107 protein-coding genes, 1 other RNA gene and 2 pseudogenes (2 of these 110 cut by a window edge) are annotated in these 112,337 nt (G+C 65.0%); 45 read left to right on the forward strand and 65 right to left on the reverse strand.

Annotation, left to right across the window (positions count from 1 at the left end; translation table 11 throughout):
• The 3 genes from ACXJMY_RS11025 to ACXJMY_RS11035 all read right to left on the reverse strand — a co-directional run.
• A protein-coding gene (locus ACXJMY_RS11025; protein WP_456619465.1) for a carbohydrate porin crosses the window boundary here: on the reverse strand, positions 1-1,130 show its 5' portion. 835 nt of this gene lie to the left of the window's left edge; the window shows 1,130 of its 1,965 coding nt (coding positions 1-1,130); it begins with the start codon at positions 1,128-1,130; its stop codon lies off the left edge, out of view.
• A 394-nt stretch (positions 1,131-1,524) separates the two neighbouring features.
• Positions 1,525-1,785, reverse strand: coding sequence for a hypothetical protein (locus ACXJMY_RS11030; RefSeq protein ID WP_456619355.1), 261 nt, complete (start codon positions 1,783-1,785; stop codon positions 1,525-1,527).
• A 139-nt stretch (positions 1,786-1,924) separates the two neighbouring features.
• The gene (locus ACXJMY_RS11035) at positions 1,925-2,731 is read right to left on the reverse strand and encodes a creatininase family protein (RefSeq protein WP_456619356.1); all 807 of its coding nucleotides are present in this window, start codon (positions 2,729-2,731) and stop codon (positions 1,925-1,927) included.
• A 165-nt stretch (positions 2,732-2,896) separates the two neighbouring features.
• On the opposite strand from ACXJMY_RS11035, the gene ACXJMY_RS11040 reads away from it, so the two are divergent.
• The 7 genes from ACXJMY_RS11040 (at position 2,897) to ACXJMY_RS11070 (ending at position 9,168) form a co-directional block, all read left to right on the forward strand.
• The gene (locus ACXJMY_RS11040) at positions 2,897-3,919 is read left to right on the forward strand and encodes an ABC transporter substrate-binding protein (RefSeq protein WP_456619357.1); all 1,023 of its coding nucleotides are present in this window, start codon (positions 2,897-2,899) and stop codon (positions 3,917-3,919) included.
• Positions 3,920-3,929: 10 nt separating this feature from the next.
• Positions 3,930-4,745: an ABC transporter ATP-binding protein gene (locus ACXJMY_RS11045; RefSeq protein WP_456619358.1), complete on the forward strand. Its 816-nt coding sequence runs from the start codon at positions 3,930-3,932 to the stop codon at positions 4,743-4,745.
• Entirely contained in the window at positions 4,742-5,560 is an 819-nt protein-coding gene (locus ACXJMY_RS11050; protein WP_456619359.1) for an ABC transporter permease, read from the forward strand. Before ACXJMY_RS11045 ends, ACXJMY_RS11050 begins: the two co-directional genes overlap by 4 nt.
• Complete coding sequence (locus tag ACXJMY_RS11055) at positions 5,560-6,549, forward strand: 2-hydroxyacid dehydrogenase (protein WP_456619360.1); 990 nt, start codon at positions 5,560-5,562, stop codon at positions 6,547-6,549. Before ACXJMY_RS11050 ends, ACXJMY_RS11055 begins: the two co-directional genes overlap by 1 nt.
• Complete coding sequence (locus ACXJMY_RS11060) at positions 6,549-7,241, forward strand: AprI/Inh family metalloprotease inhibitor (protein ID WP_456619361.1); 693 nt, start codon at positions 6,549-6,551, stop codon at positions 7,239-7,241. Before ACXJMY_RS11055 ends, ACXJMY_RS11060 begins: the two co-directional genes overlap by 1 nt.
• A gap of 102 nt (positions 7,242-7,343) precedes the next feature.
• A complete protein-coding gene (locus tag ACXJMY_RS11065; RefSeq protein ID WP_456619362.1) occupies positions 7,344-7,751 on the forward strand; it encodes a YciI family protein in 408 nt (135 codons plus the stop codon).
• Positions 7,752-7,884: 133 nt separating this feature from the next.
• Positions 7,885-9,168: an RNA polymerase sigma factor gene (locus tag ACXJMY_RS11070; RefSeq protein ID WP_456619363.1), complete on the forward strand. Its 1,284-nt coding sequence runs from the start codon at positions 7,885-7,887 to the stop codon at positions 9,166-9,168.
• Between the two features lie 189 nt (positions 9,169-9,357).
• Here ACXJMY_RS11070 and ACXJMY_RS11075 read toward each other — a convergent pair whose 3' ends face one another.
• The gene (locus ACXJMY_RS11075; RefSeq protein WP_456619364.1) at positions 9,358-10,764 is read right to left on the reverse strand and encodes a peptidoglycan-binding protein; all 1,407 of its coding nucleotides are present in this window, start codon (positions 10,762-10,764) and stop codon (positions 9,358-9,360) included.
• 381 nt (positions 10,765-11,145) lie between these two features.
• On the opposite strand from ACXJMY_RS11075, the gene ACXJMY_RS11080 reads away from it, so the two are divergent.
• A complete protein-coding gene (locus tag ACXJMY_RS11080; RefSeq protein ID WP_456619365.1) occupies positions 11,146-11,454 on the forward strand; it encodes a hypothetical protein in 309 nt (102 codons plus the stop codon).
• Between the two features lie 122 nt (positions 11,455-11,576).
• Complete coding sequence (locus ACXJMY_RS11085; protein ID WP_456619366.1) at positions 11,577-11,882, forward strand: hypothetical protein; 306 nt, start codon at positions 11,577-11,579, stop codon at positions 11,880-11,882.
• Between the two features lie 76 nt (positions 11,883-11,958).
• Here ACXJMY_RS11085 and ACXJMY_RS11090 read toward each other — a convergent pair whose 3' ends face one another.
• The 4 genes from ACXJMY_RS11090 to ACXJMY_RS11105 form a co-directional block, all read right to left on the reverse strand.
• Positions 11,959-12,747 carry a bestrophin-like domain gene (locus ACXJMY_RS11090; RefSeq protein WP_456619367.1) on the reverse strand — a complete coding sequence of 263 codons (789 nt, stop codon included), beginning with the start codon at positions 12,745-12,747 and terminating at the stop codon, positions 11,959-11,961.
• A 57-nt stretch (positions 12,748-12,804) separates the two neighbouring features.
• On the reverse strand, positions 12,805-13,281 hold the full coding sequence (locus ACXJMY_RS11095) for a hypothetical protein (RefSeq protein WP_456619368.1): 477 nt from the start codon (positions 13,279-13,281) through the stop codon (positions 12,805-12,807).
• 39 nt (positions 13,282-13,320) lie between these two features.
• Positions 13,321-14,034, reverse strand: coding sequence for a RadC family protein (gene radC, locus ACXJMY_RS11100; protein WP_456619369.1), 714 nt, complete (start codon positions 14,032-14,034; stop codon positions 13,321-13,323).
• 62 nt (positions 14,035-14,096) lie between these two features.
• Positions 14,097-15,020: a DMT family transporter gene (locus ACXJMY_RS11105; RefSeq protein WP_456619370.1), complete on the reverse strand. Its 924-nt coding sequence runs from the start codon at positions 15,018-15,020 to the stop codon at positions 14,097-14,099.
• A 131-nt stretch (positions 15,021-15,151) separates the two neighbouring features.
• Here ACXJMY_RS11105 and ACXJMY_RS11110 point away from each other — a divergent pair.
• The 4 genes and pseudogenes from ACXJMY_RS11110 to ACXJMY_RS11125 all read left to right on the forward strand — a co-directional run bounded on the left by ACXJMY_RS11110 (position 15,152) and on the right by ACXJMY_RS11125 (position 18,548).
• Positions 15,152-15,747, forward strand: a pseudogene (locus tag ACXJMY_RS11110) (Ada metal-binding domain-containing protein).
• A 230-nt stretch (positions 15,748-15,977) separates the two neighbouring features.
• A complete protein-coding gene (locus ACXJMY_RS11115) occupies positions 15,978-17,102 on the forward strand; it encodes a serine hydrolase domain-containing protein (protein WP_456619371.1) in 1,125 nt (374 codons plus the stop codon).
• Positions 17,103-17,212: 110 nt separating this feature from the next.
• Positions 17,213-17,653 carry an antibiotic biosynthesis monooxygenase family protein gene (locus tag ACXJMY_RS11120; RefSeq protein ID WP_456619372.1) on the forward strand — a complete coding sequence of 147 codons (441 nt, stop codon included), beginning with the start codon at positions 17,213-17,215 and terminating at the stop codon, positions 17,651-17,653.
• Positions 17,646-18,548 (forward strand): sigma-70 family RNA polymerase sigma factor, encoded by a 903-nt coding sequence (locus ACXJMY_RS11125; protein ID WP_456619373.1) that lies wholly within the window; start codon positions 17,646-17,648, stop codon positions 18,546-18,548. Before ACXJMY_RS11120 ends, ACXJMY_RS11125 begins: the two co-directional genes overlap by 8 nt.
• A gap of 25 nt (positions 18,549-18,573) precedes the next feature.
• Here ACXJMY_RS11125 and ACXJMY_RS11130 read toward each other — a convergent pair.
• A pseudogene (locus ACXJMY_RS11130) lies at positions 18,574-18,675 on the reverse strand (type I methionyl aminopeptidase); the annotation flags it as partial.
• Positions 18,676-18,774: 99 nt separating this feature from the next.
• Here ACXJMY_RS11130 and ACXJMY_RS11135 point away from each other — a divergent pair.
• Both ACXJMY_RS11135 and ACXJMY_RS11140 read left to right on the forward strand, forming a co-directional pair.
• Complete coding sequence (locus ACXJMY_RS11135) at positions 18,775-19,485, forward strand: queuosine precursor transporter (RefSeq protein ID WP_456619374.1); 711 nt, start codon at positions 18,775-18,777, stop codon at positions 19,483-19,485.
• Between the two features lie 69 nt (positions 19,486-19,554).
• Complete coding sequence (locus ACXJMY_RS11140; protein ID WP_456619375.1) at positions 19,555-21,108, forward strand: patatin-like phospholipase family protein; 1,554 nt, start codon at positions 19,555-19,557, stop codon at positions 21,106-21,108.
• Here the strand turns inward: ACXJMY_RS11140 and map are convergent, their stop codons facing one another.
• Together map and ACXJMY_RS11150 are read right to left on the reverse strand one after the other, a co-directional pair.
• Positions 21,109-21,927 carry a type I methionyl aminopeptidase gene (gene map / locus ACXJMY_RS11145; RefSeq protein ID WP_456619376.1) on the reverse strand — a complete coding sequence of 273 codons (819 nt, stop codon included), beginning with the start codon at positions 21,925-21,927 and terminating at the stop codon, positions 21,109-21,111.
• 188 nt (positions 21,928-22,115) lie between these two features.
• Complete coding sequence (locus ACXJMY_RS11150) at positions 22,116-23,432, reverse strand: mechanosensitive ion channel family protein (protein WP_456619377.1); 1,317 nt, start codon at positions 23,430-23,432, stop codon at positions 22,116-22,118.
• A gap of 214 nt (positions 23,433-23,646) precedes the next feature.
• Here ACXJMY_RS11150 and ACXJMY_RS11155 point away from each other — a divergent pair, with 214 nt between their 5' ends.
• Positions 23,647-25,440: a potassium/proton antiporter gene (locus tag ACXJMY_RS11155; protein ID WP_456619378.1), complete on the forward strand. Its 1,794-nt coding sequence runs from the start codon at positions 23,647-23,649 to the stop codon at positions 25,438-25,440.
• A 219-nt stretch (positions 25,441-25,659) separates the two neighbouring features.
• Here the strand turns inward: ACXJMY_RS11155 and ACXJMY_RS11160 are convergent, their stop codons facing one another.
• Genes ACXJMY_RS11160 through ACXJMY_RS11180 form a run of 5 tightly spaced genes read right to left on the reverse strand, consistent with a single transcriptional unit; the run spans position 25,660 to position 30,342 of the window.
• The gene (locus ACXJMY_RS11160) at positions 25,660-26,571 is read right to left on the reverse strand and encodes a polysaccharide deacetylase family protein (protein WP_456619379.1); all 912 of its coding nucleotides are present in this window, start codon (positions 26,569-26,571) and stop codon (positions 25,660-25,662) included.
• 3 nt (positions 26,572-26,574) lie between these two features.
• Entirely contained in the window at positions 26,575-27,372 is a 798-nt protein-coding gene (locus ACXJMY_RS11165; protein WP_456619380.1) for an ABC transporter permease, read from the reverse strand.
• Positions 27,372-28,235: an ABC transporter permease gene (locus tag ACXJMY_RS11170; protein WP_456619381.1), complete on the reverse strand. Its 864-nt coding sequence runs from the start codon at positions 28,233-28,235 to the stop codon at positions 27,372-27,374. The genes ACXJMY_RS11165 and ACXJMY_RS11170 overlap by 1 nt, the downstream gene beginning before the upstream one ends.
• On the reverse strand, positions 28,232-29,311 hold the full coding sequence (locus tag ACXJMY_RS11175) for an ABC transporter ATP-binding protein (protein WP_456619382.1): 1,080 nt from the start codon (positions 29,309-29,311) through the stop codon (positions 28,232-28,234). The genes ACXJMY_RS11170 and ACXJMY_RS11175 overlap by 4 nt, the downstream gene beginning before the upstream one ends.
• On the reverse strand, positions 29,308-30,342 hold the full coding sequence (locus ACXJMY_RS11180; RefSeq protein WP_456619383.1) for an extracellular solute-binding protein: 1,035 nt from the start codon (positions 30,340-30,342) through the stop codon (positions 29,308-29,310). The genes ACXJMY_RS11175 and ACXJMY_RS11180 overlap by 4 nt, the downstream gene beginning before the upstream one ends.
• A gap of 196 nt (positions 30,343-30,538) precedes the next feature.
• Between ACXJMY_RS11180 and ACXJMY_RS11185 the strand changes: the two genes are divergently transcribed.
• On the forward strand, positions 30,539-31,291 hold the full coding sequence (locus ACXJMY_RS11185) for a GntR family transcriptional regulator (RefSeq protein WP_456619384.1): 753 nt from the start codon (positions 30,539-30,541) through the stop codon (positions 31,289-31,291).
• A gap of 192 nt (positions 31,292-31,483) precedes the next feature.
• Here the strand turns inward: ACXJMY_RS11185 and modC are convergent, their stop codons facing one another.
• The 5 genes from modC to mepA all read right to left on the reverse strand — a co-directional run bounded on the left by modC (position 31,484) and on the right by mepA (position 35,574).
• Positions 31,484-32,146, reverse strand: coding sequence for a molybdenum ABC transporter ATP-binding protein (gene modC / locus ACXJMY_RS11190; RefSeq protein ID WP_456619385.1), 663 nt, complete (start codon positions 32,144-32,146; stop codon positions 31,484-31,486).
• A 2-nt stretch (positions 32,147-32,148) separates the two neighbouring features.
• On the reverse strand, positions 32,149-32,844 hold the full coding sequence (gene modB / locus ACXJMY_RS11195; protein ID WP_456619386.1) for a molybdate ABC transporter permease subunit: 696 nt from the start codon (positions 32,842-32,844) through the stop codon (positions 32,149-32,151).
• A 12-nt stretch (positions 32,845-32,856) separates the two neighbouring features.
• Complete coding sequence (gene modA / locus ACXJMY_RS11200; RefSeq protein WP_456619387.1) at positions 32,857-33,642, reverse strand: molybdate ABC transporter substrate-binding protein; 786 nt, start codon at positions 33,640-33,642, stop codon at positions 32,857-32,859.
• 190 nt (positions 33,643-33,832) lie between these two features.
• Complete coding sequence (locus ACXJMY_RS11205; protein WP_456619388.1) at positions 33,833-34,336, reverse strand: hypothetical protein; 504 nt, start codon at positions 34,334-34,336, stop codon at positions 33,833-33,835.
• A 293-nt stretch (positions 34,337-34,629) separates the two neighbouring features.
• Positions 34,630-35,574 (reverse strand): penicillin-insensitive murein endopeptidase, encoded by a 945-nt coding sequence (mepA, locus tag ACXJMY_RS11210; protein ID WP_456619389.1) that lies wholly within the window; start codon positions 35,572-35,574, stop codon positions 34,630-34,632.
• 139 nt (positions 35,575-35,713) lie between these two features.
• Between mepA and ACXJMY_RS11215 the strand changes: the two genes are divergently transcribed.
• Complete coding sequence (locus tag ACXJMY_RS11215; protein ID WP_456619390.1) at positions 35,714-36,157, forward strand: L,D-transpeptidase; 444 nt, start codon at positions 35,714-35,716, stop codon at positions 36,155-36,157.
• Positions 36,158-36,557: 400 nt separating this feature from the next.
• Entirely contained in the window at positions 36,558-38,723 is a 2,166-nt protein-coding gene (locus ACXJMY_RS11220) for a putative bifunctional diguanylate cyclase/phosphodiesterase (protein WP_456619466.1), read from the forward strand.
• Positions 38,724-38,807: 84 nt separating this feature from the next.
• Here the strand turns inward: ACXJMY_RS11220 and ACXJMY_RS11225 are convergent, their stop codons facing one another.
• From ACXJMY_RS11225 to ACXJMY_RS11240, 4 genes are all read right to left on the reverse strand, one after another.
• A complete protein-coding gene (locus ACXJMY_RS11225; protein ID WP_456619391.1) occupies positions 38,808-39,764 on the reverse strand; it encodes an MBL fold metallo-hydrolase in 957 nt (318 codons plus the stop codon).
• Between the two features lie 145 nt (positions 39,765-39,909).
• Entirely contained in the window at positions 39,910-40,050 is a 141-nt protein-coding gene (locus ACXJMY_RS11230; RefSeq protein ID WP_456619392.1) for a hypothetical protein, read from the reverse strand.
• Positions 40,051-40,069: 19 nt separating this feature from the next.
• The gene (locus tag ACXJMY_RS11235) at positions 40,070-41,224 is read right to left on the reverse strand and encodes an acyl-CoA dehydrogenase family protein (RefSeq protein ID WP_456619467.1); all 1,155 of its coding nucleotides are present in this window, start codon (positions 41,222-41,224) and stop codon (positions 40,070-40,072) included.
• Positions 41,225-41,441: 217 nt separating this feature from the next.
• Complete coding sequence (locus tag ACXJMY_RS11240) at positions 41,442-41,906, reverse strand: N-acetyltransferase family protein (RefSeq protein ID WP_456619393.1); 465 nt, start codon at positions 41,904-41,906, stop codon at positions 41,442-41,444.
• Between the two features lie 133 nt (positions 41,907-42,039).
• Here ACXJMY_RS11240 and ACXJMY_RS11245 point away from each other — a divergent pair, with 133 nt between their 5' ends.
• Complete coding sequence (locus tag ACXJMY_RS11245; RefSeq protein WP_456619394.1) at positions 42,040-43,680, forward strand: amidase family protein; 1,641 nt, start codon at positions 42,040-42,042, stop codon at positions 43,678-43,680.
• Between the two features lie 72 nt (positions 43,681-43,752).
• On the opposite strand, the gene ACXJMY_RS11250 is transcribed toward ACXJMY_RS11245, so the two are convergent.
• Positions 43,753-44,022 carry a hypothetical protein gene (locus tag ACXJMY_RS11250; RefSeq protein WP_456619395.1) on the reverse strand — a complete coding sequence of 90 codons (270 nt, stop codon included), beginning with the start codon at positions 44,020-44,022 and terminating at the stop codon, positions 43,753-43,755.
• 361 nt (positions 44,023-44,383) lie between these two features.
• Between ACXJMY_RS11250 and ACXJMY_RS11255 the strand changes: the two genes are divergently transcribed.
• The gene (locus ACXJMY_RS11255) at positions 44,384-45,637 is read left to right on the forward strand and encodes a serine hydrolase domain-containing protein (RefSeq protein ID WP_456619396.1); all 1,254 of its coding nucleotides are present in this window, start codon (positions 44,384-44,386) and stop codon (positions 45,635-45,637) included.
• 33 nt (positions 45,638-45,670) lie between these two features.
• On the opposite strand, the gene ACXJMY_RS11260 is transcribed toward ACXJMY_RS11255, so the two are convergent.
• Positions 45,671-46,420 (reverse strand): cupin domain-containing protein, encoded by a 750-nt coding sequence (locus tag ACXJMY_RS11260; RefSeq protein WP_456619397.1) that lies wholly within the window; start codon positions 46,418-46,420, stop codon positions 45,671-45,673.
• A 75-nt stretch (positions 46,421-46,495) separates the two neighbouring features.
• On the opposite strand from ACXJMY_RS11260, the gene ACXJMY_RS11265 reads away from it, so the two are divergent.
• Together ACXJMY_RS11265 and ACXJMY_RS11270 are read left to right on the forward strand one after the other, a co-directional pair.
• A complete protein-coding gene (locus tag ACXJMY_RS11265; RefSeq protein WP_456619398.1) occupies positions 46,496-46,765 on the forward strand; it encodes a hypothetical protein in 270 nt (89 codons plus the stop codon).
• A gap of 102 nt (positions 46,766-46,867) precedes the next feature.
• Positions 46,868-47,557, forward strand: coding sequence for an aspartate/glutamate racemase family protein (locus ACXJMY_RS11270; protein ID WP_456619468.1), 690 nt, complete (start codon positions 46,868-46,870; stop codon positions 47,555-47,557).
• Positions 47,558-47,572: 15 nt separating this feature from the next.
• Here ACXJMY_RS11270 and ACXJMY_RS11275 read toward each other — a convergent pair whose 3' ends face one another.
• Positions 47,573-47,866: a hypothetical protein gene (locus tag ACXJMY_RS11275; RefSeq protein ID WP_456619399.1), complete on the reverse strand. Its 294-nt coding sequence runs from the start codon at positions 47,864-47,866 to the stop codon at positions 47,573-47,575.
• Between the two features lie 449 nt (positions 47,867-48,315).
• Here ACXJMY_RS11275 and ACXJMY_RS11280 point away from each other — a divergent pair, with 449 nt between their 5' ends.
• Both ACXJMY_RS11280 and urtA read left to right on the forward strand, forming a co-directional pair.
• The gene (locus tag ACXJMY_RS11280; protein ID WP_456619400.1) at positions 48,316-50,214 is read left to right on the forward strand and encodes an adenylate/guanylate cyclase domain-containing protein; all 1,899 of its coding nucleotides are present in this window, start codon (positions 48,316-48,318) and stop codon (positions 50,212-50,214) included.
• Positions 50,211-51,503: an urea ABC transporter substrate-binding protein gene (gene urtA, locus ACXJMY_RS11285; RefSeq protein WP_456619401.1), complete on the forward strand. Its 1,293-nt coding sequence runs from the start codon at positions 50,211-50,213 to the stop codon at positions 51,501-51,503. The genes ACXJMY_RS11280 and urtA overlap by 4 nt, the downstream gene beginning before the upstream one ends.
• Before the next feature lie 349 nt (positions 51,504-51,852).
• Here urtA and lepA read toward each other — a convergent pair whose 3' ends face one another.
• Positions 51,853-53,664 carry a translation elongation factor 4 gene (gene lepA, locus ACXJMY_RS11290; protein ID WP_456619402.1) on the reverse strand — a complete coding sequence of 604 codons (1,812 nt, stop codon included), beginning with the start codon at positions 53,662-53,664 and terminating at the stop codon, positions 51,853-51,855.
• A 114-nt stretch (positions 53,665-53,778) separates the two neighbouring features.
• On the opposite strand from lepA, the gene ACXJMY_RS11295 reads away from it, so the two are divergent.
• Positions 53,779-55,404 (forward strand): glycosyltransferase family 39 protein, encoded by a 1,626-nt coding sequence (locus tag ACXJMY_RS11295; RefSeq protein ID WP_456619403.1) that lies wholly within the window; start codon positions 53,779-53,781, stop codon positions 55,402-55,404.
• 165 nt (positions 55,405-55,569) lie between these two features.
• On the opposite strand, the gene ACXJMY_RS11300 is transcribed toward ACXJMY_RS11295, so the two are convergent.
• The 5 genes from ACXJMY_RS11300 to ACXJMY_RS11320 form a co-directional block, all read right to left on the reverse strand.
• Entirely contained in the window at positions 55,570-55,896 is a 327-nt protein-coding gene (locus ACXJMY_RS11300) for an HPr family phosphocarrier protein (protein ID WP_456619404.1), read from the reverse strand.
• Positions 55,893-56,294: a PTS sugar transporter subunit IIA gene (locus ACXJMY_RS11305; RefSeq protein WP_024339151.1), complete on the reverse strand. Its 402-nt coding sequence runs from the start codon at positions 56,292-56,294 to the stop codon at positions 55,893-55,895. The genes ACXJMY_RS11300 and ACXJMY_RS11305 overlap by 4 nt, the downstream gene beginning before the upstream one ends.
• Before the next feature lie 133 nt (positions 56,295-56,427).
• Positions 56,428-56,952 carry an HPr kinase/phosphorylase gene (locus tag ACXJMY_RS11310; RefSeq protein ID WP_456619405.1) on the reverse strand — a complete coding sequence of 175 codons (525 nt, stop codon included), beginning with the start codon at positions 56,950-56,952 and terminating at the stop codon, positions 56,428-56,430.
• On the reverse strand, positions 56,949-58,754 hold the full coding sequence (locus tag ACXJMY_RS11315) for a stimulus-sensing domain-containing protein (protein WP_456619406.1): 1,806 nt from the start codon (positions 58,752-58,754) through the stop codon (positions 56,949-56,951). Before ACXJMY_RS11315 ends, ACXJMY_RS11310 begins: the two co-directional genes overlap by 4 nt.
• A gap of 117 nt (positions 58,755-58,871) precedes the next feature.
• Positions 58,872-59,573 carry a response regulator transcription factor gene (locus tag ACXJMY_RS11320; RefSeq protein ID WP_008542552.1) on the reverse strand — a complete coding sequence of 234 codons (702 nt, stop codon included), beginning with the start codon at positions 59,571-59,573 and terminating at the stop codon, positions 58,872-58,874.
• A gap of 241 nt (positions 59,574-59,814) precedes the next feature.
• Between ACXJMY_RS11320 and ACXJMY_RS11325 the strand changes: the two genes are divergently transcribed.
• The 3 genes from ACXJMY_RS11325 (at position 59,815) to ACXJMY_RS11335 (ending at position 65,118) form a co-directional block, all read left to right on the forward strand.
• Positions 59,815-60,549 (forward strand): HugZ family pyridoxamine 5'-phosphate oxidase, encoded by a 735-nt coding sequence (locus tag ACXJMY_RS11325; RefSeq protein WP_456619407.1) that lies wholly within the window; start codon positions 59,815-59,817, stop codon positions 60,547-60,549.
• A gap of 73 nt (positions 60,550-60,622) precedes the next feature.
• A complete protein-coding gene (locus tag ACXJMY_RS11330) occupies positions 60,623-63,217 on the forward strand; it encodes a CHAT domain-containing tetratricopeptide repeat protein (protein WP_456619408.1) in 2,595 nt (864 codons plus the stop codon).
• 284 nt (positions 63,218-63,501) lie between these two features.
• Positions 63,502-65,118: a phosphoenolpyruvate carboxykinase gene (locus tag ACXJMY_RS11335; RefSeq protein WP_456619409.1), complete on the forward strand. Its 1,617-nt coding sequence runs from the start codon at positions 63,502-63,504 to the stop codon at positions 65,116-65,118.
• Between the two features lie 296 nt (positions 65,119-65,414).
• On the opposite strand, the gene ACXJMY_RS11340 is transcribed toward ACXJMY_RS11335, so the two are convergent.
• Positions 65,415-66,233 carry a hypothetical protein gene (locus tag ACXJMY_RS11340; protein WP_456619410.1) on the reverse strand — a complete coding sequence of 273 codons (819 nt, stop codon included), beginning with the start codon at positions 66,231-66,233 and terminating at the stop codon, positions 65,415-65,417.
• A gap of 107 nt (positions 66,234-66,340) precedes the next feature.
• Here ACXJMY_RS11340 and ACXJMY_RS11345 point away from each other — a divergent pair, with 107 nt between their 5' ends.
• Entirely contained in the window at positions 66,341-66,937 is a 597-nt protein-coding gene (locus tag ACXJMY_RS11345; RefSeq protein WP_456619411.1) for a TetR/AcrR family transcriptional regulator, read from the forward strand.
• A gap of 6 nt (positions 66,938-66,943) precedes the next feature.
• On the opposite strand, the gene ACXJMY_RS11350 is transcribed toward ACXJMY_RS11345, so the two are convergent.
• The 3 genes from ACXJMY_RS11350 to ACXJMY_RS11360 all read right to left on the reverse strand — a co-directional run bounded on the left by ACXJMY_RS11350 (position 66,944) and on the right by ACXJMY_RS11360 (position 70,729).
• Positions 66,944-67,759 (reverse strand): acyl-CoA thioesterase, encoded by an 816-nt coding sequence (locus tag ACXJMY_RS11350; protein ID WP_456619412.1) that lies wholly within the window; start codon positions 67,757-67,759, stop codon positions 66,944-66,946.
• A gap of 4 nt (positions 67,760-67,763) precedes the next feature.
• A complete protein-coding gene (locus tag ACXJMY_RS11355; RefSeq protein WP_456619413.1) occupies positions 67,764-68,132 on the reverse strand; it encodes a hypothetical protein in 369 nt (122 codons plus the stop codon).
• A gap of 71 nt (positions 68,133-68,203) precedes the next feature.
• Entirely contained in the window at positions 68,204-70,729 is a 2,526-nt protein-coding gene (locus ACXJMY_RS11360) for a glycogen/starch/alpha-glucan phosphorylase (protein ID WP_456619414.1), read from the reverse strand.
• A 205-nt stretch (positions 70,730-70,934) separates the two neighbouring features.
• On the opposite strand from ACXJMY_RS11360, the gene ACXJMY_RS11365 reads away from it, so the two are divergent.
• Positions 70,935-71,168 carry a hypothetical protein gene (locus ACXJMY_RS11365; RefSeq protein ID WP_456619415.1) on the forward strand — a complete coding sequence of 78 codons (234 nt, stop codon included), beginning with the start codon at positions 70,935-70,937 and terminating at the stop codon, positions 71,166-71,168.
• Between the two features lie 118 nt (positions 71,169-71,286).
• Here ACXJMY_RS11365 and ACXJMY_RS11370 read toward each other — a convergent pair whose 3' ends face one another.
• Positions 71,287-71,580, reverse strand: a complete 294-nt coding sequence (locus tag ACXJMY_RS11370) for a GIY-YIG nuclease family protein (protein WP_456619416.1) — start codon at positions 71,578-71,580, stop codon at positions 71,287-71,289.
• Between the two features lie 184 nt (positions 71,581-71,764).
• On the opposite strand from ACXJMY_RS11370, the gene ACXJMY_RS11375 reads away from it, so the two are divergent.
• Complete coding sequence (locus tag ACXJMY_RS11375) at positions 71,765-72,196, forward strand: hypothetical protein (RefSeq protein ID WP_456619417.1); 432 nt, start codon at positions 71,765-71,767, stop codon at positions 72,194-72,196.
• 115 nt (positions 72,197-72,311) lie between these two features.
• On the opposite strand, the gene ACXJMY_RS11380 is transcribed toward ACXJMY_RS11375, so the two are convergent.
• Positions 72,312-73,085, reverse strand: a complete 774-nt coding sequence (locus ACXJMY_RS11380) for a DUF2865 domain-containing protein (RefSeq protein ID WP_456619418.1) — start codon at positions 73,083-73,085, stop codon at positions 72,312-72,314.
• 289 nt (positions 73,086-73,374) lie between these two features.
• Positions 73,375-73,938, reverse strand: a complete 564-nt coding sequence (gene pyrE / locus ACXJMY_RS11385; protein ID WP_456619419.1) for an orotate phosphoribosyltransferase — start codon at positions 73,936-73,938, stop codon at positions 73,375-73,377.
• 195 nt (positions 73,939-74,133) lie between these two features.
• Between pyrE and ACXJMY_RS11390 the strand changes: the two genes are divergently transcribed.
• Entirely contained in the window at positions 74,134-74,760 is a 627-nt protein-coding gene (locus tag ACXJMY_RS11390; RefSeq protein WP_456619420.1) for a glutathione S-transferase family protein, read from the forward strand.
• A gap of 138 nt (positions 74,761-74,898) precedes the next feature.
• Here the strand turns inward: ACXJMY_RS11390 and ACXJMY_RS11395 are convergent, their stop codons facing one another.
• The 3 genes from ACXJMY_RS11395 to ACXJMY_RS11405 form a co-directional block, all read right to left on the reverse strand.
• On the reverse strand, positions 74,899-75,534 hold the full coding sequence (locus ACXJMY_RS11395; RefSeq protein WP_456619421.1) for a LysE family translocator: 636 nt from the start codon (positions 75,532-75,534) through the stop codon (positions 74,899-74,901).
• Between the two features lie 251 nt (positions 75,535-75,785).
• Positions 75,786-78,833 carry a DNA polymerase I gene (polA, locus tag ACXJMY_RS11400; protein ID WP_456619422.1) on the reverse strand — a complete coding sequence of 1,016 codons (3,048 nt, stop codon included), beginning with the start codon at positions 78,831-78,833 and terminating at the stop codon, positions 75,786-75,788.
• A 221-nt stretch (positions 78,834-79,054) separates the two neighbouring features.
• The gene (locus tag ACXJMY_RS11405) at positions 79,055-80,122 is read right to left on the reverse strand and encodes an acyltransferase family protein (protein WP_456619423.1); all 1,068 of its coding nucleotides are present in this window, start codon (positions 80,120-80,122) and stop codon (positions 79,055-79,057) included.
• A gap of 193 nt (positions 80,123-80,315) precedes the next feature.
• Between ACXJMY_RS11405 and ACXJMY_RS11410 the strand changes: the two genes are divergently transcribed.
• From ACXJMY_RS11410 to ACXJMY_RS11425, 4 genes are all read left to right on the forward strand, one after another.
• Complete coding sequence (locus ACXJMY_RS11410; RefSeq protein WP_456619424.1) at positions 80,316-81,632, forward strand: UDP-glucose dehydrogenase family protein; 1,317 nt, start codon at positions 80,316-80,318, stop codon at positions 81,630-81,632.
• Positions 81,633-81,754: 122 nt separating this feature from the next.
• Entirely contained in the window at positions 81,755-84,232 is a 2,478-nt protein-coding gene (hrpB, locus tag ACXJMY_RS11415; RefSeq protein WP_456619425.1) for an ATP-dependent helicase HrpB, read from the forward strand.
• 127 nt (positions 84,233-84,359) lie between these two features.
• Positions 84,360-84,872 carry a TIGR02281 family clan AA aspartic protease gene (locus ACXJMY_RS11420; RefSeq protein WP_456619426.1) on the forward strand — a complete coding sequence of 171 codons (513 nt, stop codon included), beginning with the start codon at positions 84,360-84,362 and terminating at the stop codon, positions 84,870-84,872.
• 179 nt (positions 84,873-85,051) lie between these two features.
• The gene (locus ACXJMY_RS11425; RefSeq protein ID WP_456619427.1) at positions 85,052-86,551 is read left to right on the forward strand and encodes a phosphomannomutase/phosphoglucomutase; all 1,500 of its coding nucleotides are present in this window, start codon (positions 85,052-85,054) and stop codon (positions 86,549-86,551) included.
• A 194-nt stretch (positions 86,552-86,745) separates the two neighbouring features.
• On the opposite strand, the gene ACXJMY_RS11430 is transcribed toward ACXJMY_RS11425, so the two are convergent.
• From ACXJMY_RS11430 to ACXJMY_RS11470, 9 genes are all read right to left on the reverse strand, one after another.
• Positions 86,746-87,255 carry an Lrp/AsnC family transcriptional regulator gene (locus tag ACXJMY_RS11430; protein ID WP_011090847.1) on the reverse strand — a complete coding sequence of 170 codons (510 nt, stop codon included), beginning with the start codon at positions 87,253-87,255 and terminating at the stop codon, positions 86,746-86,748.
• Between the two features lie 103 nt (positions 87,256-87,358).
• Positions 87,359-88,276 carry a sugar kinase gene (locus ACXJMY_RS11435; RefSeq protein WP_456619428.1) on the reverse strand — a complete coding sequence of 306 codons (918 nt, stop codon included), beginning with the start codon at positions 88,274-88,276 and terminating at the stop codon, positions 87,359-87,361.
• A 13-nt stretch (positions 88,277-88,289) separates the two neighbouring features.
• Entirely contained in the window at positions 88,290-89,234 is a 945-nt protein-coding gene (gene nudC / locus ACXJMY_RS11440) for an NAD(+) diphosphatase (RefSeq protein WP_456619429.1), read from the reverse strand.
• An 11-nt stretch (positions 89,235-89,245) separates the two neighbouring features.
• Entirely contained in the window at positions 89,246-89,665 is a 420-nt protein-coding gene (locus ACXJMY_RS11445; RefSeq protein WP_456619430.1) for an HIT domain-containing protein, read from the reverse strand.
• 157 nt (positions 89,666-89,822) lie between these two features.
• On the reverse strand, positions 89,823-90,950 hold the full coding sequence (locus ACXJMY_RS11450) for a muconate cycloisomerase family protein (protein WP_456619431.1): 1,128 nt from the start codon (positions 90,948-90,950) through the stop codon (positions 89,823-89,825).
• Entirely contained in the window at positions 90,947-91,702 is a 756-nt protein-coding gene (locus ACXJMY_RS11455; RefSeq protein ID WP_456619432.1) for an SDR family NAD(P)-dependent oxidoreductase, read from the reverse strand. The genes ACXJMY_RS11450 and ACXJMY_RS11455 overlap by 4 nt, the downstream gene beginning before the upstream one ends.
• Complete coding sequence (locus ACXJMY_RS11460) at positions 91,702-92,520, reverse strand: amino acid ABC transporter ATP-binding protein (protein ID WP_456619433.1); 819 nt, start codon at positions 92,518-92,520, stop codon at positions 91,702-91,704. Before ACXJMY_RS11460 ends, ACXJMY_RS11455 begins: the two co-directional genes overlap by 1 nt.
• Entirely contained in the window at positions 92,517-93,179 is a 663-nt protein-coding gene (locus ACXJMY_RS11465; protein WP_456619434.1) for an amino acid ABC transporter permease, read from the reverse strand. Before ACXJMY_RS11465 ends, ACXJMY_RS11460 begins: the two co-directional genes overlap by 4 nt.
• Positions 93,180-93,324: 145 nt before the next feature.
• Positions 93,325-94,179 (reverse strand): transporter substrate-binding domain-containing protein, encoded by an 855-nt coding sequence (locus ACXJMY_RS11470; RefSeq protein WP_456619435.1) that lies wholly within the window; start codon positions 94,177-94,179, stop codon positions 93,325-93,327.
• A gap of 183 nt (positions 94,180-94,362) precedes the next feature.
• Between ACXJMY_RS11470 and ffs the strand changes: the two genes are divergently transcribed.
• From ffs to ACXJMY_RS11495, 5 genes are all read left to right on the forward strand, one after another.
• Positions 94,363-94,459, forward strand: an RNA gene (gene ffs / locus ACXJMY_RS11475) — signal recognition particle sRNA small type.
• 94 nt (positions 94,460-94,553) lie between these two features.
• Positions 94,554-96,392 (forward strand): DNA polymerase III subunit gamma/tau, encoded by a 1,839-nt coding sequence (locus ACXJMY_RS11480; RefSeq protein WP_456619436.1) that lies wholly within the window; start codon positions 94,554-94,556, stop codon positions 96,390-96,392.
• 116 nt (positions 96,393-96,508) lie between these two features.
• Positions 96,509-96,829 carry a YbaB/EbfC family nucleoid-associated protein gene (locus tag ACXJMY_RS11485; RefSeq protein WP_456619437.1) on the forward strand — a complete coding sequence of 107 codons (321 nt, stop codon included), beginning with the start codon at positions 96,509-96,511 and terminating at the stop codon, positions 96,827-96,829.
• 1 nt (position 96,830) lies between these two features.
• Positions 96,831-97,433 (forward strand): recombination mediator RecR, encoded by a 603-nt coding sequence (gene recR, locus ACXJMY_RS11490; RefSeq protein WP_456619438.1) that lies wholly within the window; start codon positions 96,831-96,833, stop codon positions 97,431-97,433.
• A 28-nt stretch (positions 97,434-97,461) separates the two neighbouring features.
• Positions 97,462-97,899, forward strand: a complete 438-nt coding sequence (locus ACXJMY_RS11495; protein ID WP_456619439.1) for a hypothetical protein — start codon at positions 97,462-97,464, stop codon at positions 97,897-97,899.
• A gap of 115 nt (positions 97,900-98,014) precedes the next feature.
• On the opposite strand, the gene ACXJMY_RS11500 is transcribed toward ACXJMY_RS11495, so the two are convergent.
• A complete protein-coding gene (locus tag ACXJMY_RS11500; protein WP_456619440.1) occupies positions 98,015-99,379 on the reverse strand; it encodes an AmpG family muropeptide MFS transporter in 1,365 nt (454 codons plus the stop codon).
• Positions 99,380-99,582: 203 nt separating this feature from the next.
• On the reverse strand, positions 99,583-100,782 hold the full coding sequence (locus ACXJMY_RS11505; RefSeq protein WP_456619441.1) for a DNA recombination protein RmuC: 1,200 nt from the start codon (positions 100,780-100,782) through the stop codon (positions 99,583-99,585).
• Positions 100,783-100,952: 170 nt separating this feature from the next.
• Between ACXJMY_RS11505 and def the strand changes: the two genes are divergently transcribed.
• The 3 genes from def to truA all read left to right on the forward strand — a co-directional run bounded on the left by def (position 100,953) and on the right by truA (position 103,403).
• A complete protein-coding gene (def, locus tag ACXJMY_RS11510) occupies positions 100,953-101,477 on the forward strand; it encodes a peptide deformylase (protein ID WP_456619442.1) in 525 nt (174 codons plus the stop codon).
• A 144-nt stretch (positions 101,478-101,621) separates the two neighbouring features.
• Positions 101,622-102,545, forward strand: coding sequence for a methionyl-tRNA formyltransferase (fmt, locus tag ACXJMY_RS11515; protein WP_456619443.1), 924 nt, complete (start codon positions 101,622-101,624; stop codon positions 102,543-102,545).
• A 120-nt stretch (positions 102,546-102,665) separates the two neighbouring features.
• Entirely contained in the window at positions 102,666-103,403 is a 738-nt protein-coding gene (gene truA / locus ACXJMY_RS11520) for a tRNA pseudouridine(38-40) synthase TruA (protein ID WP_456619444.1), read from the forward strand.
• A 179-nt stretch (positions 103,404-103,582) separates the two neighbouring features.
• On the opposite strand, the gene dapE is transcribed toward truA, so the two are convergent.
• From dapE to yidC, 10 genes are all read right to left on the reverse strand, one after another.
• Positions 103,583-104,749, reverse strand: coding sequence for a succinyl-diaminopimelate desuccinylase (dapE, locus tag ACXJMY_RS11525; RefSeq protein ID WP_456619445.1), 1,167 nt, complete (start codon positions 104,747-104,749; stop codon positions 103,583-103,585).
• A complete protein-coding gene (locus ACXJMY_RS11530; RefSeq protein WP_456619446.1) occupies positions 104,746-105,399 on the reverse strand; it encodes a DUF805 domain-containing protein in 654 nt (217 codons plus the stop codon). The genes dapE and ACXJMY_RS11530 overlap by 4 nt, the downstream gene beginning before the upstream one ends.
• Positions 105,400-105,691: 292 nt before the next feature.
• A complete protein-coding gene (locus ACXJMY_RS11535; RefSeq protein ID WP_456619447.1) occupies positions 105,692-106,225 on the reverse strand; it encodes a DUF805 domain-containing protein in 534 nt (177 codons plus the stop codon).
• A gap of 223 nt (positions 106,226-106,448) precedes the next feature.
• Complete coding sequence (gene dapD / locus ACXJMY_RS11540) at positions 106,449-107,294, reverse strand: 2,3,4,5-tetrahydropyridine-2,6-dicarboxylate N-succinyltransferase (RefSeq protein ID WP_456619448.1); 846 nt, start codon at positions 107,292-107,294, stop codon at positions 106,449-106,451.
• A 314-nt stretch (positions 107,295-107,608) separates the two neighbouring features.
• Positions 107,609-108,304, reverse strand: coding sequence for a pyrimidine 5'-nucleotidase (locus ACXJMY_RS11545; RefSeq protein WP_456619449.1), 696 nt, complete (start codon positions 108,302-108,304; stop codon positions 107,609-107,611).
• Between the two features lie 192 nt (positions 108,305-108,496).
• A complete protein-coding gene (locus ACXJMY_RS11550) occupies positions 108,497-109,483 on the reverse strand; it encodes a DUF1036 domain-containing protein (protein ID WP_456619450.1) in 987 nt (328 codons plus the stop codon).
• Positions 109,484-109,680: 197 nt separating this feature from the next.
• Complete coding sequence (argB, locus tag ACXJMY_RS11555; RefSeq protein ID WP_015689065.1) at positions 109,681-110,568, reverse strand: acetylglutamate kinase; 888 nt, start codon at positions 110,566-110,568, stop codon at positions 109,681-109,683.
• Between the two features lie 172 nt (positions 110,569-110,740).
• Positions 110,741-111,106 carry a DUF423 domain-containing protein gene (locus ACXJMY_RS11560; protein ID WP_456619451.1) on the reverse strand — a complete coding sequence of 122 codons (366 nt, stop codon included), beginning with the start codon at positions 111,104-111,106 and terminating at the stop codon, positions 110,741-110,743.
• On the reverse strand, positions 111,106-111,759 hold the full coding sequence (yihA, locus tag ACXJMY_RS11565; protein ID WP_456619452.1) for a ribosome biogenesis GTP-binding protein YihA/YsxC: 654 nt from the start codon (positions 111,757-111,759) through the stop codon (positions 111,106-111,108). The genes ACXJMY_RS11560 and yihA overlap by 1 nt, the downstream gene beginning before the upstream one ends.
• A gap of 118 nt (positions 111,760-111,877) precedes the next feature.
• Positions 111,878-112,337: the end of a membrane protein insertase YidC gene (yidC, locus tag ACXJMY_RS11570; protein WP_456619453.1), read on the reverse strand. It continues 1,391 nt past the right edge of the window; the window shows 460 of its 1,851 coding nt (coding positions 1,392-1,851); the start codon falls outside the window, past its right edge — the gene reads right to left on this strand; the stop codon is at positions 111,878-111,880.

The raw sequence follows: 112,337 nt of genomic DNA on the forward strand, positions 1-112,337 counted from the left end.
GCCTGCACGGTGAGCCGGGACACGTCGACCTTCTGCCCGAGCTGCAACTGGCCGCTCGCGAGCTCTTCCTGCTCGCCGCCGAAGCCAAAGGTCTGGCGCACGAACAGCCGCGAGGTGTTGTAATGCGGGTAGGGGAAGTTCGACTTCTGCGCTTCGCCGTTCGGAAAGCCGGCCGCGCCCACCGTGTCGTTCAGTCCAAAACCCTGGAGCAGCTCCGGATTGTAATAGACTTCGCCGCCGTCCCACAGCCGCGCGTTCAGGAACAGGCTGTTGCTCCAGGTCGCCTTGGCCTGGGTTGAAGGCGAGAGAGAGTTCGTTCCGCTGTAGAGAGCGGGAAACGACGGATAGCCTTGCGGCAGATAGGTGCTCTGGCCGTGAATCTCCCAGCGATCCGATTCCGTGTCGATCAGGGAGCTCTTCGGATTGTAGCTCGGCATGCCCGGCCAATCGACCTTGCGGTTGAGGCCGAGCCTGACCTGCTGGAAGTCGAGCGACGAGGAGGCGTATTGGGCCCCCGTGGAGAAGGCGACGTTGGCGCCGTCGAAGCGGCTGTAGAGATATTCGAGTCGTGCGCTCCAATGCGGCGCGAAGCCGTATTCGACGCCGGCACCCGCGATCCAGCCGGGCCGCGTGTTCAGGATCTTCGGGACTTCGGCGCCGGAGGCCGGCGTGTCGAAATAACGTTCGCCCATCCATGCGAAGCCGCCGGTGGCATAGACCAGCCACGGACCGCTGGTGTAGCCGACGCGGCCGCGCAGGCTGGCGGTGTAGTCCCATTGCTGGGTGACGGTGTTGGCAGGTGTTGCGAGGAATGAGACAATCGAGTTCGAGATGATGTAGTTCGGAAACGAAAAATCGCCTTCGACGCCGACCAGCCAGCCGGAGTTGAGCCGGTAATTGTAGCCGGCCTGCACGCCGCCGATCATGCCGCTGAAGACGCCATTGCCGTCGATTGCGGCGCCGTCGTTCAGGGCGAAGCCGGACGAGCCGCGGCTGTAGCCGGCATGCGCGCCGATATAGAGACCCGTCCAGTCATAGACCGCCTTCAGGGCCGGTGCCTTCAGCGGCAGATCGGCCGCGTGGGCAGCAACGGGAAGCCCCAGGAGGCCTGCGACGGCCGCCGTATGCAGCAACCGGTGTCGGTGACTTCTCAACGTCAAAACCTACGCCCCCAAACGCGAATGTATCCACCCGCCGCGACATCCCTGCCGATTCGCGGTGCCCCTGTCATCAGGGTCCTGGGGTCATGCGATCGGCCGAGATGATCTCGATTCGACGCGATTTCGTCCCAAGTCCCTGCGCTCGTTGCGAACCTTATTGCGATTAATTCGCAATAGCAACTGGTGCGGATTGCCGCGGGTGATGGTTCGCACCGTCATGTGACGGGACTGCAACAAATGCCCGGCCCCCAAACGGTTGACCCCGCCCGGGGGGACATCCGGGCGGGGTCGGGGCACGACACGGGGTGGATGAGGCGCCCGTGTCGGACGCGGATCCACTTAAGATCGGCCTCAGGTACTCAAATCAGTAGCAGGTACGAACGCGGCCGACGTACTGGCCGAAGGCGTTGTACTGGGCGACCCAGCCGCAGCGGTGATAGCCGTAATAGGGGTCGTTGCTGGCGGCGATCGCGGAGCCGACGACGGCGGCGGTGGCGATGCCGGCACCCACACCCCACACCCAGCCCGGCTGCTTGGCTTCGGCCGAGGAGGTGGTGGACACGATGCTGCCGGTGACGGCGAGGGCAGCGAGAGCGACGGCGGCAATCTTGGTCTTGATCGACATGTGAAACTCCATCCGGGTTGAGGCGGTCCGTTGTGGCCCGCGTGCCCAGTTGGACGGAGGCTGCCCGCGTCCGGTTCGAAAGCGACAAAGCGGGTCGCGGAATCCGGATCTTTCCTGAACGATTCCAGGAGGATGTGAGCTAGCCGAGAGGCCCTCTGGCGAGCCTGTTCACGTCGAAGTTATCGACCTCGGCGAGCAGCTCGCAGAAAGCGCGCGCGCCCTGGTCGATGAGCTCATCGCCCTTCGCGGCCACGGCCAGCGTCGCATTGCCGACTGCACCGCTGGGGTTGAGATCCTGCGCCTGCCAGGCGAACGGCGCGGGACGCTGCGTCGACAGCCAGCGATATTGCTGCTCCATCGCGATGCTGCTCGCGGGAAAATCGGCGATCGCATCCCCGCGCACCTGATCGGGATAGCGCGCCAGCATGATCGAGGTCTCGACCGCGCCGCCATGAATGCCGTGACGCACTTCCTCGGCCGGGAACAATCGGTCCGCGCCCGACAGCCGCGACCACGACGTCGTCACCACGAACAGTTTTTGGTGCGCGCGAAGATCCTGCGCGACCAGCATCATGGCCGCGCTGTTGCCGCCATGGCTGGTGATGATGACGAGCTTCTTCACGCCGCGTCGGGCGACGTCCTCGCCGATTGCGGTCCATCTCTTCAGCGCCACCTCGGTCGGCAGCGTCTGCGTGCCCGGATAGTCGAAATGCTCGGTGGAAATCCCGACCGGTTCAACGGGAAGAAAACTGGCCGGAACGCGCTCGGGCAAAAGCTCGCGCACCCGCGCGAGATAGGCGTCGGCGATCAGCACGTCGGTCTCGAGCGGCAGATGCGGGCCGTGCTGCTCGGTCGCCGCCAGCGGCAGCACCGCGATCCAGCGCGAAACCTCGGCCGGGCCGGCATCGGCCCAGCGGATCTCGGTCCAGTCGCGGGAAAGCGTCATGAAGTTTTCCTTGAAGGTTTCTTTGCCCGAATTTGTCACGTAATTTGGGGTATCAGGGGACGCGGGCCCGGCCGGCTCGCGTCCCCGAACGTGTTGCGGTTTTATCGCGTTGCTTTCACATGAGCCAGAAGCGATTGGGCTAGAAGCGATCGACGGAGTGCCATCATGAGCCCCTCTCATCTGCGGCGAGCGTTAACGGCAGGCTTGCTGGCCGCCTTCGTCTCGGTCGTCCCGGCGCGTGCCGAGACGCTGGACAAGGTCATGTTCGGCACCAACTGGGTCGCCGAGGCCGAGCATGGCGGCTTCTTCCAGGCGGTCGCCGACGGCACCTACAAGAAGTACGGCCTCGATGTCACCATCGTTCCCGGTGGGCCCAACGAGAACAACCGGATGCTCTTGATCGCCGGCAAGATCGATTTCTTCATGGCCGCCAACACGCTGATGTCGTTCGACGCGGTCGCCAACAACGTCCCCGTGGTGACGATCGCCGCGATCTTCCAGAAGGATCCGCAGGTGATGCTGACGCAGCCGGACGCCAAGGTCGGCAAGATCGAGGATCTCAAGCCGCTGACGCTGTTCGTCTCCAAGGAGGGCATGACCAGCTATTTCCAGTGGCTGAAGTCGGAATACGGTTTTAGCGAGAAGAACGTCCGGCCCTACAATTTCAATCCGCAGCCCTTCATCGCCAATCCCAAGAGCGCCATGCAGGGTTACGTCACCTCCGAGCCCTTCGCGGTGGAGAAGGCCGCGGGCTTCAAGCCCAACGTGCTGCTGCTCGCCGATTACGGCTTCAATACCTACTCGACCCTGGTCGAGACCCGCCGCGACATCGTCGAAAAAAAGCCTGATCTGGTGCAGCGCTTCGTCGATGCCTCCATGGTCGGCTGGTACAATTACATCTATCGCGACAATTCCGCCGGCAACGCCATGATCAAGAAGCTCAATCCGGAGATGACCGACGAACTGCTGGCCTATTCCGTCGCCAAGATGAAGGAATACGGCATCGTCGATTCCGGCGACAGCTTGAAAAACGGCATCGGCGCGATGAGCGACGAGCGCTACACCTCGTTCTTCGACAAGATGGTGAAGGCCGGCGTCGTCAAGCGCGATCTCGACTTCCGCAAGTCCTATACGCTGCGTTTCGTCAACAAGGGCGTCGGTGTCGAGCTGCGCCCCGCCAAGCCGTAACGCAAGGTCCATGTCATCAGTCAAAACTTCGTCGGGGGTCGAGGCCGGCCTGACGGCCCTGGCCGTCAGCCTGCGCGGCGTGACGAAGGTCTATGACAATGGCGTCATGGCGCTCGGTCCGCTCGATCTCGCCGTGCGCAAGGGCGAGTTCATCTCGCTGCTGGGCCCGTCCGGCTGCGGCAAGTCGACGGCGCTGCGCATCATCGCAGGCCTCAGCGCGCAGTCGTCCGGCACGGTGCGGGTGTCGCGCCATGAGGGCGAGGCGCAGCCGGGTCATGGTATCGGCTTCGTGTTCCAGGAGCCGACCCTGATGCCGTGGACCAGCGTGCGCGAAAACGTCCGGCTGCCCTTGAGGCTTGCCCGCGTGCCAAAGGCCGAGGCGCGCGGGCGCGCCGATGACGCGCTGGCCAGCGTCGGGCTTGCCGATTTCGCCGATGCCTTTCCGCGCGAACTCTCCGGCGGCATGAAGATGCGGGTGTCGCTGGCGCGCGCGCTCGTTACCGATCCCGACATCCTGCTGATGGATGAGCCGTTCGCGGCGCTCGACGAGATCACGCGCTTCCGCCTCAACAACGATTTGCTCGCGCTGTGGCGCAGCCTTCGCAAGACCGTCATCTTCGTCACCCATTCGGTGTTCGAATCGGTCTACCTGTCGCAGCGCGTCGTGGTCATGACGGGGCGGCCCGGCCGCATCCAGGCCGACATCCGCATCGAGACGGTCGAGCCGCGCGGTGAGGAGTTTCGCACGTCAACCGCTTATGGCGACTACTGCCGCAAGGTCTCGGGCGCGCTGGCGCCGTCCTATTCGGGACAGTCGATGCTATGAGCGCCAGGCCCGCGATCAGTTCCAGGCCGTCCGGGGCGCAGCGCGCGGTGCGTTTCGCGCTTCCCGTCATCGTATTCGCCGCCGGCCTCCTCGCCTGGGAACTCGTGGTCCGCATCAAGGACATCCCGCCTTACGTGCTGCCGGCGCCCTCCGTCATCTTCCTGACGCTGATCAAGGACTGGGCGGTGCTGTCACAATCGCTTGCCGCCACGCTGTTGACCACGCTTGAGGGTTTTGTGGCGGCCAGCGTCGGCGGCATCGCGCTGGCGCTGCTGTTCAACCAGTCGAAATGGGTGGAATATTCGCTGTTCCCCTACGCCGTCATTCTCCAGGTCACGCCCGTGATCGCGATCGCGCCGCTGCTCCTGATCTACCTGGAGCAGCAGACCGCCGTCGTCGTCTGCGCCTTCATCGTGGCCTTTTTCCCGGTGCTGTCCAACACCACGCTCGGGCTCAATTCGGTCGATCGCAATCTCGCCGGCCTGTTCCAGCTCTATGGGGCCTCGCCGCAGCAGACCCTGCGCCTCCTGAAGCTGCCGGCGGCGCTGCCTTATATTCTCGGCGGCCTGCGGATTGCCGGCGGCCTGTCGCTGATCGGCGCGGTCGTGGCCGAAATCGCGGCGGGCACCGCCGGCGCGGGGTCCGGGCTCGCCTACAGGATCGCCGAATCCGGCTATCGATTGAACATACCCCGCATGTTCGCGGCGCTGCTGCTGTTGTCGCTGGCCGGGATTGTCATCTATGGGGTGCTGGCGCTAGTTTCGCATCTCGTTTTACGGCGCTGGCACGAGAGCGCGCTTGGAAAGGAAAACTGATGGCTGCCGGTTCGATTTCGTCCGAAAAGATCGACCTTCTGATCTATGGGCCGGTGCGGCCGATCCTCGAGAACGGTTTTTCCGATCATTTCGTCGTGCACAAGGCCGAGACGCGCGGCGATCTCGAGCGGCTGACGCCGGCGATCCGCGAAAAGATCCGCGGCGTGGCCGTGACCTATCACACGGTGCGTGCCGACAGGGAGTCGCTGTCGCAGCTGCCCAAGATCGAGATGGTGGCGAGCTTCGGCGTCGGCTACGACCACGTCGACGCCAAATACGCCGCCGAGCACGACATCATCGTCACCAACACGCCCGACGTGCTGACCGAAGAGGTCGCCGACGTCGCGATGGGCCTGTTGATCTCCACCGTGCGCGAATTCATCAAGGCCGACCGCTACGTGCGCTCCGGCCTCTGGCAGACGCAGAACTATCCGCTCAGCGTCGGCTCGCTGCGCGACCGCAAGGTCGGCATCGTCGGCATGGGCCGGATCGGCCAGGCCATCGCGCGCCGGCTCGACGCGTCGCTGGTGCCGGTGGTCTATCACTCCCGCAACCCGTCCAAGGACGTCTCCTACAAGCACTATCCCGATCTGATCGAGATGGCGAAGGCGGTGGATACGCTGATGGTGATCGTGCCCGGCGGCGCCTCGACCAACAAGATGATCAATGCCGAGGTGCTGAAGGCGCTCGGCCCGCGCGGCGTGCTGGTCAACGTGGCGCGCGGCTCCGTGGTCGACGAGCAGGCCCTGGTCCAGGCGCTGAAGTCCGGCACCATCCTCGCCGCCGGTCTCGACGTGTTCGCGGCCGAGCCGAGCGTGCCGGACGAGCTCAAGAGCATGCAGAACGTCGTGCTGCTGCCGCATATCGGCTCGGCGTCGGTGGTGACGCGCAACGCGATGGACCAGCTCGTGGTCGACAACCTCAAGGCCTGGTTCGCCGGCAAGGCGCCGCTGACGCCGGTTGCGGAAACGCCGGTAAAGGGGCGCTGATGATCGCATCCCGCCTCGCTGCGTGGGTGATGGCGGCGCTGGCCGCCGCGCCGACGCTCGCGCAGGCGCAGGATGCGACGAGCCTGAAGAAGGACATGCCCGGACAATGGGAGCTCTCGACCACCGAGCGCAGCAAGACCTGCGTCGTCACGCTCAAGGCTGACGCCGCGGGTCAGGGCTACAAGCTCGAGCTGGAGCCGGCCTGCAAGACCGCGCTGCCTTTCACCAAGGATATCGTCGCCTGGAGCGTCAGGGGTCTCGACATCGTGCGCTTGCAGGACGCCACCGGTGAATCGGTGATCGACTTCACCGAGGTCGAGGCCGGCATCTTCGAAGGCCTGCGGCAGGGCGAGGGCGTCTACATCCTGCAAGACCTCGCCGCCGCCCGTTCGATGGCCAAGTCGATGGACCAGATGATCGGCGACTGGTCGATGGTGCGCGGCAACGGCCAGCCGGTCTGCGGGTTGACGCTGACCAACACGGAAGCCGGGCCGGATAATTTCCAGGTCTTCCTCAAGCCGAAATGCGATGCGGCCATTGCGCAGTTCAACCCGACGCAATGGCGGCTCGAGCGCGGCCAGATCGTCCTGATGTCGAAGTCCGGCGAGGCCTGGCAGTTCGAGGCCGACGACAACGCGCAGTGGCGGCGCGTCCCCGATACCGCCGATCCCCTGATCATGCTGCGGCAATAATTTCTCCCGGGGATGTCGATTTGGCCGAGGCCCAATCGTCACATCCATAGCGAGCCGGTTTGCGGCCGGAGCGGTCGCTGCTCGCGCCAAGGGAGTTCTTTCATGCGCTTCATGTACATCGTCACCTCCAGCCAGCCGATGGCAGGCCCGTCCCCGGCATTGGCGGAGGCGATGCAGAAAATATCAGAGCGGGAGATCAAGGCCGGTCGAATGCTCGACACCRGCGGCCTGATGCCGCTTGCGACCGGCGCACGGGTGAAGATCGTCGACGGCGAGCTCAGCGTCATCGATGGCCCCTTCGTCGAAGCCAAGGAAGTGATCGGCGGCTATGCCATTTTCGAGCTGCGCGACAAGGCGGAAGCCCTGGCCATGGCGAAGGAATTCATGCAGTTGCATCTCGATCACATGCCGGGATGGGACGGTACCTGCGAATTGCGGGCATTCGCAACGCCGGGCGTCGACGTGGCGTGCGAGATCGACGCGCCTGCCAGGGTCGCCGCCCGCGCCTGATGAACACCACCGCTCGTCTGAGAGCGTTTTCGAGCGAAGTGGATACCGGTTCGCGTAAAGAAAACGCGTCAAAACAAGAATCTAGAGCCCCGTTCCGATTCCGTCGGAACGGAAAGGGCTCTGGTCGGCGGCGATGACGGCCGCCGACATCGATCGCGCGATCCGCGCCGCGATTCACGCAAATTGGCGCGTCGTGCAGCCGCGGCTGATCGCGACGCTGTCGCGCATGCTGCGGGACGTGACGCTCGCGGAGGAATTGACCCAGGACGCACTGGTCGCCGCGCTGGAAGCCTGGCCGCGCAGCGGGGTGCCGGACAATCCCGGCGCCTGGCTGGTTGCGACAGCCAAGCGCCGCGCGCTCGATCATTTGCGCCGGGCAAAAATGCTCGCCCGCAAGCGGGACCTGCTGACGCACGACCTGATGCAGGAGCAGGACGCGATGCCCGATTTCGACACCGCCCTCGACGACGACATCGGTGACGAATGGCTGCGGCTGATCTTCACGGCCTGCCACCCGTTGCTGCCGCGGCAGGCCCGCGCGGCGCTGGCGTTGCGCATGATCTGCGGCCTCACCACCGACGAGATCGCGCGCGCCTTCCTGGTCACGGAGGCAACCATCGCCCAACGCATCGTCCGCGCCAAGCGCACGCTTTCGCGGTCGGGCCTCACCTACGAAACGCCGGGCGGCGAGGCGCTTTCCGAGCGTCTCGCTTCGGTGCTCGAAGTCGTCTATCTCATCTTCAACGAGGGCTATGCGGCCTCACGCGGCGAGGAGTGGCTGCGGCCGCAGCTCTGCGACGAGGCTCTGCGCATGGGGCGGGTGCTGGTCGGGCTCGCGCCGCTCGAGCCCGAGGTCCACGGTCTCATGGCGCTGATGGACCTGAATGCCGCGCGGATGCATGCCCGCACCGACCGCGATGGCGAGCCCATCCTGCTGATGGACCAGGATCGCGGGCTGTGGGATCGGCTCCAGATCACCCGCGGCCTTCGGGCGCTGGATCGCGCGCGCGAGCTCGGCGGTGCCGGGCTGTTCTACACGCTACAGGCCGCAATCGTCGCGTGTCATGCCACGGCGGAGACGGCCGCAAGCACCGACTGGCGGCGCATCGCGGAGCTCTATGGCCAGCTTGCGACGCTGGTGCGCTCGCCTGTGATCGAACTCAACCGCGCGGTCGCGCTCGGCATGGCCGAAGGGCCGCAGGCCGGGCTCGATCTCGTGGATCTGATCGCCGACGAGCCGGCGCTCAGGGCCTATCACCATCTTCAGGCCGTGCGCGGCGACCTTCTGCAGCGGCTCGGCCGCTTCGCCGAGGCGCGGCTATCGTTCGAGACCGCCGCCCGTCTTGCAACCAATGCGCGCGAGCGCGGGTTGATGGAACGACGTGCGGCAGACATCGCCGATGCCGACTGGCCTTGAGTTGAGTGATCGGGCCGCGTGCTCGGTGCAACCTCTCCCGCTTGCGGGGGAGGTCGCGCCGAAGGCGCGGGTGGGGGCTTTCTCCTCTCGGGGGTTATCGGTTGCGGAGATACCCCCTCCCCAGCCCTCCCCCGCAAGCGGGAGAGGGAGCGCACCTATTCAAGCACGCGAACCTCATCTCATCGCACGTTACGTCGTCACCTTGGGCGGCGGCGCGGTGCCCTGCGCCCACTTCTCCAGCTTGCCGAGCACGCCCCAGGCGGTGAGCGCCAGCGAGATCGGCATCGCGAACTGGCCGAGCCCCGGCACCGCCGACACGATCGTTCCGAGCAGCCCGGCAATGCCGCCCGCACTGGGGCTCGCCGTCACCGACGAGAGCAGCGCGGTGAGCACCGAGCCGCCGAGGCCGAGGGCGGTCTTCTTGCCGTCGAGCAGCTTGCCGACGGTCTCGCCGAGCGCGCCGTTGACCTGGCCGAGCACCGGCTTGCCGTTCTTGTTGAGCAGGGTGCTGAGCAGGTCGACGACCTGCTTCAACTGGTCGACGGGGGCGGAGTTGGTTGGGGTGACTGGTCCTGGCATGGGTGTCGTCTTGTTGATGAGGGAGAAGAGCCGTTCGAACAGGCTGATCGGATCGTTGGTTGCCGGCAGCGTGCTTCCCGGTGATGTCACGCTGCCCGGTATCACGCTTCCCGGCGTCACCCCGCCGGCTGACGGCCGCAGCAACTGCGCGAGGTCTTCCAGCCGCTTCAGGATCGGGGACAGGTCGGCATGTTGCCCGGCGGGGACCACCTGCGTGCCGCGCGAGAGGGCGGCCATCGTGGCGCCGTCGAGCAGGCCGGTGTCCCGCAGCCCGTTCTGCTGCTGAAACTGCGAGACGGCGGCCTTGGTCTTCGGCCCGCTGATGCCGTCCTCGGCCAGCGGTGGATTGGCCCCGAGCCTGTTGAGCGCCTGCTGCATGAGGACAATCGTCGACGCCTCGTCGTCCTCGGGTTCGGTGCGGCCCGCGATTTGCGGGCTGCCGTCCAGGGTGATCGAGGAATCGAGCGCCATCATCGCGCGCAGGACCACGGCCGTGCCGAGCTGGGAATCGACGTGGCTCGGGTCGAACACATGGTCACGGACGAATTTGCCGGCCCTCGCCTCGGGCGGGCCGTACAGCGTCGAGCCGCCGTAGAGATAGGGCGAGTTGCAGCCCTTGCCGTGATAGCCGTAGCCGTTGAAGCCCTCCAGCCGGAACAGGGTTCGCGCCGCTCCCCAGTCTCTCGCGCCGACGAAGTTTTCGATCCTCAGTGCGTCCACGGCGCCGTCGACGAACGACGCAAACGGACCGCGTCCTTTCGGAACGATGGTCGTCACGCGATGGAGCGACTCGCCGTTGCCGAGATAGGTGTCGAAATCGAAGTTGGACTCGCGATAATGGCAGAGCGCGACAAAATGCCAGGGCACGTCGGTCAGCCGCTCGACCTGCTGATAGGTCGCCTTGCCGTTGATGGCCTTGCGCGCCACCGCGTTCGCATCTGCGAGGCGTCCAGGCCGGATCTCGAGATTGGACCAATTCCGCTCGTACTCGCCTTTCAGGCTCTCGAATGAAACCATTTCCTGCTCCCGCAAATGATGAATGAATCGTCGTGCAAGTCAGGTGTGAGCCATGTGCCGTTATCGCGGCGTGACTCCAGCGTGATCCCGCAAATCTGGCAGGCCGCGGGCCCGGTGCATGTGAAATGGCTTACACGCCCGGCGAGAAAAGCGAGCGGTGATGGGACCGCGGACGCGGGAACCGGGAGGGCCGGCCATCCGTTGGTAACGGAACGGTCCGGCAAGGAGTCCTGCATGGCCAAGCGCGTCCTCGCGATCGGCATCGAACCCGGCCCATGCGCATCTCGAAGCCGGCGCGCATAATTCATCAATGCAACCACCCGTTGACGTTGCTGGCTTTATGGCCAATTCTATCCGCGGTCATCACCGGTGGAGGTCCTCATGTCCAGGTTTGTGCTGCCGCTCGTCTGCGCCGCGACGCTTGCGGGCTGCGGTGTCGTCAGCACGGTGACGGAGGGGTTCAAACAGTCGAAAGCCGTGGAGGCCGACGTCGAACAATCGACCGGTGTCAAGCCGGCGGTCGGCTTCAATTGGCACAATGGCCGGCTGGTGTCGGTGACGGTTCAATTCCCGCATCTCTATGAAGACAAGCCGCTCAACGAGCTCGCAGGACTCGTTCGCGACGTCGTCACCAAGGATTTCAAGCAGGCGCCGGAAAGGATCGTGCTGGCCTTTGCGGTCGACAAATGATGGATCGCAGCGTCTCACGGCTCGGCATCTCGCGCCGCATCAATGCCGGCGGCCCGCGATTGTTCTGGCCCGAATCCGCCTCCGGAGCTATGACTGACGCCACGATCAAGGGAGGGCATGGGATGCTTCGAGGTCTTGGAATTGCAGCGTGCCTGGGCGTCGCCATGGCGATGCCGGTCCATGAAGCCGTGGCGCAGGACGCCATCGGCGGCGCCATCATCGGCGGCGTCGGTGGAGCGATCGTGGGCGGCGCGCTCGGCGGCGGCCGCGGGGCCGCGATCGGCGCCGTCGTCGGCGCCGGCACGGGCGCCGCAATCGCGTCCGAAGGCGAGCGTCGCCGCTCCGGATACTACGCGTATCAGCGCGGCTGCTATATGCAGCGCCCGGACGGCTACTACGTCCAGGTCAATCCGAGATATTGCTACTGACAACTGTCGTTGAACGGCCGGCCCGTTCTGACGCAGTGCCGGCCGCTTCAGGAGTACGAGATCGGCGTCCGGCAGCTTAACTCTTGGCGGTCGCTTCCGGCATGATCTGGCGCAGTGGCTCCGGGGAGATCGATATCTGGCCGGTAAACGGCCGGTCATGCGCGGCGATGAGCAGGACCGAGGTGGCGACGCCGGTCGCGAACAGGCCCATCGCGATCGCCGATCCCAGGCGGTTGTCGCAATGAACGAAGCCGATTAGCAGCAGCGCGCAGGCCGCCTGGAGATACAGGCACCACCATTTGACCGAATTCACCGCGGCGAGGCTGACGATGATCCGCTGCCGCCGCGCGTCCAGCGCCTGCTCCAGCGCGGCGATGAGCTCGCGCTGCACATTCGCCTGCCCCGGGCCTTGCGGCGTCGTCGCGATGACGAGCTGCAAGGCTTCGGCGAGCGCCGGCGGCGTGACCTTCAGCGACGCTTCCTGATGTGCCATCATCGGCCATTCCACCGCGACGGCCTGCCCGACATAGTCGCGCACCAGGCCGCGCAGCTTGGTCTCCTGCTCCGCCGGCAGGCCGGCGGCCAGCAGCACCGCGCTTCGCAGCGCACTGGCCTCGCGGCTCACCGCGGCGCTGGCGCGGTCGCTGTCGCCCCAGACCTGCGCGGCGATAAAGGCGACGAACAGGCCGAAGATGATGCCGAGCACCGGCAGCATGCCCGGCGAGATCGCCTTCAGCGACTTCGCGCGCTGCTCCGTAGCCAGCAGCGCGATGCCTGCGAATATTGCTGCGGCGAGCAGATATGTGAAGCCGAAGATCACCAGTGCCATCGCGGGCACCGGCAGGTTGTGCAGCCAGTCGCTCATGCTTGTTTCGATCTGTTGGAAGGTTCTAGATCAACGACATCTCGCGCAGGCTCGCGATCAAAGCGCGTCGCTGTCCCAAGCCGCAATGTACGACCGCAATAGATCAAGCTCCTGGGACGGGAAGTCATGCCCCCATCGCTCCTTGTAGTCGGCCAAGCCGTGCTTCTTCAATACGGCTTCGGCCGCAGCCTGAACAGCCTTACCGAACTCTCGCGGAGCGCACGAGACGGAGAGTAATGGCGTCCCGTCAGTGTCGGGCAAATTGCTCCAAAGGTCAAAAAATCGCAGGATAACGATCCGCACGGTGTTGCCGTCCGTGCGGACGACCGACCAACGGTACTCTCCCGGCTCCACGTCGAACCCGATCGCGACGCTGTGTGTGCCGACGAGGACCGCTGAGGCGGCCAACACCAGTCTGCCCAAAGCATCAGAGAGATAGGAGGCCGACAACTTGCAGTCGCCTTCATCTGCACGAATTATACAGTCCGCCCAACCTGCTCCGGTCAGTCGATAGTCAATTGTCAGCACCGTCACGCCCCCTGCGTCGCACCAATTGTCACTCGCCGACGTCACTCAGATCAGCCGCATCCCCTTCAAACTCGCATGCCCGCTCTTGCCGACGATGATGTGATCATGCACCGCGATCCCGAGCGGCTTGGCGATGTCGATGATCGCCTTGGTCATCTGGATGTCCGCCTGCGAGGGCGAGGGATCGCCGCTGGGATGGTTGTGCACCAGGATCAGCGCGGTCGCGGACAATTCCAGCGCGCGCTTGATCACCTCGCGCGGATAGACCGGGGTGTGGTCGACGGTGCCGGTCTGCTGCACCTCGTCGGCAATGAGCTGGTTGCGCTTGTCGAGGAACAGCAGGCGGAATTGCTCCTTGTCGGCGAACGCCATGCTGGTGCGGCAATAGTCGATCACCTCATTCCATGACGACAGCGCGTTGCGGCTCTTGACCTCGCCCCTGGTCACGCGGCTTGCCGCCGCGGCGATCAGCTTGAGCTGGTTGATCGCGGCCTCGCCCACGCCCTCGACCTCGCGCAAGCGCGCCACCGGCGCGTGCACGACTTCGGCGAACGAACCAAAAGTCTTGATCAGCGTCTTCGCCAGCGGTTTGGTGTCGCGGCGCGGCAGTGCCGGAAACAGCGCCATCTCCAGCAGCTCGTAGTCGCTGAGCGCGTCCGCGCCGGCGCTGTAGAAGCGCTCGCGCAGCCGCTCGCGATGGCCGTGATAATGCGGCGTATCCTCGGGCTTGCTCTTGTCGTGGTCGGCTTTGGCGGGCATCGCGCGCCAAGCATTGCCGGGCCGAGGGAATTTTTCAACCGACAATTGTGGACGGCGTCCCCTCATGGCCTCCGCATCGGCGCGGCCACCGCCATGACGCCCATGACGATGAGCGCCATGCCGGCCAGCATCGACCATGTGAACCTCTCGCCAAGGAACGCGGTCCCAAGCAGCACGGCGAAGCCGGCGCGCAGATAGCTCCCGCTCGTCGTCCCGAGCGGGCCGAGTGTACGGATCAGGCGAAAATAGATCACCATTGCAAGCGCCGTACAGATGACAGCGAGGACGATGATCGCCGCGATCGCCTCCATGGGGGGCGGCGCCAGCATCCATGGCCGCTCGAAGAGGGCGGCCGCGGGGAGCATCAGCATCCCGGCGCAGCTCATGGCCCCGGCCGCCGTGACGATCGCGGGAAGGCTCGAAAATCGCTGCCCCCAGATCGGCGCGAGCGCGTAGCAGAGGCTCGCGCCCAGCACGGCCGCTTGCGCCAGCGGCGCTGCGGTGCCGATCCCGGAGAGCGCATGGTCACCGATCGTCGCGGCCACGCCGGCAAGACCGACACCGACGCCGGCGACCTTCCGGGCATCGAGGGCCCGCCGTCCGCGCCCGGTCATCATCGCGATCGCGAGCACGAACATCGGCGGGGTCGCGTTGAGCACCCCGGCGAGACCGCTCGCGATATGCGCCTCGCCCCAGCTGATCAGGGTGAACGGCAGGGCGCTTTGCAATAGCCCTTGCACGAAGAAGGCCGCCCACACCGGTCCGCTGCGCGGGAGCGTGTGTCCCTGCGCGCGAGCGATCGCGACCAGGAGAATGGCCGCGATCGTCACGCGTGCGGCAACCATCGTGAATGGCGGAATCGTCGGGACCGCGACCTTGATCAGCGTGAACGAGCTGCCCCAGATCAGCGCGAGCAGCAGCAGGAGCCCGATCTCGAACGCGAGGCTGGCTTGTCCCGACGTCGTCCGTTGCGCCTGTGTGCTCATGCAATTTGCTCCGCGATCGACCGGCACCATGAGCCGGAGCGGCGGCGCGGGCTGGCTGAATTCGGACCTCATCGCCCGACCGAGTCCGATTTCAGCTACTCGGTGAGCCCTGATGAAACTATGATTCCGCCATGGCGAAGGTTTTCGCGCAGCCACCGACGCTGCCACCGCATCTCGACTGGGACATCTGCGACCGGGCGCGGCTGGCGCGTGCGCGCGCGTTCGACGGCTTGTTCTTTTCCGGCGTTCGCTCGACGAGGATCTACTGCCGGCCGGTCTGCCCGGTTCGTCCGGCGCGCTCGGAGAACGTCACTTTCTACCCGACGGCAGCGGCCGCGGAGCGGGCCGGCTTTCGCCCTTGCCTCCGCTGCCGTCCGGAGACGGCTCCGGGGTCTCCGGCCTGGATGGGAACGGCCACCACTGTGGCGCGCGGAATGCGCCTGATCGACGACGGCTTTCTGGACCGCGCCACCGCCGCAGAGCTTGCCGAAGCGCTCGGGTCGGGCCGCGCCATCTGCTGCGCCTGTTCATGCGCCATGCCCGTGCCAGCCCGAGCGAAATCGCGGCGACGCGGCGCGTGCAGGAAGCCAAGCGCCTGATCGATGGGACCGATATGACCCTGGCGGAGATCGCCTTCGCGGCCGGATTCGGTAGCGTTCGCCGCTTCAACGATGCCTTTGCCGCGACCTACAGGCGGCCACCATCGTCATTTCGCCGCCGGCGATAGGCGCTGCGCGCTCCTCGTCCCCGCGCCTTGCAAAAAAAGTTCGACTGCACCGTTTCCGACAGCCCGTCCCGTTCGTCTTGATGGCTGATGGAGGAACCACGATGCGTCACATTGGACCAGGCTTTTCACGCCGCACCGTTCTTGTACGAAGCGCCGCCGCGACCCTTGCTGCGGCCGCGCCCGCGTTGAGCAGATCCGCGAAATCGGAGACTACGGCCGACGACCGCCGAGTGCGCCTTGACCGCGTGATCGATCGCGCCATTGCCGAACGCCGCATCGTGGGAAGCGTCGTGTTGGTGATGCAGGATGGCGATGTCGTGTATCGCCGCGCCGCCGGCCAGGCCGATCGCGAGGCCAATCGGCCGATGCGCGAGGACGCGATGTTCCGCCTCGCGTCGCTGTCGAAGCCGATCGTCTCGGCCGCCGCCATGGCGCTGGTCGAGCGCGGCCGGCTGGATCCCCGGGATCCCGTCACCAAATGGCTGCCGGATTTCCGCCCGCAGACCATGGACGGCAGGGTTCCTGCCATCACCATCCACCATTTGCTCACCCATACGGCCGGGCTCTCCTATGGATTCCTCCAGCCGCCGGACGGGCCCTATGCGCGTGCGGGCGTTTCCGACGGTCTCGATCGATCGGGCATCGGGCTCGACGAGGAGATACGCCGTATAGCCGCCGCGGGCCTCCTCTCAGAGCCGGGCGCGCGATGGGGTTATTCCCTTGCGACCGATGTGCTCGGTGCGGTGATCGTCAAGGCGGCAGGTGAGCCATTGCCGGACGCTGTCCGCCGCCTCGTCACGGCGCCGCTTGCCATGGCCGACACAGCTTTCCTGGTCGATGACGCAACGCGGCTCGCTGTGCCCTATCTCAATGGCAAGCCCGAGCCGGCGCGGATGGAAGATCCGCAACTGGTGCCGTTCCGCGGCGGCGGAATCATCCACATGTCGCCGTCTCGCGCGTTCGATCGCACGTCGTTCCCCTCCGGTGGTGCCGGTCTGGTCTCGACCGCCATCGACTACGCCCGCTTTGCCGAGACGCTTCGCCTCGGTGGCGGGCCGGTGCTGAAGGCCTCGACCGTGCAGCAGATCACGACGAACCGGATCGGCGAGCTGACGCCGACGGGCCTTCCCGCCTGGGGCTTCGGCTATGGAGCCATCGTCCTGAAGGACAGCCTGTTGGCGAAGTCGCCCCAGGCGGCGGGAACCTGGACGTTCAACTGCGCCTATGGCCAGAGCTTCTTCGTCGATCCCGAGCGAAAGCTGACCGTCGTCGCCTTCACCAACACCGCGCTCGAGGGAGGATTTGGCGCCTTTCCGGTCGAGATCCGCGACGCCGTTTATGGGAGGGGCGAATGAGCCGCGACAAAAAAAGTTCGCGACCACCGTTTCCTCACCCCCTCTTCGTTCGTCTCAACAACGGGGCCTCGTCGAGCGGCCAGCCGGGCTTTTCGCAAGGGAGAACATCGATGTCTCATACCAAATCCGCGCCATCGCGTCGTGCCGTCGTTGCCACCGGCATCAGCGCCGGCGTCTTGCTCGCCGCCCAGGTGACCTCGTCCTACAGCCAGAACAGGAGTTCGAAAATGGAAGCGACCATTCGCATCGGCAGCGACATCACGACCCTCGTCAACGTCTTCACGGTCGACCCGGACAACCAGCCAAAGCTGGTTCAGCTCCTCAAGGAGGGCACCGAATCCTTCTTCAGCAAGCAGCCCGGATTCATCTCGTCCAGCGTCCACGCCAGCAAGGAAGGCGGGCGCGCGATCAACTACTCGCAATGGCGAAGCGCAAAGGACATCGAGAATTTCCGCAGTGATCCGAAATTCGCGCCCTACATCCAGCGCCTTGCTGCGCTCGCGAAGGCCGAGACGATCCTGTGCGAGGTCGTCGAGGTCAATCATGCCTGATGGCGCAGGGGCGGTCCAACAGACCGCCCGGGAGGTTCTCGATCGCCTTGCGGTGGAGCTGCGGCCGCAGCTGCACCGCTACTGCGCGCGCATGACAGGCTCGGTCATCGACGGCGAGGACGTGCTTCAGGAGGCGCTTCTGAAAGCCGTCGAGGCAGCCCCGCGGACAGAAGCGCTGAACAATCCGGAAGGGTGGCTGTTTCGCATCGCCCACAATGCCGCGCTGGATTTCCTGCGCCGGCGCGCGCGCCATGACGCTGTTCACGCCGATGAAGACCTGGACATGATCGCTGCCTTGACGAACCCGGTGACCGAGCGTCAGATCGTGGCGGCCAGCCTCGGCACCTTCATGCGGCTCCCGGTGGCCCAGCGCAGCGCCGTGATTCTTCGCGACGTGCTCGGCTATTCCGTCGACGAGGTCTGCGCGATCATGGGCGGCAGCGTCCCGGCCGCCAAGGGCGCCCTGCAACGGGGCCGCGACCGCCTTCGCGAGCTCGCGCGGGAATCCGACGATGTGCGGCCTCCCGAACTGGAGACGGCCGAGCGCGCCCGCCTGATGCACTATGTCGAGCGCTTCAACGCGCGCGATTTCGATTCCCTGCGCGACATGCTTGCCGACGACGTGCGGCTGGAGATGGTCAACAGGACGCGCAGGGCCGGCCGCCGCGACGTGAGCGAGTATTTCGATCGCTATTCACTGTCCTGCGCCTGGCATTTCGTGCCGGGATTGGTCGACCGGCGTCCCGCGATCATCGCGTTCGATCCGCAGGATCCCGCAGGCCCGCCGCGATACTTCGTTCTCCTCGATTGGGAGAACGGCAGCATCGTCAACATCAGGGATTTTCTCTTCGCGCATTATGCGATCGAAGGCGCGGAATTGTTGATGCTGGGCTGACGAGGCCGGGCCGGCGATCGAAAGATCAACCGATCTGCTTCTCGCCGTGCCGCTCCGACAGCGTGAAGATCTCGACGCCGGTGGCGGTGACGCCGACGGAGTGCTCGAACTGCGCCGACAGCGATTGGGCGTGCCAACCGGTTCAGGGCTCGCTCTCCCCTCGCAAAAGGGTTGTGTTAGGCTGTATTTGCACCTAAAGATAAGGTTTGCGATCAAGGGGGAGGACATGTCGGAGCTTTATTGCCTCGTGACATTCTTTTGCATGTGTTTCGCATTGATAGGGTGCGTCTATCTCGGGCGCACAGCCGTCTTCGTCTTTACCGTAGGATGTATTCTGGTCTCGAATGTCACGGTGACCAAACAGGTCGAGTTTCTGGGCCTAACGACGTCGCTCGGCGTTTTCATTTTCTCGGTCACCTATCTGGCAAACGATATTCTGACCGAGTACTGGGGCCGACGTGAAGCATTGAAATTGGTGGCCGCGAATCTGGCGGCACAGGTTGCGTTCATGGCCTATGCGACTGTCTCGATCTGGACCCCCGCGGCCCAGACCGACGAGGCATCGCCGGCAATTGTTGCCCTCTTCACGGTTACGCCGCGAATTACCGCAGCCGCGATCATCGCAGCAGTCGGCGGGCTCGTTTGCGTATCGATTTTTTCCTATCTCAAGGCGAAATACAGAAAGGGCTGGTTCGCTCTCGCAGTACGAAATGGCGTGAGCACCATCATAGGAAATTGGGTGAATACCGTCGTGTTTTTCCTGATCGCGTTTTACGGGATCATGCCGGACGCAGTGCTGCTCCAAATCATACTCTCGGCGATCATCGCAAAGTTCACGGTTGGGATACTGGACACGCCGTTCATGTTCCTGGCTCGTTGGGCCAAGGATCAGAACCCGGCGAACAAGACTTTTGAAGCTGACTGGTTGTCTCGATAGCCAGACGGAAACGCTCGATCTGCGTCCGTCGGAGGTGTCGAAATCGCGGACTCTTTTTGGAGGACGGCAATGCCGAAAGATTTTTTCGCGGTCTTCTCGGGCGGCGGTATCAAGGGCGCGGCGCTGCTTGGCGCGGTTGAAGAGGCGAAATCGCAGGGACTCAATTTCGTCGGGTGGGGTGGCACGTCTGCCGGATCCATCGTGGCCGCTCTCCTTGCCTGCGGTTACTCGACAAAGGAACTCCGGGAGCATCTCTATGACGCTCCCTACTCGCGATTCTTCCAGATTAGTGCATGGCGAACGTTCTTCTTCCGTTACTACCGCGGAATGGCGGACCCGTCGGCCTTGCTGAATTGGCTCCGCGAATTGATTGGCCGGAAGTTTCCCGAGCTGGACAAGGTAAGGTTCAAGGACCTGAAGGACAGTCCCTTGAAGATTGTCGCTGCCAATATCACCACGCAGGAAATCTTTGTTTACAGCAAGCGGACCACGCCGACCATCGAGATAGCGGAGGCGGTGCTCGCGTCTTGCTCCTTCCCGATGATGTTTCCTCCGGTTTCGCACGGTGGAGGCGAGGAGGTCGTCGATGGCGGGGTTCTTAGCAATTTTCCCATGTGGCTATTCGACGAGGAACACGACGAGCAGAACGAATTCACTCCCGTCATTGGATTTGCGCTCACCTCGAAGCCCGCAACCAGGAGAAACGGTTCGGTGCTGACCCACGTGTTTTCCGTGTTCGACTCCATTCTCGTCGCGCAGGATCGCGTTCAGGAAAAGTACATGGATATCTCGCGGCTCTCCAACGTGATTCGTATCAACGTCGGAGATACACCCACCTTCAGCACCGACCGCAGCAGAGATCAGCAGGATCATCTCATCCTGGCGGGGAAAGACGCCGCCGCCAAGTTTTTCGCTACGGCAACAGTGAAATTCGGCGAAGCTGAAGAGGTGCCGTTCGTGGAAAGGTCGATCGATGCTGCGAAGACGAAAGTTGATCAAGGCCGATCCGAGGACGCGCTCTCGACGATTGCGAGGGAGCACATCGTCCGCGGTGGTGTGGCCCGCGATACCGGCCTTCTGGAGGACCGTGTCCTCGTCAAGTACTACATCGACCTCATGGCTGCTGTTACCGACCATGACAAGCTCGAGGTCCTTTCCCGCATTCTGGCGGAGAAGCTGCGTTCCCTCGGCGATTTCGACAGGATTGTCGGGCTCAAGAAGGGAAATATCCTTCTGTCTCATGCTGTTGCGAGGATGCTCGGAAAGCCGATCTCGCTTTTCAAGACGGACATGAGCTACAAGATGGGGCCGCCGTTCGACGGTCTCCTGGTCAGGGACGAGAGTGTCATTGTTGTCGATGACATAGCCTCAGACGCGAGCATTCTGCTGAATGCGCTGAGACATCTGCACTTCCGTCATGCCACAGTGCGAGGAGTCGTCACGCTCATCAATCGCGTTGAAGGCGACGCCCGCGACAAGATCATGAAAGAGAGGGGGGTGCCTCTCATCTCGGTTTGTTCGGTCGATGATGAGTCGATCAGAAAGCTCATCGTCGAGAATCGGCCGTTCGGCAATGGGGCCGGAGGGTTGACTGCGAAGTCAATATCGCACCGAGTTTCGTAATCAGGCGACCTGCTTCTCGCCGTGCCGCTCCGACAGCGTGAAGATCTCGACGCCGGTGGCGGTGACGCCGACGGAGTGCTCGAACTGCGCCGACAGCGAGCGATCGCGGGTGACCGCGGTCCAGCCGTCGGACAGGATCTTCACATGCGGCTTGCCGAGATTGATCATCGGCTCGATGGTGAAGAACATGCCGGGCTTGAGCACCACGCCCTCGCCGGGCCGGCCGATATGGATGATGTTCGGTTCGTCGTGGAACAGGCGACCGAGGCCATGGCCGCAGAAATCGCGCACCACGCTCATGCCCTGCGGCTCGACGAAGCTCTGGATGGCGTGGCCGATGTCGCCGGTGGTGGCGCCGGGCTTCACCGCGGCAATGCCGCGCATCATGGCCTCATAGGTGACCTCGATCAGCCGCTCCGCCTTGCGCGCGATCGGGCCGACCGCATACATCCGGCTGGAATCGCCGTACCAGCCGTCGACGATGAAGGTGACGTCGATGTTGACGATGTCGCCTTCCTTGAGCGGGCGGTCGCCGGGCATGCCGTGGCAGACCACGTGGTTGAGCGAGGTGCAGGTCGAATAGCGATAGCCGCGATACATCAGCGTCGCCGGATAGGCGCCGTGGCTGAAGGCGAAGTCGCGGACGAACTCGTCGATGCGTGAGGTCGGCATGCCGGGAACGGCGATGTCGGTGAGCTCGTCGAGGCACTTCGCTACCAGGGCACCGGCCTTGCGCATGCCGGCGAAAGCGCTCGGGCCATGCAGCTTGATCTGTCCGGTCTTGCGTAAGGAGGTATCGGTGGCTTCGATGTAGCTCATGAGGTCGCGGTCTTCTCGGCACGGGGCCGGTCTCGATGTCGGAAGCGTCTGATTGAATGGCCTAATTTAATGATCGTGGGCCTTCATGCAAGCCAAGCCTGGAGCGTTTTCGAGCGAAGTGGATACCGGTTCGCGTAAGGAAAACGCGTCAAAACAAGACGAGAGCCCGCCTTGGGCCCGAAAGCGGCCTAATTCGGGACTTCTACGGTGGTTTCGACCGGCAGTGCGCCGCCGCGGACGCGGATTTCGCGGACAGGGTAGGGAACCCGGATGCCCTCGCGCTTGAAGGCGTCCCACAGCGCCAGCATCACGTCGCTCTTGACGTTGTCCATGCCGTCGGGGTCCGCGATCCAGAAGGTCAGCGAGAACTTCATCCCGGCTTCCGCGAACTCGGTCAAAATGCTGTTCGGCGGCTTGCCCTTCTGCGCGCGGGGATGGGCGGCGGCGGTCTCGGCGGCGAGCTTGCAGACCAGCTTCGGGTCGGCATCGTAATTGGTGCCGAAGGCGATCTTCACCAGCGTGTTCTTGTCGGTATAGGTCCAGTTGACGACCTTCTGCGTCACTAGGTCCTCGTTCGGGACCAGGAACTCGCGGCCGTCGCCGGCGGCGACGGAAATATAGCGCGTCTTCATCGCGCTGATGCGCCCGGTATTGTCGCCGATGGTGACGAGGTCGCCGGGCTTCACCGATTTGTCGGCGAGCAGGATGATGCCCGAGATGAAATTGGCCACGATCTTCTGCAGGCCGATACCGATGCCGACGCCGACCGCGCCGGAGAACACCGCGAGCGCGGAGAGGTCGATGCCGACCGCGCCGAGCGCGATCACGATTGCGACCGCAAGCAGCCCGATCCGGATGATCTTGACCAGCAGCACCTGTACCGACGGCGTCAGGTCCGTGGTCGAATTGATCCGGCTCTCGGCGAAATTGCTGGCGATGTTGGTGGCCCAGAGCGCGATGAGCAGAAGCGCGCCGGCCTTGATCACCAGCAGCGGCGTCAGCCGCAGGCCGCCGAGCACGATCGCGAAGGAATCGAGCAGCTCGACCGTCGTGTCGAGCTGTCCGATGATGGACAGCGCCGCGACGAACCACGCCGTGATCGACACCAGCTTGACGATGAAGGCGTTGCGCAGCACCGAGGTCACGAGCCGGATCGCGAGCCAGGCCAGCCCCAGCTTGGCGGCGACCATCAGCAGATAGCTGCGGCTCGGCCATGTCGCATGGTACATCACGAAGCGCGAGATGATCACGAGCAGGGTGAACACCGCGGTCGAGGCGCTCGTGACCATCACGCGGACGAAGTGGCGCAGCGGCAGCGGCCAGCCCATCGCCAGCGAGGTCATGTCGACGCGGTTGCGAACGCCGGCCTCCGCGGCATAGGCGACACCGGCCGCGGCCAGGATGAGGCCGAATTGCAGGTAGAACCAGGGCGAGGAGATTTCCGCCCCGACGCTGCGCGCGGTCGTTTGCACGAACTCCATGAAGTCTTTGAGGTCCATGTCCATCGGGAGGTCTCGTCGGGAAGCGGGCGGCAGGATTTGATTCGAGGGAGCCGCAGAATCCCACAAAGGACGCGGCCGGACCATCGATACACCGCTAAGTGAAGCGAGTTAAGGCCGCAAAATACGGGCAGATTGCCGCGAGCGGGAGAAAATGGGTTGGCGTGCCGGTGCCGCGACGATAAGGATGCAAATCCAGCGATTTTTACCCGGAAGGTGGATGGCTTCCCTCGACTCCGTCAGTCTCGCCATATTGCTCGGCGCCGTCCTGGTGATGGCCGGTATCCTGTCGAGCCTGCTTGCGCTACGCTTCGGCGCGCCCTTGCTGCTCGTCTTCCTCGTGATCGGCATGCTGGCCGGCGATTCCGGGCCCGGGCAGCTCCAGTTCGACGACGTCCGCACCACCTATCTGGTCGGCTCGGTGGCGCTGGCGCTGATCCTGTTCGACGGCGGCCTGCGGACGCGCTTTGCCAGCATCCGCACCGTGCTCGCGCCCTCCGTGGTGCTCGCGACCGTCGGCGTGCTCCTGACCGCGCTGATCACGGCGCCATTCGCGAAATACGCGCTCGACCTCAACTGGACGGAGTCGCTGCTGGTCGGCGCGGTGGTGGCCTCGACCGATGCGGCCGCCGTGTTCCTGCTGGTGCACACCCAGGGCCTGCGCCTGCGCCCGCGCGTCGGTGCGACGCTGGAGGCGGAATCCGGCACCAACGATCCCTTCGCGATCTTCCTCACCCTGATGCTGGTCGAATATATCTCGCTGGGAACAGGCACGGCCGGTCACGTGCTGATGGAGTTCGTCCTGGAGGGGGCGCTGGGCGCCCTTGTCGGCGTATTCGGCGGCCGTCTGGTCGTCATCGCGTTGAACAAGGTCGCGCTGCCGCAGGGCCTGCACGCGCCGTTCGTCACCACCGCGGCGCTCGTGATCTTCGGCGGCTCGCAGATCATGCACGCCTCCGGCTTCCTCGCGGTCTATCTCGCCGGCATCATCATCGGCAACCGGCCGACCCGCGCGCACAATTCGGTGGTGGCCTTTCTGGATGCGGCGACCTGGCTGGCGCAGATCGTGATGTTCGTGCTGCTCGGCCTCCTGGTCTCGCCGAGCCGGCTTGGCGCCAGCGCGCTGCCTGCGGTCGGCATTGCCTTCGTGCTGATGCTGCTGGCGCGGCCGATCGCGGTGTTCGTGTGCCTGGCGCCGTTCCGGTTCAACTGGCGCGAAAAGATCTTCATCGCCTGGACCGGCCTGCGCGGCGCGGTCGCGATCTTCCTGGCGTCGATCCCGATGCTGGTCGGCCTGTCAAAGGCCTATCTCTATTTCGACGTCGCCTTCGTGGTGGTCATCATCTCGCTGTTGCTGCAAGGCTGGACGCTGGCGCCGGCCGCACGCAAGCTGCACGTGGCGCTGCCGCGCGCCGAGCGCGGCCCGCGCCGCGTCGAGCTCGATCTGCCCGGCCAGCTCGAGCAGCAGCTCGTCGGCTATCCGGTGCGGCCGAAGAGCCTGTATTTCCGCCGCGGCCTGATCCCGTCCTGGTCCAAGCCGACGCTGGTGATCCGCAACCAGAATATCCTCACGCCGATCGAAGCCGATCCGGTCGCGCCGGGCGACTACATCTATCTGCTGGCCCCGCCGGAGAAGGCCGAATCGCTCGACCGCTTCTTCGTCGACATGCAGCCGAGCACCGCGCCTGATCCGCATCTGCTCGGCGACTTCATGGTCTCGGCCGAGCACACGCTCGCCGAGCTCGCCGAGATCTACGGCGTGAAAGTGAGCGAGGACGAGGGCAAGCTGACGCTGGCCGATTATTTCGACGTCCATCTCGACCGCGCGCCGAAGGAAGGCGCCGAGCTCGCGCTCGACGAGATTGTGCTGGTCGCGCGCAGCATTTCCGGCGGCCGCGTCAACGTCGTCGGCCTGCGCCTGCCCGAAGACGAGGAAACGCCCGCGCCACTGACGCGCACGCAGGCGCTGCGGCGCAAGCTCGCGGAGCTCTGGACGTCGGTGGCGGGGGTGTAGCGCCACCCTGCGGGAGGCGGCGACACTCTCCTATGTCGTCCCGGCGAAGGCCGGGACCCATAATCCCAGGGAGGAGTTTGGCGAAGATTTGCAGTTGCGCTTCATTCGCCGGTACTTGCACCGTCCGCCGTCGAGAGATCACGCGGTATGGGTCCCGGCCTTCGCCGGGACGACGACAGTGGATGTTGCGCCGGCATGCCTGAAGTTAGCTTGCGCAAATCACACCCCCGCCGTCACCACCTCCCGCCAATGCCGCGCAATCGCGGCCCGCGGCGCGATCCACGCGGCGCCGCTCCCGGTGATGTGCGCCAGGATCCGGTCCAGCGCACCGATCCGGCCGGGGCGGCCGATCATGCGCAGGTGCAACCCGATCGACATCATCTTCGGCGAGGTCTCGCCTTCACGCTTGAGCCATTCGAAGGCGTCGATGACATAGTCGGCGAAATCGGCGCCGTTGAAGCGTGCGGCGTTGTAATATTGCATGTCGTTGGTGTCGAAGGCGTAGGGCAGCACCAAATGTTGCTTGCCTGCGACCGCCACGTAGTAGGGCAGGTCGTCGTTGTAGGCGTCGCTGTCGTAGAGGAAGCCGCCGTGCTCGACCAGCAGGCGGCGTGTGTTCGGCGATGTCGCCGAACGCGTGTGCCAGCCGACCGGGCGCTGTCCGGTGGTACGCTCGATCGCCGCCACCGTTTTGGCGATGACTTCGCGCTCGCTTGCCTCGTCCATGTCGGCGTGGCTCTGCCAGCGCCAGCCATGCGCCGACACCTCGTGGCCGCGCGCGATGGCATCGCGTGCGAGGTCCGGCGAACGCTCGACCGCGCGGCCGCAGGAGCTCACCGTGACCTTGACGCCATGGGCGTCGAATAGGTCCATGATGCGCCACCACGCGGCGCGCGTGCCGTATTCGAAATGGCTGTCGATGCAGGAATCCGGGCCATCGAGCCGGTGCACGACCTCGTAGATCGCCTCGTTGCCGGCATCGCCGTCGTTGACGGAGAACTCCGAGCCCTCCTCGAAATTCACCACCAGCGACACCGCGACGCGCGCGCCGTGGGGCCAGCGCGGGTTCGGCGGCTTGCCGCGATAGCCGGCGAAGTCGCGATGCGCGGGAGATTTGGGTTCGTTGCTCATGGATCAGTCCGAGGTTCCGGCCATGCGGTGCAGGCCGACGACGCGGTCGCTGACGAACAGCAGGATCACCGTGCCGGCGAGGATGAGGGTGGAGAGCGCGGCGAGCGTCGGGTCGGGCGCTTCCTCGATATATTGCAGCATGCGGATCGGCAGCGTCTTGGTGCGGACGTCGGCCAGGAAAATCGACACCGGATAATTGTCGAACGAGGCCAGGAACGAGAAGATCCCGGCGATCAGGAACGACGGCGCCAAGGCCGGCACCATCACCCGCAGCACGCTGCCGGGATAGGTGCAGCCGAGCGTGCGCGCCGCCTCGATCAGCGTGAAGTCGAACCGCGCAAGTCCCGCGATCATGGTGCGCGCGACGTAAGGCAGCGTGATGACGAGATGCGCCACCAGCAGCGTCGCCCAGGGCGCGGTGAATCCGATCGCACGAAACCCCTGCAGCAGCGCGATGCCGAGCACGAGGCCCGGCATCATCAGCGGCGAGACCAGCGCGGTCGCAAAAATCTCCGCGCCCGGCAGCTTTCCGCGCGCAATCGCGATGGCCGCGAGCGTGCCGCAGACCAGCGAGATCGCGGTCGACAGCAGCGCGATCTGGAGCGACAGCAGCAGCGAGGGCCAGAAGCCGTCGAGCCGGCCGATCCTGCCGTACCAGCGTGTCGATGCGCCGGTCAGCGGCAAATCGAACACCGGCGTCGGCGAGAAGCTCGCGGCTGCGATCACCAGCAATGGCGCGATCAGGAACAGGGCCAGTGCGATGGCCATCACCCAGCAGACGACGATAGCGGCCCTCGTCATCACTTCGGCTCCCGTGACAGCCGTGCGCTCAAGGCGACCACAGCGATGGCGATCGCCAGCAGCACGACGCCGGCCGCCGCGCCGAAGCCGGGTTCGCGCGCCAGCAGATAGGCCTTTGCGATCGTGGTCGCGAGCGTCGGATATCTTTCGCCGATCAGCAGCGTCGGCACCACATAGGCGGAGACCGACAGCGAGAACACCAGCGCCACGCCGGCGATGATGCCGGGCAATGTCAGCGGCAGGATCACGCGAAGGAAAGTCACGAGCGGCGAGGCGCCGAGCGTCGCGGCCGCTTCGGCGTAGCGGGAATCGAGCTGGGCCACGATCGCGTAGATCGGCAGGATCATGAAGGGCAGGAAGATGTTGACGGCGCCGACGATCAGCGCGGTCTCGGTAAAGATCATCCGGATCGGGTCTTCGATGATGCCGAGCGCGATCAGCGTCTCGTTGACGATGCCGTCGCTGCGCAAGAGGATGGTCCAGGCGAACGCCTTGACGACGACGCTGGCCGCGAGCGGCAGGAACAGCGTCGCCAGCAGCACCGAGCGCAAGGGCCCGCGGGCCCGCGCCAGCGCAAAGGCGGCGGGGTAGCTGATCAGGAAGGCGATCAGCGTGGTGAGAAGTCCCAACCGCAGCGAATTCCAGACCACGCCGAGATAATAGGGCGTGCCGAGCAGGCGCTTGTAATGGGCGAAGGTCAAGCCGTTGGCATCGACGATGCTGACGCCGAGCAGCAGCACCAACGGCAGCGCGAACACGCCGGCAATGATGAGGAAGGACGGCAGCACGAATCCAACAGCCGTCAGTCGCTCGCGATCGACCGAGGGCGCCGCCACGGGCGCGGGAAGGGCCGCCTCGGTCATGCCTGCGCCTCCATCGGAAACGCAAAGGTCTCGGTCACGGGCCAGCTCAGGCGGATCTCGTCATGCACGCGCGGAATCGCGCCATCGCGCTCCGAGAGTTCGGCGAGCAGGCTTTCGCCGGCGCCGGCATCGACCTCGACCAGCGTGCGCGAGCCCTGGAACACCACGGAGCGGACGCGCCCGGCCGCGGAGTTTGCCTCGCCTTGCTCACTGATCCGCAGCTGCTCAGGGCGCGCCGCGACGATGACGGGGGAGCCCGCCTGGAAATTGCCGAGCGCCGACAGCCGGCCGACCCTGGTCTCGACATCGACCTTGCCGTTATCGGCGGCCAGCACCGTGCCGGAAATCCGCGTCGACAGCCCGACGAAGTTGAGCGCGAACAGGCTCGCCGGGCGCAAATACAGCTCGCGCGGCTCGGCGAGCTGCTCGATCCGCCCCTTGTTCATGACCGCGACGCGGTCGGACATGGTCAGCGCCTCGTCCTGGTCATGCGTCACGAAGATCGCGGTCGCCTTCACGTCCTGGAGCAGGCGGCGCAGCTCGACCTGCATCTCCTCGCGCAGCTTGCGATCGAGTGCCGAGAGCGCCTCGTCGAACAGCAACACGTCCGGCTCGACCGCGATCGCGCGCGCCAGCGCTACCCGCTGCTGCTGCCCGCCCGAGAGCGCCGAGATGCGCCGGCCGCCGAGATGGCCGAGCTTGACCAGCGCCAGCGCACGCTCGACCGCGGCGTCGATCTCGCGCCTGGCCGCGCCGCGCACCTTCAGTCCAAACGCGACATTGCCGGCGACGGTGAGATGCGGAAACAGCGCGTAGCTCTGGAACACCACACCGACATTGCGCTTGTGCGGCGGCACGCTGGTGATGTCGCGACCGGCGAGCTCGACCTTGCCGGTGTCGGGCTGCGCCAGCCCCGCGATGGCGCGCAGCAACGTGGTCTTGCCGCAGCCGGACGGGCCGAGCAGCGTGACGAGCTCACCGCGGCGAATGGTGAGATCGATGTGATCGAGGACCGTCGTCGGCCCGTATCTTTTGGAGACGCCGCGGACGACGAGATGCGGGCTGCTCTCGCTCATGTCATCTCCTTGCTCCAGCGGTCGACCCACGCGGCGCGGTTCTTGGCGACGAACGCCCAGTCCGGCGCGAACAGCGACGCGGGATCGGGGAAGCCCGCCGGCGTCGGCGTGCCCTTGTTGGTCGGCGCGACAAAAGCCTTGTCGGCGAGGATGGTTTGCGCCTCCGGGCTCAGGAAGAAATCGATCACGGCGTCGGCAAGGTCGCCGCCAGGTGCGCCATTCACCTTGGCGATTCCCGATGGCATGGCGAAGCCGCCGTCCTGCGGCACGGCGAGATCGACCGGCGAGCCGTCCGCTTTCCGGATCAGCGTGTAGGCGGAAAACTGTCCGCCGATCATCCAGGCCTCGCCCTGCTCCATCAAATTGATGGCCTGCGGCGCGTTGGTATAGACGTTGAGCAGGTTCGGCTTCAACTCCTTCACCTTCTTGAAAGCGGCGTCGATCTCGTACTGTGCTTCCCTGTAGGGCTTGCCGGTTTCGAGATGCGCGGCCGCGAGCAGCGTCCAGAACCCTTCGGTATTCGACAGCGACGGCACGATCACCCTGGAGGCATATTTCGCGTCCCACAGGTCCGACCATTTTCCCGGCGCCGTCTTCATGCGCTTGGTCGAATAGGCGATGCCGGCCCAGGGCCGCTGGTAGTTCGCCCATAGTCCGTCCTGATGCACCGAGCCGTCGACGAGCTTGCCGAGATTGGCGATCGAGGAGGCCGACATCTTGGTGATCAGGCCTTCGGCGGCTGCCGGCAGCATCACCGGATCGTCCATGATGACGACCGAGATCTTCGGCGCGGCCTTGTCGGCCTGCATCTTCTGGAGGTTGGTCAGCGAATTGGTGCCCTCGTAGAGCACCTTGCAGTCGAGCTTCTTCTCCAGCACCGGAAACAGATCGGCGTTGAAATATTTCGCGGCACCTGCGGGGCCGCCGATGACGATCTCCTTGGGGGCGGCGCGCAGGCGCGCCGGGGCGGCGATGAGCGCGGCCAGCGCCGCGCCGGATGTCAGAACGCTGCGTCGGGAGGGGGTGTGCATGGGCATGTCCCGTTTGTTGTGCGTAAAGCTTGCAACGACAATGCAGCAAGCGTCATGCCAAATGTGCACATTTTTGTAATATCAAATAATATCAATTAGTTGATTGAAATTTCAGTTTGGCGCCTGCACCGTCGCGCAGCAAATGTGCACATTTTTTGGAGGTGACGCTGCGCATCCTTTGGGCCTAGCTATCGCCATGGCGACGCAGCGCAGGCGAAACGGCAAGGGAATCGGCAGGGGAATCGGCAAGGCCAATCCGGCCGAGGACGAGGCGGTCTATCAGGCCATCCTGCACGCGCTGCTGGAGGGCAAGCTGAAGGCCGGCACCAAGCTTGCCGAGCCGCCGCTCGCCGACATCTTTGGCGTGTCGCGCGAGCGCATCCGCAAGGTGCTGCACCGGCTGGGTGCGGAGCGGCGGCTGGAGATGATCCCCAACCGCGGCGCCCGCGTGCCACGCCCGACGCTCGACGACGTCCGCAGCGTCTACGAGGCCCATCGCGTGCTCGAGGCCGGCGTGCTGACCCAGCTCGTCCGCCGTGTTGACGATGCCTTGATCGACCGGCTCAACGCCCATCTCGCCGAGGAGCGTGCCGCCGCGACGCGTGGCGATCGCGCCGCCTCGGTGCGGCTGTCGGGCGCGTTCCACGTCCATCTGGTCGAGGCGCTCGGCAATGCCGAGCTCTCGCGCTTCCTCGCCGACCTGCTCAGCCGGTCCTCGGTGATGGTCTCGGTCTACGAGCCCGCCACCGATTCGATCTGCGCGGTAGACGAGCACGGCGCCATCGTCGAAGCCCTCCGCGCCCGCGACGTCGCGCGCGCGATTGCGGTCTCGCGCGAGCATTTTTTGCATGTGGAGAGCCGGCTGCATCTGGATGATGTGGTGCCGGCAGCCGAGGATTTGACGGCGGTATTCGGCACGGCAAAGCCGAAACGGCGCAAGGCGCGGTAAAGCTCCGCTCGCCGTAAAGCTCCGCTGTCGTCCCGGCGAAGGCCGGGACCCATAACCCCAGGGAGCAGTTTGGCGAAGACTCGCAGTTATCCTTCCTTCGCCGGTACTCACACTGCCCGCTACCGATAGATCACGCGGTATGGGTCCCGGCCTTCGCCGGGACGACAGCGGTGGAAGTTGCGCCGACGTGCCTCACGTCAGCACCTTCACCCCGCCGAACGACGTCACCCGGCCCTGCTTCAGCATCACGATCTGGGTCGCGAGCTGGCGCAGTTCGGCGACGTCGTGGCTGACATAGACCATCGGCACATTGGCCTCGTCGCGCAGCCGCACCAGATAGGGCAGGATCTCGAGCTTGCGGCCTTCGTCGAGGGCGCCGAGCGGCTCGTCGAGCAGCAGGAGCCGCGGCCTCGACAGCAGCGCGCGTCCGAGCGCGACGCGCTGGCGCTCGCCGCCGGAGAGTTTTCCGGGACGGCGATCGAGAAGCGCGCCGATGTCGAGCAGGTCAATGATGCGCTTGTGCTGCGCCGGATCGGAGGCGAGGCGGTTCATGCGCCTTCCATAGTCGAGGTTCTGCGCGACGTTGAGATGCGGAAACAGCCGCGCGTCCTGGAACACATAGCCGATGCGGCGGCGCCAGGTCGGAACGTGGATGCCGGCTGCGGTGTCGTCCACGGTCTCGCCGTCGATCACGATGGTGCCGCGATCGGGACGCAAGAGCCCCGCGACCATGTTGACCAGCGAGCTCTTGCCCGCGCCTGAGGCGCCGAACAGGCCGATGACGCGGCCTTCGCTGCTGAAGGATGCGGCGAGGAAGAATTCGCCAAGCTGCTTTTCGACATCGACCCGCAGCATGGTCAGTTCCCGTGTAGCCGCGCGGTGGCGCGGCGCGCAAACCATTCGGCGGCGATCAGCGCGCCCAGCGCCAGGATGATCGAGACGATCACAAGCCGGCCCGCTGCGGCATCGCCATCGGGCGTCTGGATCAGCGAATAGATCGCGGAGGAAATCGTCTGGGTCTCGCCGGGGATATTGGAGACGAAGGTGATGGTGGCGCCGAACTCGCCGATCGCTTTGGCAAAGCCGAGCACCATGCCGGCGAGCACGCCGGGCAGCGCCAGCGGCAGCGTCACCGTGAAGAACACTTTCCAGGGCGCAGCGCCCAGCGTTTCGGCGGCCTGCTCGAGCCGGCGGTCGATCGCCTCGATCGACAGCCGCATCGGCCGTACCAAGAGCGGGAACGACATCAGGCCACAGGCGAGCGCAGCACCAGTCCAGCGGAACGCGAAGACGATGCCGAGAGTGTCAGCCAGGAATCCACCGACGAGTCCCTTGCGGCCGAAGGTGAGGAGCAGGAGATAGCCGGTGACAACAGGCGGCAGCACCAGCGGCAGATGCACCACCGCGTCGAGAAACGACTTGCCCCAGAAGTCGTGGCGGGCAAGCAGCCATGCCAGCGCAATGCCGAACGGCGTTGCGACCAGCGTGGCGACGACGGCGACCCTGAGCGAGAGCAGGATCGCAGTCCATTCGGCGGGAGAGATGTCGAGCATCAAGTCGCAATATCAAGTCGTGGGGCTGACCAGGAACTTGAAGCCGTATTTTTCCAGAATGGTCTTGGCCGCGGTCGAACGCAGGAACGCGAGATAGTCGTTGGTCTCGCCCTTCGCGGTCGTGGTCGCCGCGACCGGATAGATGATCGCGGGATGAGAATCCGCCGGGAAAGTGCCGACGATCTTGACGCCGGGCTCGACCTTGGCGTCGGTGGAGTAGACGATGCCGAGGCTAGCCTCGCCGCGGGCGACCAGCGTCAGCGCGGCGCGCACGCTTTCGGCCATGGCGAATTTCGGCTCGGCCGCCTGCCACGCGCCGAGTTTTTCCAGCGCGGCCTTGGCATATTTGCCGACCGGCACGGACTTGACGTCGCCGGTCGCGATCTTGCCGTCACCGGCGAGTTTTGCGAGGTCAAAACCCTGCGCGATGGTGACGTTGTTGATCGCTGAATCCTTCGGCGCGATCAGCACGATGCTGTTGCCGAGCAGGTTGACTCTGGAAGGCTCGTTGATGGTCTTCTTGGAGATCGCGTAGTCCATCCAGTCGGTGTCGGCGGAGACGAACACGTCGGCTGGTGCGCCCTGCTCGATCTGCTTGGCAAGCACTGAGCTCGCGGCATAGCTGACGCTGAACTTGACGCCGGTCTTGGCGGTGTAGGCGGCATCGATCTCGTCGAGCGCGTTCTTCATCGAGGCGGCGGCGAACACGGTGATGATCTTGTCCTCGGCGGCGGCGGGCGAGAGGCTCGCGCCCGCGAGGATCACGAAAGCGGTGAAAAGTCCGGCAATACGAAACATGGGGTGCGCTCCGTGCGAGCCCGCGCGCGAAATCGCGCGCGCAACTGGCGTTGGGTGAGGTCATTGCGACGTGCGGAAGCGCTGTTCCACGTGTCCCCGCAACGGCTTACGGCCGGCGGGGATATCGCAATTGCGAAGATAGCAGGCCGGAGCCGTAGGTCAAAGGCGACCGTTTGTCTAACCATACGGCCTATTGCGCCGGCAGGATCGCGATCGAGACCGAATTGTCCTTGGCGCCGCTGACCTGGACCACCAAAGGCTGCGCCGACAGCTCGTATTTCATGGTCTTGCGGATGCCCTCGCAATCGGTCGCGCCGCTGAAGGCCACGGGCTTGAGGAAATGCCCATCCTGGACCACGTCGACCCAGGCGCCGGCCGACAGGCTGATCGTGTAGAGGCCGGCCTTCGCGGTCTTGATGCTGGTGAAGCCGGCAAAGGTACCGTCCTTCGGCGCGCGCTCCGGCGGCGTGGGCAGCTTTGCATCCGCGGGCGCGACCAGGCCCAGCGTGATGGCCGATGACGGCAGGGCCGCCTGGTCGCTGCCCGATGCGAGTTTCGCGCGGTCCGGCGCGGTAAGCGCGGCACGCTCGCGATCGATCGGCCATTTGAACTTGTCGCAGCCGCTCGGCTCTTCGGCAGCCAGTGCGGACGTCGCGCCGAGCGAAAGCGCGGCGAGGAAGGTGAGGACGCGCATGTCAAATCTCATTGTTGGCCACGCGAATGTGCGGGCGTGCGGTCAGGCTTGCTAGAGAACGGGATGCGCATCCCGACATGCCGCGCGGCTTACGGCACGGCGGCGGGGCATTCTATCGCATTCCGGGGGATGGGAGCCAGTCATCAGTCCGTCATCCCGGGGCGCGCGCAGCGCGAGCCCGGGATCCACAGCCACAGGCAGCAATTTGGCGAAGACTCGGAGTTACCACTTCGCGCCACAACCACTCCCTGGGGTAATGGGTCCTGGCTTTCGCCAGGACGACGGTGGAGAGCTTACGGCTTCGCGTCCGCCGCGTGCAGCACGGCTTTGCAGGCGGCCGGCATTTGCGCCAGCGTCATTGGCGGCTTCGGCTTTGGCGGCTCCGGCGGCGGCTTCGGGTGCAGCACGCCATCGCTGAACCAGTAGGCGAGATCGGCCTCCTTGCAGCCTTCGTCCTCGGATTGCGACGGCTGGCCCTCGCATTCGCCAGCACCGGGCGGGCAGCGCATGCGGATGTGGAAGTGATAGTCGTGGCCCCACCACGGCCGGATCTTCGACAGCCAGGAGCGGTCGCCCTTGGCCTCGCGGCACAGCGCCTTCTTGATCGCGGCATTGACGAAGATGCGCTGCACCGCCGGCTCCTGCGCCGCATCGCGCAGCACCAGGACATGGCCCGGCGTGAACACCTTCGGATCGATGTCGAGCCGGTCCTGGCGCACCATCATCACCGCCGACATCTCCTCGCGCTCCTCGCGCGAGAGCCGATGGTCCGGCATCGGCGTCAGCCAGATGTCGGCGTCGAGACCGATCTGGTGGCTGGCGTGGCCGGACAGCGCGGGGCCGCCGCGCGGCTGGGCGATGTCGCCGACCAGGATGCCCGGCCAGCCGGCGTCCTTGCGCGCCTTGGCCGCGAGCCGCTTGATCAACGCGATCATCTCGGGGTGACCGTAGCTGCGATTGCGCGACAGCCGCATCACCTGCCAATTGTCGCCGTTGAGCGGCATCTGCTCGGCGCCGCCGATGCAGCCCTTGGTGTAGGAGCCGATGACATGGGCCGGCCCTTTCGCCGGCAGCAGCTTGCGCGCGAACAGTTCCTTGGCGGCGATCTTGGGATCGTTCGGGTTGGCGAGCGGCGGCAGCGGTTTCGGGGTGACGCTGCCCTTGTCCTGGGCCAGCGCGCCGCCGGCACCCAGGAGTGTCGCCAAAAGCAGGAGAGGGATGATGCGGCGGCGACTCATGCTGGCATCCTTATAGCCCAACGCCGCGTCAGGGTTAAGAATTAGGCTTGCCGGTCGGGCACAACCTCACGGCGTCTTTACAGCCGCGGTCTCGCCGCGACATCATCGGTCCCGGACGAGAAGCTGCGGGGCTTTGGTCATGAACGGGCATCTTGCACGGCTCGCGATGCGGGTCGTCGTGGCGGCGCTTGCGCTGGCGGGATTTGCCGCGGCGCCGGCGCGGGCCGATCTCAGGGTCGACATCGACAAGTCGTCGCAGCGCATGTCGGTGCTCGTCGACGGCGCGCCGCGCTACAACTGGCCGGTGTCGACGGGCCGCAGAGGCTACGGCACGCCAAGCGGCACCTTCCATCCGCAGGTGATGATGCGGCGCTATTTCTCGCGCAAATACTACAATTCGCCGATGCCGCACGCGATCTTCTTCCATCACGGCTTCGCCATCCACGGCACGACCGACATTTCCCGCCTCGGCGGTCCGGCCTCGCATGGCTGCATCAGGCTGCACCCCGCCCATGCGGCGGCGCTGTTCGCGCTGGTCCAGCGCGAGGGCGCGCGCAACACCACGATCCGTATCTCCAATTAGCGCATCTCAAAAATCGCATATCGGCCGGCGGTTTTTTAACGCCACGATAACCCTATGTTGCATTGACCAAAATTCGTGCGCGGAATCAGGAATGACCGCGGTGGGTATGCAATCGCGCGCGATTCCGGAAATGATTCAAGAGCGCGCGCAATTTTGCGCCAGATTGCGCTCCGATCGCGACGGCGGAATTGGTCTGGCGCGCCCGCTGCCGCTGCCGCGCCTCGCAAACAGGCAATCAAGCCGGCTTCACGGCGCCCGCAGGCCGGCGCGCGGGGCGGCCGAGCCGCCGAAGATTACTTTTTTTTCAGACACTTGCCCCAAAGCTTGCGGCCGCAGAGCGTGACTGGGACGTATCAAGTTGAGTTCGGGGCCTCGAAAACCAGGAAAACCAAAGCGCAGCCTGACCGCGCGGGCCGGCCATGGGCCGCGCAAGCCGAGATTCGCGCGCGCGCGCCGTCCCGCGGTCGCAATCGACGAACTCGAGCAGAGCCGCGCGGAGGCGGATGCCGCGATTGCGGAGGCGCGCAAGGCACATGAGCGCCTGCGCCAGGCCATCGATATGCTGCCGCAGGGCATCGTGTTTCTCGATCCCGAAGGCCGCTACGTCCTCTGGAACAGGAAATACGCCGAGATCTACAGCAAGACCGCCGATCTGTTCGAGGAGGGCGCGCGCCTCGAAGACACGCTGCGCATCGGCGTCGCCCGCGGCGACTATCCGGAGGCGGCCGGCCACGAGGACGAGTGGATCGCCGAGCGGCTGCAAAAACTTTATCAACCCGGCGCGCGCCATGAGCAGACATTGTCGGATGGCCGCGTCATCCTGATCGACGAGCGGCTGACCGACGACGGCGGCGTGGTCGGCCTGCGCGTCGACATCACCGAATTGAAGCAGCGCGAGGCCTCGTTCCGCCTGCTGTTCGACGGCAATCCGGTGCCCATGATCGTCTGCGCGCTGGACAGCGAGCGCATTGTCGGCGTCAACGATGCCGCGGTTGCCCATTATGGCTACAGCCGCGCCGAGTTCGAGCGGCTGACGATCCGTTCTTTGCAGGCCTTCGACAGCGAGCCGCCCTGGACCACCGATCGCTCCAGCGAGGAGCAGGCCGCGCGCACCTGGAAGCACGTCAAGGCCGACGGCGCGCTGATCGACCTTGCGATCTATTCCCGCGAGCTGACCTATGCCGAGCGGCCCGCGGTGCTGCTCGCGCTGATGGACATCACCGAGCGCAAGCGCGCCGAGGCGCGGCTCGCCTTCATGGCCCAGCATGACGGGCTGACCGGCCTGCCGAACCGCAATTTGCTGCGCCAGCAGGTCGACGAGATGCTGCTGCATACGCGGCGCAGCACCGACAAGGTCGCGCTGCTGATGCTGGGGCTGGACAATTTCAAGGCGGTCAACGACACGCTGGGACACGCGGTCGGCGACAAGCTGTTGCGCGGCGTCGCCAAGCGGCTGCGCTCGACCTTGCGCGAGGAGGACGCGCTGGCCCGGCTCAATTCGGACGAGTTCGCCATCGTCCAGAGCGGCCTGGCGCGACCCGAAGACGCGGTGCTGCTCGCAAAACGCCTGCTGGAGGCCATCGCCGATCCCTATCTGCTCGACGGCCATTCCGTGGTGATCGGCGCCTCGATCGGCATTGCGATGGCGCCCGGCGACGGCGACGATTCCGAGAAGCTGCTCAAGAGCGCCGACATGGCGCTGTCGCGCGCCAAGCTGGATGCCCGCGGCAGTTTCGCCTTCTTCGAGGCCGCGCTCGACGCCAAGGCGCAGAGCCGCCGCAAGATCGAGGTCGAGCTGCGCGATGCGATCCAGAACGACGTGCTGCGGCCGTACTACCAGCCGCTGGTCGATCTTTCGAGCGGGCGCATCACCGGCTTCGAGGCGCTGGTGCGCTGGCCGCATGCCGAGCGCGGCATGGTCTCGCCGGCCGAGTTCATCCCGGTCGCCGAGGACACCGGCCTGATCAACCCGCTCGGCGGCTTGATGCTGCGCCGCGCCTGCTTCGATGCCGCGACCTGGCCGGACGACGTCCGCGTCGCCGTCAATCTGTCGCCGCTCCAGTTCCGCAGCGGCAACCTGCTGTCGGTCGTGACCGATGCGCTGAAGCATTCCGGCCTGCCGCCGCGGCGGCTCGAGCTCGAGATCACCGAGACGCTGCTGCTCGAGAAGAGCGCGCAGGTGCTGGCGACGCTGCATGCGCTGCGCGCGCTCGGCGTGCGCATCTCGATGGACGATTTCGGCACCGGCTATTCCAGCCTCAGCTATCTGCGCAGCTTCCCCTTCGACAAGATCAAGATCGACCAGGCCTTCGTGCGCGATCTCGGCGCCAACCGCGAGGCGCAGGCGATCATCCGCTCGATCGTCAGCCTCGGCAAAGGGCTCGGCGTCACCATCACCGCCGAGGGCGTCGAGACCGAGGCCGAGCTGAGCTGTCTGCGGGCCGAAGGCTGCGACGAAGGCCAGGGCTTTCTGTTCAGCAAGGCCCGGCCCAATGCCGACATCATCAGCCTGCTGGCCGCGCAGCGCGGCATCGATGCCGACGAGGATGCCGCGCTGGTGGCGTAAGGACCGCAATCGGCAGCGCGGAAACCAGGGCGTGAACTCAACGGTATGAGTCCACGCCCCGGCTCGGCCTAACCCAACAAGTCGTCAGTAATCCCAGAAGGCCGGGACCCAGCGAAAGGCGTCGCCGTCGACCGCGACATGGCCGATGGATGGGAACGGCATATGCGTGGCCACCAGCAGCCCGCCGGTCGTCGCCAGCTCCCGCAACAGGCGGACGCGAACGCGGGCCGCCTCCGCGGGGTCGTGCTCGAAGCCGTTGTACCACTCGGGGTGCTCGAACCCGACCGTGAACACGGCGTCGCCGGCGAATGTCAGCCGGTCGCCGCCGGATGCCACTCGGACCACGCTGTGCCCGGGGGTGTGGCCGCCGGTGCGCGTGACCACCACCCCCGGCGCCACCTCGTGCTCCTCCTCGAAGGTGCGCAGCTGGTTGCGATACACTGTCGCGAACTTCTTCGCGGCGGCCCGAAGCGCGTCCGGGAATCCCGGCGGCATGGAGACGTGGGAGAAATCGGGCGCCTCCCAGAACTTGACCTCGGCGGCTGCGACGTGGATCCGCAGGTCCGGACGCAGCCGGTCCTTCACCCCGTCGACCAGCAGCCCGCCGACATGGTCCATGTGCATGTGGGTCAGCACCACGTCGGTCACGGACCCAAGGTCGATGCCGGCGGCCTCCAGTCGCTTGTTCAACTGACCGGCCCGCGGCAGGTGCAGGTCGGGGTCGGCCCCCAGCCCGGCGTCGATGAGGATGGTCTGACCGCCGCTGCGCACCACGACCACGTTCAGCGCCCAATCGAACGCGTCCGGCGGCAGGAACCTGTCCTTCAGCCAGGCCGCGCGGACGGCCGGGTCGGCGTTGTGGGCCAGCATCGCGCCCGGCAGCGCCAGCACCCCATCGCTGACCACCATCACGTCAATCTCGCCGATCCGCAGCGCGTAGCGCGACGGAACCAGTTCGTCGAGCCCCGCTCTGCCGCGGTCCGAGGTGTTGTCCGGGCTCATATTCGTGTCCGGCTGGGTGTTGCGAACCATCTGATTCATCTGTGAAGACTCCTGCGTTCGATCTGGCGTTCGGTGTTGGCGCTCGATCCCGGGCGGGCCGCACGTCCCGCGCCGGAAGCGCGGTCCATGCTGACGAGGTGCCCGGAGACCGGTGACAGGCTCAATGCTCGGTCACGATGACGGTCTACAAAACCTCACCTGCGGCCGCCCCAGCGCGATTGCCGTCGGTATAGAGCGATTGCTGCGAACGCATGCGCCGGCCGAAGCGCTCCAGAAGCGCTTCTTGAAACGCGTCTTGGCACGATGCGCCGTTGCGGCGGATCATCCGTCGCGACCCGTCGACGTCAGCGGTCCCCTGAAAGGATCATCCTGCCGACATCCTCGTAATGCGTGTCGCGGGCCTGGATCTGCTGGGCGATGGCGTGCATGTCGCGAAACCGCCGTTCGAACGGATTGCTGCGGAACACGGCCGTGGCGCCAGCCATGTGATAGGCGGTGTCGACCACTTTGGCCGACTGGTGGATGGTCCAGGTCGCGGCCAGCCGAACCGCGCTGCGATGCGCCGCGCTGAATTCGCCGGTCGCGCTGAGGTCGCGCCACATCGCATTCACCGTGGCATAGAGATAGGCGCGGGCGGCGCGCAGATCGCCCTCGGTGCGGCCGATCAGCCCCTGCACCGCCTGGTTGTCGCGCATCGCGCTGGCCGCGAGCGACTGGTGCTTTGCGCGCGCCAGCGCAATCGACGCATCCAGCGTCGCGCGCGCCACGCCGAGCGAGACCGCGGCGAAGCCGAGGCTGAAGGTCGAGCCAGTGCCGATCCTGTAGAGCGGGCCCGTCTCGCGCAATGCGGACGGCACGTCGCGAAACGCGGTGAAGCGCTCGGGGATGAAGAGGTCGGCGACCTCGTAGGAATCGGTGCCGGTGCCGGCGAGCCCGATCGCCTGCCAGACGTCGTGCAAGGTCGCGCTCGCGACCGGGAACAGGATGGTGCGCAGCTCGGGCGATCCATCGGCATTTTTTCGTGGCACGCCGTCGGCACCCACGATGCGGACATGCGCGCCCAGCCAGCTCGCCTGCCGCGAGCCCGAGGCAAAATCCCAGCGCGCCGTGACCCGATAGCCGCCCGCGACCGCGCGCGCCTCATGCGCGACCGCGCCCCAGGCGAGGATGCCGGGGGCGGCGTTGAAGATCTCATCCGCGGTGTCGTGATCGAGCGAAGCCGCGATCATCGCGCAGACGCTGCACTGGCCGAGACACCAGGCGGTCGAGGCATCCGCCTTCGCGACCTCCTCCAGCATCTGCATGAAGGCATCGGGTGCGGCCTCGGCGCCGCCGAGGCTTTGCGGCAGCAGCGCGCGATAGAACCCGTGCTCGATCAGCGCGCCGACGACGGCCGGCGTCAGCCGCCGCGTCCGCTCGATCTCGTCCGCCTCATTCGCAATCAGCGGCGCGAGGGCGCGTGCCCGCTCGACGAGGCCAAACCCGGGAGTTGCGTTCATGCGCGTTTCCTCGCCGTTCTTGTTGTGAGCGGTCAGGGACGCGATGGTCGTCGATTTGGCTGGGAGGATCAAGATCATGTCCCAATGCTTGGCCCGCAGGCCACGATCCGAAATCTCGCGATCTCTCGTAGCCCGGATGGAGCGAAGCGAAATCCGGGGGCCTTTGGAACCCACGGCAACGAACCCGGATTGCGCTTCGCTTCATCCGGGCTACGCACTATCTGATGGAGTCGGTAAGCAATCGCTCCATGATGATCGTGCGTTCGTCGCCATGGTAACTGTCGCGCACGGCATTGAACCCAAGCCGCGCATAGAAAGCTTCCGCGGTGACTGAAGAAGGGACGGTCAACGAAGCGATGTTGCGCTCGCGCGCTATGCGCTCGATCTCGGCCATCAGCAGCTTGCCGACGCCGCGCGCCTGAACATCGGGAGCGACGAAGACCGTACGGACCACGCTTCCGTCAAGGCTTGCCGTTCCAACGAGGCGGCCGCCGACCGCGGCGACAAAAACGGTGCGCTTCCCGATCAGATCCCGTACGCCGCCTGGACTGAAGCTGCGCTCGACCCGTTCGATGATCTCGTCCGTATAGTCCTTCGCATTCGTTTCGCGCAGCGCACGCAGAATGACCGCGCTGATGTCATCGGCGTCGTCTTCGCGTGCGGGCCGGATCGTGCATTCCATCGATCACTCCACCGACGCCGTCGGAAATCACTGGACGTCGAAGCCTGCGCCTTTGGCTTGGCAATCAGCTTGTCGCGTGGTCAAACTTAATGCTACCGTTTGTAGCATAACCGAGCAAGCCAAAAGGCACGCCATGACGAAGCCGACCCGCCGCAATGCTCGCCTCGCCGCGGCTGCCACCGGCGCCAATGCGCCGGCCATGCTGAAGCTCGAGCACGCGCCGATGAGCGACATCATCGATGCCCTGGCCGATGGGCAGGTCACCGCCACGGCGCTGACCAAAGTCTATCTCGCACGCATCGAGGCCTACGACCGCAACGGTCCCATGCTCAACGCCGTCCGTGCGCTCAATCCCGACGCGCTCGCAATCGCGGGCAGGCTCGATGGCACGAGGCCGTCGGCCATGCGGCCGCTCGCCGGCGTCCCGATCCTGGTCAAGGACAACATCGCGACCTCTGACAAGCAGCCAACGACGGTGGGCTCGCTGGCGCTGGAGGGCGCGCGTGCCAAGAGAGACGCCACCGTCGTCAAGCTGCTGCGCGACGCCGGCGCGGTGATCCTGGGCAAGGCAAACCTGACGGAGTTCGCCAACATCCTCGCGATTGGCATGCCCTCGGGCTATTCGTCGCTGGGCGGTCAGGTGAGGAACCCCTACGCGCCGACGCTGATGGACGATCAAGGCATCCCGGTCGTGCAGCCAGGCGGATCGAGCTCGGGCTCCGCGGTCGCGGTGGCGACAGGTCTGTGCGCGGCCTCGATCGGCACCGAGACCTCGGGCTCGCTGCTGCACCCCGCCAGCCAGAACGGCCTCGTCACCGTCAAGCCGACCGTCGGGCTGATCAGCCGGGCCGGCATCGTGCCGATCGCGCATAGCCAGGACACCGCAGGGCCGATGACGCGCAACGTGCGTGACACGGCACTGCTCCTCAACGTGCTGGCCGCCAAGGACCCGCGCGATCCGGCGACGGAGCGGCAGCAGCGGCCGGCCGATTACACCACGGACCTCACGCGCGATGCGCTGAAGGGCGCGCGCATCGGCGTGCCGAGCGCCCCCGCCGATCCGCTGAACGATCCCTATTACGGCAAGCTGCCACCGACATCGGCCAAGGTGATGAGCGAGGCGATCAAGGTGCTGGAGGATCTCGGCGCCGTCATCGTGCGTGCCGGCATGCCGACGGCGGGCTGGATTGCCGGACCGGGCACGACCATGGCTGTGCTCAACCGCAATCCGCTGAGCCGCAACAAGGGCAATCCGATGATGCAGTGGGTCGTCTTCCTCTACGAGCTGAAGCACGATCTCAACCTCTATCTGAAGGATTGGGCGACCAATACCGACATCAAGACCATCGCCGACATCGTCGCCTTCAACGAGGCGCACGCGGAGAAGGCGCTGCGTTTCGGCCAGGACCTGTTCCTCGCCGCCGACAGCACCAGGGGCGATCTAAGTGAGCGCGAGTACAGATCGGCGCGTGCCATGGACCTGCTTGCCGCCAAGACGCGCGGCATGGACGCCTACATGAACCAGCACAAGCTTGACGCCGTGCTGTTTCCCGGCGCCGCAGGCTCCGCAATCGCCGCCAAGGCGGGCTATCCCAGCGTCATGGTGCCTGCCGGTCTTATTTCGGGGGTCGACGACAAGGACACGCCCGACTATCCGCTCGGCGTCGCCTTCGCGGGCCGCGCCTGGAGCGAGCACAAGCTGTTGCGCCTGGCCTACGCGTATGAGCAGGCGTCAGAGATGCGCAAGCCGCCGCCCGGCTTGGTCTCACTTTAGATTCCATGCTTCGCCTTGGCGAGCAATGCTCGCACGCCTCACGGGTCGGGCCGGACGGCCATCGCCTGATCCTCAGCCGTTCGGCAGCCACCAGCCGAATATCGCAACGGCGAGGCACGCCACCAGGCACACGGCCTGATGGCCCATTTCCATCCAGTACTGGACCGGCGCGGTGTCCCTCTGGAAAACCTGCCTCGACCAGTCCAGCAGCCAGTCCACGAGATCGGGACTGAAGGCCCTGATCTTCCGCTCGGCATAGCCATCCCGCAGCATGCGGCCGCAATCGACGCACAAATAGATCGCGACGACGCGAGCGACGACCTCACACAGGAAAAACCGCATGCACGCACCCGTTCATCGCATATGGATTCGACGGCTCGTCAATCGGCGGGGGCCGTCATTGCATTGGCACTACCCGGTTTGGTGCGGTTGGATTTCGTCCTGGTTCAATGGTAGGGCGGGTCATGTGCGCGCGCGCCGACGATCCGAGCCGGAAGCGATCAAAGCAGAAGTGGGGCGCCGCATTTCGGCCGACGTCGGCCATGGGGCCACATGCTGACACCATCTGCCCGTAATGATAGCATGCCTCTCGTCACCGGCCTGCGAGGTTGTTCTCGTAAACGCACACGCAAGAACGTGTGAGGAGGCAAGTCCAATGAATTGGGGAGCGCTCTGCAGGCCGCGCGGTTGCCGCAGGCTTTTCTTGCCTGTCATTGTCGTCTCCGTGCTCTGGGCGCCCTTGGCATGCGCGCAGGACGTCCGAAGCTCTCCCGGCGAGCCGGGGCCGTTTTTTTCGGATAGCGGCCCCGATGCCGAGATCTACGGCGCGGCCGAGGGCTATCCAGTCGGCACGCGGGGGACCGCCACCGAGCTTGACAAGCTGGTCGGGGTCTACAGCCATTTCGGCGAGATCTACCCGTCGCGCGCGATCGCTCGCGCGACGACGCCCTGGCAATTCAAACGCGCGCCAGAGCCATCGATCGCCTACAGTTTCGGCACGGAACGGCTGAGCATCGCGGATTATCTCAAGCGCAACCCGGTGACAGGACTCCTGATCGCCAGGGACGACACCATCCTGTACGAGCACTATCAATATTCGCGGACCGACCGCGACCGCTTTCTGTCGCAGTCCATGGCCAAGACGCTGGTGGGCATGCTGGTCGGGATCGCGGTCTCGGAAGGACGGATCAAGTCGATCGACGACCTCGTCTCAACCTACGTCGCCGGCCTTGCAGGAACGGAATATGGAAACACATCCATCCGGGCCTTGTTGAATATGTCTTCGGGCGTCGAATTCTCGGAAAACTATGATGGGCACGATGACATAGCCCGGCTTGGGCGAGCCCTGTTCGTTGGAGAGACAAAAGATCCCGCCGCAATCGTCGCGCAATTCAATACCAGAACCGCACCGCCGGGGACCAAATGGCACTATGCAAGCGTGGAAACCGAGATACTGGGCCTGGTCCTGCGCGCCGCCACGGGCGCCCCGGTCGCCGACTATCTCCACGACCGGATCTGGGATGCCATCGGCACCGAAGCGGATGCCTCATGGGCGATAGACGGTAGCGGGCAAGAGATTGCTTTTTGCTGCTTCAACGCAACCTTGCGCGACTATGCGCGCCTGGCCCGGCTGCTCGCACATGACGGCGCTTGGGAAGGTCGTCAGTTGATCCCCCGGCAGTGGCTGTTGGATGCCACGACCGTCAGACCAAGCGATGGTCATCTCGCTCCGCGAGTGGCCACATCCTATTTCGGCTACGGCTATCAGGTGTGGATCCTCCCGGGCGAGCAGCGCACATTTGCCCTGCTCGGCATACGCGGTCAGGTCATCCTGGTCGATCCAGCCTCGAAACTCGTCATGGTGCACACTGCCGTTCGCCAAAAGCCGTCCGAGCCGGGAGCCCTCCGTGAGCCGCTTGCGTTGTGGTCCGCCGTGCTTCAACAGCTCGGCAAATGATGATCCGGCTTGCGCCGGATCCCGGGTCAAGGGTCAGGTGCGCTTTCCGCCGACCGAGATGAATGCCATGAGACAGGGTTCCGGCAATGGGTTGCGCCAGCGATGGCGCGTTCCGTTTTGGACGATGCAATCACCTTGACGCAAATGCACCTTCTGCCCGTCGTCCAGCTCCAGTGTCATCTCGCCACGAACCACGACTCCGTAATCGATGGTGTCCGATGTGTGCATCCCTGGAGCGCCGCGCTCGAAATGGTCTCCCATGCCCGGGATCTTGTCCGACATTTCTTTGAGCCCACTCTCGAAAGTGACTCCAGGCGGCGGCTTCCAGCCTTCGGGACGCTTCGGCGGATACGAAATGAGCCGAAATAGGGTGCCCCCGGGACCTGGAAAGGCCTTCGTTCCGCTCGACATCGGATCCGGCTCCAGGCCAGTGAGAGCCGGCACTCCCTCGGTCATATACAGTTCGTAGAAGGTCAGTCCCGGATTGGCATCGATCTCCACCAGCTTCGGGGTCACGTCAAAAGACTTGAACACCGACTTGCCGGCTTCGTCGCGGCCGGTCAGCACACGCTTTGGAGGCGGCAAATCACTCGAATCTTTTGCCTCGGCGGGGTGTGACACCAACGCACTGCCGGTGGCCAGGACGGAGAGCGCCTGCAGCAGGTGTCGCCGGCTGCCTTCAAACTGTTCGGACAAAGGCTCCGCCTTGTGCAAAGAAGGCTCCGCCTGATCCAGGGATCTGGTCTTGTGCCGTTGCCACAAGCGCCAAAGCAAGCTGCTCATCTGCGTTCTCCGTGGTTACGCGTCGTCGCATCCGCACACCGCTCCGGTCGCACTCGGCCCGCAACGACCGCGACGTTGGCGAACATGCCGCCTCGCCAAGAAATCCGATGCAGTCAGTGCATCGGCAGCAATGCCCATCGTCAAAAATCGGGCGTTGCATACACCGCGCAGCAGTTGGCGACTGTCGCGGACAGCAAGCTTCACCAGCAGAAGCGCGGGCGCAGACAGCAGGAAAAAACCATCGGCAAAAGCAGGATGATGAAGGCCGCCAGAGCAACGGCATTTGATATCATGCGGCATCCCCGTTTGCCCGCCGACAACCCGCCCTTCCATCGTTCAATCTAGGCGCGTAGATTGCAAAGCGCTATTCGGCTTTGGTCGAGGATGATGGCGAGCCTCGACGTCTTCGCCTACGATCCAGTTGAGCCATTTGTCGGAGACGCCGGGATGCAAACCATTGGTCTGATCGGGGGCATGAGCTGGGAGAGCACTGCGCTTTACTACAAGCTCATCAATGAGCGCGTGCGGGATCGCGTGGGCAAGCTGCATTCGGCCCCGCTGCTGATGTATTCCTACGATTTTCAGGAGATCAAGGAGATGCAGTACGCGGGCCGCTGGGAGGAGGCGGCCGCCAGCCTCGCGGAGGTCGCGCGGCGTCTTGAAAGCGCCGGCGCGCGCGCGATCGTATTGTGCACGAACACGATGCACAAACTGGCGCCTGATATCATGTCGCATGTGACCATTCCCTTCATTCACATCGGCGACGCAACGGCAGAGCGCATTCGGTCGAAAGGATACCGGCGGGTAGGGCTTCTCGGCACCAGGTTCACGATGGAGGAAGACTTCTACATCGACCGACTGCGCGCGCATGATCTTGATGTGCTGGTTCCTCCCACTGAGGCGCGGGCTGACGTGAACCGCATCATCTACGAGGAGCTGTGCCTTGGAAACGTCACCACTTCCTCGCGCCGCCGCTATCAGGACGTGATGGCATCGCTCGTCGCCGCTGGCGCGGAGTGCATCATCCTCGGCTGCACCGAGATCACGATGCTGGTCGGCCCGGACGACACCTCGGTCGAGACATTCGACACGACCGCAATCCATGCCGAGACGGCGGCCGATTTCGCGATCGGTTGATTGTGATCGCGCAGATCAGACGTTCGCCATCGGAAGCAATTCCAGCTTCGCAGATGATCTTTCCAACAGCCTGGCTTGCGCCGTCCGCCGAGGATCATTCCGATAATTTTGAAAGTCCGCATCGGATGCGAAGCTGACGATGTGCACTTCCATGGTGCCATCCGGATTGCGAAGCCGACGTTCCAGACATCCGTTGAACTCGGCCAACAGCGGCTGGACAGTGTCCTCGTAGGCGCGAAAGTCCGCGACGCCTTCTTCAGGTATTTTGGCTATGAGCACAAACGTCACGGGCTTGGTTTGATGGGACATCATCGCAATTCCAGTTCGTAGGATGGGTAGAGCGTAGCGAAACCCATCAATCTCATAGTTACAATCGGATCGAACCAACAAAGGTTACCGCATGCTGCGTCTGCCCGTCGCGGCGATCGGTTTCGCAAGAGCTCAACCCATCCTGCGGGCTGGGTCTCTATCCGGGTTCGGTTTCTCGTCGGGGGATTTCGTCCCCTGACGGGGACGGATGATCCGAGGCGACGTTTGATCTAAATCAAGGAGAGGACCTTGAATTAGGCCCCCGATGGATAGGCGTGCCTCCCCGACATTTACCAATAGACCAAGCCTCGATGAAGGTCTGTAATGGGTCCAGAGCGATTTCCGTCTCCGCGTTTCCGTGGTCGGGTGTTCGCACCTTCAACCGGGCCCGCTATCGGTAGCAGTAAAAAGCTGCAGCGATCGGCTGGATGAGGATCGAATAGACGCGGATGCTCACGTTCCGGACTTCCATCACTTTTGCTGTAATGGCCTTCGTCGTGGCGCTGACCCTGCTGCTGATCGCCATTCAATTGCGCTCGTTACGCTTTGCCACGCGTGAAGCCGCGTCAGCCTACATGGACGCAACCAGCACCAAGGTGCTCGGGCGGCTTCATGGCGAACTTTCCACGATTTCGTCCCTGGTCCATGTGCTGGCGACCAGTTCCAGCGTCGCAGACTCGAACGAGAGGAGCGAGACCGGCCGTGCAATTCCCTTGTTCAAAGCTGCGCTGCAGGAATTGCCGCAGATGGACAGCATCTATGTCGGCTTCGAGAATGGCGCCTGGCTCCAGGTGCGGCGCATCAGCGGCCTTACCGAAGAGCAGCGCGAGCGCTTGCGCGCGCCCGCGAATGCGGAGATCGCGATCAGTCTCATTCGCCCTGCTGCGGAGGGCGCCCTGTCGCTACGGCGACTCTTTCAAGACAAACAAGGCAACGAGGTCGGAGAGGTCGATCTGTGGAAATACGGCTACGACGTCCGCAAACGTTCCTGGTATTGGGCGACGATGCAGGCCGACGGTCCCTACGTTTCGGAGCCTTACCTCTCGTTCAGCATAGGCGCGCCGGTCATCACCGTCAGCGCGCCGCTGCGTGGCAAGGTGCTTGGCGTGCTCGCCGCCGATCTCAAGCTCGATACGTTCAGTGAATTCGTCCAGGCCCAGCGGCCGGGCGAGCATGGTACGGTCATGATCTTCGACCAGGCAGGGTCAATCATCGCCCACCCGGAATTTTCAGACCTGGTTACGAGCGCAATGACGCACCCGGACCGATCGTCATTGCCCAGCATCGATGAGATCAACGCGGGAATCCTGGCCTCGGTGATCCGCGGCTCGTACAACAAGGACAGCTACGAAGGAAACATCGAGGACGGAACCGGGAAAGGCTTCCTCTTCAGGGTGACGAAGTTTGCGCTCGGCGAACGTTACAATGGCAGCATCTTGCTGCTGGCCGCCCAGGACGACTTCGTTCAGAACGTCCGCAAGCTCCAGTTCAATGGGCTCGTCCTCGCGATCCTGGTTGGCGCAGCCTTCCTTCCGATCGTCTGGATGTTCGGCAGCCAGATGTCGCGGTCCATCCAGCGCGTTACCGCGCAGGCGCGCCAATTGCAGACACTGTCTGAGCCCGAACTCGTGCCGGTAACTTCCTACATCAGGGAAATCCACGCGCTGGGCAGTACGATGAATCTCGCGCAGCGGGCGATATGGTCGTTCGCGCACTTCGTTCCCAAAGAGATCGTCCGAGGGCTGATTGACAATTCCATCTCGACGAAGCTCGGCGGCGCAAAGCAAGACATCACGCTGGTATTCACCGATGTCCGGGGTTTCACGACGATCGCAGAATCCGCCGATCCTGACGTGCTGATGCGGCAGACGTCGCGGTACTTCTCAGTGCTGACTGAAGCATTCCTCGCTGAGGGCGGGACGGTCGACAAGTTCATCGGCGATGCCGTGATGGTGTTCTGGAACGCTCCGCATCCGCAACCCGATCATGTCGCCCGCGCCTGCCGTGCGGCGCTGGCGGCCAAGACCGCCGGTGAGCACCTTAATGCTGAATTCGAGGCTGATCGACTGAAGCCGTTCTTTACAAGGTTCGGAATTCATGTCGGCGAAGCCGTGGTTGGCAACGTCGGATCGACTGAGCGCATGAATTATACCGCTCTCGGCAACACCGTTAATCTTGCCGCGCGACTCGAAGGCCTGAACAAGGAATTTGGGACAACGATCCTGGTCAGCGAGGATGTGTATCGGCGGGTTGAGGATCTCTTCAAATTCAGGGCCCTTGATGCCGTCATTGCCAAGGGCATGACAAAAGAAACCAGAATTTTTGAACTCCTCGGAGCATCGTCATGAAGCGGACGCCGATCGCTCGCGGCATATTGTCGACGCTGCTCACAGTCTGGCTGAGCTTTGCCGCTTCAACCCTTCATGCCGGCGAAGACACGATCAAGGTCGGCATTCTGCACTCCTTGTCCGGCACCATGGCGATCAGCGAATCTGTTCTCAAGGACACGGCGCTCATGCTGATTGCGGATCAGAACAAGAAAGGAGGACTGCTCGGAAAGAAGCTGGAGCCAGTCGTTGTCGATCCTGCGTCCGATTGGGATGCCTTTGCCGAAAAGGCTCGCGAGTTGCTGACCGGGGAAAAAGTCGCGATCGTATTCGGTTGCTGGACCTCCATTTCCCGAAAAGCAGTCCTTCCCGTTTTCGAGCAACTGAACGGTTTGCTTTTTTACCCCGTTCAATACGAGGGCGAGGAGAGTTCGCGCAACATTTTCTATACGGGTGCCGCGCCGAACCAGCAGGCCATTCCGGCGGTCCGGTACCTCATGAGCAAGGAAGGCGGCGGAGTTCGCCGATGGGTTCTGCTCGGCACGGACTATATTTATCCGCGCACGACCAATCGGATATTGAGCGCCTATCTTGCTTCTGAGGGTGTGGCAGGGGAGGACATAACGACAATCTACACACCGTTCGGGCATTCCGACTGGCGCGAGATCGTTGCAAGGATCAAGTCTTGGGGTTCGGATGGAAAGCGAACCGCGGTCATCTCAACAATAAACGGAGACGCGAACGCTCATTTTTACCGGGAGCTCATAGCCCAACAGGTGAGTGCCAACAGCATTCCCGTCATGGCGCTCTCGGTCGGTGAGCGAGAATTGCTGGACATTGGCGAGAGTGGTCTAACCGGCCAACTCGCTGCCTGGAACTACTTCCAGTCGGTCAAGTCGCCGGAAAACGACGCATTCGTCAAGATGTGGGCTGACTTCAACGAGCAACGGGACAAGATCACAAATGATCCGATGGAAGCAACCTTCATCGGCTTCAGGATGTGGGCGCAGGCCGTCAGCCAGGCCGGCACAACCGACGTCAACGCGGTCCGTCAAGCCATGTACGGCCAGCGCGTAACGGCGCCGAGTGGCTTCGAGGTCGTCATGAACACCAATCATCATCTCTCCAAGCCGGCCATGATCGGCAAGCTCCAACCCACCGGCACCTTCGAAGTGGTCTGGCAGTCCAGCAGCGCGATCAGGGCGTCGGTGTGGAGCCGATATCTTCCCGAGAATGCCAAACGCGTCGCCGATTGGACATTTCCCTGGGTTTGCGGCGGGTGCATTGAGCCGACATTCAAGGACTGGTGACGGCTTTTTCCATCAGGATGAGGCCAATCGAGAAGGACAACGCCTTGGACCTTTGATTGTGACGCAACCACAGCTCGACTGGAGAGGTGCCGAGAAGGCCGTCGCCCCCCGCGTCAGCAAAGCTCGGAACGAATGACGCCTCCGCCAGCTCTCACACGCGTTGCATGATGCCATCCTGCCCCTGTTTTGCCCGACGGGTCAAATCGATTTCGAAAAATCGGAAAAGTCCAATGCCGTCAAGGGGCCGGCTACTGTGCATGGGGTTGTTTGCGCGTTTTTTGTTGGCCGGCGCCAGATACCCCGGGCCGGGCCCCATCGCGTCACGCCGAGAATGGCCTGAGCGGTCGCCTCAGCTATCCACCTTCAGCGCGGCAATGAAGGCTTCCTGCGGGATGTCGACCTTGCCGAACTGCCGCATCTTCTTCTTGCCTTCCTTCTGCTTCTCCAGAAGCTTGCGCTTACGCGTGATGTCGCCGCCGTAGCACTTTGCGGTGACGTCCTTGCGCAGCGCGCGCACGGTTTCGCGCGCGATCACCTTGCCGCCGATCGCCGCCTGGATCGGGATCTGGAACATGTGCGGCGGGATCAGTTCCTTCATCTTCTCGACCATGGCGCGGCCGCGGCCCTCGGCGCGGGTGCGATGCACCAGCATCGAGAGCGCGTCGACCGGCTCGGCGTTGACCAGGATCTGCATCTTGACGAGATCGGCCGGCTTGTAGTCGGTGAGATGATAGTCGAACGAGGCGTAGCCCTTGGAGACCGACTTCAGCCGGTCATAGAAGTCGAACACCACTTCGTTCAGCGGCAGATCGTATTTCACCATCGCGCGGGCGCCGACATAGGTCAGCTCCTTCTGCGCGCCGCGGCGGTCCTGGCACAGTTTCAGCACGCTGCCGAGATATTCGTCGGGGGTGAGGATCGTGGCCTCGATCCAGGGCTCCTGGATCTCCGCGATCTTGACCACGTCCGGCATGTCGACGGGATTGTGGATCTCGAGCTCGGTGCCGTCGGTGAGCTTCATCTTGTAGATGACGCTCGGCGCGGTCGCGATCAGATTGAGATCGAATTCGCGCGACAGCCGCTCCTGGATGATCTCCAGATGCAGAAGTCCGAGGAAGCCGCAGCGGAAACCGAAGCCGAGAGCTGCCGACGTCTCCATCTCGAAGGAGAAGCTGGCGTCGTTGAGGCGCAGCTTGCCCATCGCGGCGCGCAAGGTTTCGAAATCGTCGGCGTCGACCGGGAACAGGCCGCAGAACACCACCGGGATAGCCGGCTTGAAGCCCGGCAGCATTTCGGTGACCGGCTTCCTGTCGTCGGTGATGGTGTCGCCGACGCGGGTGTCGGCGACTTCCTTGATCGCGGCGGTGATGAAGCCGATCTCGCCGGGGCCGAGCTCGTCGACCTGAGTCATCTTCGGCGTGAAGAAGCCGACGCGCTCGACGTCATAGGCGGCGCCCGTGCCCATCATGCGGACGCGGCTGCCCTTCTTCATCACGCCGTCGACGACGCGGATCAGAACGACGACACCGAGATAGACGTCGTACCAGCTGTCGACCAAGAGCGCCTTCAGCGTCGCGTCGCGGTCGCCCTTCGGCGGCGGCAGGCGGGTGACGATGGCTTCGAGCACATCGGGAACGCCAAGGCCGGTCTTGGCCGAGATCATCACGGCGTCAGAGGCATCGATGCCGATGACGTCCTCGATCTGCTGCTTGACCTTCTCGGGCTCGGCGGCCGGCAGATCGACCTTGTTCAGGACCGGGACGATCTCGTGGTTGTTGTCGAGCGCCTGGTAGACGTTTGCGAGCGTCTGCGCCTCGACGCCCTGGCTGGCGTCGACCACCAGCAGGGAACCCTCGCAGGCCGCCAGCGACCGCGAGACTTCGTAGGCGAAGTCGACATGACCTGGCGTGTCCATCAGGTTGAAGATGTAATCCTTGCCGTCCTTGGCGCGGTAGGCGAGCCGGACCGTCTGCGCCTTGATGGTGATGCCGCGCTCGCGCTCGATGTCCATGGAATCGAGCACCTGCTCCTTGCCGGCCATTTCGCGGTCGGTCAGGCCGCCGGTCATCTGGATCAGGCGGTCGGCCAGCGTCGATTTGCCATGGTCGATATGGGCGACGATGGAGAAATTGCGGATGTTCGAAATGGGGACGGTCGTCATGGGCGCGGGATACCACTCACATCCCCGTGCGGCAACCATATTGCTGTATTTTCAGGGCCTTTCTTCACGCCAAGCTGATTCCACGGCGGCCCAAAACGCGCTACGCAACGGCTGATGTCCACGACCTCTCTTCCCACTGCCAGGGCGCGCGCGAAGACCCGGGTGAGCTTTGGCCGCTTCCGGGCCTGGCTGGTTGCCTGCGCGACCCGGCCGGAGGCGCGCCTCTGGCTGGTGATCCAGCTCGCCATCCTGCATGCCGTGCTCTGGACCTTCATCCTGATCAATCTCAAGGCAGCGCAGGACGTTCATATGGACGTCGCAGAGGCCTATGGCTGGGGCCAGAAATTCCTGCTCGGCTATGGCAAGCACCCGCCGCTGTCGGGCTGGATCGCCGGCGTCTGGTTCATGGTGTTCCCGGCGACGGACTGGGCGACCTATGCGCTCGCGATGGCGACCGTCGGCGTCGGCATGGTGATCTGCTGGCTGGTCGCGTTGCGCGTGGTCGACCCACGGCGCGCGTTCCTGGTCGTGGTGATGATCGCGCTCTACCCGATCTTCAATTTCAAGGGATTCAAGTACAACCCCGATCTGCTCCAGCTCGTCACGCTGCCGCTCCTCGTGCTCGCCTATCTCAACGCTTTCGAGAAGCGGAGCTGGCAGTCGGGCATCCTGCTCGGTCTTGCCGGCGCGCTGGCGTTGATGACCAAATACTGGGTGCTGACCATGATCGGCGCCATCGGGCTCGCCGCGCTGATCCATCCTGAGCGGCTGAAATTCCTGGCGTCGCCGGCGCCCTGGGTCGCGATCGCGACGCTCGTCGTGGCGATGATCCCGCACATCGTCTGGCTGGCGGACGCGCATTTCGTGCCGCTGACCTATGCCGGCGACACCTATAGCCTCGAGGACGGCGGCCAGGTGCATCAGCTCGTGTTCGGCTATGTCCTGCACAATGTCGCGCTGCTGGCGCTGCCGGTGGCGCTCGCCGCACTGGCAATGGCGCTGGTGCCGCCGTGGTTCACGCTGCTGTTGCGCGCGCCGTTGCGCATCGTCACGCGCGCCTGGGCGCGCGGCGCCAACGCGAGCGTCAATTTTTCGCAGGCGTTGAACGTCTGGATCATCCAGATCATCGTCGCGTTCGGCCCGCCGCTCGGCGCGCTCGCCTTCAGCATCTACATGAAGACGGATTGGGGCATCTCGCTGTTCTTCCTGGTGCCGCTGGCGCTGGTCGCGATCCCTGCGCTGCGCGTGCAGGGCGCGGCCCTGTTCAACATCGCCGCGATCTGGCTCGTGCTCAGCGTCGCGACGCTCGCTGCCTCGCCCTGGATCGCCGCGCGCGAGATCGCGGTCAATGCCGGCAACACGGCGACCTATGGCGCGCGCTCGGAGCTCGCGCGCGAGCTGACGCAGGCCTGGCACGCGCGCTTCGCCTCGCGCTGGGCGGTCGTCGCCGGCACGATGGAGTCGATCCAGCCGATGGTGTTCTACAGCCCGGATCATCCCGCCGCGTTCACGCCGAACGAGGCCTGGAATTCGGGGCTGACGTCGCTCGATGACGTCAGGAAATACGGCTTCATCGGCGTGTTCGATCCGACCGACGGCCGTCTGCCGGCCTTCGAGAAATGGGTCTCCGAGATCGCGCCGAACGCCGAGCGCATCGTGATGACGACACGCCGCTTCACCCACGGCAAGGCCGGGCCGTCGATGACCTGGAATATCTACATCGCGCCGCCGGGGAAATGATGCCTTCACCTCTCCCCGCTTGCGGGGAGAGGTCGGATTGCGCAGCAATCCGGGTGAGGGGGTACAGGTCTCTCGACGATCTCGCGTGTGGAGAGGCGCCCCTCACCCCAACCCTCTCCCCGCGAAGGGCGGGGCGAGGGAGCGCAGCACGACGCGTGGCGAGAGCTAAACCCCTTCCTCGTTGAACTTGCTTTCAACGAGCTCGGTGATCGCGGCGAGCGCGGCTTCCGCATCGTCACCGGCGGCCGCGACCGTGATTGTCGTGCCCGGTCCTGCGGCGAGCATCATCAGGCCCATGATCGAGGTGCCGCCGACGGTCTCGCCGCCGCGCGTCACCCAGACCTGCGCATTGAAGCGCTCGACCGCCTGCACGAACTTCGCGGAGGCGCGGGCGTGCAGGCCGCGCTTGTTGATGATCAGGAGCTCTTTGGACATCGCGCCCGCGGGCACGCCTGTCCCGGTCTGGTTTCCGAGCGGCGCGTCGTCGCTCATTTGCCGGCGAGCACGCGGCTGGCAATGGTGACGTATTTGCGACCCGCCTCCTGCGCCATTGCGATCGCGTCGGGCAGCGAACGCTCCTCGCGCACCTTGGCGAGCTTCACCAGCATGGGAAGGTTGATGCCCGCGAGCACCTCGACCTTCGGCCGGCTCATGCAGGATATTGCGAGGTTCGACGGCGTGCCGCCGAACATGTCGGTGAGGATCGCAACGCCGTCGCCGGAATCGACGCGGTTAACCGCCTCGATGATGTCGCTTCGACAGAGATCGGAATCATCCTCGGCACCGATCGTGATCGCTTCGATTTGCTTTTGTGGGCCCATGACATGTTCAAGCGCTGCCTTGAATTCGTCGGCAAGGCGCCCGTGGGTCACAAGTACTAGACCAATCATCGGAAAACTCCTCGCGGGCGCTTTTGGTGCACCGCACGAACGCGCCACTTTGACCATCCAGAGCCCCCGCGCAAGAGGGGATGTTGCGTATCTCCCTGAACTTAGACGGATGGATAAGGGGAGCTGCGCCGGTCTACTCGGTCGCGATAGTGGGGTTCATATGGTTACCATTTCCCTTCAAACAATCGCCTGAAGGGTTAACGGAAGATGAACTCTTGGTAGTGGTCAAGGCCGCAACAACCAGAGGGAGGGGCGAATAGTCGCGGGGGACCGGGATTCGCGGTATTTCGACACCGAAAATGCTTGTTTTCAGCGATTCTGCCGCCGGCAGGCGTTCCGCGTCCGCGGCGTCCAGATCGACCACCAGACCGACGGTCGCATGCTCCACGAAGTCGCAGCGGCGGATTCCCAGCCCCCGGATCTCGATCAGGCCGGCCAATCGTTGGGCGGGGCGGACCATAATTTCCTGGCCGACTGTCGCCAGATGGACACGGTCATCGCCGACCAGAACGGCCCTTTCGACCACGCCGGCGCGGCCGGCCATGATCAAATCGAAGGCAAGGCGCGACTTGCCTGAGCCCGAGGGCCCGCGGATCAGCACCGCCAGATCGCCGACCTTGACGGCGGAGGCGTGAACGCTGGGGCCATCTTCGCTCATAGCGCCGGCAGCCTCACCACGAAGCGCGCGCCGGCAACCGTAGGCGCGCCGTCCTCGTCCGCCGGGCCTGCGCGATTCTCGGCCCAGATGCGTCCGCCATGGGCGTCGACGATCTGCTTGGAGATCGACAGCCCGAGGCCGGAGTTTTGGCCAAAGCCCTGATGCGGACGGTCGGTGTAGAAGCGCTCGAAGATGCGCTCCAGCGCGTCGTCGCGGATGCCGGGGCCGTCGTCGTCGACCACGATCTCGATTTCTCCGCGCACGCGGCGGCAACTGAGCCGCACCTTGGCTCCGGGCTCGGAGAAGGATTGCGCGTTGGAGAGCAGGTTGGAGACCACCTGCCCGAGCCGCGAATCATGGCCGGTCACGGCGAACGTGTCGGTCGGGCCGCGGCCCTCGAAGCGCGCCTCGACCGCGACGTCGTGGCCGAGCTTGGTTTCATTGGCGACCGACACGAGCGTGGTCAAAAGGCGGCGCAGATCGACCGGTATGGCATCCTGCCGCTGCAACTCGGCGTCGAGCCGGCTCGCATCCGAGATGTCGGAGATCAGCCGGTCCAGCCGCTTGACGTCATGCTCGATCACCTCGAGCAGGCGTGCGCGGCTGTTCTCGTTGCGCGCCAGCGGCAGCGTCTCGACCGCGGAACGCAGCGAGGTCAGCGGGTTCTTCAGTTCGTGGGCGACGTCGGCGGCGAACATCTCGATCGCCTCGATCCGCTTGTAAAGCGCGTTGGTCATGTCGCGCAGCGCGCCGGAGAGATGGCCGATCTCGTCGCGGCGGCGGGTGAAATCGGGGATCTCGACGCGGGTCTTGATGCGGCGGCGGACGCGCTCGGCGCTGTCGGCGAGCCGGCGCACGGGACCCGCGATCGTGCTGGCGAGCAGCAGCGACAGCATGATCATGACGGCGGCGGCGACGCCGCCCACCTTGAGGATGGCCAGGCGCTCGGCGGTGACCATCTGGTCGATATCGTCGCCCTGCGTCGACAGCATCAGCGCGCCGTGGATGGCGCGCGAGCGCAGCACCGGGACCGCGACCGAGACGATAACCTCGCCGCGCGAATTGACCCGCACCATCGACCGCTTCTGGCCTTGGAGCGCATCGCCGACCTCGGCGTAGCCGTTGCCGTTCTCGGGCCCGAGCTCGCGATAGAGCGGCAGGTCGCCGCGGTTCAGCCAGGTGCGCACCGCGACCATGCCGCGCTCGACCATGCCGGGCTTCTCGGCGGACAACGGCGGCAGGGGGAAGCGCAGCACGTTCTCGAGATTGCGGCTGTCGAGCAGCAGGCTGCCGTTCGGGTCGTAGATGCGGGCGCGGGTCTTGGTCGGCGAGATCAGCGTGCGCAGCACCGGCGCGACGCGCTCCGGATTGATCGGGAAATCCAGCGGCGAATAGTCTTCCGAGCCGCCATAGGTCTCGCCCGGCTTGAGGTCGAGCAGGCGGTCGGGATCGATGGTGATGGCGTTGGTCTGCACGGTCGCGGAGGCCGCAATCGCGCCGGCAATGATCTCGGCCTGCACCAGAAGGCTCTGCGCGCGCGCGTCGATCAGGCCGGCGCGGAACTGCGACAGATACAGGATGCTCGCGACCAGCGCGACGAGGCCCGCCAAATTGAGCGAGACGATGCGGCGGGTCAGGCTCGAGAAGGACAGCGCGAAGAAGAACTGCCCGGCGCGCTTCAGCCAGTTCAGCGGGCGCCAGCCCTGCGCGACCGGCTTGTCCTCGGCCACATGCTCCAGACCGCCGTCGGATGCGACATCCCCGGCGTTCTGGTTTGAATCAGGCTGCGTTCGGTCAAGCAATGCTTACGCCCGCGTTGGGACCGCTCGTGCGATCGGGTCCCCGCATCCTAGAGCCCTCCCGGTTCCGATGGAATCAGAACCGGTGATGCTCGCGTCATTCGTGAAGGCGCGTGCCCCTCAGGCTTCCTTGAAGCGGTAGCCGACGCCGTAGAGCGTCTCGATCATTTCGAACTCGTTGTCGACCACCTTGAACTTCTTGCGCAGCCGCTTGATGTGGCTGTCGATGGTGCGGTCGTCGACATAGACCTGGTCGTCATAGGCGGCGTCCATCAGAGCGTTGCGGCTCTTGACCACGCCGGGCCGGGTCGCGAGCGCCTGGAGGATCAGGAATTCGGTGACGGTCAACGTCACCGGCTCGTTCTTCCAGGTGCAGGTGTGCCGTTCCGGATCCATGCGCAGCAGGCCGCGATCGAGCGCCTTCGCGTCGTTCTCCTTCGGCGCGACGGTCGGATCCTTCGGCGCCGAGCGGCGCAGCACCGCCTTGACGCGCTCCACCAGCAGCCGCTGCGAGAACGGTTTGCGGATGAAATCGTCGGCGCCCATCTTGAGGCCGAACAGCTCGTCGATCTCTTCGTCCTTGGAGGTGAGGAAGATCACCGGCAGGTCGGATTTCTGCCGCAGCCGGCGCAGCGTCTCCATGCCGTCCATGCGCGGCATCTTGATGTCGAGGATGGCGAGATCGGGTTGGGTGGTACGGAAACCGTCAAGGGCAGAGGCGCCGTCGGTGTACGTCATGATGCGGTAGCCTTCGGCCTCCAGCGCGATCGAGACGGATGTGAGAATGTTGCGGTCGTCGTCGACCAAAGCGATTGTGGGCATGAGCCTCTGCTTTCTGCTTTCCGTTTGGGTCGTGGCTTGAAACGGCGAGCAAACCAGTGATGCGCCGCATACATGGGTCCCGAACTTGGAGTTCGAACTTTGTCACCGAGCAATGCAAGCTGGGCTGAAGTGTGACCAAGTTCCGCGAGGCACGACAGATTCGCCGCATCTCGACCCATAACCGGACCCCCGTTTAGCCGAAAAAAGCCCTCCCTTGCAACCACCTGACCCGAGAAAGCCGATGCAACCGACCCCCGATTTCGACCCCGGAAAGCTCGCCAAATCGCTGCTCAGGCGCTCGCGGCAGGGGGCGCTCGCAACATTGATGGCCGGCAGCGGCGATCCCTATTGTTCCCTGGTCAATCTGGCGAGCCATCCCGACGGCTCGCCGATCCTGCTGATCTCGCGCCTGGCCGTTCACACCAGGAACATCCTCGCCGACGCCAGAGTCTCCCTGATGCTGGATGAGCGGGCCGCCGGCGATCCCCTGGAGGGCGCCCGGATCATGCTGTTAGGCCACGCAGAGCAGGCCGACGCCGAGAAGGATCTGCTCCAGCGACGGTATCTGAATGCCCATCCGTCCGCAGAAGCCTTTGTTTCCTTTCAGGATTTTTCCTTTTTCCGGGTTCGTCCGACGACAACCCATCTGGTCGCCGGCTTTGGCCGGATCGTCGATCTCAAGCCCGAGCAGTTCCTCACGGACCTTGCCGGAGCCGAGGACCTGCTGGCGGCCGAGGAGGGCGCGGTCGAGCACATGAACAGCGACCACCGCGACGCCATGGGCCTCTATGCAACAAGGCTCCTCGGTGCGGCCGAGGGCGACTGGCGCTGCACCGGTTGCGACCCCGAGGGCCTCGACATGCAGGACGGGCAAACCACGCTGCGCCTCGAATTCCCGGAGCGGGTGACGAACGGCACTGCGCTGCGCAAGATGCTGGTCCGCCTGGCCGGCGAAGCGCGGGAAAAGACGGGGTAGCTACAAATTGAACGCTGCTGCGCATCGCTGCGACCCAACACCGTAATCACCTGCGGTCACAGCGAGAGGGTTCATGGCGCGTCGTCGTTTGGCATGGGTCACCGGTTTGGCGCTTGCGATCACCGCGACGCTGGCCACGCCCGGGCTTGCCCAGAAGGGCGATCTTTCGACGCAGAGCGCACGGATCAACGCGCTCAGAGGTGCCGGCAAATATTCGGAGGCGCTGCCGCTGGCGCAGGCCATGGTGGCGAGCCTGGAGAAGACCAGCAACAATCGCGATCTCGCGGCCGCGCTCAACAATCTCGCCCAGATCTATGCGGACCAGGGTCACGACGACCAGGCCGAGCCGCTCTACAAGCGTGCCATTGCGCTGATGGAGAAGGGGACCGGTCTCGACAGCGTCGAGGTCGCGCCCCTGCTGAACAATCTCGCGGCGCTCGATCAGCGGCAGGGCCGCTTCACTGATGCCGAGCCGTTGTTCAAGCGGGCGCTCGCCCTTCGCGAAAGGGCGCTGTCACGCGAGCATCCCGATGTCGGTCAGTCCCTCAACAATCTCGCCACGTTCTATGTGAAGCAGCAGCGTCATGCGGATGCCGAGCCGCTGTTTCAGCGCGCGCTCGCGATCTACCAGAAGGCCGGCGGGCCCGAGCATCCGGCGGTCGCAACCCTCCTGAACAATCTCGGCCAGGTCTATCGCGACCTCAACCGCGATGCGGATGCCGAAGCACCGATCAAGCGCTCGCTCGCGATCCGCGAGAAGGTGCTGGGGCCGGATCACCCCGACGTCGCCCGCTCCCTGAACAATCTCGCCGGCCTCTATGAGCACCAGCAGCGCTATGCCGACGCCGAGCCGCTCTATCGCCGCGCGCTTGTCATCCGCGAACGGGCGCTCGGGCCGGATCATCCTGATGTCGCGACCTCGACCAGCAATCTCGCCTATTTCCTGTATGCGTCCGGGCGGAACGCGGATGCGCTGCCGCTCGCGGAAAAGACGCTCGCCACCAACCGCGCGCAGTTGCGCGTCGTGCTGCCGGTCCTGTTCGCCGCGCGTCAGCAACATCTGCTGCCCGACGACAAGGCGCTCGACGAGGCGCTCGCCGCGATCCAGCGCGGCACGCAATCCTCCGCCGCATCCGCCGTGAACAAGCTCGCGGTGCGGCTCGCCGCCGGCAGCGACCGGCTCGCCGAGCTCGTGCGCCGGGACCAGGATCTGGCAGCCGAGACCGAGGCGCTCGACAAGGCGATCATCGCCGCCGTGTCAAGGCAATCGGGGCAACGCGACGTCGCGGCCGAGCAACGCAGCCGCGCGCGGATCGCGGCGATCGCGAGCGAGCGCGGTGGATTGCAGAAGACGCTCGCCGTCGAGTTTCCCGACTATGCCTCGCTCTCCAACCCGCTGCCGCTCGCGGTGAAGGACATCCAGGCGCTGCTGTCGGCCGACGAGGCGATGGTGCTCTACTCCGTCGTCGACAAGCAAAGCTATGTCGTCGCGATCACGCGCGAAGGCGTCGACTGGAAGGAGATTCCCCTTGGTGCGGACGCGCTGGCGCAAAGAGTGTCCGCGTTCCGCAGAGGGCTCGACGTCGGCAAGGCGCGCGATGCCTCGGGCAAATCGGGGCTGTTCGATCTTGCGCTCGCCAACGAGCTCTATGTCGCGCTGCTCGGCCCTGTCGAGACGCTGACAAAGGACAAGCGCAGCCTGCTGGTGGTGCCCTCGGGTGCGCTGACCGCGTTGCCGTTTCATTTGCTTGTCACGGAGAAGCCGCAAGCTGCGATCCCGGACAAGCTCGAAGGCTATCGCAGCGCCGCCTGGCTGTTGCGACGGCAGGCGGTGTCGGTGTTGCCGTCGGTGGTGAGCCTGAAATCGCTGCGTGCCTTTGTGCGCAGGGATCAGGGCGTCAAGCCGATGACGGGCTTCGGCGATCCCGTGTTCAATCCTGCCGAGGCGGGCCCCGCGGACCGGCGCGCAGCAGGCGGCAAGGTCGCCGCGCGCAGCATTGCGACCATCGCCTATACCGACTTCTGGCGCGGCGCCGGCGTCGATCGCACGCGGCTTGCGCAGGCGTTGCCGCAACTGCCCGACACCGCGGACGAGCTGAGCGCGGTGGCGAAGGACGTCGGCGCAGCCGAGGCCGACATCCATCTCGGCCGCGATGCGAGCGAGACGACGCTGAAGCGTGCAGCGCTTGCTCAATACAGCATCATCTACTTTGCAACCCACGGTCTCGTGGCCGGCGACGTCAAGGGCGTGGGCGAGCCCTCGCTTGCGCTCTCGATTCCCGACCAGCCCTCCGAGCTCGATGACGGTCTGCTGACCGCGAGCGAAGTCGCACAGCTCAAGCTCAATGCGGATTGGGTGGTGCTGTCGGCCTGCAATACGATTGCCGGCGACAGGCCCGGCGCCGAGGCGCTGTCGGGATTGGCGCGTTCGTTCTTCTACGCCGGCGCGCGCGCTCTTCTGGTCTCGCATTGGGCAGTCGATTCCGAAGCTGCCACCCGCTTGACCACGTCGACTTTCGATCTGCTCAAAAACGAACCAGGAATGGGTCGCGCTGAAGCGTTGCGGCGCGCGATGCTGGCCTATCTCGATGACGCATCTTCACCGCGCAATGCCTATCCCGCTATCTGGGCACCGTTCGCGCTCATCGGCGAAGGAGCGGTCCGATAGACCGCTGCAGGGATTGTGCGTCGCAATAACCCCGTATAACGCCGAATCGCGCATTTGGTTGCGCGATCATCCGCGATTTTTTGATGCACCTGCTCAGGGCAGACATGCGCGACCTTTGGCGCGGTCCTTGAATAAACCAAATCCTACGGGATCAGCTTGGCAACGCCAGCGTTCATCATTATTAGGTCGTCCAGCCGAGGCCGGATGGCCTATTATTCACGGTGACCGCGACGGCGCCAAAGCATGATCGCGCTGAGTGTCGCGGGTTCTAGGAGGATTTTTTCGTGCAAGAGACGGGCGTGCGCAACGGTGCCTTCGGTGCCGACAAATTCGGCTTAAAGAATCTCAAACAGGTTCACTGGAACCTCGGCGCACCGCAGCTTTATCAATATTCGCTCTCCGCGGGCGAGGCGGTGCTCTCCGCGGATGGCGCGCTCTGCGCCGACACCGGCGAGTTCACCGGCCGCAGTCCGAAGGACAAGTTCACGGTGCGTGACGCCACCACCGACAAGAAGATGTGGTGGGCCGGCAACCAGTCGATCACCGCGGAGCAGTTCGAGACGCTCTATCAGGACTTCCTCAAGCACGCCGAAGGCAAGAGCCTGTTCGCGCAGGATCTCTACGGCGGCGCCGATCCGGCCTACCGGATCAAGACCCGCGTCTTCACCGAGCTCGCCTGGCATTCGCTGTTCATCCGCACGCTGCTGATCCGCCCCGAGGCGGTCGAGCTGTCGAGCTTCACGCCGGAGCTCACCATCATCGACATGCCGAGCTTCCGCGCGGATCCGAAGCGCCATGGCTGCAAGTCGGAGAACGTGGTCGCGATCGATTTCGCCCGCAAGATCGTGCTGATCGGCGGCTCCTACTACGCCGGCGAGATGAAGAAGTCTGTCTTCACCACGCTGAACTATTACCTGCCCGAGCGCGGCGTGATGCCGATGCACTGCTCCGCCAATGTCGGCGCCAAGGGCGATGCCGCGATCTTCTTCGGCCTGTCCGGCACCGGCAAGACCACGCTGTCCGCCGATCCCAACCGCACCCTGATCGGCGACGACGAGCACGGCTGGGGCCCGAACGGCGTGTTCAACTTCGAAGGCGGCTGCTACGCCAAGTGCATCAAGCTGTCGCAGGAAGCCGAGCCCCAGATCTATGCCGCCTCGACGCGCTTCGGCGCGGTGCTCGAGAACTGCGTGCTCGACGAGGACACCCGCATCGTTGATTTCGATGACGGCTCCAAGACCGAGAACACGCGCTCGGCCTATCCGCTCGACTTCATCCCGAATGCCTCGCGCACCGGCCGCGCGCCGCAGCCGAAGAACGTGGTGATGCTCGCCGCCGACGCCTTCGGCGTGCTGCCGCCGATCGCAAAGCTGTCGCCGGCGCAGGCGATGTATCACTTCCTCTCCGGCTACACCGCCAAGGTCGCGGGCACCGAACGCGGTCTCGGCAACGAGCCGCAGCCGGAATTCTCGACCTGCTTCGGCTCGCCGTTCCTGCCGCTCGATCCATCCGTCTACGGCAACATGCTGCGCGACCTGATCGCCCAGCACAATGTCGATTGCTGGCTGGTCAACACCGGCTGGACTGGCGGCAAGTATGGTGTCGGTTCGCGCATGCCGATCAAGGTGACGCGCGCGCTGCTCACCGCCGCGCTCGATGGCTCCTTGCGCAACGTCGAATTCCGCACCGACAAGTATTTCGGCTTCGCGGTCCCGACCGCGCTGCCGGGCGTGCCGGCTGAGATCCTCAACCCGGTCAACACCTGGAAGGACAAGGACGAGTTCGACAAGACCGCGCGCGCGCTGGTCGGCATGTTCCAGAAGAACTTTGCCAAGTTCGAAGCCCAGGTCGACGCCGAAGTGCGTGCAGCCGCGCCGGACGTGAAGCTCGCGGCGGAGTAGCTTCGTCTCCACTCGAAATGCAGAAGGGCGGCCGCGAGGCCGCTCTTTTTTTGTTTGGGGGCACTAGCGTGAACCACACGCTCAGTGTCGTCCCGGCGAAGGCCGGGACCCAAACCGCGTGATCTGTCTATGAATGTAGGCAGCAGTCCCGGACCGCGAGTCTCCGCCAAACTCCTCCCTGGGGTTATGGGTCCCGGCCTTCGCCGGGACGACGTTGGGGTGAGATCTGGGGAGTCCATCTGCCACCGCATTCGCGGGGACGGCTCCTCGTCAGACGGCAAAAGCTAAGCCTTGCTCTAGCGCCACGCCTGCTGCACCGATCCGGGGATGATCCCGCACGCGTCGAAGATGTTCGGGTCGGTGCAAAGCTGATCGGCGAGGAAGATGTCGACGAAGTCCTTGTTGATGCCGATCATCGGCCCGATCGCCCTCGCCAGTTTTCCCGGAACGTGCCGGATCGGCTTTGCGGGATCGCGGTTGAGCAGGCGGATGATCTGGTCGAGCGACAGGACTTCCTTGCCTTCGAGCGCGAATGCGCCCGGCAATCGCCGCTCGATACAGCTCAGGGCCGCCTGTACCACGTCGTCGATCAGCAGGGGACGATAGCGCGCCCGGCCGTCGCCGAAGGAGCGGGCCGCGCGTCCCCGCGGCGTCTGTTGGCGGACATCGCTCTCCTGCGGGAGATCGGGCGTGCCGCAGATGTAGACCGTCCGCAGGATGGTCGCGATGCGCGCCGTCTCGAGCGTCAGGGCTTCGGCTTCCCCCTTGGTTCGCAGATAGCGGTTCGGCGAGATCGTGCTGGCGCCCGGAAAGCCGATGAAGACCGCGTGCGCGGCACGGCCGTCATAGTGCCGGCGCAGCCGCGCAGCCGTCCTTGTATTGGCGCCGTCGTAGTCGCCTCCCGGTGGATTGACGTCTCCGGTCAGGTTGACGACCACGTCATTGGCGTCGGCGTCCGGCAGCGGTGCATGCATCCAATCGGTGATGCAGCTGGTGGCCTCCGGAACCGGGTCGCTGCGCACCAGGGCGATGACCTCGTGGCCTGTTGCCGTCAGCCGTGGCACCAGCAACCGCCCGACCTTGCCGTTTGCGCCGGCGACGATGATACGCGTCATTTTTCTCACTCCGGATTATACTATACCGTATAGTATAATCTCAGCCTATGGTCAAGGCCTGTCGCGCCCGCTATGCGTGGGCCCTCTCCTGATGCGACCGAGCGGCGATGCCTGTTGCCAACAAAACCGACCAGATCATCGACGCCGCGAAAGCGACGTTCCTCACCCTCGGCTACCGCGCGACCTCGATGGATCAGGTCGCCGAGCGCGCCGGCGTGACCAAGCGGACGATCTACAACAATTTCACCTCCAAGGAGCAGCTGCTGGAAGCGGTCATCGAGGGCACGCTGGCACGGCTGGGCGATCGCCTGGCACCGCTGCCCCTCGATGCGGGACAGGCAAAACTGCTGCGCTTTGCGGAGACCCTGATCGAATTGACCTGCTGGGACGGTGCGATCGGCGTGCAACGCCTGCTGATCGCCGAGGCCGACACCTTTCCGGCGCTCGGCTCCCGCCTGGTCACCACCAGCGGCGAGATCATGGAAAGGCCGGTCGCAGCCTGGCTGGCGACCAGGGGGCACAGGGCCGCGCAGACCGGGAGCCTTGCGCGGGATTGGATCAACCGTTTGACCGCGCCGGCGCGCCTCGACCGGCTGCTGGGGCGCCGCCGGCCCTATCCGCGGGAGCCGGGCGACAACACGCTCGACGCAGGGGACCGCACCGCCGCACGCGACGCCGTCAGCTATCTCCTGGGCCTGTCCTGAGGCCCCTCACGCCTTGAAATAAGCGATCTGCGTGGTCGTCGCGAGCAGCCTCCCGTTCGGCGACCACAGCTCGGCATTCTGGTCGGCGTAGCTCTTGTGCATCACCTTCGAATCCACGGTCGCGAGGACACGCGTGATGTCCTCGGCGGCGAGCTCCTCGCTGTCGGTGTGGAAATAGGTCGTCAGCGACACCGTGCCGAACGGCACCAGCTCGCGCCTGGCGTGGAAGATGCGGCCGAAGAAGGCGTCCGACATCGACATCAGCGACAACATGTCGAGCTTGCGCGGCGTGTGGTCGCCGATCCAGATCTTCGAATAGGTGCTGGCAAGCTCGGCCTGCGGCGGGCCGATCCGCATCTCGCCCTCGACGAAGCGGAATTCATACTGGTTGGCCCAGGACGCCGAGATTTTTGGGAAAGGCAGCGTCGCTTCGAACGCCGTGGCGTCGGGACACTTCGCCACCCTGTGCTCCCAGGACGGCCGCCGCTCGGCGAACACGGCGGTGGCAAGCGTTGCGACCTCGCCGCCGCCCTGTGACAGTTCGACGCTCCAGTGCTGGCTGGAGCGGTTGGCTTTCACCAGCCGCACGTCGAGATCGAACGGTCCCTTCGCGATCGGCGCGCAGTAATTGACGGTGATGGCCAGCGGATCGCCGGCGGCTTGCGGATGGTCGATCAGCGCGCGCAAAATGGTCGCGGCGGTGGCGCCGCCGAACGGGCCGACAAAGGCCCAATAGTCGTCGCTGGTATGCCCCTGCCAGCTGCTATCGCCGGCGGTGACGCGGGTGGCGTCGTCGAAAGGGTGCGGGAGCTTGGCGTGCATGGAATTAGACCTTTACTGTGCTTCCATCCCAAAGACGAAACTCAATCGTCTCATCACCGGGGCCATATTTTTGCGAACTCGATAGATCGTCCGCCGGATCGTTCGTGACCCAGACATCCGCCACCGAGCCTCCTATGCGCTTCATTGCAATGATGCTCTTGCCGCTAGTCAAATCGGCGATGAAGTCGTCGATCGCGGTCTCCTCGTCCTTCCCGGACAGACTGGCAAGGATGCTGCCGTGCGTGTGCCACGGGAATCCGTCAAAGCCCAATGTCCAGTCGCCGCCGGGACAGATGACAAGCAATCGAAGCTGGCCATCCGGGCTGACATATTCGCCAACGGGCACGATCGACTCCGGCTTGAGAAGGCTCAAGCCGTAATATGATGGTTATCCTGCCAAATCAATAACCTGGCAGGTAACGTGGGATTCCGCCGCGTGGAAAATCAGCTCGCCGCGTCGCGCAGGTCCTCTGCCTCCTGGAAAGCGGGCGTGGTCGGATGCACCGGCACGTTCCAGATTTCCTCGGCATATTCGCGGATGGTGCGGTCGGAGGAGAACCACGCCATGCGCGCGACGTTGAGGATCGAGGCGCGCGTCCAGGCCGGCGCCACCTGCCAGCGCGCGTCGACGCTGCGCTGCGCCTCGTAATAGGAATCGAAATCGGCGCTGACCATGTAATGGTCGAGATAGCGCAGCGCATGCGCGATCGACTCGAACCGTCCGGGATCGCCGGGCGAGAATTCGCCGGTGCCGATCGCATTGATGGCGCGCTGGAGCTTCGGCGATCTGCGGACCACGTCGGAGGCATCCAGCCCCTGCTTGCGCCGGATCATCACGTCGCCGGCTTCCATGCCGAAGATCGCGATATTCTCCGCGCCGACATGGTCGCGGATCTCGATGTTGGCGCCGTCGAGCGTGCCGATGGTGAGGGCGCCGTTCAGCGACAGCTTCATGTTGCCGGTGCCGGAGGCTTCCATGCCGGCGGTCGAGATCTGCTCGGACAGGTCGGCCGCGGGAATGATCACCTCGGCAAGGCTGACATTGTAGTCGGGCAGGAACACGACCTTGAGCTTGCCGCCGATCGCGGGATCGTTGTTGACGACCTCGGCGACGTCGTTGATCAGCTTGATGATCAGCTTGGCGTAGCGATAGCTCGCCGCCGCCTTGCCGGCGAAGATCTTCACCCGCGGCACCCAGTTGCCGTTGGGATCGTCCTTGATCGCCTGGTACAGCGCCACCGTCTCGATAACGTTGAGGAGCTGGCGCTTGTATTCGTGAATGCGCTTGATCTGGACGTCGAACAGCGCGTTCGGATCGACCTTGATGCCGAGCCTCTCGCCGATCAGGCGCGCAAGCGCCGTCTTGTTGTGAAGCTTGACGCTGCGAAACTTTTTCTGGAATTCGACGTCGCTGGCGCGCGCTTCCATCAATTGGAGCTGTGTCGGGTCGTCGAGCACGGCGTCGCCGCAGGCCTCGCGCAACAGGTCGGTCAGCTTCGGGTTCGCCAGCATCAGCCAGCGGCGGAAGGTGATGCCGTTGGTCTTGTTGGTGATGCGGCCTGGATAGAGATGGTTGAGATCATGGAATACGGTCTCGCGCATCAGGTCCGAATGCATCGCCGAGACGCCGTTGATGCGGTGCGAGCCGACAAAGGCGAGCTGGCCCATGCGCACGCGGCGGCCGCTCTTCTCGTCGATCAGCGAAACCGAGGCGCGGAAGTCGATGTCGCCGGGCGCGCGCGCCTCCGCCAGCGCGAGGTGCTGGACGTTGATGCGGTAGATGATCTCGAGATGCCGCGGCAAAAGCCGTTCGAACAGCTCGACCGGCCAGGTCTCCAGCGCCTCGGGCAACAGCGTGTGGTTGGTGTAGGACAGCGTCGCGACCGTGATCTTCCAGGCCTCGTCCCAGCGGAAATTGTGCAGGTCGACCAGGATCCGCATCAGCTCGGTGACGGCGAGGCTCGGATGGGTGTCGTTGAGCTGCACCGCGACCTTCATCGCGAGGCTGCGAAGCTGTCCGTCGGAGGTCAGGTGACGATTGACCAGGTCCTGAAGCGACGCGGAGACGAAGAAATACTCCTGGCGCAGCCGCAGCTCGCGGCCCGCCGGGCTCTCGTCGTTCGGATAGAGGAATTTGCAGATCGCTTCCGCGCGCGACTGCTCGGCGCTGGCGCTGACATAGTCGCCCTTGTTGAAGGCGTCGAGCTTCAACGGATCGGGCGAGCGCGCCGACCACAGGCGGAGCGCATTGACGTGCTGGCCGCGCCAGCCGACGATCGGCGTATCATAGGCGATCGCCTGCACGGTCTCGCCCGGATGCCAGATCGCGCGGTCGCGGCCCTTGTCGTCGACATGCTCGACGCCACCGCCGAAATGAATGTTGTAGATCACTTCCGGCCGCTGCAATTCCCAGGGATTGCCAAAGCCGAGCCATTCGTCCGGATATTCCTGCTGCCAGCCCTGATTGATGATCTGGCGGAACAGGCCGTAATCGTAGCGGATGCCGTAGCCGATCGCGGGGATCGACAGCGTCGCCATGCTTTCCATGAAGCAGGCGGCAAGCCGGCCGAGACCGCCATTGCCGAGCGCCGCATCCGGCTCGCATTTGCGCAAGTCGGGCAGGGAGACGCCGAGGTCGCCGAGCGCAACCTCGAAGATCTTCAGGAGCCCCATATTGTTGAGCGCGTCGGTGAACAGGCGGCCGATCAGGAATTCGAGCGAGAGATAGTAGACGCGCTTGCGCCCCGCATCGTAGCTGCGCTTCTCGGCGCTGAGCCAGCGATGCACGATGCGGTCGCGCAACGTCAGCGCCGCGGCCTGGTACCAGTCGTGCTTGGTCGCCATCCCTGCGTCCTTGCCGATGGCAAGGCGCAGCTTCGCCAGGATCGCGCCCTTGATCTCAGCCAGCGCAAGTTCGTCGATGGGCTGGTCGGGGGCGGGAAAATTTGGCTGGAACGATGAATCTTGCAAGGCCGTCACTTCCTGGTCGCGAGAACACCACTAACCCTACGCGTCTTGCTTCCGGACCGAAACCATCGCCGGCGCGGCGTGCACTGCGCTGGCGTAAAATTATGCAAGGAACGGGCCGGTTTGGGAACCCGGATGCGTACGGAGAAGCGCGGATTTGGTGGTAGAATAGGGACAGATTCAGCCATCAGTGTGGAGGAAGCGCCCCATGAGACTGCTGATCGAAATCGCCGCGGCTGCCCTGCTCGTCGTCTGCATCACCGCCTCCAGTGCCGCGTTCGCCGCCGGCAAATCAGGCCGCAGCGCCGACGGCCTCAGCTGCGGCTTCACCGTCCCGCAAAACGCATCCCCCGCCACCCGCTGCGCCGCCATCAAGCGCCAATGCGGCGGCAAGTTTTATGCGAGCGCGTGCGGGGACAGGCTGATGTCGGCGGCGAATTGAGGGGAGGGTCGCGAGGTATGCCGATGTGATGCGGATTGCCGCCGCCACATCGTCGTCCTGGCGAAAGCTCCCACCGCATCGTCGTCCCGGCGAAGGCCGGGACCCATAACCACCGCTGTCAGAGAAGATGCGACAGATCGCGCCAATCCGGATTTTCCTGCTCGATCAAGCGAATCTTCCAGTCGCGACGCCACTCCTTCAACGCCTTCTCGCGCGCGATCGCTTCGGATGGTGAGGCATACGTCTCAACGTACACAAGTCGTGTCACGCCATACTTGCTGACGAACTTTGAGCCGCGTCCCGAACGATGCAGTGACAATCGATTACTGAGGTCGTTGCAGACACCAATGTACAGTGTGCCGTATCGCCGGCTCGCGAGGATGTAGACGTAGTACACGGCTGGTGCATTCATTGCTGGGCACCCATTTCCGAAAACGTCTGACGGCGGTGGCTATGGGTCCCGGCCTTCGCCGGGACGACGTTTGCGATGGCATCGGAACAAATTAAGAACACTTTAGCAAGTCTTTGATATATCATTGTGATTCGGCGCATTGCCGACACAATATCTAGGGTCTGCCAGAGTTCGTGAGGACTACATGTCCACCATTGCCTTCGATCAGTTTGCCCTCACCCGGATCGCCGATTTCGCGCGGTCGCTGTCGCGGCTGCATCAGGCGGCGCGGAGCTATRCGGTCGACGACGACCAGTTCGACCGCGAGTTCAACGCGGTGTGCCAGTCGATCTGGGGCTACACCATCGATGACGTCAGCGACGATCTGTTCGCGCCCGAGGACCACCTGTTTCTCGACACGCTGGATGAAGCGCATGCGCGCATCTTCGCGGCCGAGCAGGGCTATGACCTCGTTGGCGATCAGGGCATGCTGACCGACTGGTGGGGCTTCTGCTGGATGATCCTGGCTGAGAAGCGCGGCCTGCTGACGGCGGACAACCGCGCCGCCGCGCGCGCGGCGATCGAGGAGAAATATCTGGCGGCGCCGAACGTGATCGGGGTGATCATCGGCAGATGACGCGGAGCGTCATTCCGGGGCATCGCGTCAGCGATGAACCCGGAATCTCGAGATTCTCAGGTGCGCAATTGCGCACCGTAGTTCGATGCTGACGCATCGCCCCGGAATGACGAAATCAATCCAGCCCCGCCCGCTTCGCCGACTTCGCCGGTGTCTTCGGCACCGTTACGTCAGGCAATGCCCCGCGCACGATCTCCGCGGCCGGCGCATCCGCGGCCACCGTGTCGGCGCGCACCGGGGCCACTTTCATTTCGCCGAGGCGGGCGCGGACCTGTGCGGTGAGGCCGGGATAGGAGGCGACCGGGGTGAACTCGGCGGTCTGGTCGTTGCCGAGGCGGATGCCGGTATAGGCGACGAGGCCGTCGGTGGTCGCGATCACGTCGCCGGCCTTCAGCGAGGAGTCCAGCGCCAGATCGACCGGGGCAAGCCCGGCCGGCTCGCGGCCGTTGCAGGTGCAGTCGGCGCGCAGCGCCTTGCGATAGGCGAACGCATTCTCGCTGTCGGCGTAGCGTTCGCCGGTCTGGGAATAGGCGCCGTCGATGCTGGAGCCGAAAAAGATCTTTGTGGCACTGGCAGGACAGAACGCCTGACACATCTGCGCCGGCGAGGCGAGGCCGCGCATCAGCGGAAAATATTTCCCGTCGCAGCTGCGCACGCAGAACGCCGGACCCGAGCCGCCGGCCGCGGCCGCGCGCGTCGGCGGGACATATTGCGGGGTCGCGGCATTCTGCTGGCCGGTGAAGGGATCGGCGTAGGAGCTCGCCTGCGGCACCTCGCGCTGCGGGCGTTGCTGCTGCGCTCCGCCGAAGAAGAAGTCGAACAGGCCTTCGGCGGAGACGGGAGCCGGCGCCGCGAGCAGCGGGCTAGCGAAGATGGCGGCCACAAGCATCGCGCGACGCCGCCGGCGCGCATGGGACATGATTGTACGCAACGCTTACTCCACCCGACGCAACGCAACCCGCCGAGAGCAACGCGTCTCAGCTTCTGATTCACCATAAGGGGTGATGGTAAATGAGCGGTTGAGGGGGGGTGCTTCCCTCTCCCCGCTTGCGGGGAGAGGTCGGATCGCTCTTGCGATCCGGGTGAGGGGGTACAGGTCCCTCCTCGATCTCACGTGTGGATAGAGGCCCCTCACCCCAACCCGCTCCCCGTAAGAACGGGGAGAGGGAGAAGAGCCGTCACGCCTTCAAGAATTCCGACGCCTTGTACAGCGAGCGGAATGGCAGGCCGGCCGCACCGAACGTATCGGTGGCGCCTTCCTCGCGGTCGACCATGGTCAGCACCAGCACCACATCGGCGCCGGTCTCGCGCACGGATTCCACCGCCTTCATCGCCGAACCGCCGGTGGTGGTGACGTCCTCGACGATCACCACGCGCTTGCCTTCGAGAGTCTCGCCCTTGGGCAGGCCTTCGATCGCGAGCTTCGCGCCGTGCTCCTTCGGCTTCTTGCGCACGAAGAACGCCGCGATCGGATGGCCCTTGATCCAGGAGATCTGCGCCAGCGCGCCGGCCAGCGGCACCGCACCCATCTCGAGCCCGCCGATGAAGTCGAGCTTGTCGTCCTTCAGCGTCTCATAGGTGAGTTCGGCGAGCAGCGTCGCGCCCTCCGGGTCGAGCATGGTCGGCTTGAGGTTGAAATAGAAATCGCTCTTGCGGCCTGAAGCGAGCGTCACGTCGCCGCGGCCGAAGGAGCGCCGGCGGATGATTTCGAACAGGCGGGCGCGGGAGGCTGATTTCGACACGGCGGTCCCTCGGAGCGTTTTTGGAGGAGGCGGAATTTATCCCCCACGGCCGGGACATTCCAGAGGGGACGGGTCCAGTCAACAGGGATCGCCCGACGGTCGGCCATCCCGGTCCGCCGGTTGTAGGGGTGCAACCTTCTGGAGTAGGTGAGGCGGCACATCTGTTGGGCAAGAAAACGGGCAAGGAAGCAAGGCATGACCATCGAGCTGCACACCTGGAACACGCCGAACGGCCGCAAGATCTCGGTCGCGCTGGAGGAAATGGGGCTGCCCTACAAGGTGATCCCGGTGAACATCACCAAGGGCGAGCAGATGGCGCCGGAGTTCCTCAAGCTCAGCCCCAACAACAAGATCCCCGCGATCCTGGATCCCGAAGGCCCGGACGGCAAGCCCGTCAGCATCTTCGAATCCGGCGCGATCCTGCTCTATCTCGGCGAAAAGACCGGCAAATTCCTGCCGAAATCGCTGGCCGGGCGCATCCCCGTCTACGAATGGCTGATGTGGCAGATGGGCGGCTTCGGGCCCATGCCGGGCCAGGTGCACCATTTCATCGCGCTCGAGAACGAGCAGGACCGCGCCTACGGCCTGAAGCGCTTCATGGCGGAGACGCGCCGGCTCTACGGCGTGCTGGACCGCCGGTTAGAGGGCCGCGACTTCGTCGCCGGCGATCTCTCGGTGGCCGATTTCGCCATTCTCGGTTGGGCCTGGCGCCATCCTCGCCACAAGGTAGAGCTGGCCGATTTCCCCAACGTCAAGCGCTGGTACGAGGCCCTGATGGCGCGCCCGGCGGTGAAGCGGGGCATGGACGCGAAGCTGGATTGATTGGGCGGTGTCATCGCCCGCCTTGTGCGCAGTTGCGCACTGGGGCGGGCGATCCAGTATTCCAGAGGCGGCGGTGATTGAGCCGAGAGGCCGCGGCGTACTGGATGCCCCGGTCAAGCCGGGGCATGACAGTGTGCCTCACACCTTCCGCGCTTCCACCGCCATCCTGACCGCAAGCCCGGCGAGCACCGTGCCCATCAGCCAGCGCTGCACCAGCATCCAGCTCGGGCGGCTGGCCAGGAACAGCGCGATCGAGCCTGCGGCGAGCGCGATCATGGCATTGACGCTGACGCTGATCGCGATCTGGATCGCGCCCAGCACCACCGACTGCGCCAGCACGCTGCCGGCGGTGGGGTCGATGAACTGCGGCAGCAATGCGAGATAGAGCATCGCGATCTTCGGATTGAGCAGATTGGTGACGAAGCCCATCGCGAACAATTTGCGCGGGCTGTCGATCGCGAGCTGCTTCACCTGGAACGGCGAGCGGCCGCCCGGCTTCACCGCCTGCCAGGCGAGCCACAACAGGTAGCCCGCGCCGGCAAAACGCAGCGCGTCATAGGCAAAGGGAATGGCGAGCAGCAGCGCCGTGATGCCGAACGCGGCACACAGCATGTAGAACACGAAGCCGAGCGCGACGCCGCCGAGCGAGACGATGCCGGCGGCCGGTCCCTGCGTGATCGAGCGCGAGATCAGGTAGATCATGTTCGGCCCGGGCGTGAGCACGAGGCCGAAGGAGACGAGGGCAAAGCCGAGCAGGGCTGATGTGTGAGGCATGGGCGAACCGGTGCGGGGATCGCTCGGTTCTAATATGCGTGGGATCGCGGTGCCATCGCGCAATTGCACGGAGGACAATTCGATATGGTGCGGCGAACGCGGTGCGCTCCCTCGCCCCGCTCTTGCGGGGAGAGGGTTGGGGTGAGGGGCCTCTCTCCACACGTGAGATCGTCGAGGGACCGGTACCCCCTCACCGGATTGCTTCGCAATCCGACCTCTCCCCGCAAGCGGGGAGAGGTGAAGAGGCAGCGTCAATGCGCCTCGTCCCAGTTCGTCGCCGCGCGCGCGTCAACGTGCAGCGGCACTGACAAGAGCACGGCGGGGAACGGGGCGTCCTRCATCACGTGCTGAACGACGGGAAGCGTTGCCGCGACCTCGGCGTCCGGCACCTCGAAGATCAGTTCGTCGTGCACCTGAAGCAGCATCTGCGCCGACAGTTTTTTCTCGGCCAGCGCATCCTCCACCCGCGTCATGGCGCGGCGGATGATGTCGGCCGCGGTGCCCTGAAGCCGGGCGTTGATGGCGGCGCGCTCGTTGAAGGCGCGCACCGAGGCGTTCGAAGCCTTGATGTCGGGATAGTGGCACTTGCGGCCGAACAGGGTCGTGACATAGCCGTGGCTCCGGCAGAAATCACGGGTCTCGTCCATGTAGGCGCGGATGCCGGGGAAGCGCTCGAAATATTTCTTGATGTAGGCGGACGCCTCTTCGCGGGCGATGCCGAGCTGGTTGGCCAGCCCAAACGCCGAGATGCCGTAGATGATGCCGAAATTGATCGCCTTGGCGCGGCGGCGGATCTCGCTCGGCATGCCCTCGATCGGCACGCCGAACATTTCCGAAGCCGTCATCGCGTGAATATCGAGCCCGTCCTTGAACGCCTGCTTCAGCACCGGAATGTCGGCGATTTCGGCGAGCAATCGGAGCTCGATCTGCGAATAGTCGGCGGAAACCAGCTTGTGCCCCGGTGTCGCGATGAACGCGCGACGGATCTTGCGGCCGTCCTCGGTGCGCACCGGAATGTTCTGCAAATTCGGCTCGTTCGACGACAGCCGGCCCGTCGTGGTCGCGGCCAGCGCGTAGGTGGTGTGGACGCGATGGGTCTGCGGGTTGACGTAGGTCGGCAGCGCGTCGGTGTAGGTCGATTTCAGCTTGGAGACCTGGCGCCACTCCAGAATCTTCTTCGGGAAGTCGTGGCCCTGCTCGGCGAGGTCGTCCAGCACCTGCGCGGTGGTCGACCACGCGCCGGTCTTGGTCTTGGTGCCGCCCGACAATCCCATCTTGCCGAACAGAATGTCGCCGATCTGCTTGGGGCTGCCGACATTGACCGGCTCGCCCGCGATCTCCTGGATCTCGGCCTCGACGCGCGCGGCGGTCTGGGCGAAGTCGCCGGACAGGCGCGACAGCACCTGGCGGTCGATCGAGATGCCGCGCCGCTCCATGCGCGCGAGCACCGCGACCAGCGGCCGCTCCAGCGTCTCGTACACGGCGGTCATGTGCTCGGCGACGAGCCGCGGCTTCAGCACGCGCCACACCCGCAAGGTCATGTCGGCGCCTTCGGCCGACAGCGGCGCGGCCTTCTCGATCGGCACCTGGTCGAAGGTGATCTTGCCCTTGCCGCTGCCGAGCAGCTCGCTCTCCTTCAGCACGGCGTGCCCGAACCAGCGCTCTGCGAGCGAGTCAAGTTCGTTCGAACCCCGCCCGGCGTCGAGCACATAGGAGATCAATTTGGCATCGTCGGTGTTGCGCAGCGTGATGCCGTGCTGCGCCAGCATGACGGCGGTGAACTTGACGTCGAAGCCGATCTTGAGGATGCCGGCCGATTCCAGCACCGGTCGCAGCGCATCGATGGCCTCGGCGTGCTTGACCTGATCGGGCGCGAGGCCGGCGTCGAACAGGCCGGCGCCGCCGCCGGACTGCTTGTGCGCCAGCGGCACGTAGCAGGCGTCGTTCGGCGCCAGCGCCAGCGCGATGCCGCAGAGATCGGCCTGCATCGGGTCGATGGAGTTGGCGCGGATCTCGATCGCGACCTGGCCGGCGTCATGGATGCGTGCGATGAAGGCATTGAGCTCGGCGAGCGTCTTGATCGCCTGGTACTTGCCGCGGTCGACCGGAAGCTTTCGCAAAGCCTCTTCACGCGCGGCGGCGAGCGAGATCGGCGCGCCCTTGAGGCTGGCCGACTTGTCACCCTTGTCGCCGCCCTTGGCGGTGACTGCAGGAGCGGCAAAGAGATCGCCGGACGTCTCGGACGATGTCGCCCTGGCCGCGCCGTCGCCGGTTTTGCCGCGTGCCTCGCTGCTGTTGGCCACGTCGGCGTCGACATTGGCGGGATCGATCTGCGAATAGTCGGCGACGCGGCGGGTCAGCGTGGAAAACTCCATCGCCTTCAGGAAGGCGATCAGCTTGCGCGCATCGGGCTCGTGGACGGCGAGGTCGTCGAGCGGCACGTCCAGCTCGACCTTGTCGTCGAGCAGCACCAGCTTGCGCGAGATCCGCGCCTTCTCGGCGTTCTCGATCAGCGCCTCGCGCCGCTTCGGCTGCTTGATCTCGGTGGCGCGGAACAGCAATTGCTCGAGGTCGCCATATTCGACGATCAGCTGCGCCGCGGTCTTGATGCCGATGCCCGGCACGCCCGGCACGTTGTCGGTGGAATCACCGGCCAGCGCCTGCACCTCGACCACCTTCTCCGGCGGCACGCCGAATTTCTCGATCACCTCGGGGATGCCGATGCGGCGATCCTTCATGGTGTCGTACATCGTGATCTTGTCGTTCACGAGCTGCATCAGATCCTTGTCGGAGGACACGATGGTCGTGTGGGCGCCGCGGTCGCTGGCCTGCCGCGCATAGGTCGCGATCAGATCGTCGGCCTCGAAGCCGCCCTGTTCCAGGCAGGGCAGGTCGAAGGCGCGCACGGCTTCGCGGATCAGCGAAAATTGCGGGATCAGGTCGTCCGGCGCCGGCGGCCGGTGCGCCTTGTACTCGGGGTAGATCTTGTTGCGGAACGTGACCTCCGACTTGTCGAAGACGATGGCCAGATGCGTCGGCCGGTTGTCGGCGGGCATGTCGCGCAAGAGCTTCCACAGCATGTTGCAGAAGCCGAGCACCGCATTGACCTGCAACCCATCCGACTTGCGGTTCAGCGGCGGCAGCGCGTGATAGGCGCGGAAGATGTAGCCGGAACCGTCGACCAGGAAGATGTGGTCGCCCTTGCCGGCCGCCTTCGCCGCGACTGGTTTGGCAGCAGGCTTGTCAGCAGCGGATTTGGCGTCGGCTTTGGCGGCGGTCGTCGGGGAGGTTTTGGGCATGGCCGCAATGTATGAATTTTTGCGGGCTTTGACAGCCTTCGACAGTGGCTTTTTGGGGCGATTCCCACACCTCATCGTCGTCCCGGCGAAGGCCGGGACCCATAACCACCGGGCGTAGTTTGGCGAAGACTGGTGGTTAAGCGATCGTGCCGCTGTACAAAGACCTGCGATCCATCGATAAATCACGCGGTATGGGTCCCGGCCTTCGCCGGGACGACGGATTACTCCGCCGCCTGCAACACCGCGCCCGCCTTCTTCGGCGCGATCCAGAACGCATCCGGCCGCTCGAACAGGAAGTGCGCATTGAGCCGCAGCGCGGCCTGCCAGATCGCGAGCGATCCGACCACCCCCACAATGGTGACGATCAGCGACACCGTGCCGATATCGGGAATGATGCCGGTGCGCAGCAGCAGCGTTCGTGTCGCCGCCATCGGCAGGAAGAAGGCGAGGTAGATCACGATCGAATGCTCGCCGCAGAAGCCCAGGACATTCAGCCAATGGGCCCGCGCGAGCAGCGTGCCCATTGTGATGATGGCGCAGGCGCCGGCGAAGCCGAGCACGAGCGACACGATCTTCCATTCGCTCGCGCCGAGCGCGACGACGCCTGCATTGATCAGTGCCCACGCTGCAAGGGCCGCGAGCGCAAGTGTGGGGTGATTGCGCGCGCGATCCGACAGCGCGAACACGTAAGGCGCGAACAGATAGCCCGAGTAGAAATAGACGAAGCGCGCGCAGAACTCGTCGATCGCGGTCCAACCGGTTGTGATGTGCGCCGTCTCCAGCGCCGCGGCGACGAGCCAGATCGCGAGCGGCGGGATCGGCCGTGTCAGTTTTGTGACGACGAAGAAGATCGGCAGCAGGTAAATGAACCAGAGCGTGCCGAACGGCTCGATGAAGGATTCGAGATACAGCAGGCCGGCGTCGCGCCAGCTCGTCTCCGCCGCGAAGGCGGGCGCCTTGAAGCCGAACTGGATTGTCACCCAGACGACATAGAAATAGGCGAAATGCACCACCTTGCGGTCGAGATAGGTTCGCCAGTCGCGGTCGATCACAAGGGGCAGGAACAGGCCCGAAATCAGGAAGAAATCCGGCATCCGGAACGGTTTTGCGAAGGCCACCGCGACATGCATGAAACCGGTCTCGCCGGCGGCGAGCTCGACCCCCAGCACCGAATGCATCATCACCACCATGATGATGCAGATGCCCTTGGCGTAGTCGATCCAGTCGACACGCGCGGCAGCCGGGACCTTGCGTCCCCCGCTCGCGGCGATTGTGCCGATTGCTGCCATGGTGTCCCTTTTCGAGGCGTGTTCCGCCCGGCTCTGTCCGGGCGCGGGGCAGTGTGGGGCCTTGCGGTTTACGATTTCTTTGCCGGTACAATTCGCGTGCCGGTTTTTGCCTGCGGACTGTTCCCTCAGCTCAGGAAAATGCTAAACCGCCCCGCATTGGGGTTTCGTTAACCAAGCCAGAACAGGGTTTTTCATGCGAATCGCGATGATCGGCACGGGCTATGTGGGACTGGTCTCCGGAGCCTGCTTTGCGGATTTCGGTCACGACGTCACCTGCGTTGACAAGGACGAGAAGAAGATCGCGGCACTCCATCGCGGCGAGATCCCGATCTACGAGCCCGGCCTCGACGAATTGGTCGCAACCAACGTCAAGGCCAAGCGGCTCGACTTCACCACCGACCTGTCGAAGCCGGTGGCCGATGCCGATGCCGTGTTCATCGCGGTCGGCACGCCGTCGCGCCGGGGCGACGGTCACGCCGATCTGTCCTATGTCTACGCCGCCGCGCGCGAGATCGCGCAGTCGCTGTCCGGCTTCACCGTCGTGGTGACGAAGTCGACGGTTCCGGTCGGCACCGGCGACGAGGTCGAGCGCATCATCCGCGAGACCAATCCCAAGGCCGATGTGGTCGTCGCCTCGAACCCCGAGTTCCTGCGCGAGGGCGCCGCGATCCGCGACTTCAAGTTCCCGGATCGCGTCGTCGTCGGCACCTCCGACGAGCGCGGCCGCAAGGTGATGGGCGACATCTACCGCCCGCTGTCGCTGAACCAGGCGCCGCTGATGTTCACCGAACGCCGYACCGCCGAGATGATCAAATACGCCGCGAACGCGTTCCTCGCGACCAAGATCACCTTCATCAACGAGATCGCCGATCTGTCCGAAAAAGTCGGCGCCAACGTCCAGGAGGTCGCGCGCGGCATTGGCCTGGACAACCGCATCGGCACCAAGTTTYTGCATGCCGGCCCGGGCTTCGGCGGCTCCTGCTTCCCGAAGGACACCAAGGCGCTGATCAAGATCGCGCAGGACTACGACGTGTCCCTGCGCATCGTCGAATCCGTGCTCGCCGTCAACGAGAACCGCAAGCGTGCGATGGCGCGCAAGGTCAGCCAGGCGCTCGGCGGCTCGCTGCGCGGCAAGACCATCGCCGTGCTTGGTCTCACCTTCAAGCCCGACACCGACGACATGCGCGATGCGCCGTCGATCCCGCTGGTGACCGGCCTGATCGACATGGGCGCCAAGGTGAAGGCCTTCGATCCCGTCGGGATGGAGCAGGCGAAGAGCGAGCTGCCCAGCATCACCTATTGCGAGGACGCCTATTCCTGCGCGGAAGGCGCCGATGCGCTCGTCATCGTCACCGAATGGGTGCAGTTCCGTGCTCTCGATCTCGACCGGCTGAAGGCGACCATGGCGCAGGCCGTCATCGTCGACCTCCGCAACATCTACCGCCCCGAAGAGATGGAAGCCGCCGGCTTCGTCTATGAGAGCGTCGGCCGGCCGTCCACGCGGGGCTGATAGCGACACACGATTGTCATACCCCGCGAAGGCGGGGTATCCAGTAACCCCGATCTTCGTGATGATTGGGACCTGAGTTTACTGGATCACCCGCATGCGCGGGTGATGACGGAAGCGAGATTTTGCCCCGCAGCTTCGACACGCCCCTCCCGATCGACGCCGTGCTCGACGATTTGTCGCGCACGCTGGAGGCGCGTAATGCCGCCGTTCTGGTGGCCCCTCCCGGCGCCGGCAAGACCACGCGGGTGCCGCTTGCGCTGCTCGATGCGCCCTGGGCCAAAGGCAAGAAGATCATCGTGCTGGAGCCGCGGCGCATCGCCGCGCGCGCCAGCGCCGATCGCATGGCCAAGTCGCTTCGAGAGCGCCCGGGCGAGACCGTCGGTTACCGCGTCCGTTTCGGCTCGAAGATTTCGCGCGCGACGCGCATCGAGGTCGTGACCGAAGGCATCTTCACCCGGCAGATCATGGACGATCCGGAGCTCTCCGGCGTTGCCGCCGTCCTGTTCGACGAATTCCACGAGCGCTCGCTCGATGCCGATCTCGGCCTCGCGCTGGCGCGTGACGCGCAACTGGGCCTGCGCGAGGATTTGCGCATCCTGGTGATGTCGGCAACGCTCGACGGCGCGCGTGTGGCAAAACTGCTCGGCGAGGCGCCCGTCGTCGAAAGCGAGGGCCGCGCTTTTCCGGTCGAGACGCGCTATCTCGGCCGCAAGGCGGATGCGCAGGTGGAACGGCAGATGGCGGACGCAATCGCCTCGGCACTGCGCGCAGATAGCGGCTCGGTGCTGGCCTTCCTGCCCGGCGCCGCCGAAATCCGCCGCACCCAGACTTTCGTCAGCGAACGCGTGCAGGATGCGTCCATCGAGATCGTGCCGCTGTTCGGCGCGCTCGATGCCGCCGTGCAGGATCGCGCCATCGCACCGGCGCCCAAGGGCACCCGCAAGGTCGTGCTGGCGACATCGATCGCGGAGACCTCGCTCACCATCGAGGGCGTGCGCATCGTGGTCGATTCCGGTCTCGCCCGCGTGCCGCGCTACGAGCCGGATATCGGGCTGACGCGGCTCGAGACCGTGCGCGTCTCGCGCGCGGCGGCGGACCAGCGTCGCGGCCGCGCCGGCCGTACCGAGCCCGGCGTGTGCTACCGGCTCTGGGACGAGCCGCAGACGGCGTCGCTTGCGCCCTACACCCAGCCGGAGATCCTCAGCGCCGATTTGTCGTCGCTGGTGCTCGATCTCGCGCAATGGGGCGTCAGTGATCCGGCCGCGCTGTCGTTCCTCGACCCGCCGCCGCAGCCGGCCTGGAAGGAAGCCAAGAGCCTGCTCTCCGAGCTCAACGCCCTCGATGGCGACGGCCGCATCACCGCGGAAGGCAAGAGCCTGCGCGCGCTGGCGCTGCCGCCACGGCTCGCGCGCATGATCGTGGATTCGCATCGTGCAGGCGCGGGCGAAGAAGCGGCCGAGATCGCCGCCATCCTCACCGAGCGCGGGCTCGGCGGCGACAGCGCCGATCTCGAGCACAGGCGCGACCAGTTCCGTCGCGACCGCTCGCCGCGCGCGTCGAGCGCGCGCGACCTCGCCCGGCGCTGGGCTTCGCAGGTGGCGGCCTCGGAGAAGTCCGCGATAGAGCAGGACGAGCTCTCGACCGGCCTGATGCTCGCCTATGCCTTCCCGGACCGCGTCGCGCGCAACCGCGGCAATGGCAGTTTTGTGCTCGCCAACGGCCGCGGTGCTGCTGTTGACCAGACCTCGTCGCTCGCCCGCGCGCCCTATATCGCGATCGGCGAGATGACGGGCACGGCGGCCAGCGGACGCATCCTGCTCGCGGCGCCGATCGCGCAGGACGAGATCGAGCGGCACTTCGCCGAACATATCGAAACCGTCGACGAGATCTCATTCGATCGTGGTGCGATGGCGCTGCGCGCACGGCGCAAGCGCGCGCTGCACGCGATCACGCTCTCCGAGGCGACGCTTGCCGTGTCGCCGTCGGAGGAGACAGCGCGCATCTTCGCAGATGGCCTGATCGCCGCCGGCCTCGACCGCTTGCCCTGGTCGAAGGCAGCAAAACAATGGCGCGACCGGGTGATGTTCCTGCGCAAGGCCGAAGGCGAAGCCTGGCCCGACCTGACGGACGATGGCTTGATCGCGCGGCGTGACGACTGGCTGGTGCCCGCGCTGTACGACAAGATTGCGCTGAAGGATATCGCCGCCGGCGATCTCTCCGATGCGCTGATGGCGCTGTTGCCGTGGGAGATGCGCGCGCGGCTCGAGCGCGAAGCGCCGACCCATTTCGAGGCGCCGACCGGCACCGTGCTTGCCATCGACTATGAAGCCGAGCAGGGGCCGACCATCGCCGTGCGGCTCCAGGAATTGTTCGGCCTCAACACCCACCCGTCGATCGCGGCGGGCAAGGTGCCGCTGGTGCTGGAACTGCTGTCGCCGGCGCAACGCCCGGTGCAGGTGACGCGCGATCTTCCCGGCTTCTGGCGCGGCAGTTACAGCGCCGTGCGCTCCGACCTGCGCGGCCGCTACCCGCGCCACCCCTGGCCGGAAGATCCGGCGAATGCTCTGCCGACCCGGCGGGTGAAACCGCGCGGCACCTGAGAAGCACGAAGGCGAATTAACCGTTCGCTCATCCTTTTCGTCAAAATGACACCGTTCCGGCCGCGGCGCCGCTCGCGGGCGAGCAGGTCGCGTGGTGAAATCGAGCTTTCGGGCTCCGAGTGCCGTGATGCGTAACATAATGATCTTCGCGGCCATCATGATAGGGCTGGGCACCTTCATGGCGCAGATGGCCGACAGGATGAGCTCCGCCTCCGCGACGTCGGCGCCGCGCACCACGGTCGCAGTCGCGACCGCGGCGCCGGCCGGTGGCCGCAGCCTCAGCATCTCCCGCGACGGTCGCGGCCATTTCCAGGCCGAGGGCCGGATCGAGGGCCAGCGCATCGGCTTCATGATCGACACCGGCGCCTCCGTGGTTGCACTGAACGAGACGTCGGCTGCACGCTTCGGCCTGCGTCCCTCGCGCAGCGAGTACAACGCCACCGTCTCCACCGCCAACGGCACCATCAAGGCCGCGCGCACCCGCATCGCCATGTTAGAGGTCGGCGGCCTCATCGTGCGCGATGTCGATGCCATGGTGCTGCCGGACGAGGCGCTGTCCGAGAACCTGCTCGGCCTCTCATTCCTGTCCCGCCTCAAGCGCTTTGAGTACGCCAACGGCCAGATGGTGCTGGAGCAGTAGGCCCTGGTGGGCTAAGCCGGGCCAATTCAATAACGATCTGAGAGCCTGCCGCGGCTGGCGTTTCGCCGTTACCAAACTGCCGCAATTATCATCCATAAGCTGCCAATCCCGCCTTCCGCTGTGGCCCGGCATTCGCTAAGGCTGCATGAAATCCTGCTCATTTTCACGAGACCGTCTCAATGTTCCCCAAGCCTAAATCCGTCTTGTTGCCCAACACCTATGCCTTCGAATCCGAGCCGATGGTGAAGGCGACCGGCTTTCGCGAATATGACGCGCGCTGGCTGTTCAACAAGGAAATCAACCTGATGGGGGTGCAGGCGCTCGGCATGGGGCTGGGCGCGCTGATCGCCGAACTCGGTGTCAGCCAGGAGATCGTCACCGGCCATGATTTCCGCGGCTATTCGGCCTCGATCAAATATGCGCTGATTTCGGGCCTGATGGCTGCGGGGTGCAAGGTGCATGACATCGGGCTTGCGGTGACGCCGATGGCCTATTTCGCGCAGTTCGATCTCGACGTGCCCTGCTGCGCCATGGTCACGGCCTCGCACAACGACAACGGCTGGACCGGCGTGAAGATGGGCGCCAACCGTCCGCTGACCTTCGGCCCCGACGAGATGACGCGGCTGAAGCAGATCGTGCTCAATGCCGAGTTCAAGAACAAGGTCGGCGGCTCCTACCAGTTCCACGAGAATTATCCGGCGCGCTACATCGCCGACCTCACCAATCGCCCGAAGCTGAAGCGCAAGCTCAAGGTGGTTGCGGCCTGCGGCAACGGCACCGCCGGTGCGTTCGCGCCGCAGGTGCTGGAGGCGATCGGCTGCGAGGTGATCCCGCTCGACACCGAGCTCGACTACACCTTCCCGAAATACAATCCGAATCCGGAAGACATGGAGATGCTGCACGCGATCCGCGACGCGGTGCTGCAGCACAAGGCCGATGTCGGCCTCGGCTTCGACGGCGACGGCGATCGCTGCGGCGTCGTCGACAACACCGGCGAGGAGATCTTTGCCGACAAGGTCGGCGTGATGCTGGCGCGCGACATGTCGGCGATCCACAAGGACGCGCAGTTCATTGTCGACGTGAAATCGACCGGCCTGTTCATCACCGACCCGGTGTTGCAGAAGCAGGGCGCCAAGACCACCTATTGGAAGACGGGCCATTCCTACATGAAGCGCCGCACCCACGAGACGGGTGCGCTCGCTGGCTTCGAGAAGTCGGGCCACTTCTTCTTCAACAAGCCGTATGGCCGCGGCTATGACGACGGCCTGGTCTCGGCGATCGCGATCTGCGACATGCTCGACCGCGCCCCCGGCAAGTCGATGGCCGACCTGAAGGATGCATTGCCGAAGACCTGGTCGTCGCCGACCATGTCGCCGCATTGCGCCGATGAGGTCAAGTACGGCGTCATCGACCAGGTGGTGAAGCATTTTGAAGGCTTGCAGGCCAAGGGCGCCAAGATCGGCGGACAGGCGATCCGCGACCTCGTCACCGTCAACGGCGTGCGCGTCACGGTCGAGGACGGCAGCTGGGGCTTGGTGCGCGCCTCCTCCAACAAGCCCGAGCTCGTGGTCGTGGTCGAGAGCCCGGTCTCCGAGCAGCGCATGCACGACATGTTCGAGATGGTGAACAGCGTGCTGAGGACGCATCCCGAAGTCGGCGAGTACAATCAGAAGATCTGAGGTTTGGTTCGCGGCGGCCCGCCGCGGCGGCAGTGCGCTCCCTCGCCCCGTTCTTACGGGGAGAGGGTTGGGGTGAGGGGCCTTTCTCCGCACGTGAGATCGACGAGAGACCTGTACCCCCTCACCCGGATCGCAAGAGCGATCCGACCTCTCCCCGCAAGCGGGGAGAGGTGAAGAGCAACGCCTCTTGAATATTAAGCCGCCACCACCGCCGGGATCGGCAGCGCCGTCACCGACTTGATCTTCTCCATCGCGAAGCGCGAGGTGACGTTCTTCAGCGGCACGGCGCTGATCAGCTTCTTGTAGAAGACGTCATAGGCCTGCATGTCCGCGACCACGACGCGCAGCATGTAGTCGACGTCGCCGGCCATGCGGTAGAATTCCATCACCTCGGGCATGGCGCTGACGGCCTCGGCGAACTTCTTGAGCCAGGCGTCGGAATGATCGGAGCTCTCGACCGAGACGAACACGGAGATGCCGAGTCCGATCTTGTTCTGGTCGACCAGCGCCACCCGCTTCAGGATGACGCCGTCGGCCTCGAGGCGCTGGATGCGCTTCCAGCAGGGGGTGGACGACAGGCCGACCCGGTCGCCGATCTCGGCGACGGACAGGGAGGCGTCTTCCTGGAGGACCATCAGGATCTTGCGGTCGATGGCGTCGAGGCGGCGGCTGGTCTCGGGGATCTGGACGGCGAGGTCAGTCATTTGAAGAACTTTGTTCCATTATTCGGGTCGATATCCCTCATATATAGAAAAATCTTCTATCGCAAGCCTATAATCTCGGCGAGCGGCTTGTGTTCAACCGCAGTCATCCACGCAAAAGTTCTTCAACTTCAATGCGTTGCGGGGCGGCCAGACCGCCGCCATGGCGGGTGCATTTCAGCGCTGCGGCGGCCGCGGCGAATTGCAGCGCCTCCCGGACATCGCTGCCTTCGGCCAGGCGAAGCGTGAACGCGCCATGGAAGACGTCGCCGGCACCGAGCGTGTCGACGGCCTCGACCAGAAAGGCCGGCGTCTCCTCGAGCTCGCCCCTCTCGTTCAGCCAGATCGTGCCGCGCGGGCCTCGGGTGGCGGCCAGGAAGGCCGGCGTCAGCCCGGCCAGGCGCTTCAAGGCGCCGCCGTCGTCGGCGATGCCGGCAGTCTCCCGCACCTGTTCGCTGGCGAACAGCAGATGCGAGGCCGCCGTGAGCAGGCCGTCGGTCGGTGCCATCGCACGGTCGACGCCGACGATGACGGGAATGCCGCGGCTTCGCGCCTCCGCGCAGAGGTCGGTGCAAAACGAAGCGCAGCGGCTCTCGACCAGAACCGCCTCGCAGCCGGCCAGCAGTTGATCGGTGTTGGGCAACCTCACGCTCCACAGAGCGGGATCGCGAAAAATGGTGAGCGTTCGCTCGCCGGAAGGTTCGATCAGGATTGCCGAGACCGGCGTTGCAAGCCCCGGCATGCGCACGATATGTGCGGTTTCGATGCCCTCGGCGGCCATCCGTTCGAGAATGAAGCCGCTCGATGCCTCCTGCGCGTCGCCCATCGGCCCGGTGAACGCGACGCGGCCGCCGAGCCGCGCGATGGCGATCGCGGCATTGAGCGCGTTGCCGCCGCAGATCTCCGCAAAATGGCTGGCGTTCGCCTTGCTGCCGTGCTCGGGCACGGCCTCGACGCGAAACGTGAGGTCGCGCACGGGAATGCCGATGCACAGGATGCGCGGCGCGGTCCCTGACGCGGCCATCGACGGTTTCAGCTCAGGTGCTGCTCTTGTCGTGCACCCAGCGGCCGAGCAGATGATGGGCAATGGCGAAGGGGTGCGGGCCGGCGAGGCCGTCCGGATGCGTCCGCGTCAGCATCTTGGCTGCCTCCTCGCGCGTGAACCAGCGCGCGTCCTCCAGCTCAGAATGATCGACGACGATGTCCTCGTTCAGCGCCCGCGCGCTACAGCCGATCATCAGCGACGACGGGTAGGGCCAGGGCTGGGTCATGTAATACTGCACGTCGGTGCAGCGGATCCCGGACTCTTCGAGGATTTCACGGCGTACCGCGTCCTCGATGGTTTCGGCGGCCTCGACGAAGCCGGCGAGGCACGAATACATGCCCGGCAAGAACTGCTTCTGGCGGCCGAGCAGGCACTTCTCGCCGGAGGCCACCAGCATGATCACGACCGGATCGGTGCGCGGAAAATGCTCGGCCTTGCAGCTCGGGCAGTCGCGCTTCCAGCCGCCCTCCTTCATCGCGCTGCGGGTGCCGCAATTGGCGCAATAGCCGTGGCGCTGATGCCAGCTCACCAGAGACTTCGCCATCGCGACCGCCGAGAGCTCGTCGGGGCGGACCGCGCCCTGCATCGCCATGCCGCGCAGCTCGGTGAGGGTGTAGTCCTCGCGGCCGACCAGCTTCTCGGCCGCGGCCTGCGACAGGCCCATGCCGAACACCGCGGCGCCGTCGCGCAGCCCCAGAAAGACCGTGCCGGGATTGGCGCCGCATTTCAGCGCTTCGTCGATTCCCAGCAGCGCGCGGACTTTTTCGCCCTCGCGCTTCACCAGCAGCGAGTCGCGGTGGACGACATAGGCGCGCGAGGTCGGCTTCTGTTCCAGCGCGAACAGCTTTTCGTCGTCGCGGCGCAGATGCGCGGCGCGGTCGAGCACATTGGTGACGAAGGCCGGTTGCCCCAGCGGAAACGAGTCGAATGCTGACATTTCTTGCTCTTTCAACCCAACCAGATTTTTCGGCGAAGCGCGCTGATGAAATTCTGCACCTCGGTGGCGTCATGCGGCAATGGCTGCATCACGCCCCAGACCGGCCGCGGCCAGGCGGCATCACCGGTGCGGCGCGCGATGATGTGGACGTGAAGCTGCGGCACGAGGTTGCCGAGCGCCGCGATATTGAGCTTGTCGCATTTGGTGATCTCCTTCAGCGCGCGCGAGACGCGGGAGATCTCCGTCATCAGCTGCGCCTGCTGCACCTCGTCGAGATCGATGATCTCGACCGCGTCCGCGCGCCGCGGCACCAGCAGCAGCCAGGGATAATGCGCGTCCTTGATGACCAGCACCTTCGACAGCGGCAGGTCGCCGATGTCGATAGTGTCCTCTTTCAGGCGGGAGTGCAGCGACCAGGCGGGATCGGACATATGCGTTTCCAGATTGCCCGGTGCGATCGGGCTCGTTTGATCCGAGCATACGATACCGAGTCAGCCAGGGGAAGGATGGCAGCTGCATACGCGATCGTCGTCCCGGACAAGCGTAGCGAAGCGGAGCGCAGATCCGGGACGACAGCGAGAGTGCGGCCTACCCCTCCGCAATCACCCGCGCATTGGCGCGGATCGAGGCTTCGCTGACGCGAATGCCGAGGCCGGGGCCATCGGGCACCACGACATGGCCGGCGCGGTTGGCGACGCGCTCTTCCAGCACGTCCTCGGTCAGCACATGGTGCGGCATGTAGAATTCGCAGCCGAGCGAGATGCCTGGCGTCGCCGCGATCAGCTGCGTGCCGGCGGCCAGGCCAATGCCGCCCTCCCACAGCGTGCCGCCATAGCCGGGCAGGCCGGCGATGTCGGCGATCGCCATGATCGCCTGGGCCTCGAACAGGCCGCCGGCCTTCATCAGCTTGATCGAGACCGCGTCGGCCGCCTCGCGCCGCACCACCTCCATCATGTCGCGACGGTCGAAACAGCTTTCGTCGGCGAGCACCGGCGTTTCCAGCGCCGCGGTGAGCTGCGCCATCACGTCGAGATATTTGCGCGGCACCGGCTGCTCGATGAAGGTCGGCGCGAACTGCTCGACGTCGCGCAGGATCTTGATGGCCCCGAACGGCGCCAGCGCCTGGTTGTAGTCGACGCGCAGATCGACCTTGTCGCCGAATTCCTTCCGGATCGCTTCGAGATGGTCGAGATCCTCGCGATGCGGCTTCACGCCGGTCTTGACCTTGTAGATCACGTTGCCGTCCGGAACCATTTTTCGCATGCGCTCCAGATCGGCGGCGAAATCCGGGTCGGCGATCGAGAACGACAGCGGGATCGTGTCGCGCACGCGGCCGCCGAGCAAATCGGCGACCGAAAGCCCCGACGACTTGCCGACGATGTCGAGCAGCGCCATTTCGATTCCAACCTTGGCCTCGGCATGTCCCACCAGCGCGCGGTCGAGCTCGGCCATCAGCGCACGAATCCGGCGCACCGGCTTGCCGAGCACGACAGGACGCAAATAGATGTCGAGCGCGGAGAACGCCGCTTCCGGCGTTCCCGTGAACACCTCCCACGGCGCGGCTTCGCCCCAGCCGATCACGCCATCGCTTGCGGTGAGCTCGATCAGCACGCGCTTCACCGTGCCCTTGACGTTGCCGACGCCCTGGAGGCGGGCCATCTTGATCGGGCTCTCGATCAGGAACAGCCTGAGGCGTTCGATGGTTGCTTCGGTCATGTCAGGCCTCCATTGACGTGCCAGACCTGGCCGGTGACGTAGGACGCTTTCGGCGACGCCAGGAAGGCGATGATTTCGGCGACTTCCTGCGGCCGCCCGCGGCGGCGCATCGGGATCAGCGCCTCGGTCGCGGCGATCTGCTCGGGCGACAGCCGGCTCTCGCTCGGCTTGTCCTTGACGATGAGGCCCGGCGAAACCGCGTTGACGGCGATGCCGTCGCCGGCGAGCTCGACCGCGGTGAGGCGCACCAGCGCTTCCAAGGCGGCGCGGCTCGCCGCGGTCGCGGCGAAGGGCGCAAATTCGGGCCGGATCGCGTGCGCGACGAACGAGGACACCGCGACGATCCGCGCGTCATGCCCCGCACGCAGCAGCGGAAGCGCGGCGTCGACCAGCCGCGTGAACGCCAGCGCGGATTCATCCATCGCCTGGCGGAATTGATCCGCCGGCGTGCCGATGGCGCTGCCGCGCCGCGCATGGCCGCCGACCAGGATCAATCCATCGAGCCGGCCAAAGGCGCCTTGCGTGGCGGCGATGGCATCGATTGCCGCGGCCTCCTCGGCGAGATCGCCGAGGCATTTTGCCACCACCGCGCCCTGCGCTTCGGCGTCCGTCGCGGTGGCCTCGAGACCGGCGGCGTTGGAGCGCGTGTGCAGCAGCAGCCCGGTGCCGGGGCCCGCGAGCAGCTTTGCGGTGGCGCGGCCGATGCCGCTGGCGGCCCCGGTGACGAGATAGACGCGATTGATATCAGGCATCACGATATCGCGTTGGCCGGCGGCAGAGCGCCGGTGCGGTGGAAATGGCTGAGGAAGGCGCGCGTCGCGGCTGCTTGCGGATTGTCGATCACCTGCCGCGCCGGGCCCTCCTCGACCACGATCCCGTCGCGCATGAAGATGAGGCGGTTGGCGACCTCGCGCGCAAACGCGATCTCATGGGTCACGATCACCATGGTCATGCCTTCGGAGGCCAGCTGCTGGATGACGGCGAGCACCTCGCCGACGAGCTCGGGATCGAGCGCCGAGGTCGCCTCGTCGAACAGCATCACGTCCGGCTCCATCGCGAGCGCCCGCGCAATCGCGACGCGCTGCTTCTGGCCGCCGGACAATGTCGCGGGATATTGGTCGGCTTTCTCTGCAAGGCCCACCTTGGCAAGCTGCGCGCGCGCGAGCTTCTCGGCGTCCGCCTTGGCCATCCGTCGCACCGTGACCGGTCCCTCCATCACGTTCTGGAGCGTCGTCATGTGCGGGAACAGGTTGAAATGCTGGAACACCATGCCGGTGGTGGCGCGGAATTTTGCGAGTGTCCTCACGTCGGGCAGTTTCGCGCCTTCGCCGAACTGGAAGCGTGTATCGCCGACGCGAACGCTGCCGCCATCAGGCGTCACCAGAAGATTGATGCAGCGGAGCAGCGTCGATTTGCCCGAGCCCGACGGGCCGATCAACGCCACGACGCCGCCCTTGGCGACGTCGAGGCTGATGTTCTTCAAGACCTCGTTGCTGCCAAAGCTCTTGCGCAGGCTCCGGATCTCGATCTTCGAAGTGGTCTTCGAATCGTTCTTTGAGGTCTCGCTCATTCGCCGACCGCCAGTCGCTTCTCGCCGCGCCGGACGAGGATGGTCAGGGGAATCAGGATCGCCGCATAGGCGACGGCCACGGCCGTGTAGGTCTCCAGCGGACGGTAGCTGTCATGGGCGGCGACCTGGCTCTGATAGACGAGGTCAGGCACCGCCAGCACCGAGACCAGCGAGGTGTTCTTGAACTGGATGATCGACTGGTTCATCAGCGCCGGGATCATGCGCTTGACCGCCTGCGGCAGCACGATGCGCCGCATGGCCTGCCCCGGCGTCATGCCGAGCGCGGCGCCGGCTTCGGACTGGCCGCGGTCGATCGAGACGATGCCGCCGCGGATGATCTCCGAATAGAACGAGCCGCCATAGAGCGAGAGCGCCAGCGCCGAGGCCGTGATCGGCGTCATCTCGACGCCGGCGAGAATCGGCAGAGCGTAATAGAACCAGATCAGCTGCACCAGGATCGGCGTGCAGCGGAACGCCTCGATGAAGGTCAGCGCGATCAGGCGTACCGCTCTGAAGCGCGACAGGCTGCCGAAGGCCCCGAACAGGCCGAACACCAGCCCGAGCACCACGATGACGACGGTGAAGCCGACGGTGACGCCGAGCCCGTTGAGAAAGAGCCAGCGATAGCTCCAGAGGATGCCGAAGTCCCAGTGATACATGCGTGCGTTACTCGTCGTGCGGCTAACCGCTTACACCGTCATTCCGGGGCGCCCGAAGGGCGAACCCGGAATCTCGAGATTCTCAGGTGCGCAATTGCGCACCATAGTTCGATGCTTCGCATCGCCCTGGAATGACAGTGGGAGCTTACAGCGACACGCCCGGCGGAATGTCCGCTTCGGTCACGCCCACCAGCTCCATGTTGGTGATGATCGCGTTGCGGATGAAGCCGAGGCCCTTGTTGAAGTCGATCCAGGTGTTGACGAAGTCGCGGAAGGTCTTGTCGTTCTCGCGGCGGAAGCCGGCATTCGACGTCGTCGCGAAGATCGGCGTCGGCAGCACGAACTGGCCGAGCGAGGGGTTCTTCTTCAGGACGGTCAGCGACAGCATGGTGATCAGGCACTGCGCGTCGACGCGGCCGGTCTGGAGCGCGGCGGTGGCGTCGTCGGCGGTCTTCAGCCGCGAGATCTGCGCCTTCGGCGTCAGGCGGCTCACGACCTGGTCGTGCGACGAGCCCTGGTCGACCGCGAGCTTGACGTCGGGCGAGTTCAGCTCGGCCCAGCTCTTCGGCTTGAAGTCCTTCTTGCAGAGGATGCCGAAGGCGTTGTTGAAGACCGGCACCGAGAAGTCGACCACCAGCGCGCGCTTCGGGGTCGGGTTGAGGCCGAAGAAGATGTCGATCTTGTTGGACTGCAGGTCGAGCACCGAATTGCCCCAGGTGGTCTCGGTGATATCGAGCTCGGCCTCCATGTCGTCGGCGAGCCCCTTGGCGATGTCGATGTAGAAGCCTTTCCACTGGCCGCTGGCCAGGTCCTTCATGTAGTAGGGCGCGCCGCCGCCGACCGCGCCGATCCGCATCTTCTTGGTCCGGCGGATGCGAGCAAAGGTCGATTCGTTCGGATCGGCGGCCTGGGCCACGGCCGGCGACGCCAGCGCGCCCGCGGCCACTGCGCCGACGGCGCCAAGTCCGACAATCGATGCAACATCACGACGTGTAACCATTGGGATCAATCGCTTTTCTGGTTGGGTGGAATTCCGGCAGCGTTCATACCAAGGCGTTCCCGGCAGTGAAAGCACAGCCTATCGGCTGGGCAGGTCGGGATTTGCCCGGATGCTGGGCAAGTGCAAGCGGATCAGGGCGATCCCCGCTTGCTTTCCCGCCCTTTTGGCCCCAAATAGGGACCGGGAGATTGGCGGTGGACGAGCCACTCGCCAACCGGGTCAGGTCCGGAAGGAAGCAGCCCTAACGAGGTCCGGATCGGGTCGCTCGTCAGTCTCCTACCGTTTTTCCGAGCGAATTGCGCCGGCGGCTTAAGCCGCCAGCGCGCTCCTTTCCGCAAACGCCGGCCGAGAGAGATTTCATTGCGGATCGACCGATGACCGACGCCGGCGCCCCTCCCAATTCCGATAGCGCCAGCCAGGCTGGCTTTGCGCTCGGTGCCCAAGCAGGCACGCCGTACCGGGTGCTGGCGCGCAAATACCGCCCCTCCAGCTTCGACGACCTGATCGGCCAGGAGGCCGTGGTCCGCACCGTCTCCAATGCGTTCGAAACCGGCCGCATTCCGCAGGCCTGGATCCTCACCGGCGTCCGCGGCGTCGGCAAGACCACCACTGCGCGCATCCTTGCCCGCGCACTCAACTACGAGATGCCGGATGGCTCGGTGAAGGGCCCGACCGTCCACATGCCGACGTTAGGGGTGCATTGCCAGGCGATCATGGAAAGCCGGCACATGGACGTGCTGGAGATGGACGCGGCGTCGCATACCGGCGTCGACGACGTCCGCCAGATCAATGACAGCGTGCGCTACGCGCCGGCCAGCGCCCGCTACAAGGTCTACATCATCGACGAAGTCCACATGCTGTCGACGGCGGCGTTCAACGCCTTCCTGAAGACGCTGGAGGAACCGCCGGAGCACGCCAAATTCGTGTTCGCGACGACAGAGATCCGCAAGGTTCCGGTCACGGTGCTGTCGCGCTGCCAGCGATTCGACCTGCGCCGCGTCGAGGCCGACGTGCTGATGAAGCACCTCGCCAGCATCGCGGCCAAGGAAAACGTCGAGATCGAGCCGGAAGCGCTCGGCATCATCGCGCGCGCCGCCGAGGGTTCCGTGCGTGATTCGCTGTCGCTGCTCGACCAGGCGATCGCGCATGCGGCGGGTACCGTGAAGGCCGATGCCGTCCGGCAAATGCTGGGGCTCGCCGACCGCACCCGCGTCATCGACCTGTTTGATTCGCTGGCGCGCGGCGACATCGCGGCCGCGTTCAAGGAGTTCCGCGACCAGTACGACGTCGGCGCCGATCCGATCGTCGTGCTCTCGGACCTCGCCGAATTCGTCAATTTCGTCACCCGCGTGAAGATCGTGCCGGCGACCGCCGACAACGTCGCCTATGGCGAGACCGAGCGGGTGCGCGCGCGGGATTTCGCCTCGAAGATCTCGATGCGCGTGCTGTCGCGGATGTGGCAGATGCTGCTCAAGGGCATCACCGAGGTGCAGGCGGCAACGCGGCCCGCCGCCGCCGCCGAAATGGTGCTGGTGCGCATCGCCTATGTCGCCGACCTGCCGACGCCGGACGAAGCGATCAGGATGCTGGAGCAGAACGGCGGAAGCTCGCCGGTCGTGAGCGGCGGCAGCGCGGCGCGCAGTGCGCCGGCAGCACCGGTTGCCTCGGCTGCGTCCGTGCGTGCGCCGGCCTCGTCGCCGTCCTCGTTCGGCGGTGGCGCCCGGCCGCAGATGGCGGCGCCCGCGCCGGAACCGCAAGCTGCGGCGCCCGTGCTGCGCGTCACGAGCTTCACCCAGCTCGTCGCGCTTGCCGGCCAGAAGCGCGACATCATGACCAAGGCCGCGCTCGAATCGGACATGCGCCTCGTCCGTTTCGAGGAGGGCCGGCTGGAAGTCGCGCTCGAGCCCAACGCCTCCAAGACCATGATCACCGAGCTCGGGCGCAAGTTCGAACTCTGGACCGGCCGGCGCTGGACCGTGACCGTCTCCAACGAACAGGGCCAGCCGACGCTGCGTTCGGTGAACCAGGCCGCCAAGCAGGAGCATGCCCGTACCGCCGAGGCCGATCCGCGCGTGCAGGAGGTGCTGTCGCGCTTCCCCGGGGCCAAGGTCGTCGAGGTCCGCAGGCTTGCCCCCGAGGTGCCGGAATCCAATATTAACGCCGACTATGGCAGTGACGATCCGCCCGACGGTTCCGACGGCGACGATCTCTAGAGCATGATCCGGAAAAGTGCGAAGCGGTTTTCCGATAAGATCATGCGCACACAATATGCTAAGGCGCGATGATGATTCATCGCGCCTTAGGCCCATCTTTCCAAGGACAAACACCCATGGCTGATTTTCTCGGCATGATGAAGCAGGCGGCGCAGCTGCAATCCAAGATGCAGGAGATGCAGGATCAGCTCGCCAATGTGGAAGTCGAAGGCATCTCCGGCGGCGGCCTCGTCGCGGTGCGCATGACCGCGAAGATGGACGTGAAGGGCATCAAGATCGACCCCTCGCTGATGAAGCCGGAGGAGCGCGAGGTGCTCGAGGATCTGCTCGTCACCGCGCTCGGCGACGCCCGCCGCAAGGCGGAGACGGCGATGCAGGAGAAGATGCAGGCGCTCACCGGCGGGCTCGGCCTGCCGCCGGGGCTGTTCGGCCAGTAATATGGGCGCGGTTGCAGGTCCCGAAATCGAGCGGCTGGTCCAGCTCCTCGCACGGCTGCCGGGCCTCGGTCCGCGTTCCGCGCGGCGCGCGGCGCTGCATCTGATCAAGAAGCGCGAAGCGCTGATGGTGCCGCTGTCCTCCGCCCTGCAGGTCGCGCTCGACAAGGTCCAGGTCTGCAAGACCTGCGGCAATATCGACACGCAAAATCCCTGCACGGTCTGCATCGACCCGCGGCGCGACGACGCCATCATCGTCGTCGTCGCCGATGTCGCCGATCTCTGGGCGCTGGAGCGGGCCAATGCCACTCAAGGGCGCTATCATGTGCTTGGCGCGACATTGTCGCCGCTCGACGGCGTCGGCCCGCAGGACCTCACCATCGACGCGCTGGTGGCGCGTGCCCATGATGCCAAGGTGCACGAAATCATCCTGGCGCTGAATGCGACGGTCGACGGTCAGACCACGGCGCATTACATCACCGACCTGCTTCAGGACGCCAACGTCAAGGTCACGCGGCTCGCCCATGGCGTGCCGGTCGGGGGCGAGCTTGATTATCTCGATGAAGGTACGCTATCGGCCGCGATGCGGCAGCGGACCCTGTTCTAGCAATCCAGACTTTACGGAAATGGACGACATGACGAAACGATTCGCCACACGGCTGGCTTTGGTCGCGATGATGACGATGCCGGTCGCCCCGGCCATCGCCGCGCAGCAGGGCGACGAGGTCCCGCCGCCGTCGAAGCCCGGCAAGCCGATCAACACCGGCGAGGTGCTCTCGGGCGAGCTGACCGCATTGAAAGTGCGCGACGTCAAGAACGCAGGCAAGCGTATCGCGACCTACCAGATCACCTCCGAGCCGCGCCGCCTGCCGGCGCCGAACGGTTTGTGCAATCTCGAGACCGGCCCCGAAACCTTCCAGCTCGTCACCTCCAGCGACGCGCAGGCCGCGCAGCTGAAATCCTTCGTCGGCAAGGCCATCTCGGTCAAGGTCGACGAAGTCGCCTGCGCCAGCGATCCCGGCCAGATGAGCGAAGCCGTGGTGACGAAATGGAGCATCATCAAGAAGCAGTAGGAGCATCAGATCGAGATGCCGTAGGGTGGGTTAGCCGAAGGCGAACCCACCACTGTTTATCTCCGCGGTGACAGAAATGGTGGGTTACGCTGCGCTAACCCACCCTACGAGAGCGTCACACCCGCACCGGCCCCAGCGCCTCGAAATGCCCGCGCTTCTGCAGCCAGCTGAGCAGCACCAGGCTCGGGATCGCCACCAGCACGCAGATCACGAAGAACAGCGGCCAGCCGGTGGCCTTGGCGACATAACCGGCCACCGACGAGAGATAGGTGCGCCCCACGGCCGCGAGCGCGGTAAGCAGCGCGTATTGCGTCGCCGTGTGCAGCGGGTTCTGGCACAGCGCGGAGAGATAGGCGACGAAGATCACGGTGCCGATGGCGCTGGTGAAATTCTCGCAGGTGATGGCGAAGGCGAGCGCCCATTGGCTGGTGCCGACGAACGCCAGCCAGGAGAAGGAGAGGTTGGCGAGCGCCTGCACCACGCCGCCGATCCACAGGCTCGTCGCCAGCGAATAGCGCCGCGCGACGAAGCCGCCGGCAAAGCCGCCGATCAGCGTGGCGGCGAGGCCGACGCCCTTCACGATCGCCGCATAATCGTTGCGGGTAAAGCCGAGGTCGATCACGAACGGCGCCGTCATGGTGCCGGAGAAGGCATCGGTGAACTTGAACAGCACGACGAAGGCGAGGGCTGCGAGCGCGTCCTTGCGCGACAGGAATTCCGAGAAGGCGCCGATCGCCGCGTGCAGCACCCGCGCGAACGCCGTCTCGGTCTGGGTCGCCGCCTCGGCCCGCGCCGATTGCTCGGGCTCGGTCGCGGCCAGCGCCGTGATGGTCCCGATCAGCACCATCGCCGCCATCACCACATAGCCCCACATCCAGGCTGACGTGCGCGGAATGCCGGTGCCCTCGAAGCCGGAGACGATGAACAGCGCGCCGGCGGTCGAGACCAGCATGCCGATGCGGTAGGCCGCGACATAGGACGCCATGCCTGCGGCCTGCTCGCTCTCCGGCAGGCTCTCGACGCGGAAGGCGTCGACAACGATGTCCTGCGTCGAGGACGTCGTCGCCACCAGCAGCGCACCGAGCGCGACGTAGAACGGCGAGCGCGCGGGATCGGTCAGCGCCAGCAGCAGGATCGCGATGATCAGCAGCATCTGCGAGAACAGCAACCAGCCGCGCCGGCGCCCGAACGTGCGCGTGAACAGCGGCACATGCAGCGCATCCACCAGCGGCGCCCACAGGAATTTCAGCGTGTAGGGCGTGCCGACCAGCGCGAACAGCCCGATGGTTCCGAGATCGACGCCGGCCTCGCGCATCCACACCAGCAGCGTCGAGCCCGACAGCGCCAGCGGCAGCCCGGAGGAGAAGCCGAGGAACAGCACGATCAGCACCCGCGGTTGCAGGTACACGGCCAAGCTGTCGCGCCAGGAGGCAGCAGGGGCATCGGTGCCGGCGGGGGAGGTCGCGTCGGGTGCGGTCATGGGCAGGTGTTAGCAGATTCTGGCGGTGCTGCCTCTTCTCCCTCTCCCCGTTCTTACGGGGAGAGGGTGGGGTGAGGGGCCTCTCTCCACAGATGAGATGGCCTTGAGACCTGTACCCCCTCACCCGGATTGCGCCGGACGATGCTTCGCATCGCCGGGGGCAATCCGACCTCTCCCCGCAAGCGGGGAGAGGTGAAAAAAACTCACTCCCCCGCCTGGAGCTTCCTTGGGAACAGCTCCGCGGCCCCCGTCGCCACCAGATGCGGGCCTTCGGGCGCATCGCTCTTGCTGAAATCGAGCTCCTCGATCCTCCCCGCACGCTTCTCGATCTTGTCGGCGGAGATCAGGATCTGCCTGACGTCCTCGTTGGCGTCGGCAAAATGCTTCTGCAATTTCAGCACGCGATCCCTAAGACGGCCGAGATCGTCGCCGAGCTTGATCACCTCGGTGCGGATCTGGTCGGCGGCGTCGCGCATGCGCGCGTCCTTCATGATCTGCTGCATCACCTGGATCGCCAGCATCAAAAGCGAGGGCGACACCAGCACGATTCGGGCGCGATAGGCCTTCTGGATGATGTCGTCGAAACCGTCGTGGATCTCGGCATAGACCGATTCCGACGGCACGAACATCAGTGCCATCTCCTGGGTCTCGCCGGCGACGAGATATTTTTCCGCGATGTCGCTGACATGCTTCATCACGTCGCCGCGCAGCCGCTGCGTGGCGATGCGCCGCTCCTCGTCGGTGCGCGCGTCATGCAGCGCCGTCATCGCTTCCAGCGGAAACTTCGCGTCGATGCAGAGCGGCCGCTGGTCCGGCAGGAACACCACGCAGTCCGGCCGTTTGCCCGTCGAGAGCGTGAACTGGAACTCGTAGGCGCCTTTTGGAAGTCCATCCTGGACGATCGCCTCCATCCGCGCCTGGCCGAAGGCGCCGCGCGACTGCTTGTTGGCGAGCACGTCGCGCAAGGTCGTCACCTGGGTGGTGAGGTCGGTGAGGTTCTTGTGCGCGTTGTCGATGATGCCGAGCCGCTCGTGCAGCGCGCGCAGGCTCTCCATGGTGTTGCGGGTGGTGCTCTCCATGGACTGGCCGACGCGGTGGGTCACCGAATCCAGCCGCTCGTTGACCGCGCGGGCCATGTCGGCCTGGCGGCCGGCCAGCGCCTGGGTCATGGCGTCGACCCGGCCCGAGGCCTCACTCTGCGCGTGCAGCATCTGGCTCACGCGCTCCTCGAGCTCGTCGGCGCGGATGGCATTGGCCATCGCGAGTTCCGCGCCGCGCCGCGACGACCGCGCGATCACCACGGCGATCACCAGCAGCAGGATGAGGACAAGGCCGCCGAAGCCGATCAGCGCATCGATGGCGCGCACCGGCCAATCGCCAGCCGTGAAAATGATCTCGTTCATGGCCGCCTTTTAGCCGATTCGGTCCTCTCCGCGAACGAATAGCGAACATTTATGGTTAATCGCCCCCTAATTTTTATGGTTAACGAAGCCCTAAGTTTTATGGTTAGCGGACCGTTAACGGAGTTCCTCGCCGCATTGACCGCATCCGGCATGCGGCTTAAATCGCCGCCATGGCCCTCAGAGAAATCATCATCCTGCCCGACAAGCAGCTGCGTCTGGTCTCCAAGCCGATCGAGAAGGTCACGCCGGAGATCCGCAAGCTGGCCGACGACATGTTCGAGACCATGTACGACGCGCCCGGCATCGGGCTCGCGGCGATCCAGGTCGCGCAGCCGCTGCGGCTCATCACCATGGACCTCGCCAAGCGCGACGAGAACGGCGAGACCAAGCCGGAGCCGCGCGTCTTCATCAATCCCGAGATCCTTGCTTCGTCCGAGGAGCTGTCGGTCTATGAAGAAGGCTGCCTGTCGATCCCCGAATATTACGAGGAGGTCGAGCGGCCCGCGAAGGTGCGCGTGCGCTTCACCGATCTCGACGGCAAGGTGCACGAGGAGGACGCCGAAGGCATCTACGCCACCTGCATCCAGCACGAGATCGACCACCTCAACGGCGTGCTGTTCGTCGACTATCTGTCAAAACTCAAGCGCGACCGCGTGCTGAAGAAGTTCGAGAAAGCCGCCAAGCGCGGGGAGTAAGGTTCTCCGTCATTCCGGGGCGATGCGCAGCATCGAACTAAGGTGCGCAATTGCGCACCTGAGAATCTCGAGATTCCGGGTTCGGCTCTTCGAGCCGCCCCGGAATGACCGTAACTGGATTTCTTTCCTCGCAGGTTTTTTCCCATGCCCCTCCGCCTGATCTTCATGGGCACGCCCGATTTCTCCGTGCCGACGCTGCTCGAGCTGGTCGCGCACGGCCACGAGATCGTGGCCGTCTACACCCGCGCGCCGAAGCCGGGCGGGCGGCGCGGGCTGCAATTGCAGCCGACGCCGGTCGAGGAGGCGGCGCGAAAGCTCGGTATTCCCGTGCTGACGCCGAAGACCCTGAAGACCGAGGAGGCGCTCGACGCGTTTCGCGCGTTTGACGCGGATGCCGCCGTCGTCGTCGCCTATGGCATGATCCTGCCGCAGGCGATCCTCGATACGCCGAAACTCGGCTGCTACAATCTGCACGCCTCGCTGCTGCCGCGCTGGCGCGGCGCGGCACCGATCAACCGGGCCATCATGGCCGGCGACGCCGAGAGCGGCGTCATGGTGATGAAGATGGATGTCGGGCTCGATACCGGCGACGTCGCCATGGCCGAGCGCATCGCGATTTCCGACAATATGACCGCGATCGACCTGCACGACCGCCTGTCCCGGCTCGGCGCCGATCTGATGGTGCGCGCCATGGCGGCGCTCGCCCGCGGCGGGCTTCAGCTCAAGAAGCAGAGCGAGGACGGCGTCACCTATGCCGCCAAGATCGACAAGGCCGAAGCACGCATCGACTGGACCAGGCCGGCGCGCGACGTGTTGCGTCATATCCACGGCCTGTCGCCGTTTCCCGGCGCCTGGGCCGAGCTTGAGAATGCGCGCGTGAAAATCCTGCGCTGCGAGCTGGCGAAGGGCTCCGGTGCACCGGGCGAGGTGCTCGACGATCACCTCACCGTTGCCTGCGGCGAGGGCGCCATCCGCATCCTCGAGCTCCAGCGCGAAGGCAAGGCGCGGATGCAGGCCACGGACTTCCTGCGCGGCGTGCCGCTGAGGGCGGGCGCCAGATTCACCTGACACTGTCATACCTCGCGAAGGCGGGGTATCCAGTACGCCGAGGCTTCTCGGTTGAACGGATGGGCCGCGGCGTACTGGATCGCCCGGTCAAGCCGGGCGATGACGGCAGAATTGGAAACGATGCCCCGCTACAAGCTCACCATCGAATATGACGGCGCGCCGTTCTTCGGCTGGCAGGTGCAGGAGACGCTGCCGTCGGTGCAGGGCGCGTTGGAGGCGGCGGTGAAGGCGATGACCGGCGCGGATCTGCGCGTGCATGGCGCCGGCCGCACCGACGCCGGCGTGCACGCGCGCGGCCAGGTCGCCCATGTCGACATCGAAAAGCAGTTTCCACCGGGCCGCTTTCGCGACGGGCTGAACGCGCATCTGCGCCCGCATCCGATCGCGGTGCTCGAGGCCGAGATCGTGCCTGATGACTTCGAGGCGCGCTTCTCCGCCGTCAAGCGCCACTATCGCTACCGCATCGTCAACACCCGCGCCAATCTCGCCCTCGACATCGGCCACGCCTGGCGCGTGCCGCGCAAGCTCGATGCCGATGCGATGCACGCGGCGGCACAGCGCCTGCTCGGCAAGCATGATTTCACGACCTTTCGCGACACCGAGTGCCAGGCCAAATCGCCGGAGAAGACGCTCGACCAGCTCGACGTCTTGCGGGACGGAAGAGAGGTGACGATCCTCACCTCCGCGCGCTCGTTCCTGCACAGCCAGGTGCGCTCGATGGTGGGATCGCTGATGTGGGTCGGCGAAGGCCGCTGGACCGCGGATGATCTGTCCGCCGCACTCGCAGCCCGCAACCGCGCCGCCTGCGGCATCGTCGCCCCGCCGGAGGGGCTGTACCTGGTGAAGGTGGATTATTAGGGAGGCGGGAGCTCTCGCCCCACTGTTGGTGTCATGCCCCGCGACGGCGGGGCATCCAGTACGCCGTGGCGTCTCGGCTCAATCACTGCGGCCTCTGGAATACTGGGCGGATTCGCCCGGTCAAGCCGGGCGATGACAGCGGAGTGGGAGGCGGCGACGGAGTGTAAGGCGCCAGCGCCCTACCCAAAATACCGCGCCAGTATCCCGCGATAAACCTTCGTCAGCTTCTCCAGGTCCACCACCGGCACGCGTTCGTCGATCTGGTGCATGGTCTGGCCAACCAGCCCGAACTCGATCACCGGGCAATAGCTGGAAATGAAGCGCGCATCCGAGGTGCCGCCCGAGGTCGACAGCTCCGGCTTGCGCCCCGTCACTTCCTCGATCGCGGAGACCGCGAGATCGGTGAACGGGCCGGGTTTTGTCACGAACACGTTGGAGTTCGAGGGCTCCCAGACGATGCGGGCGCGGATGCGGTTGCCGCAGGCCTTTGTCAGCCGCGCCTCGACCAGCTCGCGCAGGCTCGCTTGTGTATGGTTGTCGTTGTAGCGGATGTTGAACTTGGCGCGGGCCTGGCCCGGGATCACGTTGTTGGCGCTGTTGCCGACGTCGACCGAGGTGAATTCGAGATTGGAGGCCTGGAACGCCGCGCTGCCATGGTCGAGCGGCTCGTCGGAGATCGCCACGATCAGCCGCGAGATGTCTGGCACCGGATTGGACGCGCGGTGCGGATAGGCGACATGGCCCTGCACGCCATCGACATAAAGCGTGCCGGATTGCGAGCCGCGGCGGCCGACCTTGATGGTGTCGCCGAGCGTCTCGACATTGGAAGGCTCGCCGAGCACGCAATGATCGAATTTTTCGCCGCGCTCGGCGGCCCATTTCAAGAGCTTGATCGTGCCGTTGATGGAGACGTCTTCCTCGTCGCCGGTGATCAGGAACGAGATCGAACCCGTGCCGTCGGCGCGCGGCTTGCCGCCATTGGCGGAGAGATGCTCCAGCACCGCGGCGACCGAGCAGGCGATGCCGCCCTTCATGTCGACCGCGCCGCGGCCGTGCAGAAAACCGTCCTTCACCTCGCCGGAGAACGCGCCGACGCTCCAGGCGCTCTCGTCGCCCGGCGGCACCACGTCGGTATGGCCGGCGAAGGTGATATGCGGGCCTTCGCTGCCGATCCGCGCATAGAGATTGTCGACGTCGGCGGTGCCGGGCTCGCTGAACGTCACGCGATGGCAGGTGAAGCCTGCTGCGTTCAAAGCTGTTTCAAGCACCCCGAGTGCGCCGGCATCGGCCGGGGTTACCGAGGGGCAGCGGATGAGATCGCGGGCAATCGAGAGAGCATCGGTCATGCGCCCCGCTTAACATGCATGCCGCCGGGTGGGCTAGCACTGGGCGGCACAAATTCGATCTCGCGGTTCTGGTCCCAGCCTTGCGCAGGGGACGCGGCGGACGCGGAGCCGTCCTCGATGTCGGCGAGAGGGTCGGGGCCGAACTGGTTGTGGCCCGAGGTGCCGGGTCGGCAGAACATCTCGACGAGGCCCCACAGCCACAGGATCGAAACCGCCAGGCTGAACGGAAGCATCCAGTTTGTCTTGGGCAACAGGTCCGCGAACTGACTGAACAAGCCGGGTACGAAGAAGAACGGAACGATCCACCAGCCGCTCCTGTCGCGATCGTGCAGTCGCTTGATCGTAGTCGCGAGATAAATCCAGAAGAACAGCGCAATGCCGGACGCCTTGAGGATCGAGGTCGCGCGATCGGCGGATGCCAGCGAGCGGGAGGCTCGGGGATCGACCAGCTTGAACAGGTCGTCGAGACCGAAGTCGAAATCGAGGTCGATGGCGAGCTTCAAGGTGGATCTGGTCCCTCCGAGGATCCCGATGACCTGACCGACGATCTCCAGCAAGCCCACCAGCAGCGCGACGATCAGCAGCGCCTGCCACAGCAGCGCGCGGTTGATGCGGCCGTCGAAGCGGAAGAGGTACCAGGTCCAGTCCATGCCAAAAGGCTCCGGGCGGGAGCGCCCGCCCAAGAATTGGTCGCGACGGAGGGAGCGTGGGTTCGATAACGACACCAGACCCGTCATCCCCGCGCAGCGGCGAAGCCGCTGTCGCTGGAGGTGCGAGTGGCGCGATGCAAAGCATCGCGCCGGGAGCCTCGAAGGATGGACGGCCGAGATGCAGCCGACAGCCGGGCCGTCGCCCTTCGAGGGCCGCCGAAGAGGCGGCCACCTCAGGGTGACGGTGAGGGAGGGGAGAACTTAATCCCGCAGCGGCGCGCCAGCCAGATATTCAGCTGCGCGGGAGAGGGCCAGAACGGCGCACGAGAAAATCCGGAACACCATGCGGCTCTGGGCGCAAAGCGACGGCAGCAGCGGGAGCGGTGCGCGTCGGATCTGGCCCGAACCGGTTGGGCCCATCGGTCCCTATCAGGAAGAACAACTCGATGACGATCCAGGTCTGCAGAAGGGACAGGGTAACCGCAAACATCACGAGCAGCATTTCCCTGGCGATCGAGATATCGACGCCGAACGAGAGCCCGAAAAAGAGCCCGTAATACAGGTAGGAGAGGCGATTGACGGCGAAGACGGCAACCGCCCACCAGCCGCTTCTGTTGCGATCGTGAAGCCGTTTGGCCGTCGTGGCGGTGTTGATCCAGATCATCGCGATTGCGACGACCCAGCCCAAAGCCTCCGGTGCCGAGACCAGAAACGAGGATTTGTGCCAGGCCACGACCCAGAGCACGAGGAGCGCCAGCTCCACGACGAGGTATCTGGCGCGGTTGAGGCGGCCCTTGAAGCTGAAGAGGTACCAGATCCAGTCCATGCGAAAGGGCTCCGGGCGCGAGGAGCCGCCCGGGAATTGGTCGCGATGGAGGGAGGGTGGGTTCGATTGCCCCGCCGTGTCGTCCCGGCGAAGGCCGGGACCCATAACCACAAAACGCCGTTGGTTGTGAAGCTGCTAACTCGGAGTCTTCGCCAAACCACTCCCTGGGAGTATGGGTCCCGGCCTTCGCCGGGACGACGATGGATAGGCAGCGTAGCCGAACTTAATCCCGCAGCAGCTCGTTGATGCTGGTCTTCGACCGCGTGCGCTCGTCGACGCGCTTGACGATGACGGCGCAGGCCGTGCTCGGGCCCATCTGGCCGTTCTTCATCGGCTTGCCGGGCAGTGCGCCGGGGACCACCACCGAATATTCCGGCACTTCGCCGATGAAGATCTCGCCGGTGTCGCGGTCGACGATCTTGGTCGAGGCGCCCAGGAACACGCCCATCGCCAGCACCGCGCCCTTGCGCACGATCACGCCCTCGGCGACCTCGGAGCGCGCGCCGATGAAGCAATCGTCCTCGATGATCACGGGCTCGGCCTGGAGCGGCTCGAGCACGCCGCCGATGCCGACGCCGCCGGAGATGTGCACGCGCTTGCCGATCTGCGCGCAGGAGCCGACCGTCGACCAGGTGTCGATCATGGTGCTCTCATCGACATAGGCGCCGAGATTGACGAAGGACGGCATCAGCACGACGTTGCGGGCGATGAAGGCGGAGCGGCGCACGATGGAGCCGGGAACGGCGCGGAAACCGGCATCGCGAAAGCGGTTCTCGCCCCAGCCGTCGAACTTCGAGGGCACCTTGTCCCACCAGGTCGCCTTGCCGGGGCCGCCGGGGATGGCGCCCATGTCGTTGAGGCGGAACGACAGCAGCACGGCCTTCTTCAGCCATTGATTGACCTTCCACTTGCCGTCGGCGCCGCGCTCGGCGACGCGCGCCTCGCCCTTGTCCAGAATCTCCAGCGCCTGATCCACGGCCTCGCGCACCTCGCCCCTGGTCGAGGTCGAGATGCCGTCGCGCGCGTCGAAGGCGCTGTTGACGGTGGATTCGAGGGCTTGGAGGGACATCGGGATTTCCTCTCGGGAGGGCAGGATTTGTGACGGATTGGGGGGCTTTTTCGGGATTTGGGGGGACGGAGTCAAGGCATACTCCGCCGTCGTCCCGGACAAGCGCAGCCCGTAGCCCGGATGGAGCGCAGCGCGATCCGGGAAAGTCTCTCCGCGGCGAGCGGGCCCCGGATTACGCTTCGCTCCATCCCGGCTACGAGCCTTGGTTCGCTGTCATCACCCGCGAAAGCGGGTGATCCAGTACGCCGCGGCGGTCGTGATGAATCGAGATGCCGGCGATGACTGGATACCCCGCTTTCGCGGGGTATGACGGCTTACTTAGGGTGGCTCAACCCCGCCAAAAACCCCGCCAGATCATCCGTGACGTGGTCGACATAAGGGGCATCCCGGCCGGCCAGTTCCCAGTCCTCGCGCACCACTTCCTTGGTGCCGTCCGGCACCACCAGCACCGTGGTCATGCCGAGCTCGTGCGGGACGGTGAGGTTGCGGGCGAGGTCCTCGAACATCGCGGCCCGGGTCGGATCGACGGCATGGTCGTCGAGAAATTTCCGGTAGGTCTGCGGCGCTGGCTTGGGTTCGAACCCCGCGGCGATGATGTCGAACACGCCGTCGAAATGCGCGGCGAGGTCGAGCCGCGCCAGCACCGCATCGACATGGTCGACCGAGCCGTTGGTCAGGATCAGCTTGCGCCCCGGCAGTTTTGCGATTGCCTGGCCGAGCGCCGGGTTCGGCTCCAGCGGCGAATGATCGATCTTGTGCACATAGGCGAGATAGTCGTCGGCGGAGACGCCATGCAGGGTCATCATCCCGCGCATGGTGGTGCCGAAGCGCAAATAGTAATCCTTCTGGAGCTTGCGCGCTTCCTCCGGGCTCACGTTCAGCCAGTTGCACACGAACTCCCCGATCCGCGCATCGACCTGCTGCCACAGATTGACGTGATGCGGATAGAGCGTGTTGTCGAGGTCGAACACCCAGGTCTCGATGTGGGTGAAGGTGCGGGCTGGGTTCATTTCTATGCTCTATCTGCTGTACGCAACCGCCGCCCACTCTCCACCGTCGTCCCGGCGAAGGCCGGGACCCATACTCCCCGGGAGTGGTTTTGCGAAGACTCGGAGTTGGCAGCTTCGCGCGACAACTTGCTCTTGTGGTTATGGGTCCCGGCCTTCGCCGGGACGACACCGGTATTTTTGGCCATCATCACATCACGGCACAGCAAACCGCAGCGTCTTGCCGCCGCTCGACATATCCACCACGGCAAAACCCGTCGCCGCAAATCCGCGTGCTCCGCAATCGGTCTGCTCGTTGGTCTCGAACTTGGTCTCGCGGGTGCAGAGCTGCCGGTCGCCGCCCCAGTTCAGCGGCCTGTCCTTGAGCTTGATGGCGCGGTTGTCGGCGTCGATCGCCTCCGCGAAGCTGAAGATCTGCTTCGGCTGGCCGGTCACGTCGGGGTGCAGGCATTTGCCGGGATCGATCCGATACCAGCCGCGGCTCGTCACCGACTTGCCGTCGTCGGTGGCGACCGCCGCCATCACCTTGTGCGGCGTGTCGTTGCACCAGGTCAGGCCGCTCGCCGACGGCGTCTGCACCGCGTCGACCATGGTCTTGAAGAAGTTCGGCGAGGCCACGATGTCCGCCGGCAGCCCGCGGCTCTTCAGGAAGGCGGCAAGGGCAGCTTGCGTCTTCGGCCCGTCGACGCCGTCGATCGGCGCGGCATCGTAGCCCGCGATCAGCAGCAGCCGCTGGATGCCGGCGAGCCGCGCCTGCTCGTCGTCATATTCAGAATCCTCGGCGAGATAGGCGGTGAAATTGCCGTCGTCGCCCTGCGTCGGGGTGATCTGGGTGAAGGCGGCCTGGGTCTGGCCGCTGCGGCATTGCCGTGCCGCCGCAATGACGAAATTGTCCTGCGCGATGCACAGCATGTCGCTGCCGTTCTGCGGGATCGGGGACGCGCCATAGACGCCGAGCGCGCGGGCGTTAAGCAGGATGCGGTCGGCGGAGAGCGTGCCCTGCACCACCACGCGGCAGGTGGCGGGGTCGATCCTGAACCAGCCGCGCGTCGCGGTCGCCGCCTTGTCGTCGATGCCGATCGCGGCTTCGACGACATAGGACATGCGGTTGCAGATCTTGAGGTCGGCGACGGCCGGCGCGGAGGAGAACAGGAACGACACGGCCGCGGCCGGCAGTGTCATGAGGAAACGGGTGAGGGAGGAGCGGCGGGGGCGCCTCCGCCCCGTCATTCCGGGATGGTCCGAAGGACCAGACCCGGAATCTCGAGATTCCGGATTCGCCCTTCGGGCGCTCCGGAATGACTGAGCTATGCGAGCGGCGTGGATGCCCGGGTCAAGCCCGGGCATGACGACTTCTTTCCGCTGCTCGCGCTCGCCCATCACTTGTGGATCAGCGTCCCCGTGCCCGTGTTGGTGAAGAGCTCGAGCAGCACCGCGTGCTGCATCTTGCCGTCGATGATGACGACGCCCTCGACGCCCTGTTCGAGCGCGTAGATGCAGGTCTCGACCTTCGGAATCATGCCGCCGGAAATGGTGCCGTCAGCGATCAGTTTTCGCGCGTCCTTCACCGAAAGCTGCGGGATCAGCTTCTTCGACTTGTCGAGCACGCCCGGCACGTCGGTGAGCAGCAACAGGCGCTTGGCCTTCAGCGCGCCGGCAACCGCACCCGCAAAGGTGTCGGCGTTGACGTTCAGCGTCTGGCCTTCCTTGGAGGTCGCGAGCGGCGCCAGCACCGGGATCAGCTCGTAGCCGATGAGCTGGTTGAGCAGCGTGAGGTCGACCTTCTCGGGATCGCCGACGAAACCGAGATCGACCGCCTTCTCGATGTGCGAGTCCGGATCGATGATGGTGCGCGTCGTCTTCGACGCCTTCACCATATTGGCGTCCTTGCCCGACAGCCCCACGGCCTTGCCGCCGGCTTCGTTGATGTAGCCGACGATCTGCTTGTTGACCGAGCCGGCCAGCACCATCTCGACGATCTCGATGGTCGCCGCATCGGTGATGCGCAGGCCGGCGGCGAATTCCGAGACGATGCCGAGACGCTTGAGCATGGTCGCGATCTGCGGCCCGCCGCCATGCACCACCACCGGGTTGATCGCGGTCTGCTCCAGCAGCACGATGTCGCGGGCAAAGTTCTTCGCGGTCTCCTCGTCGCCCATGGCGTGGCCGCCATATTTGATGACGATGGTTTCTTCGTCATACTGCTGCATGTGCGGCAGCGCTTCGGACAGGATGCGGGCCTGGTCGAGCGGTGAGATGTCGGTCATGAGGCGGATCTCGCTGGCGGGACTGTCGGGCCGCGTTCTATCCGATTGGCGGGCGAGGCGCAAAGCGTGACTGGCATGCCGCTGCGTAGCCCGGATGGAGCGCAGCGTAATCCGGGGATTTGTGCCACAGACGCCGGTCCCGGATTGCGCTGCGCTCCATCCGGGCTACGGGTCAGCGCTTAGGCACCATCGCCGCCACACTCACCGCCAGCCAGCTCAAGATCAGCAGCGTTCCGCCCGTTGGCGCCGCGTACGGAAACAGCGAATGGCCCGCGTACTGCCGCAGCGTCAGGTCGCCCGCGAACAGCGCCGCCGCGATCACGAAGCCGAACGCGGCGATGAGGCCAATTCCGCCGTGCAGAAGGCCGCGTTCGATCAGGGCTGTGGCCGCGAGTATGGCAGTTGCATGAAACAGCAGCATGGCGCTGGCGGAGGCAAGCCGGCCGGCATCGGCGCCGTGCGCGGCAGCGGCTGCCAGGGCGACGCCGGCGGCGCCCATCAAACCGGCAAGCCCAATCAACAGGCGGCGCGCGGCCATCACGAACTCCGTTCCTCCAGCAGCTTCGCTATCGCGGCGCGCAGCTCGGCCATGCCGGCCCCGGAGCGCGAGGAGGTCGTCAGCACATCGGGAAACGCGGCGGGATGCTTGGCGAGCGCAGCGCCGGTCTCGACGATGCGCGATTGAAGCTCCGACGCCTTCACCTGGTCGGCCTTGGTCAGCACGATCTGGTAGCTGACGGCGGAGCGGTCGAGCGTCTTCAGGATTTCGAGGTCGACGTCCTTCAGCCCGTGCCGGGCGTCGATCAGCACGTAGACGCGCGCGAGCGAGGCGCGGCCGAGCAGGAATTTGTGGATCAGCTCGGTCCAGGACGCGACCTGGCTCTTCGGCGCCTTGGCATAGCCATAGCCGGGCATATCGACCAGCCGCAGGTCCGTCTTGCCCGGGACCTCGAAGAAGATCAGCTCCTGGGTGCGGCCCGGCGTATGCGAGGTGCGGGCGAGCGCGTTGCGGCCGGTCAGCGCGTTGATCAGGCTCGACTTGCCGACATTGGAGCGGCCGGCAAAGGCGATCTCGAGCCCCGCCATCGGCGGCAGCGTTTCGATCGAGGGCGAGGCCCAGATGAACTGCCAGTCGCGGGTGAACAGCTTTCGCCCGGTCTCGATCAGCTTCGCATCTTTGTCGTTGGTCATGCGAAGCTCTTTGTTTCACCGTCATTCCGGGGCGATGCGAAGCATCGAACCCGGAATCTCGAGATTCCGGGTCTGGTGCTTCGCACCATCCCGGAATGACGAGGTTGAGGTATTGCGCCTACGTCGCCTTCTTCGCGAACGTTGCCTTGAGATTGTCGAACAGCTCCACCTTCACGCCGTTGCGGCGCATGATGAAGCTCTGCTGGAGCACCGAGAGCGTGTTGTTCCAGGCCCAGTAGATCACGAGACCCGCCGGGAAGCCCGCCAGCATGAAGGTGAAGATCAGCGGCATCCAGTTGAAGATCAGCTGCTGGGTCGGATCCGGCGGCGTCGGATTCAGCTTCATCTGGAACCACATCGTGATGCCCATGATGATCGGCCAGATGCCGAGCGCGAGATAATGGCCGAACACGGGGATCGTGGTCGGATCGAACGGGATCAGCCCGAACAGGTTGAACAGATTGGTCGGGTCGGGCGCCGAGAGGTCCTTGATCCAGCCGTAGAAGGGCGCGTGCCGCATCTCGATGGTGACGAACAGCACTTTGTAGAGCGAGAAGAACACCGGGATCTGGATCACC

The organism is Bradyrhizobium sp. P5_C12, from assembly GCF_054049735.1.

Excerpts from the sequence above, each read along its gene's own strand:
- yihA (WP_456619452.1), bottom strand. The coding sequence starts at position 111,759 with ATGACCAACGACAAAGATGCGAAGCTGATCGAGACCGGGCGAAAGCTG.
- mepA (WP_456619389.1), bottom strand. The coding sequence starts at position 35,574 with ATGAGTCGCCGCCGCATCATCCCTCTCCTGCTTTTGGCGACACTCCTG.
- ACXJMY_RS11250 (WP_456619395.1), bottom strand. The coding sequence starts at position 44,022 with ATGCGGTTTTTCCTGTGTGAGGTCGTCGCTCGCGTCGTCGCGATCTAT.
- ACXJMY_RS11160 (WP_456619379.1), bottom strand. The coding sequence starts at position 26,571 with ATGAGCAACGAACCCAAATCTCCCGCGCATCGCGACTTCGCCGGCTAT.
- ACXJMY_RS11090 (WP_456619367.1), bottom strand. The coding sequence starts at position 12,747 with ATGAGCGACTGGCTGCACAACCTGCCGGTGCCCGCGATGGCACTGGTG.
- ACXJMY_RS11370 (WP_456619416.1), bottom strand. The coding sequence starts at position 71,580 with ATGAATGCACCAGCCGTGTACTACGTCTACATCCTCGCGAGCCGGCGA.
- ACXJMY_RS11105 (WP_456619370.1), bottom strand. The coding sequence starts at position 15,020 with ATGAGCACACAGGCGCAACGGACGACGTCGGGACAAGCCAGCCTCGCG.
- ACXJMY_RS11545 (WP_456619449.1), bottom strand. The coding sequence starts at position 108,304 with ATGAACCCAGCCCGCACCTTCACCCACATCGAGACCTGGGTGTTCGAC.
- dapE (WP_456619445.1), bottom strand. The coding sequence starts at position 104,749 with ATGACCGATGCTCTCTCGATTGCCCGCGATCTCATCCGCTGCCCCTCG.
- ACXJMY_RS11150 (WP_456619377.1), bottom strand. The coding sequence starts at position 23,432 with ATGGACATGGACCTCAAAGACTTCATGGAGTTCGTGCAAACGACCGCG.
- ACXJMY_RS11125 (WP_456619373.1), top strand. The coding sequence starts at position 17,646 with ATGCCTGATGGCGCAGGGGCGGTCCAACAGACCGCCCGGGAGGTTCTC.
- ACXJMY_RS11275 (WP_456619399.1), bottom strand. The coding sequence starts at position 47,866 with ATGTCCCATCAAACCAAGCCCGTGACGTTTGTGCTCATAGCCAAAATA.
- ACXJMY_RS11500 (WP_456619440.1), bottom strand. The coding sequence starts at position 99,379 with ATGACCGCACCCGACGCGACCTCCCCCGCCGGCACCGATGCCCCTGCT.
- ACXJMY_RS11330 (WP_456619408.1), top strand. The coding sequence starts at position 60,623 with ATGGCGCGTCGTCGTTTGGCATGGGTCACCGGTTTGGCGCTTGCGATC.
- ACXJMY_RS11205 (WP_456619388.1), bottom strand. The coding sequence starts at position 34,336 with ATGCGCGTCCTCACCTTCCTCGCCGCGCTTTCGCTCGGCGCGACGTCC.
- ACXJMY_RS11340 (WP_456619410.1), bottom strand. The coding sequence starts at position 66,233 with ATGACGCGTATCATCGTCGCCGGCGCAAACGGCAAGGTCGGGCGGTTG.
- ACXJMY_RS11045 (WP_456619358.1), top strand. The coding sequence starts at position 3,930 with ATGTCATCAGTCAAAACTTCGTCGGGGGTCGAGGCCGGCCTGACGGCC.
- ACXJMY_RS11165 (WP_456619380.1), bottom strand. The coding sequence starts at position 27,372 with ATGACGAGGGCCGCTATCGTCGTCTGCTGGGTGATGGCCATCGCACTG.
- ACXJMY_RS11425 (WP_456619427.1), top strand. The coding sequence starts at position 85,052 with ATGTTCCCCAAGCCTAAATCCGTCTTGTTGCCCAACACCTATGCCTTC.
- ACXJMY_RS11505 (WP_456619441.1), bottom strand. The coding sequence starts at position 100,782 with ATGAACGAGATCATTTTCACGGCTGGCGATTGGCCGGTGCGCGCCATC.
- dapD (WP_456619448.1), bottom strand. The coding sequence starts at position 107,294 with ATGTCCCTCCAAGCCCTCGAATCCACCGTCAACAGCGCCTTCGACGCG.
- ACXJMY_RS11320 (WP_008542552.1), bottom strand. The coding sequence starts at position 59,573 with ATGCCCACAATCGCTTTGGTCGACGACGACCGCAACATTCTCACATCC.
- ACXJMY_RS11085 (WP_456619366.1), top strand. The coding sequence starts at position 11,577 with ATGCTTCGAGGTCTTGGAATTGCAGCGTGCCTGGGCGTCGCCATGGCG.
- ACXJMY_RS11030 (WP_456619355.1), bottom strand. The coding sequence starts at position 1,785 with ATGTCGATCAAGACCAAGATTGCCGCCGTCGCTCTCGCTGCCCTCGCC.
- ACXJMY_RS11040 (WP_456619357.1), top strand. The coding sequence starts at position 2,897 with ATGAGCCCCTCTCATCTGCGGCGAGCGTTAACGGCAGGCTTGCTGGCC.
- ACXJMY_RS11495 (WP_456619439.1), top strand. The coding sequence starts at position 97,462 with ATGACGAAACGATTCGCCACACGGCTGGCTTTGGTCGCGATGATGACG.
- ACXJMY_RS11055 (WP_456619360.1), top strand. The coding sequence starts at position 5,560 with ATGGCTGCCGGTTCGATTTCGTCCGAAAAGATCGACCTTCTGATCTAT.
- fmt (WP_456619443.1), top strand. The coding sequence starts at position 101,622 with ATGCCCCTCCGCCTGATCTTCATGGGCACGCCCGATTTCTCCGTGCCG.
- ACXJMY_RS11365 (WP_456619415.1), top strand. The coding sequence starts at position 70,935 with ATGAGACTGCTGATCGAAATCGCCGCGGCTGCCCTGCTCGTCGTCTGC.
- ACXJMY_RS11225 (WP_456619391.1), bottom strand. The coding sequence starts at position 39,764 with ATGAATCAGATGGTTCGCAACACCCAGCCGGACACGAATATGAGCCCG.
- ACXJMY_RS11170 (WP_456619381.1), bottom strand. The coding sequence starts at position 28,235 with ATGACCGAGGCGGCCCTTCCCGCGCCCGTGGCGGCGCCCTCGGTCGAT.
- ACXJMY_RS11120 (WP_456619372.1), top strand. The coding sequence starts at position 17,213 with ATGTCTCATACCAAATCCGCGCCATCGCGTCGTGCCGTCGTTGCCACC.
- ACXJMY_RS11480 (WP_456619436.1), top strand. The coding sequence starts at position 94,554 with ATGACCGACGCCGGCGCCCCTCCCAATTCCGATAGCGCCAGCCAGGCT.
- ACXJMY_RS11295 (WP_456619403.1), top strand. The coding sequence starts at position 53,779 with ATGTCCACGACCTCTCTTCCCACTGCCAGGGCGCGCGCGAAGACCCGG.
- urtA (WP_456619401.1), top strand. The coding sequence starts at position 50,211 with ATGAAGCGGACGCCGATCGCTCGCGGCATATTGTCGACGCTGCTCACA.
- ACXJMY_RS11530 (WP_456619446.1), bottom strand. The coding sequence starts at position 105,399 with ATGGACTGGACCTGGTACCTCTTCCGCTTCGACGGCCGCATCAACCGC.
- ACXJMY_RS11325 (WP_456619407.1), top strand. The coding sequence starts at position 59,815 with ATGCAACCGACCCCCGATTTCGACCCCGGAAAGCTCGCCAAATCGCTG.
- def (WP_456619442.1), top strand. The coding sequence starts at position 100,953 with ATGGCCCTCAGAGAAATCATCATCCTGCCCGACAAGCAGCTGCGTCTG.
- ACXJMY_RS11455 (WP_456619432.1), bottom strand. The coding sequence starts at position 91,702 with ATGCCTGATATCAATCGCGTCTATCTCGTCACCGGGGCCGCCAGCGGC.
- ACXJMY_RS11435 (WP_456619428.1), bottom strand. The coding sequence starts at position 88,276 with ATGGCCGCGTCAGGGACCGCGCCGCGCATCCTGTGCATCGGCATTCCC.
- ACXJMY_RS11450 (WP_456619431.1), bottom strand. The coding sequence starts at position 90,950 with ATGACCGAAGCAACCATCGAACGCCTCAGGCTGTTCCTGATCGAGAGC.
- ACXJMY_RS11155 (WP_456619378.1), top strand. The coding sequence starts at position 23,647 with ATGGCTTCCCTCGACTCCGTCAGTCTCGCCATATTGCTCGGCGCCGTC.
- truA (WP_456619444.1), top strand. The coding sequence starts at position 102,666 with ATGCCCCGCTACAAGCTCACCATCGAATATGACGGCGCGCCGTTCTTC.
- ACXJMY_RS11260 (WP_456619397.1), bottom strand. The coding sequence starts at position 46,420 with ATGAGCAGCTTGCTTTGGCGCTTGTGGCAACGGCACAAGACCAGATCC.
- ACXJMY_RS11405 (WP_456619423.1), bottom strand. The coding sequence starts at position 80,122 with ATGGCAGCAATCGGCACAATCGCCGCGAGCGGGGGACGCAAGGTCCCG.
- ACXJMY_RS11035 (WP_456619356.1), bottom strand. The coding sequence starts at position 2,731 with ATGACGCTTTCCCGCGACTGGACCGAGATCCGCTGGGCCGATGCCGGC.
- ACXJMY_RS11240 (WP_456619393.1), bottom strand. The coding sequence starts at position 41,906 with ATGGAATGCACGATCCGGCCCGCACGCGAAGACGACGCCGATGACATC.
- recR (WP_456619438.1), top strand. The coding sequence starts at position 96,831 with ATGGGCGCGGTTGCAGGTCCCGAAATCGAGCGGCTGGTCCAGCTCCTC.
- ACXJMY_RS11280 (WP_456619400.1), top strand. The coding sequence starts at position 48,316 with ATGCTCACGTTCCGGACTTCCATCACTTTTGCTGTAATGGCCTTCGTC.
- ACXJMY_RS11420 (WP_456619426.1), top strand. The coding sequence starts at position 84,360 with ATGCGTAACATAATGATCTTCGCGGCCATCATGATAGGGCTGGGCACC.
- radC (WP_456619369.1), bottom strand. The coding sequence starts at position 14,034 with ATGCCCGCCAAAGCCGACCACGACAAGAGCAAGCCCGAGGATACGCCG.
- ACXJMY_RS11550 (WP_456619450.1), bottom strand. The coding sequence starts at position 109,483 with ATGACACTGCCGGCCGCGGCCGTGTCGTTCCTGTTCTCCTCCGCGCCG.
- ACXJMY_RS11465 (WP_456619434.1), bottom strand. The coding sequence starts at position 93,179 with ATGTATCACTGGGACTTCGGCATCCTCTGGAGCTATCGCTGGCTCTTT.
- ACXJMY_RS11070 (WP_456619363.1), top strand. The coding sequence starts at position 7,885 with ATGACGGCCGCCGACATCGATCGCGCGATCCGCGCCGCGATTCACGCA.
- modA (WP_456619387.1), bottom strand. The coding sequence starts at position 33,642 with ATGTTTCGTATTGCCGGACTTTTCACCGCTTTCGTGATCCTCGCGGGC.
- ACXJMY_RS11305 (WP_024339151.1), bottom strand. The coding sequence starts at position 56,294 with ATGATTGGTCTAGTACTTGTGACCCACGGGCGCCTTGCCGACGAATTC.
- map (WP_456619376.1), bottom strand. The coding sequence starts at position 21,927 with ATGAGCTACATCGAAGCCACCGATACCTCCTTACGCAAGACCGGACAG.
- ACXJMY_RS11380 (WP_456619418.1), bottom strand. The coding sequence starts at position 73,085 with ATGCTTGTGGCCGCCATCTTCGCTAGCCCGCTGCTCGCGGCGCCGGCT.
- ACXJMY_RS11445 (WP_456619430.1), bottom strand. The coding sequence starts at position 89,665 with ATGTCCGATCCCGCCTGGTCGCTGCACTCCCGCCTGAAAGAGGACACT.
- ACXJMY_RS11230 (WP_456619392.1), bottom strand. The coding sequence starts at position 40,050 with ATGATCCGCCGCAACGGCGCATCGTGCCAAGACGCGTTTCAAGAAGCG.
- ACXJMY_RS11060 (WP_456619361.1), top strand. The coding sequence starts at position 6,549 with ATGATCGCATCCCGCCTCGCTGCGTGGGTGATGGCGGCGCTGGCCGCC.
- ACXJMY_RS11345 (WP_456619411.1), top strand. The coding sequence starts at position 66,341 with ATGCCTGTTGCCAACAAAACCGACCAGATCATCGACGCCGCGAAAGCG.
- ACXJMY_RS11140 (WP_456619375.1), top strand. The coding sequence starts at position 19,555 with ATGCCGAAAGATTTTTTCGCGGTCTTCTCGGGCGGCGGTATCAAGGGC.
- ACXJMY_RS11185 (WP_456619384.1), top strand. The coding sequence starts at position 30,539 with ATGGCGACGCAGCGCAGGCGAAACGGCAAGGGAATCGGCAGGGGAATC.
- ACXJMY_RS11075 (WP_456619364.1), bottom strand. The coding sequence starts at position 10,764 with ATGGTTTCATTCGAGAGCCTGAAAGGCGAGTACGAGCGGAATTGGTCC.
- argB (WP_015689065.1), bottom strand. The coding sequence starts at position 110,568 with ATGACCGACATCTCACCGCTCGACCAGGCCCGCATCCTGTCCGAAGCG.
- modC (WP_456619385.1), bottom strand. The coding sequence starts at position 32,146 with ATGCTGCGGGTCGATGTCGAAAAGCAGCTTGGCGAATTCTTCCTCGCC.
- ACXJMY_RS11270 (WP_456619468.1), top strand. The coding sequence starts at position 46,868 with ATGCAAACCATTGGTCTGATCGGGGGCATGAGCTGGGAGAGCACTGCG.
- lepA (WP_456619402.1), bottom strand. The coding sequence starts at position 53,664 with ATGACGACCGTCCCCATTTCGAACATCCGCAATTTCTCCATCGTCGCC.
- ACXJMY_RS11300 (WP_456619404.1), bottom strand. The coding sequence starts at position 55,896 with ATGAGCGACGACGCGCCGCTCGGAAACCAGACCGGGACAGGCGTGCCC.
- modB (WP_456619386.1), bottom strand. The coding sequence starts at position 32,844 with ATGCTCGACATCTCTCCCGCCGAATGGACTGCGATCCTGCTCTCGCTC.
- ACXJMY_RS11560 (WP_456619451.1), bottom strand. The coding sequence starts at position 111,106 with ATGGCCGCGCGCCGCCTGTTGATTGGGCTTGCCGGTTTGATGGGCGCC.
- ACXJMY_RS11215 (WP_456619390.1), top strand. The coding sequence starts at position 35,714 with ATGAACGGGCATCTTGCACGGCTCGCGATGCGGGTCGTCGTGGCGGCG.
- ACXJMY_RS11245 (WP_456619394.1), top strand. The coding sequence starts at position 42,040 with ATGACGAAGCCGACCCGCCGCAATGCTCGCCTCGCCGCGGCTGCCACC.
- ACXJMY_RS11080 (WP_456619365.1), top strand. The coding sequence starts at position 11,146 with ATGTCCAGGTTTGTGCTGCCGCTCGTCTGCGCCGCGACGCTTGCGGGC.
- ACXJMY_RS11460 (WP_456619433.1), bottom strand. The coding sequence starts at position 92,520 with ATGAGCGAGACCTCAAAGAACGATTCGAAGACCACTTCGAAGATCGAG.
- ACXJMY_RS11470 (WP_456619435.1), bottom strand. The coding sequence starts at position 94,179 with ATGGTTACACGTCGTGATGTTGCATCGATTGTCGGACTTGGCGCCGTC.
- ACXJMY_RS11050 (WP_456619359.1), top strand. The coding sequence starts at position 4,742 with ATGAGCGCCAGGCCCGCGATCAGTTCCAGGCCGTCCGGGGCGCAGCGC.
- ACXJMY_RS11535 (WP_456619447.1), bottom strand. The coding sequence starts at position 106,225 with ATGGACTGGATCTGGTACCTCTTCAGCTTCAAGGGCCGCCTCAACCGC.
- ACXJMY_RS11485 (WP_456619437.1), top strand. The coding sequence starts at position 96,509 with ATGGCTGATTTTCTCGGCATGATGAAGCAGGCGGCGCAGCTGCAATCC.
- ACXJMY_RS11430 (WP_011090847.1), bottom strand. The coding sequence starts at position 87,255 with ATGACTGACCTCGCCGTCCAGATCCCCGAGACCAGCCGCCGCCTCGAC.
- ACXJMY_RS11310 (WP_456619405.1), bottom strand. The coding sequence starts at position 56,952 with ATGAGCGAAGATGGCCCCAGCGTTCACGCCTCCGCCGTCAAGGTCGGC.
- ACXJMY_RS11235 (WP_456619467.1), bottom strand. The coding sequence starts at position 41,224 with ATGAACGCAACTCCCGGGTTTGGCCTCGTCGAGCGGGCACGCGCCCTC.
- ACXJMY_RS11175 (WP_456619382.1), bottom strand. The coding sequence starts at position 29,311 with ATGAGCGAGAGCAGCCCGCATCTCGTCGTCCGCGGCGTCTCCAAAAGA.
- ACXJMY_RS11390 (WP_456619420.1), top strand. The coding sequence starts at position 74,134 with ATGACCATCGAGCTGCACACCTGGAACACGCCGAACGGCCGCAAGATC.
- ACXJMY_RS11395 (WP_456619421.1), bottom strand. The coding sequence starts at position 75,534 with ATGCCTCACACATCAGCCCTGCTCGGCTTTGCCCTCGTCTCCTTCGGC.
- ACXJMY_RS11180 (WP_456619383.1), bottom strand. The coding sequence starts at position 30,342 with ATGCACACCCCCTCCCGACGCAGCGTTCTGACATCCGGCGCGGCGCTG.
- ACXJMY_RS11350 (WP_456619412.1), bottom strand. The coding sequence starts at position 67,759 with ATGCACGCCAAGCTCCCGCACCCTTTCGACGACGCCACCCGCGTCACC.
- ACXJMY_RS11135 (WP_456619374.1), top strand. The coding sequence starts at position 18,775 with ATGTCGGAGCTTTATTGCCTCGTGACATTCTTTTGCATGTGTTTCGCA.
- nudC (WP_456619429.1), bottom strand. The coding sequence starts at position 89,234 with ATGTCAGCATTCGACTCGTTTCCGCTGGGGCAACCGGCCTTCGTCACC.